Genomic DNA, 115,343 nt, shown 5'->3' with positions numbered 1-115,343 from the left:
AAATACGCCAAGAGCTCAGCTGCTGTTGGGTTCTATTATCACTATGACCCCTCAAGATATCATTAAAGTTTTACAGGTATCTCCCTCGTCTAAAATTGTAGCCGTGCATATGGATGCAATTCGTCACTGCACGTTAACAAGAAAAGATCTTTTTTCGTATTTAGAGAAACATCGTGCATTGGATTCGGTGTTTATCCCCCAAGATGGTGAGTTCATTTATTTTTGAATGTCTTAAAAGAAGAGCAGGTGCACATTTCAAGTAAATAGACTCCTATTTGAAACAGTTGGACCAGGAACTTTCTCTTTCCAGAGTTTTTCTGGGTTCTGGATTCAAAACAATATTGTGCGAAATAATTCTTATGGCATATATGTAAACTCTAATGGCCTGACAACTACCCAAGTTAAACAAAATTATTTATTCAATAATAATATATTCGGAAATGCTGTCTATTCGGATCTAGGGGGATCTAACATTTTTATTGAAAACAATTATTTTGCTGGACAGCACAATTTGGCATCGATTAATTTTACTGGTCCCTTAGGAACACAAGAAAACATTATCAATTGAGGGATCTACTACTGAAACTATGCAAGTAACCATGCTAAATAATGATCCAACTAACATCGCTTTAATGGAAATTTTGGGGGGTTATCTGATCACAGGTATTCCTAAAACGGCTAATATTCATGAAGTGTTTACACTTAATCCGAATGAAACTACTTACTACACGCACTTATCAAGCGAACTTTCCATTTGCTCCAAGTATAGAATTACAGTTCGGTATTACGAAACATGAATATTACATCTTCCAACCATCTGATTCACATGTTGGATTCCAATAAAGTTGATTTCTTGATTCTTTCTGATCGTGTACGGATTGATGAAACTCGTTATCAACGGACAACATTCTATCAGGATGAGCTAGTTCTTATCGTTAATCCATCACACAAACTGGCACAGAAGCAGGATTGTTCGCTAGAGGATCTGGTTAACGAAACATTAATTTTAAAACCAGATAAATCTGCTACACGAATTTACTTAGAAGATCAATTTAAAGAGCACGGGTTCACCCCTCCTAAATATATGGAAATTAGTAATTTGGAAGGCATCAAACAAGGCGTCATCCATAACCTCGGAGTCTCTATTGTTTCTAACTTTGCTATTCAACAGGAAATTAATCATGGTTTGCTAGTTAAGGTCCCTATCCAAGGAATCAAATTTCTTAGAGGAATCAGTTATGTTTATCATCGCAATAAACATTTCTCACCTGCAGCCAAACATTTCATACCTTTATTGGATCAAACTGTTTTATAGCCAAGGGCAGCTCCCTAAGTCGGCATTCGACTTGAGAAGCTGCCCTTTTTTACACGATTTGTAAGCCCCATTCTCACGCATTCGTCCGCAAACTTCAGTTATCCAGACCATTATTTCATCAAAGCTCTGACGATGCCCTTGATATGATAGATTGCTTGTTGTGTATATTGATCATTAAGTGCGCTGGATTCGCTTTGTTGAGCCGTCATATACGGATTAGATACCGGCGGCATAAATTCCATTGTAATGCATCCCTGGTATCCGAGCTCCTGCAAAGTTCTAAATACATCTTCAAAGTTGGTTTGGCCTAAACCGGCCGCTTCTCTCGTGTTGTCAGCGATATGGACATGAGCTAAATAGGGAGCTATGTTCTGAAGCGCGAATCTATGGTTTCTTTCCTCGATATTCATATGAAACAAATCAGCCATGATTCGTACGCTGCTTTGATCCACCTCTTGGGCTAGCTGTTTAGCTGCGCTTAACGTATTGACCAAATAGGTTTCAAATCGATTTAACGCCTCGATCACCAGAACAATGTTCTTCGATTCTGCATAGGCTCCTGCATCTTGAAGGCTGGAGACTGCCAGCTTCCATTCTTCCTGATAGGTCGAATCCGGGCCACTTTTCCCGACTGGCGACGGAACGACGATGACGATAGAAGCCCCCAATTGCGCAGCCATGTCGACGCATGCCTTCACATATTGAACGGCATGACTCCGTATTTCCGCATTAGGACTAGAGAGATCGCGATCCAATGTATAGATTCCGCATATGGAGGTGCATGTCAGACCGTACTTGCTTAACAGCGATTGAACGGCACCCAGGTCCATCTTATCCGGTTCCCCGGCAAGCTCCACACCGTCATAACCGTACTTTTTCAGTCGAACTAGACTTGTTTCCAATTCTTCATTTCCGTAGATCCATTGCGTTACGCTATATGAGTACATTTACGCTTCCTCCTGCTTCTATGGGTAGGCATTAATAAATTTTTTTAAATAATTTGAAGCATCAAACAATCCTTCTCGTTCATGCACTTTCCCCTCGTTATGGCAATGACTTATCTAGGTCAACCTTTCCCCTTATGAACATTCAAGCATCTTCCCCTTGCGGCGTTCTAATTTCGTTAAGTCTGATTTTATAAATCTCCCCCCACTCTTTCATAGATACTATGATCGGTACCAACGTCTTTCCAAAATCAGTTAATGAGTATTCCACTCTTGGCGGTACTTCTTTATAAACTTCTCTATGAATAATCCCATCCCGTTCAAGCTCCCGTAACTGCAGTGTAAGCATAAACTGCGTAATACCCGGATTGAGACGTCGAAATTCATTAAATCTTTTCGTTCCGTCAATGAGATGATAGAGTATGATCCCTTTCCATTTCCCCCCGATGACATCCAGAGTTGTCTCCACAGGACATCCTGCCATGTTTGGACTCGCACCGTATTTGTTTCTTCGATCTCCCATTACGCCATCTCCCTCCAATGGTATGATTTTTAGTACTATATAATAAAATTATGCCTACTTCCTAAAAGTAAGTATACACCATATAATTCAAACGTACGATATACCAACTTGAAAGGAAGAAGAAAAATATGACTAATCACCAAAAAATGAAAGCAGTCGGCGCTTACCGATATCTCCCTATATCCGATCCGGAGAGCCTTGTTGATCTGTCTATTGAAAAACCGGTTCCTACAGGACGCAATCTACTGGTTGAAGTAAAAGCCATCTCTGTCAACCCTGCCGACTTGGGTGTGCGAGAGAAAAACAACTATGAAGAAGAATCACCCAAAATTCTAGGTTGGGATGTAGCTGGTATCGTGGAACAGGTTGGACCTGAATGTCAGTTGTTTAAACCTGGAGATGAGATCTATTATGCGGGGAGTGTGGCTCGCCCAGGGGGTAATAGTGAATTTCACTTGGTAGATGAACAAATTGTGGGAAACAAACCGAAGAGTTTGGATTTTGCACAAGCAGCCGCTTTACCGCTTACCTCAATTACTGCTTGGGAGGGGTTATTTGACCGCTTAGGAATCCAACATAGCGATGAAGAAAACAAAAATAAAAGCATACTCATTATCGGTGCAGCAGGAGGTGTAGGGTCAATAGCTACTCAACTTGCCAAATTAGCAGGTCTAACTGTAATAGGTACTGCTTCACGCCCAGAGTCAATCCAGTGGACCATAAATCAAGGGGCAGATTTTACAATCAACCACAATAGCCATTTTGCATCACAACTCAAGAATATTGGATTTGAGACTGTCGATTATATATTTTGCTTAAATGACACGGTGCAACATTTTGCGAATATGGCAGAGGTCATAGCACCCCAAGGTAAGATTTGTTCAATCGTTCCTGCAGATAAAGCTTCTTGGACGGGAAGCTTAGATATGGATCTGCTTTTTTCTAAAAGTGTCACGTTTGTATGGGAGCTCATGTTTACCCGATCCATGTTCCATACCAAAGATATCATCAAACAACACGAGCTGCTGAATGAACTGGCTGACTTAATCGATAAGGGTAAGTTAACAACCACTTTAACTGAACGCCTAGAACCAATTAATGCAAAAAACCTACGTGCTGTACATGAAAAAATGGAAGCAGGTAGATCGATAGGAAAGATTGTGTTGGAAAACTTCTAACAACAATAATAAGCGTTCACTCAATAGAGTGAACGCCTATTTACTAAGTCCCAAACGACCGCAAAACGTAGATACACCCCTCTTGTGTAAAGAATTCAATCCGATCAGCATCAATCCTACGACAATCGATGATAACCCCCTCCGACACAACGGTATCAACGGGCTGCTTGCTTCTTACTCTGCATAAACCTCCGTGTAGGGACCGCACGCTCACTTCTATCCATCCCCCCTGCTCCCACCGGATCTCAACCTCGAATCCACCTCTGGCCAGCAAGCCTTTCACGAACCCGTCAGCCCACGGTGTGGGTAATGCAGGAAGTAGGCTAAGTTCATCGGCATGACTTTGAAGCAGCATCTCGGCGATTCCTGCTGTGCCGCCAAAGTTGCCGTCAATTTGAAAAGGAGGATGTGCGTCGAATAGATTCGGGTAAACGGATGTCTCCAGCAGCTGTCGTACATAGCGATAAGATGATTCGCCATCTTCCAACCTTGCGAACAAATTAATGATCCAGGCACAGCTCCAGCCCGTGTGCCCCCCACCCTGCTCCAGTCTTCTCCGAAGTGAAGTCCGCACAGCTTCCGCCAACTGAGGATGCTCATGAAGCAATATTTGATTCCCCGGGTAAAATCCGTACAAATGGGACATATGCCGATGCCCTGGTTCCTTTTCCATGAAATCTTCTATCCACTCTTGGAGTTGTCCGTAACGCCCAATCTGTAGCGGATAAAGTCGTTCCCTTGCCTGGCTCAGCGCAGATTGGAAGTCCTGATCAACCTCCAAAACTTCGCAGGCCTGCATACAATTACTGAATAAATCCCAGATGAGCATGAGATCCATCGTTGCCGCTTTGCTGACAGCCGAGATATAACCATTGGACGAAATCAATTGATTTTCGGGCGAGGTGGACGGATTCGTAACCAGAAATCCTGAAGCGTCCTCCACTAGCCAGTCAAGCGCAAACATAGCGGCTCCCTTCATCAGCGGATAGGCCTCATGGCGCAAATAGGAGGTATCCTTACTAAATACATAATGCTCCCATAGATGCCTGCAAAGCCAAGCTCCCGACATCGGCCAAAAAGCCCAATGGAGGCCTCCGTCCTTCTCGCCAACCGGATTAGACAGCTTCCAAATATCCGTATTATGATTAGCAGCCCAACCGCGGCAGCCAAATGTTTCCGATGCAGTAGCCGCTCCTGTAAGGGCCAATTCTCCGATCATCTTCAGCAGAGGTTCATGGCACTCGCTCAAATTACAAATTTCAGCAAGCCAGTAATTCATTTGAACGTTAATATTGGTCGTAAAATTAGAGGACCATGGCGGTCGGAGCTCCCGATTCCAGATGCCTTGCAGATTGGCCGGCTGGGAGCCCGGTCTTGAGGAAGAGATCAATAAATATCTGCCGAATTGAAAGAACAACTCCACCAAACCACGATCTTCCGCGCCTGTGCGAAATCTCTCCAATCGCTTGTCTGTCGGGAATTCAGACTGCTTTGGGTCGTCTCCAAGCTTTAATTCCACTCTATGAAATAAGCGTTGGTAATCTTCTATATGCCGCTCAAGCAGCTGGGCATATCCTCTGGAGCTTGCCGCTTCTATTCTGCTGAGGCAGGTATCTCTTAGCTTCTGCTGCCGGTTCGGGTCCTCAACTGACGGATACGTCGTCGCAGCAGTGATCAGCAGAACTGCGTTCTGCGCCCCCTGCACCGTAAGCTCCCCTTGATTGGTAACCGAAACCTCACCTTCATCGGCAAGCACTGCCAGATGCAGCTCGAACTCAATGCTTGGCCGTTCGTCGTAAAGAATAGGAGGCTCCACTCCCATACTCCTGTAGTTCGGCTCCACGTGACTGGGGCATCGTCCCTTGTACACCAGATGTTTATCCGTCAGCCTGATCACTTCTCCCTGCAGCATGCCCTGCAGCGAAGCTGTAAAGATCAGCTCATGCTGCTCCGCTTTGAGCCGTACAACCATCACCTGATCTGGGCTACTGCAAAATGCCGTCTGCAACAAGCTCCGCTCACCGCTGGACATGTGCATTTGCGTAACGGCGTTGTCCAGCAACAACTCACGCTTATACGCCGAAATCTCTCCCGGGTTTTTGCGATTAATGATCAGGTTTCCCAGAGGCAAGTACGACTGCGCATAGGAGCTCAACGCTTCTTGGTGGATCAACTGCTCTGCTTCTTCATAACTGCCTAGATCAATGAGACTTCTGACTTTGGACAGGCTCGGAAATGGCCGCGGCCGCTGAGCGTCATGCGGAGTCCCTGACCACAGCGTATCTTCGTTTAATTCAATCCGCTCCTCAACCTGTCCACCGAACACCATGCCGCCCAATCGCCCGTTACCGATCGGAAGCGCCTCTTCCCACTGTACCGCCGGTTGCTCGTACCAGAGCTTCAATTCTTTTTCACTCACACGCTTGCCCTCCTCCTGATATCCCACTATCAGACATGAATCGTTTGCTATAAAAGTCCATCCAACGATTTTTTAATAAGGCATGGCCAGCCGGTGTCGGGTGAATCCCGTCCCAAAGCCAATAAGCCGCGGGCGCCAGCTCGCAGGCATCAGTAAAGTTTTGCTGCAAATCGATATAGTCTAGGCCGTATTCATCCGTAATTTTACGAATCTGTTCCTGTTTCCGGCTCATTTCGGAATGCCATGCTTGCCAATCTTGCCCCACATGACCTGCTGGAAGCAGAAACGGCTCGCAGATCACAATCGCTGTTGAGGGCAGAAGTTCCTGCGTATCCTCAATCAATCTACGATATGTTCGCACAAACCTGTCCTGAACCAAATCCTGCTTCCCGTTCACGCATGCGTAAACATCGTTGACCCCGATTAAAAGACTGATGAGATCAGGATGCAGCGAAAGCGCATCCTCCTCCCAGCGTCCATACAAATCGGCGACGCGGTTCCCGCTGCAGCCGCGATTAACAATATGCGGCGCTTGTCCGGCTGCCTGCAAGCCTAGCTCCGCGGCAAGCAGAAACACATACCCGTGACCCAAGATATGATTCAAGTCATCGTTTCTTCCGCGATTTCCGTCGGTAATCGAGTCACCTTGAAACAATATGGATGAAACCCCAAATTTATTCATTTCAATACTCCTTTAGATCAGCAATTGTTCCCATACCATGACAGGAATGCATCCGCTATAGCTAAGCCCGCCTCCCCATTAGGATGCGGGTCCGAACCTGAGGCCATGTAGGCAGGCTTAAGTAGATTGTCGTTTGATACTGATTGAGAAAGCACCTCTGCCATATCAAACACGCGATCGATGCCAAGGATGGCATGTTGACGTATTGAATCATTGACCTGTCTCCAGGCCAATTCCTGTGAATCCGTGAAATTAAATGTAGGAACTGTACACAGGATAATCGTCATTGCAGCATTATCCTGTTTAAGTTTGGCGACGATGGTCTGCAGGTCATCCAGCACTTGAACCGCACTTCGGCCCGCAGTACCGATATCGTTAACCCCCAATGCAATGACGACTTCATCGCTTTGCTTGGCCTTGTACAGCCAGGCTCCATCGCTTGCTGCATCATAGGCTCTCGCCCATCCTGAACCGATATTCCAGACACTGCACGAATGCGCGAGTCCCTCCGCAATGCGTGCAGCCCAGTATTCATAAGCATCTAAACGGGTCCGCACGCCTTGGGTAATTGAATCCCCCAGAAAAGCAATGCGTTTCGCACATGCACGCTCGTAGCCTATGAAATCCGGCAGCACCAAGCAGTTGACAGATTTGTGGTATAAATCGGATGACGCTTGAACAGCAGCATGTCCCGGCGCATCATAGGCAGATACCAGCAAGCCTTCCGTATTGAAGGGAAAACTGTGGCCCGCAGCCATAGACGTAATCGTCCATGTAAACGCCAAATAATTTCCTTCCGGGACTGTAAAAGTTAAGGCATCACTCCAGAACATTTCGCCTGGTATGACAAGTTTGGAGAACGAGGAATCGTAAGTTAACGGAACTTGAGTGCCCGAAACGACACTTCCGTCAGGATGCTTTCCGCCGTCAGCAATGTAAGCCGCCTCAATTCTCCATGAACCCCCTTGCAGATTTGCTCTGGAAACTGACCCGTCCGCCCATGTGGAGTCTACGTTATTGCTGCACCAGAATTTCATCTTCAGCTTCCCGTATTCCCTCGGCTTGATGTAAGTTCTGTAAGAATGCGTAAAGGTTGAATCGCTTGTCATAATAAAATTTTTAGCCGTTGAAAGAACGGTGGCTGACATATAGGAAGCCCTCATCTCTGAAATGACATCCTTTCCTTAACCTTTGACGGCTCCGGCTGTTAAGCCGCTGACGATATATTTCTGAGCCATCAGATACAAGATAAGTACTGGCAATGAGGTCAAAGTCAGGTCGGCGAATACGAGATTCCAATCCCTGCTGAATTTACCGTAAAAGTTATATACAGATAAAGGCATCGTCCAATTGGAGCTATCCGTCAAGAAATAAATCGGAATCGTAATGTCGTTCCAGACGGACATAAACACCATAATCGCCACGGTTGCATTTACCGGAATAATTAACGGGAAAATAACTTTTAAAAATACGTCGAACATATTGGCGCCTTCCAGAAAAGCTACTTCATCCAGCGCTCTCGGTATCGACTTCATGAAACCTACGTACAGAAATACGCTAAACGCACTGTTCATGGCCGCATAGATAAAAATAGCGCTCGTGATCGTACCATAAAGGCCCAACCATTGGACAACACGGATCGTCGTAATAATTGAAACAGGAGCTATCAACCCCATAAAGAAAAACAGGTAGATTAAATTAGAAAGTCGCGTATCCCGGCGCACAATAATGAACGCAGCCGCAGAAGTTGTAATAATGTTCAGCAGCGACGAAACTCCGGCAATGAGAATTCCGTTCCAGAAAGCACGAAGCAGCCCTCCCTGTTCGATCACTTCCTTGTAATTGGAAAACATCCATTTGCGGGGAAGTTTTAACGAGAAATCTAGAACCTCTGAGCTTGTTTTAAAGGAACCTAACAGCATAATGAGCAATGGAGCTATAATGGCGAGCGCAAGTATCAGCATGAGGACTTCTACAACGAGCGCCTTCCAGTCGGTTTTACGCAATGAAATCATTATTCCTGTACCTCCTTGCGGCGCATATACATGAGCAGCGGAATGGAAATGAGCGTTACGGCTATAAACAGTACGGTATTCACGGCCGTTCCAAGCCCCCAGTTCCCTTCGCCGAATGCTTTTAAAATCATGGTCCCAATGACCTGAGAAGAATTCCCGGGACCTCCGCCTGTAAGAACGAACACCTCTGAGAACACCTTCAAGCCACCGATCAAGGTCAGCATGACATTGATATTAATAGCAGGCCATAGCAACGGAAGCGTAATATGAAGGAAGCTCTTCCAGTCTCCTGCTCCATCAATTCTGGCCGCTTCGTAATAATCTTTCGAGATGGATTGCAGCCCTGCCAAATAAATAGCCATTTGAAATCCCGTAAATTGCCAGATCGCAAGTCCGCTAATCGTCAGCATAATAACGGAGGGATCCGTCAGCCAAGCTTGCTTCAGAACACCCAAGCCTACGTCATCAAGAATTTGATTAATTAAGCCTTCCGAACGAAGCATGGGGATGAACAAGAGACTAATGACCAGTACGCTTATAATGGAAGGTGTGTAAAATATAGCTCTTAGCCAATTCTTCGTTTTCAAATTCATATTCAGCGCAACTGCAAGAAGGATTGCCAGCACATTTTTGCCAATGACGGTTACAATAGCGAAAATAATCGTATTCTTGATGGCCAGAAGCAGCGTCTCGTCCGTGAAAATACGTTCAAAGTTATACAGCCCGTTGAAATGGATCTCTTCCGTGTCCAACCGCCAATCCGTAAAGGAATAAAACAAACCTATAACCGTTGGCAGCACATAAAAAACCAAATAGAGAAGAAGAGCCGGTAAAATTAAATAATAAGAATACAGACGTTTGGTAATTCCCATGTTATCACGCTCCATAAAAAACTTTGGCAGAATAAAGCCTTTAAGCTTCATTCTGCCTTTGGCGAAACCTTATACTTAGAAGCCCGGCATTTTCTTGTCTTTCATCAGCTGAGCGAATTTTTTATCCCAGGAAACATAAACGTCTTTCGGAGTCTTACCACCCGCATACATGTCTTGGTAGCCTTTCCATAGCTCTGAGATGTCGACAGATAGGTACGCGTCCATCGTCATTGTCGTTTTATTCGTTTTCATATAGGTATCGACGATCGCCTGCTTATATGGAGGCAGTTCCGGCGTTTGGATATCTTTGAAATTGGAAATATATTTGTTCGCTGTTACAATTTTTTGCCCTACGCTTTGGGAGGCAAGGTAATCAAGGAATTTTTTGGTTTCCGCCAGATGCTTGGCTTTTTTAGGTACGAACAATTGGCCGCCTAGCGGGCTTATTCCCAAATCCGCTCCGTCTGCATACGGGATAGCAAAGAGTCCAAGATGAATGTTTGGATCTTTTTGATAGGCGTCATTAATGAGCCAATCCCCCATAGCCATCATTGCGACTTCCTTCTTCAGGAATTTATTGACCGCCATGTCATAGCTATCGCTTAATACGTCCTTGTTCGTATATCCTTTCTTAAACAGGTCCAGCTGCTGCTGCGTAACGGTTTCAAAAGCGGGAACTTCGGTCCACTTACGCTTATTCGCGTTCAAATCTTCCCACAATTTAGGATCGTTTTTCTTCGCATAATCGGCCAATGCGGCTGCGGTCCAAATATTAGTAGCCCAGGAATCTTTAAAAGGCATGAAGATCGGAGTGATACCGCTTGCTTTAATTTTTTCACTAACCGCCAGCAGTTCTGTATAATTCTTTGGAACAGACAGTCCCAATTCCTTGAATATATCCTGGTTGTAAACCATTCCCTGCTGGCCTGCGTCCTGATTCAGGTGAAACGCGTAAATATGCCCGTTAGAAGAAAGTACATCCTTGTTAAGCAATCTGGAAGCCCACGGCTCATTATCTAGCTGTTCAAAATTTTTATCCAAATTTAGTTCTCTTTCCGCACTGACGAGGTTATAAAGAATCAGGTCAGGCACTTCTCCCACAGCCAGCTTCGTCTGCATAATCGTGGAGATTTGCTCGGAAGGAAGCATCTGGATGTTGACGTGAATATTCGTCTGCTTTTCAAACTCCGCCAGCATTTCTTTATTCGCATAAGCTGCGTTCTCAGAGCTTTTCCCCAATGCAAATTCAATCGTTACTTTTGCCGACTGCGAGGGAGCCGCTTTATCCGTGCTGCTTGGCGTGCTGCTTCCGCCCGAATCTGGATTGCTTTTGGATCCACAGCCTGTCAGGGAGAGCGCTATCATAAGCGCAAGAGAACTAAATAATATTCTTTTATTTATTTGTTTCAAACTGAACCCCTCCATCATGTTTGTTTGATGAAACCCGTTGCAACTGGTTACAAATACGATTATAGGTCGCTAATCCTGCAAAGTACATGTTCGTGGTTGACTCTTCCTGTGTAATATTATGAACCAATTTGGGGGGTATTAACGATTTCATTCCGGTGTTATAGTAGGGATATTCATGACACTACAGGAAGGAAGGTGCGCAGAGGTGAATAACTTGACCGGCAAAAAGCCGCTGCAGATCAACCTCCAGACCAAGCTGTTTGCAACCTTTTTCATTCTGCTTATCTTCATTCTCGGCTGCTTTCTGATTTATGTGAATGTGCTGGTCGTCAAGCCGCTCAAAGAAAGGACCATCCAGGACACCCTCTTGACGGCCACCAAAGTTGCGAGTCAACTGGACAGCTACATTGCTATGCAAAACCAGCTTTCGCAGCGCGTATTATCTAATCGAGATATTTTCTCTTTTTTATATGAGTCCTTGAGCAAAAAGTCAACTTACACGATTGATGATTTGAATCAAAAACGTGTGCTAAGCGATATTATGTTTCGGGCTGTGGGTCCAAGCCTAAATATCCATGATATGATCATTTACAGTCTTCAAGGCGATGAGTTGGCTTCCTATATCGGATATACGGACCTGCCTTCGCTTGAGCCCGTATTAAGCGACGAGACGGTAAGAAGGAAATTGGAAAGCAGCAGCTACATTCTCTACGCGCCCAAAGATCAGCCTATCGCTTTTATTCGATCCATCGTGGATGTGAACGGCACCGTCTTCGGTTATCTGTCCATTCAGATGGATAATCGTGATTTACAATCCTTGGCTGACGCCGGCAACATCGGAAACGTATTTGTAACAGACGGCAACGGTGAAGCGGTTATTAAGTCCTCAGATACGGAATACAAGACACCTGACGGGAGCAATGACAACCTTTCAAACACGAAAGGCATTTATAAAGATACGTCTGAGAATTATGTCGCCTTCCAGAAATCTTCGTTTACAGGATGGACGGTATATGTGATCACACCGAGCAAATCCGTTCTTGGTTCTGTCAATTCTGTTAAAAATATTGCGATAATCATCATTGTCTCCCTAACATTATTCTCGTTTTTGTACATCTATTTCACGTCCAAAAGTCTAGTGCTGCCGATCAGGAAGCTTCGCAGTCAAATTCTTCGCATCAACTATAGCAACTTGAGCCTGAACATGGACAGCCGACTGTACAACAATGAACTGCTGCTGCTGAACGAAGCGTTTCGCGAGCTTTTTGACCGGCTGCAAGAATCGATCGAAAGAGAGAAGATGGCGGTGCACAAAGAGGCAATGGCTCGGAATTCGGCGCTGCAAGCGCAGATCGCTCCGCATTTTATTCACAATGTGCTTTATTTGATCAGCATTGCTGCTCAAGAGAACAAGAAACAAGTCGTTAGTGAAATGTGCAAGCATTTATCCGAAAATTTGAGATATGTCGTTTCTTCGCCGTATGAGCATGTCACTTTATTGGATGAAATTGAGCATACCAAGCATTACTTATCGTTGATTGGGCAGCAATATGAGGATGATCTCATGTGGGAAATAGACATCGATCACTCTTCTGAATCTATACTGCTGCCACGCCTGGTCATTCAACCATTTGTGGAGAACTGCATTGAACACGCCTTCGATCGATCCGATCCTCCTTGGAAAATCCAGATTAAAGCCAAGCTGTACAACGGGCTGTGGGCTATTGAAATCACGGATAACGGCGGGGGGTTTGAGGAATCCAAGATCAAAGAAATTCTAAGCCATATCGACGACATGAACCCCGACTCCCAGGAGCAGGAGAGTCTTGCAGCGGGAATTGGCAATATGGGGATTGTGAACACCGTAAACCGCCTCAAGCTTATGTACAGGAACCGGTTATTTTTTAATTTGTACAACAATTCCGGCAGCCAGGGCGCTACCATCCAAATTATTGCTTCGTTAACCAGAGACTTTTACTAGATTCATGTAGGAGGGACAACGATGTTTCAAGCTCTCATTGCAGAGGACAGCAAACCGATTCTGCGGAACCTTAAAGCGCTCATTCACACTTCCGGTCTTCCTATTCAAGTCGCAGCCGTCGCAACGAACGGCGAGGAAGCGCTGGAGATTTGTCAGCATAACACAATCGACATTCTCATTACGGACATCAGAATGCCCAAGATGGACGGTCTTACGCTGATTGATCAAGCCAAAAGAATAAACGCCAAACTGAAGGTCGTTCTCATCAGCGGTTATAACGATTTCGAATACACGCGAAAAGCCATTAATTTGCAGGTATGCGACTACTTGTTAAAGCCTGTAGAACGCAGTCAGATGATGGAGGTTATGGAACGGGTCGTCGCCCAACTCAAAGAGGAACACCATACAGAAAGCTCAGTATTCGATGGAATCCTGGATCCGTCTTCCAGCCGTCTTATGAAACTGGAACCGGTTTTCTTTGAGCAATCCAAGCTGTTATGGGTGGTTCGCAAGCACATCTTTACGCCCCTTTCGGATCACTGGAATTCGGAGATTATTAAGATGAGACTGACGGAGGCTTTTGAGGGGCATCCCTTTTGGCTTTTTCCAACCCAAGATCCCCTGCAGCTTCTTATTCTGACGAATGCTTCTTTCATTGAGGGCCACAATTACAATTTGAATATAATGGAAAAAATACACAATTTCTTTGTTACACTGGGCCTCGATGTCTCTATAGCTTGCAGTTCCAGATCGGTAGTGCCCCAGAAAATCCCCGAGTCTTACAGGGAAATTTCACAGACACTCAAGGAGCAATTAAACGTGTCCAAGCCGGTCCTGCTGGATGTCAGCCTTTCTCTGCACATACAGCAAGCTTCCCAAGAGGAAATAAACCGATTAGGCGACAACTATACAGGCATGATACAGAGACTTCAGAAGGACCGCTTTCTCCTGCAGCTCTCCGAGCAGTTGAGTAAATGGCAGCAGGCTGACCTCCCCGTCGCCCAGTTGGAACGCTTTGTATCCAGGCTTGTAGGAGCATTCGAATCCTCCGCAAACCAGCATACCGAATGGAAAAACTGGGTGGTGCATGAACAAGCCAGGAAACTATTTGAACAATCAAGCTATGCCGATTTTTGCTCTGAACTTCTTACATTTTCGGGCGAATGCTTCGATTTTTTGCTGACCTATAACAAAAAAAGCGGCAATGAGTTGTTTATGAAAATCGATGAGCATCTCAGAACGAACCTGTATGCACAGGTGTCCATGAGCGATCTTTCTACGAAATTCCATGTAAGTTCTTCCTATATAAGCCGGATTGTAAAAAAATATTCTCAAAACACGTTCGTACATCACTATCTGGATTTGAAAATTCGTGAAGCAAGAAGACTTATGGAAACAAATCCCGAAATGAAAATCAAAGAATTATCGGATGCGCTCTGCTTTCACGACCAGCATTACTTTTCGAAAGTATTCAAGGAATATGTCGGATGCAGTCCATCAGAATACAAAGCAGCGATTCCCTTCAAGCCTCAAGATGTATAAAGAAGCTGGGGCAAGAATTGGACAATTGACACGAAAAAAATCCGACTTGCCTTTTGAAAGGAAAAGTCGGATTTCTCAGTCTCAATCTATCTTTGCACCGTATGAACGCAAAAAATAACAGCTTGCTCTCTGTCCATCCGCGCGCCTTTGACAACAAGCGTTTTAAAATCGCGATTCCATCCATATTGGCGCCACGCAAGTCCGCACCCTGCAAATTTGCTTTTCCAAAAATCGCACTTGTCAGGTCGCAATCTCTTAGATCAGCCTTCTCCAGATTAGCATTAGAAAGATCTGCTCCAAAAAAACGAACTCCTCGCATAACCTGTTTTGCTAATCTGGCTTGTCTCAAATTTGTATAGGACCAATCCCCTTGAACCAATGTAACACCATCCATTTGTACGCCTGCAAAGTCTGAGCCTGTCATTTTACAATAGTTAAATTCTGAAACGAAGAGATTAGCTACAGTAAAATTGCAGTTTTCAAAAGCTGATTCTGTGTGAATCGAACCATTCAACAAAGCTCCCCGAAAATTGCATTCTATGAATCGGCATTGGTTTATCGTGATTTCCTCCATTGAGCTGCTAGTAAATGTACAACGTTTAAAGGTGCAGCGAATGAGTTCGCCGTATCTTAAATCCCGCCCGCTAAAATTTATACCTTTTGGCTATTCTATAATTAGATAGGAATGAAAAATGGGTTGAGAGGGATATTAGTCCCCACTCAACCCATTTTCTTTGTTTGCACCGATCAAAGTACGTCGTATGGAGCCATCATAGCCGGTGAATATTGAATTCAAACGCTAGGTCTTGATCGGCTTTGATCAGATACTCATCATGTACTGGCGCACCCCAGCTATCGTCACCACCAACGCCCATTTGTCTGCCCGCTACCGTGACGACCGTGTAATGAACGTTCGGCAGTTCGTAATGATGGTAGGCATTTTCCAACTCGAATGCCGTAAACGGTGAAATGTTACATTCCACCGGCTGAGCAGCTGGTGCGGTTATCCGAATACCGTGGCCATCGTCGTTCGTAATGTTCACACGGCGGACGCCTGTGCGGTTCCCCGACTCTTGCGGCACGACATATCCAGACACATTATCAGCAGCGTCATTCTTGAACACCCCGAGCCTAGCTCCGAAGGCGCGATCGATATAGTTCTCCTCAGGTCCCATCGCGTACCAATCCAAATGGAAATAATCAGCTGGAACCTTGAACGACAACGCAAAGATCGGCAGTTTCGGAAGGCCTGATGTCCCCTCATAGCTTGACTTGACATTCACGCTACCGTCAACATAAACGGTATATACAACAGTTACCCGAACATCCTCGCTGATATTAAGCTTGTATTGAATAGTTACTGTTACGCTTCCCGCTTGCTGTGTCAGATTGACACCGATACATTTGCGCGTTAAGCTGGCCGCGTACCAAGCACCTGAGTCAAAGCCAAGCGAAAATCCTTTATCGTTATCCGTAGTCGCACGCCAGAATAACGGTGCAGGCGGAATGGCAATCATCTCTCGGCCGGCATAGTTCAGTGAAATCAGGCTTCCTGCCTGTTTCGAGAACATGATACTAAAATCTCGTCCATGAACCCCTATGTTTACATCACCATCCACGACTCTGAATGATCCTTCAGGTTGTGCAGACGAAGCCAGATCATCAACCAGAAATACGTACTGTCCGAACGAAACCTCATAACCGGCTTCTGCCCACAGTGTGCTTTCCTTCAAATAAAGGGAAGCATGTACCACGTACTCGCCCGGTTTATCAACATTTGGCAGTTCAAACGGCACATAAGCTTCACTTTGCGCAGGAACGTCGATATCCCTCCTGCCTCGGAATATCTCCTTGCCTTCAAGATGAAGGACAACGACTAGATCATAGGCATCCGTACCTTCGAACAGGTTTTCGTTCGTCACCTTTACACCTTTACGATCCGGTACGAGTTTGATGTTTTGGTAGAGGAATTTCACTTCCTGCATCTTTGGCGACACCTTGCGGTCCGCGTAAACGATACCGTTCGTACAGAAATTATAGTCAGTGGCGCGGTCGCCAAAATCGCCGCCGAATGCGAGAAACTCTTTGCCGTAACGATCTTTCTTGACGATCACTTGATCGATATAATCCCAGATAAAGCCACCTTGATACATGGCATATTTCTGTTCAAGCGCTGTATATTTATGCATGCCGCCTACCGAATTGCCCATCGCGTGCATATACTCGCAGCTTATATAAGGCTTCTGCGGGTTATCGTTTAAATAGGCCTCAATGTCTGCCGGCTTCGCATACATGCGGCTCTCCATATCGCTCGTATCGTTATACTTGCGGTTATGAAAAACCCCTTCATAGTGAACAAGTCGACTAGGATCCTTCTCCCGGAAATAGTTCGACACGTTTAGCAGGACTTCGCCCGCATAAGCTTCATTACCAACTGACCAGATAAGAATTGAAGGATGGTTCTTGTCGCGCTCGACCATCGAAATTGCGCGGTCCATCACGATATCCTGCCATTCCGGCTTATTCGCCGGAATGTTCCAAGACGGTTCAACTGCGCCCATCTTCTGCCATGAACCATGTGTTTCTAAATTCATCTCATCAATGACGTAGACTCCGTAAATGTCACACAATTCGTACCATAGCGACTGATTCGGATAATGTGAGGTCCGGACGGCATTTAAGTTGTTGCGTTTTAGCGTAGCGATATCCCACAGCATATCTTCCTTCGTAATGGCTCGTCCCCTACGACTGTTGAATTCATGACGGTTGACACCCTTGAAGACGATTCGTTTGCCGTTAAGGTGCATAATTTTATTTATCATTTCAAACTTACGGAAGCCGATCCTCTGCGGAATAACTTCAACGAGCTTGCCTTCTTGATCATATATGCTGACGTACAGAACGTACAAATACGGCTTCTCTGCACTCCAAGTAGTAACTTGTCCCGCATCAATAGACAACGATATAGTATCGATGGTTGACACTTCTGAGCGAGCTGTCGCCACTATATGCCCCGCTGCATCCTTCAATTCGAGCAAGAAGCTTGCTGACTGCACGCTTGTCAGCTTCAAATCCGCACGTAGGCTGCCATTCGCATAAGCGGCATCAAGATCGGTATGGACAAAAAGATCGCGAACGTGAATGCTTGGTATGGTATATAAATAAACATCGCGGAAAATGCCTGAGAAACGCCAGAAATCTTGATCTTCCAGCCAGCTGCCTGTGCTTCTTTGATACACCTCTACAGCAAGCTTATTCTCACCTTCATGCAGGAACGGCGTCAGGTCGAATTCCGCCGGAGTGAAGCTGTCTTCGCTATAGCCGACAAATTCACCGTTTAACCACAAGTAAAAGGCCGACTCCACACCTTGAAACGATATGTAGACGGGCCTGCCCTTCATATGATCAGGCAGTGTGAAGTACTTCACATAACTACCGACCGGATTATCATTTTCCGGAATAGCTGGCGGACGAATATCGTGATGTCCATCCCATGGATACATCGTATTTACATACTGCGGCTTTCCGTAACCCTGCAATTGAATGTGTCCAGGCACTTGAATTTGACTCCAACTGTCGCACTCATAATCGAGCTGGTGGAACAACTCGGGACGGTCAGCAGGCTTCACGAAATAGTTGAATTTCCAACTACCATTCAGGTCGTGCCGCAGCTCCATTGGCGCTGTCGCTTCTGCTTCTTCAAATGTTTCGTAATAACGGTGATCTGAGTGCGCCGGCAACCGGTTCACAGCAAATACGCTTACATCGGTGAGCCAGCTTAGGTTTGGATTCGTCAATTTCATAACATTTTCCCCCGTAAAGTTATTTAAAAGCCAGGTGATGTGCGCTGTGTGCGTAATCACCTGACTTTCTTTTTTCTATTTCACTGAGCCTGTCATACCTGCGACAAAATGCTTCTGCATGAGGAAGAAGACGAGCGCAGTCGGAATCGTCGAAATCACGATAGCCATCATAATAATACCATAATCAGGTGAATAGCTTGATCCCAAATTCGATATCAGCATGGGTATTGTTTTTTTCTCCGGTGATTGCAGAACGATGAGCGGCCATAAATAGCTGTTCCAGCTTGACATGAACGTAATGATGCCCGCTGCGGCGTATGTCGTCTTCATCGTTGGCATGAAAACACGGAAGAATAGATTTAATTCGTTCAGCCCGTCAATTCGACCAGCCTCCAAGAGTTCCCTCGGAAACATCTTCGTATTTTGACGGAAGAAGAAAATCAGGAATGCCGTAGTGAATGTCGGCAGCACAACGCCGGACACCGTATCCAGCCCGATAAATGGAATAACGCGTGAGATACCGCCGAACATTTGAAACAACGGTACCATGATAGCCGCGAACGGAATCATCATCGACAGTAATAGAATGTTAAATACGACGTCCTTCGCCTTACTTCTATAAATTTCAAAGCCGTACCCGGCTAAGGAGCCGATTAACATGGCTAATACGGTCGTTGTAATCGAAATTTTTGCGGAGCTCAGCAAGGCTGGTACAAAATCTACGGAACTAAACAAGTTTGTTATATTTTCCACAAGGTAGCTTCCCGGCAGCAATCTTCCTTTGGTCACATCGGCCGACTTATTCGTGGCACTGATAATCATCCATAGAAACGGAAATATGGAAATAAACGCAGCGACACTCAGAAATATATAAATAAAGATACGTTTCCATTTATCCATTTTTATCACCTGCTGCTTTAAACTGAACAAACGCCAATATAATGATCATAATCACGATGGAATACGATACCGTTGCCGCATATCCGAAATCCGCTGAATATTTAAAAGATAAATTGTAAATATACTGGGAAATGGACATCGACGCGTTCCCTGGTCCGCCCTTCGTAATGTTAACAACTTCATCAAACAACTGCAGCGTACCAATTGTCGATGTAATGGAAGTAAATAAAATAATGGGCTTGAGCAGTGGCATCGTTATTCCGAAAAACTGTCTCGTTGATGAAGCTCCATCAATTTTTGCAGCCTCGTAAATCGATTGATCGATATTTTGAAGCGCGGACAAGTAGAAGATCATATTATAGCCTGTCCACCGCCATGTGATTGCAAGAATAACCGTCACTTTCGCCCAGAACGGATCCGTGATCCATTGAATCGGACCTGCAATAAGATGAATCTTGATCAGAAGTTGATTAACCAAGCCATCCGTAGCAAACAAATATTTAAAAATAACGGAATACGCTACAAGTGAGGTAACAGCCGGCAAGAAAATCGCCGTACGGAAAAAGCCTTTAAATTTTAACTTACTATCGTTCAGTAACACAGAGATAAACATAGCTAGAACAATCATCACTGGAACTTGGATAATCAAATAAATAAACGTGTTCTTAACCGCGGTTATAAACGTTTTATCGCTAAACAGACGAGCGTAGTTATCGAAGCCGACGAAGGATAAATTCATTCCCTTACCCGATTTAAATGATAAAATAAGCGCTTGAATCATGGGATAGAAATAGAACACTGCAATCATGATTACCGCCAGGATAATAAACATCCAACCAGTCAAGTTAGCTCTTGTGCGAATATTTACGCCAGGCCTCGCTGCTTTCACGTTAGCCTAACCCCTTTCTTTACGGAAATAAAACCTTGGAACTTCCTCCAACTCCTGCAGCCGAAACGTTAACTTAGGAATCAGGAGAAGGCGAAGCCCCAGGTTTTATTAATTGCCGTATGATCTAATTATTTAACTTGTGTTTCTGCTTGAGCTTGAGCGTCGCTTAATACTTTGTCGATATCCGTACCCTTTAAATAATTTTGCATTTGGACGACAAGGATATCTTCAATCGCATACGTATGCATACCATAGTTCACCTTTGGAATTTGCTCTGTCCATTTGGCGAAATCGGCAATTACTTTTTGACCACCGAAGAATTCGTCAGCTTGCGTGTACGCCGGTCCGGATGCCGCGGCTTTTAACGTACCGATTGCACCAATCTCCGTAACAAGCTTTTGATACAATTCAACGTCAGATCCAAATGTCTGTTTCAGGAATTCAGCCGCAGCTTCTTTTCCATCGACGTTCATGACGTACCACGAGCTGCCGCCAAGGTTCGATGCATGAACAGATTTTGGGTCGTTTGTCAGTTTAGGAAACGGTACGACAGCCCATTTGCCGGACTGCGATGCTTCTTTTTTAACCGAAGCCGTAATCCAGTTACCGGTTGGAATCGTAGCTACTTCGCCACTGTTGAATGCGCCAACGAATTGGCTCCAATCCGATGTGGCCTTCACAATGTCCGCTTTCATTATTTCTTTATAGGTTTCAGCCGCTTCCTTCAAGGTCGCGTTGCCTGCCAAGTTAGGCGTCGTTCCATCTTCTTTTAAATACCACGAGCCCGCGGACTGAATCATCATGCGAATAAGCCCAAGATCGTTCGGATCTTGCGTCAGCAGTTGCTTGCCTGTTTTGGCTTTCACTGCTTTACCGATCTCAATCAGCTTCTTCCAGTCGATATCCTGCAGATCCTCAACCTTGTAACCCGCTTGCTCTAAGTAATCTTTTCTTACATACAATCCAGCAACGCCGGAATCGAATGGAACCCCATATTGTTTGCCATTTACACTTGTAGGTCCGATTTTGTAATCGGCGAAATCAGTCGGTTTAATCACATTTGTTAATTCAAAGAACGAATCAGGATAAGCTTGCAAGAAGCTTTGTGCCCGATAATCTTCGATCAATACGATTGTCGGCAAGCTTTTTGTCGTGCCTGCATTCAATCCTGCGTTCAATTTCTGAATGATATCGGCTTGCGCGTTTTCCACAATGTTGATCTTCAAACCGGAATCGGGATTTTTCGCCGCGTAAGCTGCTTTTGCACGTTCCATAGCACCAATATTAAATACTTTATCCCACGCCCATACTGTAATTTCCTTCGCAGCCGCAGGCGTAGCTTCAGCGGTGTTTCCTCCCGTATTCGGCACGTTATTCCCTTTGCTCGCGCATGCCGTCAATAGTACTAAGCTGGCCAATAGGATGGCGAGTACCTTTTTCACAAAAATTCAGCCCCTTTTAAATTACTGTAAATTAGTTTTGAAAGCGTTTGCCCCGCTAACAATAGTCATTATAACAATTCGTTAAAATGACCCGTTAGTAATATATTTGTGTGGATTTGTCATTCTATTGTTAGCTTTCTATTGGCTTTTTATGTAAATAGTAATTAATTTGTTTATTGGTATTTTTTTTAGGTATGAAGGAGTGGAAGCTTTATTTTCACTCTCGTTCCCTCATCGATGTTACTCACAATGGTAACGCCGTAGTCCTCTCCGTAAAGCAGTGCTACACGGTCATGTACATTTCGAATTCCAATACCGGAGAAAAAGCGACTGCTGCTAACGGAGCTCTGCGAATTATTCCCATTATCAAAGCCTTTCATTCCAATACCGTTGTCGATGACCTCGCAGACCAGCGCATTTGCCTCGCGCGACACCAGTACATAAATGTACCCTTCGTTCCTTTCATGAAAGGCATGAAAAAATGCATTTTCGATAAAAGGCTGGATGATGAGCTTGGGAACATGATAGGACAAGCAATCTTCGGTTGCAAAATAATCGACTTTGATCTGCTCACCGTACCGCACGTGATTAATAAATACATAATTTTTCAAATTAACTAGTTCTTGCTCCACGGATATCGTTTCACTAATGTTGCTGACGGTATTCTGGAGAAGGGAAATAAGGGAGTTGATGGTAGCGGCGGCTTTCTCCTTATTCCCCTGCTGGACCAAAATTTTCACGGATGCCAGCGTATTATATAGAAAATGCGGGTTAATCTGCATTTGCAGAGCGTATAGCTCTGCGTTGCGCTGGTCCTTCTGTGTCTGAATTAGCTTCTTAATATAATCGTTAAGCTCATCCAGCATGTAATTGTAGGCATGTCCGAGCTCCTTGATTTCGTAGCTGCCAGTAACCGTTATATAATTATCGAAATTATTTGCCGTAATGCCCGACATTTGTCTGGCTAGCAGGGTCAATGACTTTGTCAAATTTCTTGAAATAAGAAATACAATAAGCAGAGCTGCGAACACGATAGCCATACAGATAAGCGCAACCCTTTTGACATCGACCATCTGACTAAGCACCATTTGTTTATCAATGAGATTGACTAGATAAAAATCGTACGTAGGAAGGTACTCCGAAAGCACTAGACTGTTTTTCCCCATTACACTTATATCTTTGACATTTATTTTTTTTTGTTCAATTTCTTTTGCATAGCCAAGTAAATCATGCGCCACTTCGCCAATTAACTCATGGCGGTTACTTGATACGACGCTGCCCGAACGATCCAATATGATAACGTCGTTGCCATCGCTTGTGAAGTTCGTGAAGAATCGCTTAAAGTCACTTTCTCGTATGGCAAAATAAAGAACACCATATGGATTGCCGCTCGTTCTCTCCATAAGTGCCCTAGAAGCGACAATCACCGGGTCAGCTTCAGACAAATTGGTCATGCTTTCTTTATCCAATTGATAGATAAGCCGTTTTGGCGCGACAAGGGTATTGGCGGTTAACCTGCTGTTTCTCAGCTTTTCCAATGAGCTCGGCCAATAATAGCTATCCGTCGAGTGGCTTTTCCTATTCATTCCACTGATCGTAATTGTAACTGGGTAAGCTGCTACATTAGACTGAATCCGTTTCATCTGTTGGCTAGCCTCATAATGACTTCGCACCGTTGAAAGTGTGTCCATATCAGCATTCGTCAGAAACTCTTTAATCGTGCCGTTCTGCAGTACATTATTCGATGCCGTAACGATAGAATAATTGAACGATTCGAAATTCGCTTGAATCTGGCTAATGATTTTTGAATTCGTAATACTGAACGTATTCATGAAGAGTCGCTCCGACATTTGAATCGTGACAAGCGAAGTGAAGAACGACACGGAAATAATACTAACCACCGTGACGATAAACATTTTAATAAAAAGACCGTGATATTTAAATTTGTCCAGGAGTCTCCTCATAACCTAGTTCCTTTTCTTGTTGAGATGAATTTTTTTGTATTGGCTCGGTGATATGCCCGTTAATTTCTTGAATACTTTTGTAAAATAACTATGGTCCGAATAACCTACTTTTCCGCTAATTTCGGATATGGATGCGAAATCCTGCTTCAGAAGATCCGCTGCCTTCTCGACTCTGATCTTGTTCAAATATTCGCTGAAGCCTTCTTTATTATGCGATGTGAAATAACTCGACAAATAAGAAGGATTAAAATGAAAATGCTTAGCTATTTCTGTTAGGCTTAGTGGCTCAGCGTAATGCTGGTGGATATAATCAAGAAGCATTGTCATATTTGGATTTCCGCCCATAGACCGTTTCGTTTTTATAACATCATTTGTTTCCTGTATAAATGTCTCAAGAAGCTTGATCGCTTCGCTGACATGCGACGCTTCGCCTATCGATTTGAAATAAGCATATTTCGCTTCTTCCAAATTCTTCATATCCAATTCCAAACGGCCAAGCATAATTGTTATATTAAAAATGATGTTTCCCAAGAAGGACTTGAACTCAAACACATCCGTTTGATAATGGTTTGACGCGGCCTGCACGTACCTGAGCAACTCTTGGAAGGCCTCTTCGAACTGTTGTCGATTCATTTGTTCGGTAAAGCGAGTCATATTAAATTTCGCAACCTCTTCCGAATGTTTCGGCAGTTCCCCATATACAATTAAATTGTTGGAGGTAGGTAAAAAAAAGCGATAAGCATTTATTTTCAGGAACCCATCCCTAAAGTTCATGCCGAGCTGTCTCCAATCGCTAAATGCGTCACCGACCGTCCAGCCAATCTCCGGCTGCTGATTCCTTGTCCAAGCGGCAAGCTTCCGAACGATAAATGTGAAACGATCCCACTCGCTCTTGTCCATGTTTACCAGCACAACAACCATGTTAGGATCAGTGGGAACGGGATAATAAACCGCATGATCGAAGCCACTATCAAACTCAGCAGCAATTTTCGCCATCCATTGTGAAGCGGTATGTTGATTCTTGCTCTTGCTCGGCAATTGCTTGAGATCAGCCCCCAGCAGGATGTAACTAGGATATGGAAAAGCAGTGGTGATATCTTTAAAATCGTCATCGACCTCATAACCGGAAATAAGCTTATCGATGACAAGCTTAATGGACAAGCTGCCATCGTCATTTGACTCTTCCAGCTTTAAAGAGGGAATCTTACGCGCGGTGCGCTTCAATATGTCGAGCAGCTGCTCAGCTTCTAGCTTTGGCTTTAATATATAATCAGCAACCCCGCTTTGAAAGGTGGACCTCACATATTCAAACTCACCAAAACTGCTTAAAATGATCACTTCAATTTCCGGGAATTTCGACTTTATCACACGAGTAAGCTCCGCTCCTCCCATAACAGGCATCACGATATCTGTAATAACGATATGCGGCTGCAAACGCTCTATTTGTTCAAGAGCATCTTTTCCGTTGGAAGCCTCTCCTACGATCTGAAACCCCTCTTGTTCCCAGTGCAACAAGTGCTTGATACCCTGTCTGACTAAAATTTCATCATCTACAATAAGTACACGACAAGAACGAGCCATCCCTTTACCTCCGCAATGAATTTCTATTTACCTTCAACAAAATCATTCGTAATAACTTCGTATCACGATGTCTTGATCGTAGTTGCCGAATCCCCTGCCGAATAAGGTTAAGCCACCTCGACCTCGAGCGCTATCTTCAGCACTTATTCGCAATGTCCATTGCGTGCTATCCCATTGTACATCCTTGATCGTGACATCAGAAATTTGCTGACCATCTATGAATGTACCGTTTGCATTTATTCGAAGTACTTTCATTAATCCGTATTGATTGACGTCAGAATGCCACCAATCTGGTGAGAATCTACCTCTCATTCGACCGAAATCTCCGGGACTCGTCCACATACCCAGTAATTTATCATTGATTGTAAATCGGATGTCAGAAGGCCAGTTTTCATTAATGTTGGGAGCTTCCGAACCGATTTCCATTGAGATTTCAATTTCTTGTACAATTTGATCTTTGAAGAGATAGTTGGGTAATTTATATTCAACAAACCCTCTAGCAAACCACAAAATGCCTGCATGAACGCGTTCAGGATCCAAAAAATAGGTCGGATTATCGTAATAACCGATCATCTTTTCTGTTGTTGCAATTCCACACGTAGGGGAAGCCGCGAAATCCGTATATTGGCCGACAGGCATAGCAACCTCAACGAATTTTCTTTTCAACATAGAAGAACGGGATAATTTTATTTGCAGGTACTCCGTTGACAACGAGCAATACTTATAGGTCCCGCCATTAACCCTTTTCATTTTATAGCTTACAAGCCCTGCTCTCTGCAGTTTGGTAACGTGCGTACTGACAATTGCACTGCTTAGGTAAAGCACAGAAGCCAATTCTTTAATATGCATCTCTTTTGTATATAATAAATCAATAATCTGCAGCCGCACCTCGCTCGCCAATGCTTCGTAGACCCGAAGTGATTCAGAATCCGTCGATAAATACATGACTACACATCCATTCTTGAAATAGTAATTTAGTTAATCCTACACATTTTCACATCCAACGTATTGAAAGTATTTATCTATTATGATAAATATTATATAGAATATCAACAATTATGATTTAACCTTTTCATTAATTCAACTAGGAGGAATATCTATTATGTCCATGAAATCAACTATGCTTATTGATAAGAATTTCACCATTTCAGAAGTAGATCCAAGGCTCTATGGGTCATTTATCGAACACCTAGGACGTGCCGTATATGGCGGAATTTATGAGCCAAACCATCCAACCGCAGATGAGAACGGCTTCCGACGCGATGCTCTGGATGCTATTCGTTCACTAAATGTTCCTATCATTCGCTATCCTGGGGGAAATTTTGTATCCGGCTATAACTGGGAGGACGGTGTTGGTCCAAAGGCCGAGCGGAAGCGTCTATTGGATCTAGCGTGGTGGACAACAGAAACAAATGAGATGGGAACAAATGAATTCGCGGATTGGGCGAAATTAGTCGGTTCAGAAGTCATGATGGCCGTTAATCTGGGTACCCGCGGCGTTGACGCGGCTAGAAATCTCGTCGAATATTGTAACCATCCTTCTGGTTCTTACTGGAGCGATCTGCGAATATCACATGGTTATAAAGATCCGCATAATTTCAAAACGTGGTGCCTTGGGAATGAAATGGATGGCCCTTGGCAAATCGGAGCAAAAACGGCAGTCGAATATGGCAGATTAGCGAATGAAACGGCCAAAGTTATGCGCTGGGTTGACCCATCCATAGAGCTTGTGGCGTGCGGCAGCTCAACAAGTGGAATGAGTACGTTCGCTGATTGGGAGGCTACCGTGCTCGATCTTACCTACGATCAAGTGGATTATTTATCCTTGCACTCCTATTACAATAATAATGCGAACGATTCCTCAAATTTCTTGGCGAAATCGCTGGATATGGATCAATTCATTTACAGTGTAACAGCGATTTGCGATTACATGAAAGCGAAGAAACGGAGCAAGAAAAAGCTCATGCTTTCAATGGATGAATGGAACGTTTGGAATACCATCGGATCAAGCCGTGCTGCTGAACGCTGGCAGGTGGCACCGCCGGAATTCGAAGATGTTTATACGATGGAAGACGCTCTTGCAGTAGGCTGCTTCCTGATTACACTGCTTAAACATGCGGATCGTGTTAAAATGGCGTGCATAGCCCAATTGATTAATGTGATTGCACCGATTATGACTGAAAATGGAGGCCCTCTTTGGCTGCAAACCACTTATTATCCGTACCTTCATGCTTCTTTGTACGGTAGAGGAACGGTGCTTCACCCCATTATTTCTTCACCTAAATATGATTCAAAGGATTTCACCGATGTTCCGTATCTAGAGGCCATCAGTGTTTTCAATGAAGAGCAAGGTGAAGTTACGATCTTCGCTGTAAATCGTCATTTATCAGAGAGACTTGAGCTTAACGTTGACGTCCGCAGCTTCGGTGAAGTTAGCATTCTCGAGCACTTAGTGTTGGAGAATGAAGATTTAAAAGCCACCAATACAAAAACGAAGCCCGACCATGTCGTCCCTCACAAAGGCGGTAACGCCAAAACTGACGACGGATATGTTAAGGCTGATCTCAGCAAAGCTTCATGGAACGTTCTTCGACTGCAAATAAAAAACACCTAGCTAGATTTATAATGTATTCGCCACTATTTCTTATTTTAAACCTAAAAACCGAAGGATAAAAAGAAACCAGCTAATGGATGTTACTTGATAATAAAGTCGTTTAATAATACAGTCACAAAAGCAGAGAAACCCGTCCTTGGTTAGGGCGGGTTTAATAATTTTAACCAACATTATCGTCATGCTGTCTATGTAATTAAAGGCTGAACATTGGTCATTAAGGTATTCGGCTCCCTTGCAATGCATGGTCATTGAACTATTGTTCTTCGTAACCAACACCGATGGCCACACCTGCCTCGACTACTCCATCAATGTATATAAATGTTTTAAACAATTTAACTAAGGATAAAATAGGAAAATATCAACTACGCATAAAGGTTGTGAAAAAAGAGTGCAATCCAGCGGAAAAATATCCGGAAATCAGTTAAGCTTACTTTTTTTCACCTTTATTGTTTCTACGCTCATTTTATCCGTACCCGGAATTATGGTATCTTTCGCCAAGCAGAATGCCTGGTTGTCTGTTTTTCCAGCTTCGCTTACGGGAGTCGTGAACATCTGGGTACTGACCGCTCTGTCCAAACGTTATCCCGGTCAATCGATCATGCAGTACACTGTCAAGATTTGTGGGAACTGGGCGGGCAAAATTGTAGGATTTTATTTGACTTATTATTTGTTTTTCTTTATTTCCAGCACTGTAAACGAACATGTCGGGTTTATTAACACCAACCTCCTGATGAATACTCCCTCTCTGGCCCTGATGGTCTCCATGTTGTTTTTGTGCTGCCTGGCCGTACTGGCAGGAGTCGAAGCTATCGCCAGGTGCAATGAAGTGATTGTTCTCATTATCATCGTCCTGCTGATCACTATCTTCATTTTTTCTATCCGGGATATTGAACTGACTCGCTTGACCCCGTTTTTAGCGGAGGGACTATTTCCGGTACTTAAGGGTGCAGTGGTTCCGTCCGCCTGGATGAGCCAGTTCTTTTTTCTGGGATGGTTCCTCCCGTACTTAAACGAAAAGCCGCAAAATGTCCGAATGAATTTGTTATCGGCAATGGGAGGAGTTGTTCTGTTGATCATGGCAATCGACTTAGTTACCATTATGATGTTCGGTCCGATAACGCCCCGTTTGAAGTTCGCTTTTTTGAAAGTCATCCAATATATCGGTATCCTCGGACCCTTGGAAAGGCTGGAGGCCATTGCTGTTGCCATATGGATTTTTGGGATTTTCACCAAGATTTCGATGCTGCTCTATATGTTTTCTTTAAGTGCAAGCCAGTTGTTCGGAACGTCAAATTATCGAAAATCCGTTGTTCCGGTAACTCTGTTATCCGCTGTCGGCTCCGTCTGGATTTTCAAAAATGACGCTGAATTTCAAGCCTGGATTACTTTCACCTATCCGATATTGGCACTCTTTACGCAAAGCCTGCTCCCATTGATACTGCTTACCATTGATACTCTCAAAATAAAAACCGCAAAGTTATGGGGATAAAATCATTTTTCCGAGGGGTTCGAATAGGAATTTGTAAGGAACGACAAGGCTAGGTACTTCCACTCCCGCTATCAGAAGAGCGCCAATGACAGCGGTTACGGTCATAAATAGTGCATAAATCCAAGCCTCCCGCTTCTCATTACTCCCCCATAAACGACGAATTTGTAATAAGGTGTACATGCAAAGACACAATACATATCCTGCAGACATGACAAGTTTCACTTCATAATCTCCTTTTCTTTCAAATGCAATGAAGGGCCGATAGCTCCCGTATTGTTGATGGTGAGGTTCACGGATACGGAAATTTCAGCCGCTGCAAAATGCCGATCCCATTGTTCCTCTACGATACGCCACTTTTGGGGATCTTTTCTTTGAAATTGCTGGCCGAAGCCTACGATATCCGTTTTGTATTGGGTTTGTATTTTACGCAAGAACACCTTCATATCATGTTCAACCCGATTTTCCAACGCCTTTTTGATAAGCTTTTGATTGTTCGGTTGGCCTACGTCGAGCCGAGAATTGTTTTCAAACAGATTTCCCTTTCCTTTTATATCGACATGAAATTTAAGATGATTTCCTAACATATCCGGTTCGATTATGACTTCGCTGCTCGTTAAAAAATAACCCACATTTCCATTTCCTTCAGGCAGATCGGCAACGATTTTATCCGTCTTCTTGTTTTTCTTGAACCAGAGAAAAGCGTGGGTTTCCGCATTATCCAAAAAGCCGACCAATGCAGACGATTTGAAAATTGCCGTACCTTTCATACGAAATAGTTCGTCCTTGACTTTTTGCGACGAACTAAAAAAATGAGTCGGCTCCAAAACCCCGACCGCCGGATTTATTCCCTCGCTCGCCGATGCTATCAAAAAATCCCGCAACGTGGTGGATATTCCTTCTCCCCGCATGATTTGCATTTCTTTCAAGGCTTCGGCGGGAACCAGTTCATAGGGGTAATGAACTTGCAGCAGATCCCCAGCTTTCATTCCTTTGACGACAAATACATACGTTTTTAACCGGTTCCGCGGATGGCGGCTGAAAGAGTCCAGAATATCGTTAATTCCATGCCTGGCCAAAGATTCCCCGATTAGTATAACGCTGCGATGCGAAAAAAAAAGCGTTCTGGACATTTTTTGCTGAAGCTTTTGGTCAAGATCAAACGCATTTTTTCCAACCTCCGAAATCAGAAAGAACCTGTCCCCTTCTTTAACCCCCGTAGTTTGAGAGGATGGGGAAGGCACGGAAATCTGAAGTGTCGCCCGTATGTTTCCGTCTTCCATCAAGTCCAGTCCTGTTCCCATAACCAAACCGATATCATTGATTTCCATGCGATCCCAACAGCCCGTAATGACCAGTGGAATCAACAAAATCCCGATTCGTAACCATCGTTTCAACTATTCTCTTCCTTCCCGCTGCGGCGCTTTAGTAGCCCTATCGTAAGAGGGAATGGATATGCCGACGCCATTTTTCCGGGGAACCCGGAACCACACATCTTTAATTGCCCTTAGAGAAAAGGGAGCCACAGGTGTAAAATAGGGAACGCCGAAAGATTTCAAATGCACGACGTGGAGCAAAATTCCCAAAAAACTGAGCGCTATACCGTATAATCCCAGAGATCCCGCCAAGAAGATGATCGGAAACCGAAGCAAACGGATCCCATTGGCAAAATTAAATCGCGGTATGACAAAGGCGGCTATACCTGTCATAGATACGACGATAACTGTGGGAGCCGAAATAATGCCCGCCTGTACGGCCGCCTGCCCGATGACAAGCGCGCCGACGATGCTTAACCGTCTGTCCTATCGTTCTTGGTAAGCGAAGCCCAGCTTCGCGTAAAGCTTCAAACATGATTTCCATCAGCAAGGTTTCTATCATGACCGGCAATGGCACCAGCTCCCGAGCGGAGGCGATGCTCAGCAATAAACTGGTAGGTATCATTTCCTGATGGCATGTGGTCACCGCTACAAATAAAGAAGGGGCAAAAATAGCGATAAATAAAAAAATAAATCGGATCCACCGTACGAAAGTAGCTACAGGGTAACTTAGATAGTAATCTTCGCTTGCCTGCATACCGTTCCAAAAAGTAACTGGAACAACGAGAACGAAAGGGGTATTATCGACCAGAATGGCAACCCTTCCTTCCAATAGTCCCCCTGCTACGACATCGGGCCGTTCCGTGACTTGAACGGTTGGAAAAAGGGGAATTGGATTGTCCTGAATCAGTTCCTCGATGTAACCACTCTCCAATACACCGTCAACCCGGATAGAAGCGATTTTATCTCGTACCTGGTCAACGACCGATTCATCGGCAAGTCCTTCGATATAAGTCACTAATACATTCGTTTCCGTAATCTCGCCTAAGGTAAAGGCCTCCATTTTTAGACGAGGGGTACGAATATAGTTGCGCAACAGCCCTACATTCACTGACTGCCTTTCGATGAATCCCTCTTTTGGCCCCCGGATAACCGGTTCCGAAGAAGGCTCTTCGATGCTCCGATGAACCAAGCTATTTACTGTAAGACAAACGGCACTCGTTTCACCGGCAGTAAAAACGATGGCATACCCACGCAGCAAAAGTTTGACGATTTCCGCCCAATTCGACGATGTTACCGATTTGCCGACCGGTATTGATTCGCTATCCAATGTTTCCGTTTCTTCAGCAATCCGTTCATATGGTTTTAAGACTAGATCGCTCACTTTTTTTTCGTCAGTTATAGTTTCAAGATAGACAATTAATCGCTTGGCTTTCCCGTCAACCGCATGAATTTTGTGGCAAACCAAATCCGAGCATTTTTGAAACATTTGTTTCACAAAGGCTTCGTTTTGTTCGATAATAGACGTTACATCTTCCTTATCCAGAATAGTATCATCTCTTTCATCTATAATGGGTGGACTGCCGACTAACCATTTTCGTAACCATATCGTCACTGTAAAAATCCTTCCATTGACATTTATGCTATTTATAGAATGTCTTGGAAAACAGAAATTATCCGTATTTAATCATAAATAAAGGGTAACCTTTAGGTTACCCCCCAAAAAAAACATATAAATACTGTTAAAAAAGAGCTGCAGTTGTTATCAAGACCTAAATCCCAAAAAGCCATAAGAAACAACAGGAATGGAATAAAGTGCTCCAGTTTTCTACTTAAACACTCACAAATAAAATAAGCATTCACCCAATAGAGTGAACGCCTACTTATAAAACCCAAACCCACACTCTCTAGTTCATACTTTGCCTGAACTAAGCCTCTATGCTAGTCGGAATGATTTCTAACCATTCAAGCCGAACGAGAGCACCTTTAGCTTGAACTACAATACGATGTGCCCCTGGTTCAAGCGTGAACGGTTCTCTGATATTTGTGTTCTCGCCATCTACCGAGATTGCCAGACTTCCGTTTTCATCAAGCTCATTAAGGTGAATGTTGATCTCATAAACCGTGAAATCCGTAAACTTAGGAACATAAATTTCGTAGGCCAGCCAATCGCCTTCAGCTAAGTGTACTTCTAGGCGCTCATCCTCCTGCCATGCCTCTCCTTTACCATGCTCGAAGTTTGCTGTCTCCCTTGCACTTGCGACAAACCGAATGTCCGTGCAGTCATGGATGCGAAAGCCAACATTCTGATTCGATGGCTGCTGGATGCCATAACTGACACCTTCTCCCCGATACCCGTAGAAAATAGCAGGTATACGAACGGGAGGTCTGCTTAACAAGGCGTCAACAACATCGCGGTAATACACACATTGGTCGAAAGCTAAATTAGTTAGATATTCCCATAAGATTTGTTGTGCTGTTATCTCATCCGGCTTCGAACCACCCTCTAAGTAATCAACCAGCATCTGCCAATCACGGGGAACCTTAACGCTGCAAGGTGAATTATCTTTGCCCATCTTCTTCCAAGTCCAGAAATTCCAAGAGATATTGTTATCTTCAAAAAGGCGGAAAGCACCCGCGTACCATGCTTTGTTATTCTCGCCACCTTCACCCATATAAATGGGCACGTTCCACTCTTCACGCTTATCTAAGTAGACTCTAATGCTCTCCGTATCTGGATTATTCCAATATTTATGGAACTGCAGCATCAGATTATGATCGATTTTCTCCGTAAAAATCGACCAATCCGTTGCCCAATGGGCACCTTCTAGAATAATCAGGTGGCGATCGTCTACTTCTCTGATTGCCTTGACGATATCCCGGTAAAGAGGCATGACCTCACCGTTATACGTAGAGAACCAGTTGGGCAGCGGCTCATTGAGCAGATCATAGCCCGCAACAATCCACTCATTCTTGTAGTGCTCTGCGAGAAAACGCCATAGCTGAACAGTAAGACGCCTATTCTGTTCTTCTGTAAATAGCTCCGGCAAGTCCCGTTCAGAGTCGTCTATATTCGTACCCGTCTGGCCCCCAGGTGCCCCGTGTAGATCTAAAATCACATAAAGGCTGTGCTTACGACACCATCCGATAAGACGATCAATGAGTTTCATTCGATGCTCTTTCACCCGAAGAGGCTCACCGTCTTCAATTAAAAATCTTGCGTTTATTGGCACCCTAACCGAATTGAATCCTTCAGCGGCAATCTGTTGAATATCTGCTTCCGATGTGTGAACATCATAGTAAATGTCCCAAAATCTTTCGGCCTCCCGTTCCCCGATCAGCTCATGAATCATCTTTTCAATACGCCGCGGACGATCTCCTTTCTCCGGAAACATCCACATATAGCCCTCAGGGAGCAGCCAACTCCCGAAGCCGACGCCTCTTAGCAGCACCTCGCGACCTTCTCCGTTGACTAGTCTCTTCCCGTCAGCTCTAAGAAAGCCAACAACTTCGTTCTCACGAATTGAGCTCATTAGTTTTCACTCCTATCCCTTTATTGCACCGTCTGCAATACCCTTCATAATGTATTTTTGCAGTAATAAATAGAAGAGAACGACCGGCAGCATGGCCAGAATCAATGCAGACAAAATGGCAGACCAGTCATTATTCCCGTATTGACCGAACAGCATGTTGGTGGATAATAGCAAGGTATACGTCTTATAGTTTGTCAACATTAGTAACGGTAGAAGAAAGTCGTTCCATATCCATAACAGGTTTAAAATCGCTATCGTAGCCGTAATAGGCAGTAATAACGGAAATATGATGACAACATATAATCGGAACTCACCGCAGCCATCAATGACAGCTGCTTCATCCAGATCGCGGGGGATAGACTTCACAAAACCATGGTACAAAAAGATCGCAAAGGCGACACCCGTGCCTATATATATCAATCCTAGACCTGTCGTTGAGCCTTGCACGGATAGCGCTTTGGAAATTTTAGTCAGCGTTATCATAATAGAATGAAATGGTATCAACGTGGACATGACAAACAGCAGAAATATAAATGCACTTAACTTCCCAGGTGTCCTAGATAGTTTATAGCCAGCCATCGACGCGCATATAATAATGCCTAACAAGCCAACCGATGCGATATATACCGTATTTCCTAAGCTTCTAACAAAATTAGTCTTATGGAATGCGCCAATATAATTTCCTACTTCCAAATGGGTAGGCAGCGACAAAATATTATTCATCATGGCGCCTTCCGTCTTAAAAGAGTTCAGCAGTCCCATGTAGATCGGAAACAACGTAAATATGGCAGCCGCAATAAGGATCATCAGAATCATAAAGGAACCGATTCGCTTCATGATTCCACCTCTCTTCTCTTCATCAGCCACAGCTGAATCAAGGTGATCAAGAACACGACTAGAAATAATATCATCGCCTTAGCATTTGCGTACCCATATCGATTACTTGATTTAAATGCTTCTTCGAAAATGTTCAGTGCGATGACCTGCGTCGATCTGCCTGGACCACCGCCGGTTAACGAGTAGACAGCATCGAATGCTTTAAACGAGCCGTTAAGAGTAAGAAAGATACCGATCGTCAGGGCCGGATAAATCATCGGAAGCGTCACATAACGAAACGTTTTAAAAGCATTCGCTCCATCCATCGCAGCCGCTTCTTTCAGATGCTGGGGCACACCCTGCAAGGAGGCGATATAGATCACCATCAGGTAACCGACACCTCCCCACAGGGACACGATGACGATGGCGAAGAACGAATAAGCCGGATCACCGATCCAGGATTTATCCAAAAAGGAGAATACCGTATGTTCGGCTATATACGGAAGTACTTTAGTGAAAATAAATAACCACATAAAGCCGCCTATGATCAAGCTGATCATATTGGGCATGAAAAAAATCGTACGGAACCATACCTTGCTGCGGCGTCTGGATTCCACGAGAACCGCCAGAAGCAGAGCGATCGCATTCTGAAGCACAACCATGAACACGACATATTTAAGGGTGAAGCCTACCGACTTTAGGAAGAACGGGTCCGCAGTCAATGCCTCGATGTAATTAGCCAATCCCACCATCCGATACGTGCGATTCAGTCCGTTCCAATTCGTAAGGCTGTACCATGCGCCCCCGAATGCGGGGGCGAGTACGAATACAGCGTAGAATAATAGAGCGGGAAACACGAAGGCTAATAGGATGACCGTCTTTTTTCGTTTCGTTGTCATTAGCCTATTCTCACTCCCGGTCACCATATATAGCCATGCTATTGCTGACCCTTAATCGCGTCTGCCCATTTTTTATCCAGCGCTTTGATAATCTCGTCTTTCGTTACTTGCTTCGCGTAGTAGCTTTGCAGCAGCTTCGCTTGTTCATCCGTGATGCCATTAGGGAGAGACAAGTCCTGATAAGCCTTCCCTTGAGAAACGTAGGTCATCGCTTCATCGATCCAAGGGAATGATTTATACGTGTGAACCTTAGATACGGGATTGAACTTCAATTCTTGGAACAAGGCTGACGAATCCTTCGCATCAAGGATGTAATTTAGAAGATCCATGGCAACCTCTTTATTCTTGCTTGTTGGAGATACCGCTAGAGACGTGGACGTTGATAGGTTAATCATCGTACCTTTCGGGTTATTGCTCACTGGAAGCGGTGCTACACCGAATTCGATTTTCGGGTTAACCTTCTGAATCGCTTCTGCTTGCCACGGACCTTGAACCCACATTGCCGCTTTTCCGTTAGCGAAATCGGTTGAGCCCTGGGCGCTGCCTACTTCAAATGGCTTATCTGTCCCATTTTGCATAACAATATCAATAATATTGAATACGTCCTGGACGTCTTTGTAGGAGGCTTCACCCTTATTCATCTTTTGAATCCAATCCGGATGCTCCGAATTCACAATCCCACCGAGCGACAGCGCCATGATCAGCTGCGGAATCCATGCCTCTTGAAAAGACAACTCGAATGGTGTCACTTTATTCGCCTTCAGCTTCTCAATAACCGCTTTCATTTCATCTAATGTTTGAGGAGCTTTCAAGCTTAAATCATTGAACACTTTTTTGTTGTACAAGTATCCCCATTCCAAGCTTTCAAGCGGTAATGCTACTATTTTTCCGTCAAAGGTTACCGTCTTTTTAACGTTATCGAACAGGCCTGCCGCAAACGGCTGATTGGATAAATCACTCAAGTAACCGGCTTTGTAATAACTAGGTACGTCTGCTACAGCGTGTAGGGTGAACAAATCCGGCGCATCATTGGAAGAAAGGCGAGTCTGCAAGATTTGCTTGGCTTGGTCAGGATTCGGCATTTCAAGATTGATGGTGACATCAATATTTTTTTCAGCTTTTTCCTTTGCCTTAAATTGTTCAAAATACTTGTCAAATTGATCCTTAAACCGTGGAAAGCCCATAAATACTTTCAATTCAACTTTCTTCGCTGGTGTAGATGCTGCCGGTTTCGAGTCTGCCGGAGCCGGCGTAGCCTCTACCGCACCGTTACTTGAGTTGGAATTTGTGCCGCAACCGACCATCGCTCCCAATAAGGTAACACTTAGCATTAAGTGAAGCGCTTTCTTCATTCTTCATTTCCCCCTAAAGAAGATTAGTAACTACAATTTCAGTATAGAGGAGAAGGGTTTTATGAATCATTTGATGTTATTAGCATTCGTTATTGCACTTTATTGATTCCGAGCTACTCCTTACGCATTTCCCCTGGTGTGAGTCCGAAATGTTTCTTAAACACGCGATAAAAGTAAGCAATATCCATATAGCCAGTTAGCTCTGCTACTCGTTTGATGGCAAGTCGTTGATCCATGATTAATTCCTTAGCTTTCTCCATCCTCTTACGAACGATATAATCGGATAAATTTTCCCCGATGGAAGCCTTAAATGTTCGACTTAGATGCTCCTTGCTCACAAAAAAATGATGAGCGACCGTCTCAAGAGAAATAGTTTCTTGGTAGTGGCGGTCAATGTAAGCCTGTACGTCCTCGGGGGCTAATCGATTTTTATTTTTGCGGTACGCCTCTATGGCATCTATTGCATCAATTAACCAATCACGCAGGATGGTATGAATCTCTCCTAAAGAGTACCCACTTAACAACGCAGCACGTTTACGTCGCTCTTCGATCCAAGCTGCATCCAAACCATAATCCGTACCAGCTGTAAACTCTTCCAGCAAGTGCAGAAAATCATGCGCAATTCTAGCCGGTAATCTCCCATCTTGCGTCACTGTATAACCTTCGGATAAGAGGTCCTCTATCTTTTCCATTGTATGGAGCACAGCGGGGCGATTAAGTTCCAAGAGATACTCATAAACCTGCTGCCGGTAATTCAAATAGGTGTCCAGCATCTTTTTATCCGTAAAGACGTGCGTATCCCATGAAGTTGGTATTTGTAGTGAAGCCTGCAGCTCTTCCACGCACCGAGAAAGGGCATCGTTCAATTCGACTGGATTAATCGGCTTCAAAAGGTATTCGATGGCACGGGAACGTATCGCCTGCTTCAAATAAACGAAATCGTCAAAGCCACTCATCACGATTATTTTAACTTCGGGGTATCGCTCGTTTAATACCTTCAGGAGCTCCACACCGTCCAGTCCCGGCATTCGCATATCGGTGATCACGATGCTCGGATGCAGCGTCTCAATCAGAACGATTCCTTCCCGCCCACCATCTGCTTCCCCAATGATATTCAGTCCAAGTTTGTTCCAAGCTCCCAATGATCTAACGACTTGTCTGGCCCAAAGCTCGTCATCGATGATCAATACGTTCAGCATCCGTTTCTCCCCCTTCCTCCTGCGTCACAGCAGCCATTACTAATACAACCAAGGTCCCTACCCCTGTCTTGCTAAATATTCGAACACCGCAGCCCTTGCCGAATTGCAGCTTGAGTCGTGCATGCACATTCCTTATTCCGATTCCCCTTTTCTTTCTTACATCGTTGTTCCTTGCTCGAGGCGCCAGTCGTCCATCTCTCAAATCCGATCGCAAATCGCTTAGACGCTGCTCGTCAACGCCTACCCCGTCATCCTTAATGAAGATAAAGACTCGTTTATCTATCAGCCTTATCCGAATCTCGATATTCCACTTGCCTTCCTTACGCTGCAGTCCGTGTTCAAACGCATTCTCGAGAATCGGTTGGAGTGTGAATTTAGGAAGCCTTGCGGTAAGTGCCCTCTCATCTGTAGATACATGCATACAGCAACGATCTGCGAAGCGTTGTTCCTGAATATAGAGGTAATTCCGCATATGCTTGATTTCGTCTTCGAGAGGTACCAAATCACCATCTGCGCTAATGGAATAACGTAATAGCTCCCCCATTACCCGGGTAATTTCATAAATTTCAGGCGCACCCTTCACCAATGCCATTCCCCCCATCAAATTCAGGGTATTATTGAGAAAATGCGGGTTGATTTGCGCCTGCAGAGCCATTAATTGCGCATTCTTCAAATCGATTTCCTGTTGATATTCAACCTCGATCAATTCCTTAATACGCTTCATCATGGAATTATAGCCGTTTTCCAGCAATCCGATTTCGTCCCTGCTTTGGACCGGAGACATTTTAAAATTATGAATATGTGTCATCTTCATTGTTTTGGCAAGCTTGACAATCGGCCTGCTAATTCGAAGCGATACGAAAATGGAAAGCAAAATAGAGGCTATAGCAAATAGGGTTCCTGTTAAAATCCCTGCTTGGATCGTCGGTTGTGCGCTTTGGTTGACTGTACGAAGTGGAATGACTTTCACCACCGTCAGTTGACCGTCTCCGACTCGTTTTAAGAAATAGAAATCCGTCTTGGTTCTACGAAATGCCAATTCAAAATCATTCTGGTTGAGGCTTTGAAGTTGGGACTGAAGCTCTGCGGCATCCATTGTCTCCGTTGAACCCGACAAAAGCTCCCCTTGATCGTTAATCAAGTAAACCGAGCTTTCTGATTCTGATTTTAAAATATCACTGACTTCCCTCCACACTTGCTTGTTTATACGGACGGAAATACCGCCTAACAGCATACGATCCTCAAATCGGTTCATACTGTGATAAGCATAGATGGCACTGCCGGATTGTTTAAAATACATATTGATTGGTGTTTGAAGCATACGTCCCCAGTTGCCTTCCCGAATGTTTAAGGAATAAATGGTTCCGCTGTTTGCATAACTGACTGAAAATGCCTTTTGGATTGGATGAATATATAAATTCAACTCGTCTACCTTTCTGGAATTTGCATAGAAGGCAGACGTTAGTGTGTTTTTGATATAATTTTGTGTGTTAAATTGTACCCCGATATCAGGGTTGTTCATATCATTAAGACCAGCCATAAGCGTTTGGTTAATTTGTAAGGAATAAAACAAAATATCGATTTGCTGATGGAGCTCCTCCAAATATTGATCGGCCCATAACATCCTCGAATTGTTCGCATTAATGATTTCCTTCTCTACGGAACTCCGTGTATTATTCGTGGCAATCCATGTGACGGTTACAACCGGCAGCGTGGTTAAGCAAATCATTAGTACCATCAATCGAAGACGTAGGCTTGTTCGCATCGTAGTAGAATTCCTTTCTGAACGAAAATAGCGCTATCTTCATGTTACTTTATCTTTTAAGGAATAGCATTCCTATTTTTGGCGGCTTAAAAGTCAATTCCATTGGATTATTCCAATAGAAGCACGAACTTCGAAGCCTGAGAGCAGATTCCATTGGAAAAATCCAATGGAAGAGTGAATTTCAGCTCGTTTTGAATACGGATCGAAAGTCCATATTTAAAGCGCTTTCAACAATTAATTTTAGAGCTGCTGAATGCAGATGTCATTCTAATTTATTGATTACACGATTAGAAAATATTGATTTCGTAAAAATAATAGGCGACCACCCTAAAGAGTGATCGCCGATAAAAAATTTCAAACACGAATCCAGACCGTCATTTCGCCCGGCTGTCTGTTGCCCCACAAGTAATACGGTACAGCTTTAAGCTTTACCGGCTCAGACACTTGCTGCTGCGCAAGCGGACGGTACGCCGTATTCTCTTGCCAGGAAGCTCGTTCATCGACGCGACCTTTCGCTTCAATGACGACCGCTCCACCGAGCAGCTCGGCGTCGTAATACGATTGCAGCTCCGCTTCACGATCGATAGACAAATTCGAAAGCAAGCTGCCGTTGTCCGTTTCCTCCAGACAATAAACTAGCGGACCGCGTTCAAAAGCAGCTTTGCCTGCATTGGCCCTGATCTCCGGATGCGAGGTAATCAACTGCGCCTCAAGCACTGGCTCCCACTCCACGATGTCTCCCTGAGCCCATTGCCTATTTACGGTCGCATATCCATTCTCAACATCGTATTCCGAAATCATGCCGTTAATTTTCATCACAGCTTGCCCATAGCACCAAGACGGAATGCGCAGTGCAAGCGTGAATCCTGCATCCGGAACAGCAGTTAATTCAAATCGTACATAACCTTCCCAAGGAAGACGCGATTGCTGCTTCAGCGCCACTTGACCGACAGCTAGCTCGAACCGTGCTTCGCTGCCGATGAACAGATGCGTATAAATTTTGTTTTCCTCTGCGGAAGTTGTATAAATATAATCGTTCAAGGAAGTGAGAAGCCGCGCCACGTTAGGTGGGCAGCAGGAGCAGCCGAACCACTTCTGCCGTACCGACTTCACGTGCTTGCGGTCCGGGTTATTTAAGGAAGCCTTCGGCCATACTTCCAGTGGATTGACGTAAAAATAATGCTTACCATCCTGCGACATACTGCCTAAAACATTGTTGTACAGCGCCCGCTCTAGGACGTCAGCGTACTCGCTCTTCACCTCCAGAAGCAGCATGCGGCGGGCGAAGAAGATTAGACCGATCGAAGCGCACGTCTCAGCATATACGGTATCGTTCGGCAAGTCGTGGTCGAACGTAAACGCCTCACCTTGATGCGTCGAGCCTATGCCGCCTGTAATGTACATCTGCCGCTTCGTCGTGTTATCCCACAATCGATGGCATGCTTCGATCAGCTCCCGGTCATTTGTCAGGCTTGCGAGGTCGGCCATCGCCGTATACATATAGACGGCCCGTACGGAATGGCCTACAGCAACGTCCTGTTCACGAACTGGCAAATGCGCCTGATTATAAGCAATCTGCCCGCTGGTCGGAATCGGCATCTCCTTTTTCATCCAATGACTGTACCCATCTCTTTGCTTGCATTCCTCAATCAGAAAGTTCGGCGACTGCCCGCGCTCATCGATGAAAAATTGCGCCAACTTCAAATAACGCTCCTCATCCGTCGCTTGATACAGCTTCACTAGCGCCAGCTCTATCTCCTGGTGGCCGTCATAGCCTCTCAATTTGCCTGGCTCGCGACCAAATACGGTGTCGATATAGTCGGCAAATTTGCACACGACATCAAGCAGCCTCCGTTTTCCCGTGGCATCGTAATACGCAACCGCAGCCTCCATCATATGGCCTGCGCAGTAGAGCTCGTGTGCTTCATGAAGATTCGTCCACTCATTGCCCGGTTCTTTGATCGAGTAATACGTGTTCAGATAACCATTGCTGTGTTGGGCCTTGGCAATTAGCTCGATCAACTCGTCCACAGTTTGCTCCAGCTCGGGGTCCGGTTGGCTTGCAAGCGAGTATCCGACCGCTTCAATCCACTTCGCCACATCGCTGTCCTGAAAAACCATCCCTCCGAATTCGCCTTCTTCGATCCCGGCCGCAATCCGGAAATTACGAATCGCATAGCTAGGCTCAGCATCTGGAATCCGGTCGTTAAGTGCCTCCCATTGATAGGGAATGACCGTCCCCCGCACCAGCTCTGTAAACTGATTCCAAAATCCGTCCTGTATGCTTACACGCCTACTACTCTGCCGCTCGCTCATTGATATCCCCATATGCATATCCTCCTAGAACTGTACATGATTTATATGACATTTGATTATTGCTCTCATCCAGTTTATCCTTGAATTTATAGATGAACTACGAATAAAACAAACCTATTTTTTATAAAATTTCACACTACACTCGGAGGGGATCGGGAATGAACGAATCGGGAATCATTTGGATGGAGCTGCCGCCGGTACCCTATTACATTACGACCGGGTTATCGACCTTGAGTCCAGGAGAGCAACATCCGAGCCGGCGGAATATCGGCATCTTCGATCTGCTTTGGGTTGTCAAAGGGACGTTATACATCGGAGAAGAGGATAGGCAGTGGGAGGTAACGGAAGGACAGACACTACTGCTATTGCCCGACCGTTATCACTATGCGGTGAAGCCCTGCGAGACGGAGACTGTTTTCTATTGGAATCACTTCGATTTTAAAGGGAATTGGCTCCAGGCGGCGGACAATGCCGCAAACCCAGCCTACCCGGTCCAGCATATATGGGCAAACCCCTATACCATTCGGATTCGGCAATACGCCTCACCGCCGGAGTTTACCCTTGCCGAGTGCCACCTTCGCAAAATGCTCGCATCGTCAGACCAACATCGCTCGGCGACCTTTTGGAACGAGCAGCAGCTGTTCATGGAGCTGCTTCGTTTATTAGAGGAAGGGTACAATGGAAGCGACTCTTCCCCTGCCTTAAAGCTCGCGGAGAAAGCAGAAGCTTACCTTCGGCAGCACTATCAGGCTGACGTGACGAATGAATCACTTGCGGAGGCTCTTCATTATCACCCGAACTATGTTGTTAGGTGCATGAAAGAGATCTACCACTGTACTCCGATGGAATATCTGCACGAGTATCGATTGGAACAAGCAAAGCTGCTGCTGATCAAAACAGATTGGCCGGTCGGGCAAATCGCTGAACGTGTCGGTTTTCAATACGCCCCATACTTCTCCAACTGCTTTAAACAGTATGCCGGCATCTCACCTCTGCGTTTTCGCAAGCAGTATTCACATTAGTCGTTCTGCTAATGACGTAGTACTTACAACGCACAATCGATGACCTACTTAGCTTTCCTTTGTTAACTTCTATGCGTTCAATCTTTCCAGAGAAGTGAAGCCAGATCCATCTCACTCACACCTGCTTCGCCTGTACCGGAGTGATTACGATCCATTCTAAGCTTACCGTCAGCAGCCGAATAGCTCACTTCCGTGTACTCGGGACATTAAGTGTCTCATTTCATAACTTAGGAATAAAACGAACTATATATTTTCCAGTCGGGGATTTCATTCTACGGTATTTAAAGGTGGCACCTAAATATTCAAAAAAGACATTCGAATAGTTTCCTTTGCGTTTAGCATCCTTGCAAGGCTTTAACATTGAGCGTATCCTGTGAAGTCTCGATTAAAAGCGCATCAACGCCGCACTCGATCAAGGCTGCCGCCTGATCATAATAGCTTTCTTCCAACTGTTCGAAGGTCACGCCTCCTGTGACAGAGAGCGTTTTGGTCGTAGGCCCCAGAGCCCCTGCCACGTAACGCGGCCATTCCGGTGTCGAATATTTCTCTGCCGCTTGAATGGCCAGTTTCGCAGCTGCGACATTCATTTCTCTCGATTTATGTTTCCGGACGCGTTAGGACGAGCACTTCATTACAGCCATCCAGTTCTTCTCCGCCAAAATCATCGGCTGTTAGATTCGCCTGCTGAATCATTGTCCCCATGGCGCCATCCAGGATCAGAATCTTCTTTCGCATTTGTTCTTGAATCGATGGTTTTTGCATCGTTAATCTTCCTTTCACTTGATATGTAAAGCACATCCCCGCTTTAATTTGCAAAAAGATTAGCAAATTACAACGGGGACTCGATTTTCCAGCGATGGAATAGCTATCAGTGTCGTTCATGGATGTCAGCTAAAGCTCTGTTACTATCTGTCTGGATCTTTCTCAGCCGCCATTTTCGCAAATACTTGCGAGGGATATGGAGCATATCCTTCAGTCTTGCTGAGGTTAGATAGCTGGTTGGGAGCAAAATCTTTACGTTTGAAGGCGATATAGGTCTAGTTGCCGCTAAACAGAAACACCAATCCTCCCCATATCTCTTCATGACATCAAAATGATAGGGCACTACATAAAAACCGGATGCCTTAAGCGTTGCCATTACACTGAAGCCGTATTCTGGCATGTCTGAAAGTACGGAGCATGCTATGGAAATGACTCCTCCTGGTGCCAATCGCTTTTTCAAGAGACTAAAAAACTCTCGGCTGAAGAGACGGCCAAGTGCGGGTGCCGTATAGCTTGGTTCTGGGAGGTCGATGATGATGACATCCCACTTCCTCTGGTTCTTCTCCACGAACGACCTGCCGTCCTGAATGACTGTTCGCACCTTAGGATTTCTCAAAGACCCTTTATTGAACTTCACCAACGGCTTCAAATTCCTGCCTAATTTCATCATGACGGAGTCGATGTCAACAACGGTGATCGCCTTTACATCTCGATATCGGAGTACTTCTCGCGTTGTAATTCCGCCGCCGCCGCCGACCATCAGGATGTTCTGCTTTTGCTTGGCAACGGCCATGGGTATATGGACCAATGATTCGGCCCACATGTTGTCATCCTCAGTGGTGCCGAACATCACATAGCCGTCTCCATAGATCAGCACTTTGCCATTGGCTAGCTTGACCACCGCGATTCGCTGATAGCGCGTCTTAATTCGGCGCAAAATACGATACTTCCCATCTGGCTCATCATCCTCTGATACATAATCCCGAAGAGACGCAACTCTTGCTTTGATAAGTGACATATTGATTTTACTATTCGATCTTATCTGCGCTTTTTTATAAATCACGAATATCCTCCCCTTATGGTTGAAATACTTTATTCACTACAATCGTTTGATCACGCTCTGGTCCAACGGAAAAAATAGAAACTGGAATACCTGTTAATAAAATGATTCTTTCAATGATTTGACGCGCATTTTCAGGCAGTTCCTCCAATGACTTGACTTTAGTAATGTCCTCCGACCAGCCAGGGAGTTCCTCATAGATTGGCTCACACTTTGCTAAGATGTTAAGACTAGCTGGGAAAGATTCCATGACTTCGTCATTATATTTATAGGCCGTACAAATCTTTAAGCTATTAATTCCGCTCAAAACATCGATCGAATGAAGAGAAAGTCCTGTTACTCCACTCACTCGGCGAGCATGGTTCCATTTCCAATTACGCAAATTTTATCCTTATAAAAAATTCCGGAAGGAATCAAATGCAGTTTATATTTGTTTCCGGCAAACACGATGGTATGACCCGCATTATTGCCGCCTTGATAGCGGGCTACAACGTCCGCTTTTTCCGCTAAATAATCGGTAATCTTCCCTTTACCTTCATCCCCCCACTGCGTACCTACAACTACGACGGTTGACATCCAGCAATCCCTCCTTCTTGGTCCTTACTCTTCACATACCTCGTCAATTCCGCCGTCATTTCATACCGCATAAACGGAGTAATTAAATAAATGCCTTTAAAATATTGGTGAACGGTATCCACGAGCTCCATCGCAATTTCCAGTCCTTGTTTTCTTGCATTCTTCGCCCTGGTAGCGAGCCATCTTAGCAAGTACGTCATCTGAGAGCCGTATGCCCGGGACTTGATGATGAAGAAATTCAGCATTCCGATAGCTGGTTAATGGCATGATCCCAATAAAAATAGGAATAGATAACTGTTGAGTAGCTTGCGCGACCTGTTTGTTCTTGAACCATCTCCAGTAATGTCCTTTGCTTAGGAGGATCTGAACCTTTCTTCATTCTCTCACCCCTATTCTATTAAAAATTACTATATTCTATGTGATAGAAACGAAATGGTATGGATGAGTAGCTATAATCATGTCTATATATAGAATGTTGGTAGAATGCACATTACGTATTTAGAAGATTGCGAATATACATATGCAGGAGTCAGATTTGATGGAGGATCATTTGTGGCTGCGAGCGATGGGGTTGGTGTGGTTGGGGACTTGAGACCAGTTGAAGCTGGATCAACCCTAAACCGTATGACTCGATAGAGGATATCAGGAATGGAGTAAGAAATTAGGAAGAAAAAACGACTACCGTTAACGCAATAGGGTTGCCAACATCTCAGCGGCAACCTCGTGATTTATTCTTTTGAAGTATTATTCTTCGTTATGATTTGAAACCGTAAAGCATTCGAGCACGGTCACAGTCTATTGGTTCATTTATAGGTATATCTAGGAAATAGTCCAACTGCCATTTCTGAGTTTTTTGAGCCTGACGGCTTGTAGTCTTGTCCCACGGTGGGTAAACTCGTATAGCCCGTTTACCGCCTTCACCTTGATTTGATACTATATCTTGATTGAATAGAACATGCTTTGGAAATACGAATTGGCCAAAGTTATTCCCATTGTGGGTACTAATTACGAAAATATCGACTGGATCTGATACGTCATAAGATTGGATCGACCCATCCCCAATTCTATGCCATAGAGTTACAAACTGCCCTACCTTTGTAGGAGTGATTTTAGCGACACGAAATCTAATGAAGAGAGAATTTAAATGAAATAAATAGGCCCCATATTCAGCATTTTGAGCTTCTACAAGTGGTTGAGAGCAATCAAACCCGCACACGTTATAGACGATATTTTTGGTGGCAAGTAGGTCACTATGAATGATGTCTGAGGAAACCCAGGAGTTTTGATCATTAGGGCATGCTTCTGATAAATTGCTGCTTTTCTTATCCATCAATTCTAATCTCCTATGCACAACCTTATTTTATATAAAAGTCCTTCAGCGTAAACATACTCCTTTTAAATAAGAAGAGAAGCTCTCGATATTCATCCGAATATGCCGATTGTCACCTTCCAGCTTGCTCATCATAACTCCGCCTTCCATAACGGAAAGAGCGAAGGTAGCTAAAGCATCGATATCGAGGTTAGCTTTGAATTCACCGCTTTCAACACCTTGGGAAATAATCGCTTTCATGTTATGCAGCGTGCCCTCCAGTCCCTGCTGGGCTTTTTGGCGTAAGATTGGATGACCATCGTCACTTTCGGTAGCTATGTTAAGGAGGGGGCATCCTCCGATAAAAGGCGGTGCTTCAACCACGTTTTCGTATACATGTAAATAGGCTAGCAGCTTGCCAAAAGCTGTTTCTTGCTGATTGACGGCATCTTTAATTTTCCCTCCAACTACGCTGCCTGCATAGCTATAAGCTTCAAGAGCAATTTCATCCTTACTGGCAAAATGACGGTAGATGCCGCCTTTCTTAATGCCGGTTAGCTCTGTAATATCCGACATGGATGAACTTGCATACCCTTTCTGGTTAAAAAGCTCAGCGGACTTAGCGATAATATGCTTACGGGTGTTTTCTCCTTTTTTCATGTTAATTCCCCCCTATGCGCGTGAAATAATAATTTCATTATACCAAATGGCATTGATCTATTGAAAAGGAAAGCCCTTATGTTATAATAAAGATACCGATCGGTATCTTTATTGTGTAGGGGAGGAGTATTCAGTGGGTACGACATGGTTCAAGGAATCCAAGTATGCGTGGATAGGATTGGGCTCGCTTTGGATAATCGGTTTTATTGGCGCATTGACGCGGTTCATCATGGCTTATTTTCAAGTTCAAATATCGGAAGATTTAGGGATCAGCCGGGGATTCATTTCTATGGCATGGTCTACGAACTTATTGATTGCAGCCTTATGTGCCCCCCTGGGAGGATGGCTTGTGGATCGTTATGGCCCGAGGAAGATTATGCTGGTCAGCGCAGTCATAGGTATTTTAGGAACTGGCACCGTTGTACTAGGTCATCACGCCATCGTCTTCTTTATCGGATACGGGGTTATCTCTGGCTTCGTCGGTCTTGGAACGAGCACAACCTATATGTTGGTGTTTGAATGGTTTCAGCATCATCGGGCCAAAGCTACAGCGCTGTTAGCCAGTGCTTCCTCTGTAGGGTTAGCGGTTAGTACGCCGATTTTCGTTTCATCGAGCTGGTTGACATGGAAGGACGCCTTCCTAGCCTCATTTGTCCTAGGTATTATCGTGACTTTGCCAGTCATTTGGTTTGGTATTAAAGGGACTGGCCCGAAGGGTAACAAAGCAAAGAAAGTGGAAGATCAGGAAAGTACGAAAGCTATCAGCAAAGGAATATCCGCACATCTGCCTATCTTCATTGTGGTCGCCTGCGCATTGTTCACCTGCGGCTTCAATATGGGGACTGTGGAAATGAATTTGGTCGCCATCCATCAGCTGGCTAGTGTGTCGCCGAGCATGATCGCATTATCCATGAGTGTACTTGGCATTCTGGAAATTACAGGGTCACTTATGTTCGGCTATTTTTTGGACCGGGTCAATAAGTTGGTTATGATGACCATCTTGTATGGCATACGCATTATGGGGTTTGCTTTCCTCTTTATGCATGTGGGATGGTCGCCTGTCCTTTTTGCCATAGCCTTCGGTATTACATATCTGAGCGCGATTCCTGGGGGATTGCTCATCGTCAATGAATTTGCAAATGGAAAAGGCAAACAAACTGGCTTCCTACTTCTTTTTCATCAAGGGGGAGGCATTCTTGGTGCATTGATCGGAGGAGTTTCTTTCGATTACTTTAGCAATTATCAGGTACTCATCGGTGTTGATGTCTTCATCTGCATGCTCGTGACACTCGGTTATTTCTTCCTATATACAACTCGGAAACGAAGCTTTCGACTTCAAAATATGAAAGCCTCTGCCTAAAGTAATACGGCGGAGGCTTTTGCCTTGAATAACTAAAATAAAACAAAGGAACAGGAACTATTGTCAATTTCGTCGAACCCCTAATAGAGAATATCCTCTATAGGGAGCAAATGAGATGAATGATGAGAAGCACCTGATCATACTAAAAAAATACAAAAATCAGATTATTGCAAAGTGGATTCGCGAGTTCATTCATATTTATCCTGAATATGACAAAAATGTTCTGAAGAAAGACGCGGATGTCTTCTATAAATTCATGTCAGACCTTCATATTCCCGCGGCAGAGCATTCTCTCTTCCAAGCGATCCCTGAGTCCCAAAAAGTGTTTTTGATGAGAAATGTTTCTATTAGTCATGTTGTGCATAGCAGTCAAATTTGGATTGACGCTATTTTATGGTTTATTCAAGAAAACCCTAGAGGAATAACGATTCCCATGAGTCTGACTAGGAAAATCATTGCTCGGGTCAGCTTATATGAAAGACATTTTCTCCATCAATACAGTACCATTACGAAAGAGCTACTGTCGGGTCAAGCACAGACGATCACCGAGCTGCATGAAGCCCGCCTGACGATTATCGGAAAGATGGCGGCAAGCATGGCGCATGAAATCAGAAATCCACTGACAGCCATACTTGGTTTTTTAAAAATCTTGCGCAACCAAATATCGAATCAAAATTACCAAAGAATCAACTCCTATCTGGATACGATTGAAAGTGAACTTCTAAGCATTCAAATGCAGATCTCAGGATTCCTCAGTTTTTCAAAAAAGGATACCATCGAGGAAGGTTTTGATGAGGTATCTTCTAGATCTATCATCGACAACGTCCTGGCATTGATTTCTCCTAGATTGGTGAACGATAATATTGAATTAATTTTCCAGGAATCAGAAGACATAAAGCTCAAGGTTCAAAAAATAGCCATTCAACAGGTTCTTTCAAATATTCTAAACAATAGCTTGGACGCTTTGTCAGAAAAGGAAGGCGAGAAAGGTTTAATGATCGCATCCAGGCTGGAGGAAGATGAATTTGTAATTATCATTTCCAACAACGGACCTGAAATCCCCCCTGAGATAAAAGACTCACTATTCATTCCTTTTGTGACCAACAAAAAAGAGGGTACCGGTCTTGGACTAGCCATATGCAAGCAAATTATGACCAAAAATAATGGAGACGTCACGTTTGATTCCAGTCCGAATGAAACGTCATTTCGATTAAGTTTCAAACAAAGCGTGAATAAGCTCCATCTGCAAAATGCCATTAATTGACCATTCGTCAAAAAAAGAACGGAATCGACATTACAATTGGTTCGACCAACCCATGTCATTTATGTATTCTGTCACTTACAATTTATTAGAACTGCAATTTTTCTTAAATTGAAGGAGGGCAATTATGAAGCGTAAGTGGACAACCCTGGTGGTAACTAGTATTTTGGCTGTCTCTACAGTAATGGGTGGCGGCATATCTGCAATGGCAGCATCGAAGAACAGCACAGGTGGAACAACATCCAAAACATATGTAATTGCATTCTCGAACCAGCTTCCGACTGGTTATGCAGCAATGATTCAAGCGGCAGGCGGGCAAGTTGTTCGGGCCATTCCTGAGATTGGAGGATTGGAGGTGCGTTCGTCCAGCACCGAATTTATGACAAAGCTGCAATCATTCAAGGATATTGCTGCTGCCAACGTTCAGATGGTACATAAGCTAAGCGATGGTACAGTAGATCCCTCTGCAGCTGACGGTCAGCCAGTGACAGATATTCCCCAGCCGGAAGAAACGAGCAGCTACTGGGATTATCAGTGGGACATTAAGAAAGTGACGAATAACGGAGCTTCGTTTGCGATTGAAACCGGCGGCACAGGCGGCACGCATAAGGCCGTTGTAGGCGTTATTGACAGCGGTATTGATGCTAATCATCCCGACTTAAAAGCTAACTTCCTCGGTGGCATGAACTTTGTACCCGCAGGAACAGATACCAGTGAAACCGGTGATCCTAACGATCTACTGGACCGCGATGGACATGGAACGCATGTGGCAGGATCAATTGCCGGGAACGGCAAAGTCAAAGGGGTCGGCCCGAATCTTGGCATCCGCTCCTACCGCGTATTTCCTGGCGGACAAGGTGCGCCTACGGCCTGGATTGTAGCTGCTATCATTCAAGCGGCTAACGATAAGGTTGACGTCATTAACATGTCGATCGGCGGATTTGACTCCCAAAAGTATTATGTAGATGGAACCAAATATTCGGATGTTGCTGACATCCTGCTTTGGAAACGTGCCATTCAATATGCTGTCAACCATAACGTAACGGTGGTAACGGCAGCTGGTAATGAAGGTCTTAACCTACGCGATAACAAAGCGATGATCGACTATCTAAACGCTACTTACGGTTCCCCTGACGTTGTATTTAAAGGGAAAACAACAGAAATACCTGGTCAAATTAATGGTGTCATCAATGTTTCATCCTCGAACAAGTGGTCGACGAACAATGTCGCATTTTATTCTAATTATGGGTTAAATCAAATCGATGTAGCTGCACCAGGCGGCGATAATGGGCCCGTATATGCTGAAACTCTGGATTTGAACCAACGGGATTTCCACTATCGCGCACTAAGCACATGGCCGACCTATTTGCCTTCGTACTTCACTTCTAACCTCCATAGCTACGCGCTGCTCCACGGTACATCCATGGCAGCTCCGAAAGTGGCTGGTATTGCAGGCGTAATTAAAGCGGCTCATCCGGAGTTGAACCCTGCCCAAGTAGCAGCATTAATTGAAAAAACAGCAAACGATTACGGCCCAACCGGCAATGATGCTTTTTACGGCGCAGGTGAAGCGAATGTATACAATGCTCTAGTCAGATAAGTTCATGATCAAGAGCCCAGTGCCGTTTTTGGCACTGGGCTTTTTGATCTCATACCTACCTTAAAGTAAAGTAATTCCCCTACTCAATACCAACTTGTAAATACAGAAGAGGTCCCATAAGCTAACGGAATTGCGGCTCCGATCATCAGTACTGGTCCCCACCAGGTGAAGAAAGAGATCCCCATACATAGGCTGATTAAGATCAGCGCCGGCAGTACAAGAATTGGAATTGCAGATTGGAGAGCTTGATGTTTCGTTGTATCCTGAATAGGAAAAAGAGTCAGGAACGGATCTTTCAATTCATCTTTACAGAATGATTTTCTCCAAAATACCAGTAGGCATGCAGCAAGGACCCAGATCGTAATTTTAAGGACTCCCGGCAAAATAAACATAGCTCCACTGATCACAACGACGAACTGTATCGTTTGCTTCCACTGTGTACCATTTCTAAAAAAGGATTTCGTTAATAAATCAGCGATTCCGTTGTTAGCACCTTTCCCCTTGAACAAGCGCTGCGATTTCCCGAATAAAAGGGGGTACTTCCGTGTCGGTTTTCTTTTCCGCTCGAGAACACGAATTAACATCAGAGAGACAATTCGCATCCGTGCATCTCTTTCTCTGGCGATATCAGCGAAGAAGGCCCCTTTTTCTTGCAGCCGTATTCTGCTTAAGAAAACAACCAGCACTAGTAAAAGAAGAATAGCCGCCCAACTATAGTAAGTGTTATGACTGACTCCCTTAACTAACACTTGATACAAGAAGAATAGACCTACAAAAACCACAATCCGCAGCAACCAAAGCACAAATCCATTTAAACGAAGTGTAAGCAATTGGCGAAGCAAGCCTAAGTTAATTTTCAGCAAATAGGTAAGCAGCCATAAGCAAATAACTTGTAACATGCTAAAGGAATACGTTTGAACTAATAGAGGAAGAAATACGAACATCAATATTAACGTAGTGATTCCCTGCAGTACAAGAGAGTATCTATAGCCGAGTAACATGAGATGCCGAAACCAATTTTGGTTCTGTCGGAGGAAAAGCTGGTCCCCCTCCTCAACAAAGTATCGAATGGTTCCGAGCCAAGAGAATACATAGAAGGCCGTGGCAATTATAGACATCGATATCCAACTAAACCAAGAAGGCTGAGTCGCCCACCATGAGTAATAATGGTAACCAGCCACAATCATCAGCGGAATGACAAAATAAATCGCAATGATCCAATCCACAGCCATTCGCAAAGCCCGATACTGGAAATGCCAATCCGAAAGCACTCTTCGTGTGAAAACCTGAAAGCTGCTCTTCAACCCATTAGCCCCCTTCATAATAAGGAATGGAAGCAGTCGAACAATGGCGCATCAGGCATGCCGCATTGCTTTTGAATATCCTGCAATGTTCCATTTGCTACCAATCTGCCACCTGAAAGAAGCACAAACGAACTGCAAATCCGTTCTGCTGTATCTAACACATGGGTACTCATCAGAATGCCTGCACCGCGCTTGCGTTCCTCATCCAACATCCCTAAGAAATCTTTAATCGCTTTCGGATCCAATCCAATGAAAGGCTCGTCTACAATATACACATCTGGTTTATTCAAAAAGCCGAGGATTAGCATAATTTTCTGCTGCATCCCTTTGGAAAATTTCCCGGGCAGTTGATGCTTTTCATCCAAAAGTCGGAACCGATGTAAGAGATCATCGGCACGCTCTAGGAAAACCGTTCGATCCAGATCGTAGACGGATGCAGCAAATTCCAAATGCTCCCACAAGGTCAACTCATCATACAGAATCGGATGTTCCGGAATGTAAGCGTAGCTTTTTCGTTCACCTTTAAAAGAGATTTCACCCTTGAAATCCTTCAATAAACCAAGGATACTCTTAATCGTCGTGCTCTTGCCAGCTCCATTTGGACCTAGCAGACCCACCAGTGCACCTTGCCCTACATCAAAATGAATCTGTTTTATTATATCTGGAACCTCATCATAACCAGCCTGATCGATATGTACTTCTAGTACAGCTAATCGTTCTTCTGACATTCTCGGTCACGATCCCTTCTACCCCCATCATATATCACGCATCTGCACATTTCCAATATCGTATCATGAAGTGGATGACGGAAAATGAATGACCAATATCTGCCAATGAATGGCTAATGATTGAACCCCGCAATGTACGATACTTGATGACCATACTCCCCCATAACATTCCTGCGAGAAAAACCAGTAAAAAGAAGATTAGAGGGTTCCTCCAAACAGGATTCACCAAAGTAAGTACCAAAACAAGAAGTACCGTGTATTCCCCAGTAAATTTCCAATCCTTTAACAATAACCCCAGTTGTGAAGATTCAATAGCTCATTATGAAGCAAAACTCCTCCGGTAATAATAGCGACTAAACAAACAACCCCAAGGCCGATCCCTGACAAAAAAGAAAGGCCCCTCACGGAGCCTCTCTGTTATAGATGATAGCAAGATAATAGGATAGATCGGTTTATACCGGTTGCGTCTTTTCAAATATGCCCGCCAAGTAATGCACCACTGTTTCGGATCATCTAGGGACGATTCATCGTTCCGGTGAACGGTACTGTTATGCGGGGCCGAACGCACAATTTCCGGCTGTGTGTACGCTTCTTTCGAGATATGCTCCAGCGCACATCATCCAGGAAAGTGTCCAACCGTGTATCGGCGGCTTGTTGCAGTTCCAGAGTTCATACTTATTATTGATGAAATCCGGAATCAAGCCGCTCTCATCCTGGCGGTCAAAGAATATCATGAATTGATCCCACGCCAGCTTCGGATCGAAGCGAACGAGCGCCATCGCATTGAAACAGTGATCCCAACTCCAAATATTCGTCATCCAGTTCTTCGACATATACATCGCCGGTCGAGTTAGGCACCCCTCTGCCGGAACGAGGCAGGACCATGTGATATAAGCCGCAAGTTCCCGACTTTCATGCCAGCGTTCTGGCAGATATAGGGTGCGATTCAGCCACTGGTTAAACTCTTCCTTCACTTGCTTCACAGCGTCATCGAAGGATTCCCAAGCAGCGCGCGGCTCCCATACGGTATGGAATTCCTCTACAGCAAACTCGGATATACCTGATTTGCGGTCAAGCAAGAAGTCTGCGATTACGTAGGAGCTTTTAATTTTGTCCCATGGCACTTCCATCCTCAAGTCGCCACCTAGCGCTGTCAGCATGAACCTGCATTCATGGGTGAAGCTATTCACTTCCCTGCTGCTGGAGGCTGCTTGATACGTGTAATCGTAAGCCGCCGTGCGGAAGGTTAAGCGAATGCCACAGCCTTTCGTGCGAATCCGAAATGTTCGGTGATCGGAAATACAAATCTCAGCCTTTAAGCCTCCTGTCGATTCAAGCCTAATCAACTCCGGACAAGCTATTGCCTGGAATGACACGGATTGACCGCTTTCATCCAGCATATCCATATGGAACGCCTCGCCAAATTTATCGTCGCCGCCACGAACGGTGCGCAGATACAGGCCTTGTTGTCTATCTTGGGCTTCAGGCAGAATCGAAATCGCTAGGAAGGATACTCTCCGGCTGAAAGGTACAACGTTTAGGTCAAAGTTCATGATTCATTCTCCTTTACGAAAGCAGTATGCGCTTTCATTGTACCGAATGGAGATCTGGGTAAGAACCGACAGTTGTTTGTGATGGGTAGGCAATTTGTTGCGTGTTTTGGGTTGCGAGGGGGTAAGGGAGAATTTTGTTCGGCGTGAATAGTCATATTGTTCGAAAATAAAAAACCTCCCATCGTGGGAGGTTGATTTTGTGAGTATCGCTTTAAGAAATATGACCATAATCTAATCGGTATCCCTCTTATTTTGGATAACTATTACCTCTGTTGAACCTTTATACCCTTAATCAGAAGCCAGAAAGCTAATGATAACTCTCCAATCACACCAGGTACGGCTACAATCAATAGGAATATTGTTTTATAGTCGGTGTAGTTAGGTAGAAGAAAATGTGCAGTACTATCTATTACATATCCAACAGATGCAATGATCAAGAAGATCCCAATTATTCTTGGTAGGTAGCCTCCTGATTTGACTATTAAATAACCAACCACCAACAAATGAAATCCGAAAAATACCAATCCAATAAGCCATCCATTGTTAAAGGCATCAATCAGTAACAACACCTGAGCGTGTAACTGTTCTTTTGTGAATACCGTTAAGTATTCAGCACCATTTAGAAGTGGTAGAACATTCAAAAAATTAGACAAGGCGATTCCAAAAATAGCGGTGTATACCAATCTAAAACACGCCGCGAGCATGGCAAGATTCTTATTAACGGGTTTGAGCAGAACATACAGTGCCCAAGCAACCAGCACATCAAGTATAAGCACGATGACAAAGCTGATAAATCCACTCCGAAATAACATTTCATTGGCTATGATGTTACTAGCGGTTGCTGCTGCATCACCCGGTACAATAAGACCCTCAAGAACAGAAAAATTAGAAAACATAGCAAGTACGGCCATAAGTAGAAGCCCTAACCCTGCGACTCTAGCATAATAAAGCGGTGAAGCTTCTGTATTACGGTTTATCATTGCTAACCCCTCCTAATTTTCCACAAAAGAGAACACTTCTTCCAACGTTAAGCCGAACACGCGAGCAATACGAAAAGCCAATTCCAGAGAAGGGGAGTAATTTCCTTTCTCGATGGCAACGATGGTCTGTCGTGTCACCCCCGCTTTATCTGCTAACTGTTGTTGGGTCATTTCATCATGGTTAAAGCGTAAGATCCGAATATTGTTGCTAATATGACCTTTGCCCATCTTAGACTCCTCTCCGATAAAGATACAGCTGTGTGATGACTCCAATCACCTCTGATAATAACCCTGAACTAATAAGTATGATGAACATAACATAGGGTGGTTGATCCATAACCAACGGTATCATCGCTAGAAGAAAACCAATGATAAAGACATAATGAGAATTTCTTGTGGATTTCAATTCAATTAATTGGTCCAGCTCATCCGTAATTCGAGGTTCTTTCTCATTCGTTGCTATGGTATTGACAATACTGAATACGATATGAATGATGATTTTTGCTAAAATCGACACTGGGATTAGGATTAAGATGAAGGCTCCCCAGAAGCTGAATGCATTTGATGTATGAAAGCTCCCTTCTTGGTACTTTTGAAACACATACATACTATAGATAGAAAAAATTAGTAAGGTAGAAATTAAAGATACGACGTTTCTCTTTTCTTGAAAGGACATATTCACCACTCCTTTTCTGTTAATATTTATAGAAAAAGTAAAGTATTATATACACAGTATATTATTCATTATACATTATGTCAAGTATTCTTTACATCAATGAGAGAGAGCTGTCCAAAAAGTAGTCGAAGATGTCCGAGAGATATACTGTGCGACAATTTGGGACAGTCCCTATGCAAAAAGAGCAAAGGCGCTTAAGCCTTTGCTCTTTTGTTCAATTAATCTTCTGTTGAATCCAAATTGCATTCTTCCAGTTTTAACACTTTTGTTTTGTATTTCCACTTGTAGCCCAGCCACAACACCAAGAAAAATGGAATTCCAACATAGGAAGCGAATAAGAATTTCCAGTCCACCTGACCTTCCGAAAATGCGCTAATGCTTTGGCCAATGATGACAATCATACACATTACCCCTGCCAAGATCGGCCCAAACGGGAACCACATGGAGCGGTATGGAAGATCAGCTACTTTGTGCCCTTGTGCAACGTAAGCTTTACGGAAACGGTAATGGCTAATTGCAATACCAAGCCATGCAATGAATCCAGACATACCTGATGCGTTCAATAGCCAAATGTACACTTGACCATCACCAAAGAAGGAGGCAAGGAAAGCAAGCATTCCGATTGCAGCTGTCGCGAGCAGGGCGTAAACTGGAATCCCGCTTTTATTTAATTTAGTGAATAATTTAGGTGCTTTACCTTCTTTCGCCAATACCCACAGCATGCGTGTAGAAGCGTACATCCCTGAGTTCCCTGCGGATAAAATCGAGCTAAGGATTACGGCATTCATTACAGAAGCTGCTATGCTTAAGCCTGCTTTTTCGAAAATAATCGTAAACGGACTCGCCGCTACGCTGTCGCTAGCCAATGTATCTGTGGAATACGGAATCAGCATGCCAACAACGAAAATAGCTAAGATATAAAACAATAGAATTCTCCAGAACACGCTGCGGATCGCGCGAGGAACGCTCTTCCGAGGATTCTCAGACTCCCCTGCTGCAATACCGACGAGTTCTGTTCCTTGGAAGGAGAAACCAGCAGCCATACAAACACCAAGAACTGCAAGCAAACCGCCCGAAATCGGCGCGTCACCTGCTGTAAAATTACTGAATCCAATCGCTTCTCCGCCCCAGATGCCGACGATCATTAGCAATCCGATACCGATAAACACAACAATTGTTACAATCTTTATCATAGCGAACCAATATTCCGACTCACCAAAGCTTTTAACAGACAATAAATTAAGACCAACCATCAATGCAAGAAATAATGCACTCCATAGGAACGAGGGGCTGTCAGGCAGCCAGAACTTAATAATTAACGTCGCCGCGGACAACTCTGCCGCGATTGTAATTGCCCAGTTATACCAATAATTCCACCCTAGTGCGAAGCCAAAGGATGGATCTACGAATTTCGTTGCATAGGTACTGAATGTTCCAGATACCGGCATAAATGTCGCCATTTCTCCTAAGCTTGTAACCAAAAAGTAAACCATAATTCCAATGATGAAGTATGCTAACAGCGCGCCGCCTGGTCCAGCCGTATGAATCGCCCCGCCGCTAGCTAGGAACAACCCTGTTCCAATCGATCCGCCGAGTGAAATCATCGTCATGTGGCGCGACTTCAAGCCTCTACGTAACTTGTTCTCTTTCAATTTCTATACGCTCCCTTTATCTTGTTTTCCGTTAGCTTTCTTTAAATAGAAGGCTACAAACGCAAAAAAGCCGCCTCTCTTCTTAAATAAGTTAGGCAGCTTCTACTCCCTCATTTATCCTGTTTCAAGATAGCACAACACACTGTTTTGGATTCAACAGTATGACAGTTCCGTTCCTTTCGGAAACGGCCCCAGCCGAGCGCGGTCAGTATACCGTGCGGCTTCGGCAATGTTGCCTTTTCATCGGAATTAACAGTCTTTACTGGACTTCCTCCGATGTACTCTTCAACATCGCGACCTCTACCTCATCTAGGTTGATGAGGGTTCATATTTAGTTTTAATAACTTTTACTATTTTAATTAGCTTCAGGTTATTAATCAATGGATATTTATTCTAATCGGAATGGTTCTATCTGCTTTCTTGCTTAATATGTGAACCACAAAACAGCTGTCATTCATAATTCGACTGTCCTCTACACCCTCATTCGTGAACAACATAACGAAACTTATACTAATGAAACAATTAACATGATTAAAGGAGCTTCGAATGCTAACCAATATGGAGGAAAGAAAGATCACTAATGGAGATATTGACCTGATGATTGCTGAAATAGAGGAAGGCTGGAGAGAGTTGAGTATGATCAGTAGGTCTTGCCGGGATATTAGGGAGGATCTGGTTAGGCTAACGCAAGTTTTGGATGAAATCATTTATTAAGATACTGGTGTCACTCGCTTAAATGGAAACATTTTCCAATGCCTTTGTAAGACATTTATGTTTTAATGAACATATAATTGATTGAAATTTCTGAGAAAAGGAGTTAATCACTATGACAATAGCCTCTTTTCTATTACCCAAAGACAAGGTTGCCTTTATTACATCGTCGGCTTCCATGCGGGAAGCGCTAGAACAATTAGAAAATCATTATTACACAGCACTTCCCATTGTTGCTAGTGACGGGAAATATGTAGGTACACTGTCGGAAGGTGACCTGTTATGGACCTTAAAGAATACACCTGGGCTTCATTTTGATAATTTGGATCAAGTGCCCGTGAGCGAAATTGAGAAGCATATTCATAATGAGTCCGTTTCAATTAATGCCTACATGGAAGATATGCTGGCGCTAGCAGCTGATCAAAATTTTGTTCCGGTTGTAGATGACGAAAATATTTTCATAGGAATTATTCGCCGGAAAGATATAATTGAATATTATATGAGAAACATAACCGATTGATGAACCTAATGCCAATGCTTCAAGTTCTATCAGTATTGATTTGGCAATATCTTTCCCCTTTTTCTACTACATCGACAAAATTCAAGACACTCTGCCTCCTTTAATTCTCGAATTAACAATAATCCCAAATAAATGTTTATTGTGCTTAATTTGTCCGTTAACATAAACAAGCTGCCCAATTAAATTGCGGCAGCTTACATGTGTTCGTTTGCATCATGTTTTCGTTAGTTGTTTTCTATCTTCAACTTGTGGTGGTTCCTCCATCCAACCGTTTTTGATCATTAATTCTCCACCGTCTTTGACAAAGGGTATAATTTTCTGAGTAAGTCGAGCCATCGTCACCAGCAAATCACTTCGCAAACTAAAAGCTCCACCCAGTGCATTGCTACCAATACCAAATGATCCTAATAAGTTAGTGATATACATCATTAACTTATCCGAAAAAGGAGCAACCGTAGAATTCGTCGCTTTCCCTGCATGAGTGGCAGGCGGCTCTATGTAATCTTGACGTAAATATTCACCTAGTGTTGTTTCAACTTCTTTGGACAATTTCATTCCTTCAACAAAATATTCTTTAACTTTCTTATCATTAGCTACTTGGGCGAACCCAATCATTAGTTGCATGCCGGTAAGGTTAGTCTCAATGGCATGATGTAAAAGGGAAATTTCAATGGCATTTAATGATCTTGTTTCCCTTAGCAAATTAAATCCTGATAAATAATTTTCATCCTTAATAAAGGCAATTTCTTTGGGCATTGTCATAAAAGGAGGGCGGACAAGAACCCCTTTATCTAAAAGAAACTGTGTACATTGGTCAAACATCTCTTGTGCGTTTGCTGTTAATTGCTTAAATAGTTGTCTTATATCTTTACGATAGGACATCGTTGAGTACAATGCAAAAAGACTAGCCTCAATCTTGCTTATCATATGTAAAAACATGGGCTCATACAGAAAATCAAATAACTTAGGAACTCCTTTATTAACGTCGTTTGCCGTAAAGCCAAGTGGAATAACTGCTCCTTCTTGTTGGAAAATATGTTTAATGGATTCTACAATTTGTTCCGATGAATCGTAAGTCGACTTTAAGATTTGTTGAATGTCATCATTTTCTACATGCTCAAGGAAATACTCTAAAAACTGCAATAACATTGTTTTTTCTTGATAAGTCATCCACAAGTTTCCTATTTCTGATGACGTCAATGGTACATGGTTTGAATTCATTGGTTATACTCCCTTGTTTTAATGATTAATGATTATTTTTATCCATTAACTCCATTTAAATTCCCTAATGAAATAAAAAAAAGAAGCCGCTTCATAGCAGCTCCTGTTAAACTAAAGTTTTTCGCTAATTTTCATCATCGGAATCGGAAAATAGCTCCTGCAGGACCGTCTTTCTGTTTTCAAGAAACCGTCTTGTGATGATGTAATGGAGCGTGTCCTCATATCTAATTTCCTCTACGGGATGAACATCAAAGTTAATAATCTGTGCATCTGGAAATCCGAGAAGTATCGGAGAATGCGTTGCAATGATAAACTGAGCTTCTTTCTCTAAATCCTTGATAACCCGCATTAATGCCAATTGCCTTGCAGGGGATAGAGCCGCCTCAGGTTCGTCAAGAAGGTAAATCGCCTTTTTCCCAAAACGATGTTTAAAAAGAGAAAGAAACGCTTCCCCATGCGATTGCTCATGTAAAGAACGACCACCGTAATATTGCAGACTTTCGGGCAAAGTATCCAAATGGGATGCAAAGTGATAAAAAGTCTCTGCTCTTAGGAAAAAGCCATTCGTGATTTTAGGCATCCATGAAAGACGAATATGATCCCCAAGAATGGAATGCGAAGCATCCACATCATAATAGTTGTTCTTCCCTCCGCCAGCCGTATTAAACCCACTTTGATAAGCAATTGCTTCAAGGAGAGTTGATTTACCCGAACCATTCTCCCCAACAAGAAAGGTGACATTCGTTCGAAATGAAAGTGAATTTAAAGACTTCACAGCAGGTATGGAAAAAGGATAGGTTTTCGGATCCGTACGATCATTCCTCAGAATCTCAAGACTTCGCAAGTACATTAATTTCAACTCCAAACAAAACTTTCATGAACCTAGTGCATGTTGTTATTTTAACATAACTACGTTATTACATGATAAGCTATTACATATACTCAAGTAATATTTTGTATAAGCTGGTCGCAATTGACCTATCCGAAGGTGAGGTCGACGCTAATGCCTAAGATGCTGGAATCTGATGCGGATCTATTTGCTGCAGCATTATCACAAACTTCGGTTTCCGTGTGGCAGACGGACGCTGACGGTGTGTACTGCGAAGTAGATCGCGGAATCATCGAAAAGTTTACTAATAAATCCGTAAGACTGAGCACGAGAACGGATGAAATCGCATATTACTTCCGTGATGATGGGACCATTTTTCGTGCTGAAACGTAAAAAAGACGAGATCCGGATAAACCAGCTCCCGCCATAGTTATTTGGTGCCACCAATATAGTGATACAACTATCCGTGATGATTACAAAAAAATTTCAGTTCCATCCTTTAGCGATAACCGGTTTCTTTCTGTTATTAAAAAACCTGCCGAATAAACTCAATTTCTTTTTTCGTTTGAGAGTGAGTTTAACACCTTCAATAAGTAGTCTTGATCTCAATTCGTCGCGACGATTGAGCGTGTGTAACCTTTTTATGAACTGCATGTCCATGTTGACCATCCCTCCCAAGTATCTGTAAATGAGAAGCAGGACTTCTGATTCTGTGATATATACATTATAAGTTTACATTGGATAAATGTTTGTCACATTATAGATAAGTTCAGCACTTATTTTGTCGAACTATAGTCACATTCTATTGGTAGACAGAGATTTCATTGTAATTAATCATTCAATAACTATCACGCAATAGTTGATTTCCCCTGCTGCAATGCCATAATAGTTGCGGTAATACCCTCCTGGAACGGCGTCGCGGCGATTGGTCCGATTAACCGATTGTATTTGTCACCGCTTAGTGTCAAAGGCTCTTCGGTTAAGTAAAGCATCTCGATGACTTCTTTCATGACAGGCACGAACATACCTAGTATTGATAAACCTAATTTTTTCATTGGAATGACCGGTTTAACATGGCCACTTGCCGCTTGTGCAATCTGTACGATCTCTCGTCCTGATATGAGCCCAACCCCGGGTATATGCCAGTTCTGTCCGTAACTGAAGTCTTTGCTTGCCAGCTCGGTAATCATGGCAGCCGCATCCGGCAAGTAAACGAATTCGCGAGGAACATGCATGTTGCCAACGAAAAAAGCCATTTTCCCAGCAGCGATCGCTTCTAAGGTTGAACCTAAATACGAGGCTTCATTAGCCGTTGGTCCATAATAGTCGGGCAAGCGTACAATCATGACTTTGGCCTTGCTCCACCGCTTGCTAAACAACATCCGCTCATAGTCCAGGCGGACTTTTCCTTTTTTCGTATGAGGCTGTTTGGGATGCTCTTCTGTCACAAGAGCTGTTTGTCTTCTCCCATAAGGATAGATCCCGTCAATCGCTACAACTCTAATCGCTAGCCGTTCTGCCGCCTCCATGACCGATTGGCCTAGAGGTATCAGCTTCTTCTCCATCTCGTGATAGGGTACGTTCGCGCAATGGAACAAAACGTCAGCACCGCCTGCTTGAGCTACAATATCATCAGGGCGCATTGCGTCTCCAACGGCCAGTGTCAAGTGCGCGGGATTTCCAAGCTTTCCAGCAAACTGCTCCAATTTCTGACGCGAACGCCCAAATGCAATAGTACGTATCCCCCGTTTGACCAGTTCTTCCGTGATGGCTGCTCCCGTCCCGCCCGTTGCTCCAATTACAATTGCTTTTTCCATTTTCATCGGCCTCATTTCGTTATTTGTTATTGATCAATCACTAACTTGAAATCATCATATCATCTTGTTATTGATTGGTCAATCACTAAATGTTTGTTTTTGTACAAGGAAGACCTTTTTTTCTCCCTCACGTTTCAGTATACCTTTTACGAAATTCACTTTTGCTTTCAATTTTAGGGGATGAATACGCTGGTTTTTATGAAGCTACTGACTTTATTTTCACCGAAGAAAATAAAAAGAAGCTGGATCATTGATCTCAGCTTCTTCATTCTTGCGTCTTACCTGAAAAGAGAAATTAACCATATTGCAGGCAATACTTTATTCAATTTTCAATTCCAATATGGATACATTTTTAATTCGAACATTATCCGGTAAACAGGTTTTCTTTCTTTTCCGTTTTTAACGCAATAACCACTAGTATTGCCAAATAAAAAGCAAAGTATAACTTAAGTATTATTCCACCAATTCTACATTCAAGATATCGTCAAATGCTACCCAATCCGTACCATTTTCGTGGGATAACTTTACTCTTCTTATCTCTTGATCAATTTTGGTTATTAGACCTGTAATTTGCCCATCCCCAGCCTCATTATAAATCTTTACAATAATAAATTGCTGGCTAAGTAAGGCATTAGCCATTACGTTGGCTATCTTTTTATTCTCACGATTACTAATACTCATTATGACTCAACTCCAATCCCAGAACATTCGTTCTAATCTTATTATACTTTTAGTAGGATGAGTGGTAAAGAGTCTTTGGGATATACTTCATTCGTTCGATTCGACAAATCGTATCAAATTCCACCCGTTTACAACGAAACGAGGTTTATTCATAATTATAGGTGGTTACCATCTATTTCCAAGGAGTGATTCCATGTCAAAGAGAATCTTAATTCTAACTGGTGATGCTGCAGAAGTTCTAGAAGTTTATTACCCCTATTTTCGTGTATTAGAGGAAGGGTACGAGGCCATAATTGCTTCACCGACGAAGAAAGTACTTCGTACAGTCGTTCACGATTTTATCGACGATTGGGAGACCTATACAGAGAAACCGGGGCATCTGCTGCCGTCACACATCGCTTTCGTTGATGTAGATCCTAGTCAATATGATGGTTTAATCATTCCTGGAGGCAGAGCCCCAGAGTACATCCGTTCGAACGAACATGTTCCACGTATTATTCGTCACTTCCTTGAAGCTGATAAACCAATCGGCGCTATTTGCCATGCTGCACAGGTATTCTCCGCTTTAAAAGACAATCGCTTTTTTGAAGGCCGCACCATGACTGCCTATAACGCTTGTCGTTTAGATGTCGAGCAGCTCGGAGCTTTGTATACAACAGATTTACTTCATGTGGATGGTAAATTAGTCACTGGTCACGCTTGGCCGGATTTACCAGGCTTCATGCGTGAGTTTTTGAAGCTACTCTCCAAATAACTTAGGTTGATCCTATACCTCCGATTTTTTGGGGCTGCCCCTGCAGCCCTTTTAATGTTGAACTATTATTTTCCGTCATGTTACAAAAATTTGTCCTCATCTAATCTAGTGCGACAATAAGGCCAAACTGACAGAAAGCGCCCTGTTACCCACCTCAATCACATCAACTTCACCCCCTAGTAGTGCAGCATGTATGTCATGTTATTTTATACCAAATGAGCACTTAATTAACACAAAAAAGTAAGCTTACATGACATGTAAATTTTAATTGCCCAATTGCCAAGGATAAGGTAAAACTATACTATTAGACATTTTACTATAACTGATTATGAAGGTGGATGAGGTTGTGATTGTTCAAGTGGATAATGAGGCAGTTGCAAGGGAATATGTACACGTCGTATACGAAACCGTAGTCAAACGTAATCCTTATGAATATGAGTTCCATCAAGCTGTGAAGGAGATTTTAGAGTCGCTGATCCCGGTTCTCTCTAAGCATCCGAAGTATATGAAATACGGTATTCTTGAGCGGATCGTGGAACCAGAGCGCTTAATCACTTTCCGCGTGCCCTGGGTAGATGACCAAGGGATAACGCAAGTTAATCGTGGTTTTCGTGTTCAATTTAACAGTGCGATTGGGCCGTACAAGGGTGGGTTGCGTTTTCATCCCTCCGTTAATGCGAGCATTATTAAATTTCTTGGATTTGAACAAACTTTCAAAAACTCCCTTACAGGCCAGCCGATCGGCGGCGGAAAAGGCGGCTCCGATTTCGATCCTAAAGGAAAGTCCGATAATGAAATCATGCGCTTTACTCAAAGTTTCATGACAGAGCTCTATAAATATATGGGTCAGGACACCGACGTTCCGGCAGGAGACATTGGCGTAGGCGCACGCGAAATTGGTTACATGTTCGGTCAATACAAGAGAATTCGCGGTGCTCACGAGGCTGGTGTACTGACAGGTAAAGGTATCATCTATGGCGGCAGCTTAGGACGCACTGAAGCAACTGGGTATGGATGTGTTTACTTTGTGAATGAAATGCTGCAATCCAAGGGCCTTAGCTTCGAGGGCAGCACCGTAGTAGTTTCCGGTTCCGGCAACGTGGCCATCTATGCCATGCAAAAGGCGATACAACTAGGCGCCAAGGTCGTTGCTTGCAGCGACTCCAATGGCTATATCTATGATAAAAAAGGGATCTGCTTAGACACGATTCGACGGTTGAAGGAAGTGGATAGAAAGAGAATCAGCGAGTATGTAAAGGATCATCCGACCTCAACCTATCATGAGGGTTGTCACGGCATATGGTCCGTTCCATGTGACATTGCGCTTCCTAGCGCAACACAGAACGAGATTAATGAGGATGCTGCGAGGATCCTTGTAAGCAACGGAGTAATTGCGGTGGGGGAAGGCGCGAATATGCCATCTACCTTGGAAGCGATTGATGTATTCCTACAGGCAGGTGTGCTTTTTGGACCGGCCAAGGCAGCGAATGCAGGCGGTGTTGCCGTATCAGCGCTAGAAATGTCTCAAAACAGTATGAGATACTCATGGCAATTCCATGAGGTGGACGATAAGCTCCATGCGATTATGAAAAATATTTACAAAAGTGCCGTCCAAGCGGCAGAGGAATACGGGCATCCGGGCAATCTTGTAGTAGGCGCCAATATTGCAGGCTTTACAAAAGTGGCCGACGCCATGATTGCTCAAGGTGTTGTTTAGGGAAAACAGCAATTATCAAAAAATTCATTTAAAACAAGCCTCTCTGCTCCGGTTCATTTCATCGGAATAAAGACGTTTGTTTTTTTTCATTACGATAAGACTTTCCAATAGTCCCATGCTTTTAAGTAATCCGATAAATCATGTGGATGATGTTTTAAGCAAATCCCGATGCGACAATAAAGTTGAATGATCACTTCTTCAATAAGCCTTGATCTTTCTATTGGTTCATGAGTTAGTAAAGTGAATGCTTGAAATAAAATTTCCAAGTTCAAATCGTCAGGTGAGGAGCAAAAAGCATAAATAAAATCATATAGCAAAGGCCCGACAATCGGTGAGGGATCAATTACTCCTATTAATGCATTTTTATCAAACACGAAATTATGGACACCACAATCGCCGTGAAGCAAAAACCGTTCTTGTCTCTCTCCCTTCGATATGTTTTCAACAAATGATTTCACTTTATAATAATCCTCAGTGGGTAAAAGACTTCCAATATTAATTCGAGCATATTCCACACCCTGATCAATATATTCATGCCAAGTTTGACAAGGATCTTCCAACCAGAAGCCCCACTTGTCTGTTTTTTGATAAATTGCATAATGATTCAAGAGTTCTTTGATTAGAGTTGTTAGCCAGTCTATTTTTGAACCACGATTATAATGGGTTGTACCAGTAATATATGAATATACAATGAATGCTTTATTAGGTTCAGTATAAAGAAGTTTCGGCAACAAAGTGCTTTCTATATAAGTCAGATGTAATTGTTCCACTAAGAAAATATTTTGAGGGCTATCCATCTTCAGCACGTATTTGGGTTCATCGTTTACTGTAAGAGTATACACAAGTCCTTCCGTGGTCCCGTTCATCTTATTAGCAGCTATCGCGGTTGTTTCTATTACACCTGTTTTACTAAGGTCTTTAATGATTTGGTTAACATCTAGTTTTGGTGTCATTTTTACTTCCCCCTTAGTGAATACAGTCTTTTTATATGTCTTTATCATACAAAAATGACACTCTAATTGATTAGAGTGTCATTTAAGATGCAATTCATATTATTATTGAGCTTTTACGATCTCTCTACCTTTATATGAACCGCAGTTTTTGCAAACATGATGTGCCATTTTTAATTCTGCACATTGTTCACACTTCACCATTCCTGGCACAGCCAGTTTAAAGTGAGTACGGCGCTTATCGCGACGTGTTTTGGACGTTCTTCTTTGAGGAACAGCCATATTCAAAACACCTCCTGTTACTTTCAAATCAACAAGAGATATCATAGCTTTTCTCAGTATGATTTGTCAATGTTATAGCATTCAATGTAAACGAATTTTTTATAATTAAAACTCATCGTAATAATAAAATACATTGGAATACAGCCCGGGAAGCATCGCCATATAAGGACCATTGAAGAACGGGGCCGCCATTCCCATGATGGATGAAAGGATGACGAACAGGATGAACGACTCTTGGCTAATGACCCCGATAACTACGCAGGTGAGGCCGATTCCAACCAAACTTAAGCAAATATACGAAATGTCTTTCAAGCGGGAACCGAGCGTAGACAACAGGATCGCGCCTTGATACCGAATATGGATTCGACCACGCTCGCGCTGTAGCCGCCGCGGCCGAAATGCGACAGGTCATAAAGGGAAACAAGGTCGGAAGCGGCATGAACGCAATATCGAAAATCGCGGTGCCGACAGTAAGTAGTACAATCGGTTTTTCCTGAATAAAGGCTTTCCAGCCAAGCTTAAACTCGCTAAAGAAGGAAGGAGCGGATGGAGTCGAATCCGCCTTTGGCTGATGGGTTTTCGTGAGCAAAAGCATCAGATTGGCGATCAAAGCGTCAAGTACATCCAGAAACAGCACAATGCCAAGAGAAGTGGCCTAGTATACCGCAATTATATCAATGGCATATAAACATTAACAACATTTATAATGTTTGTTCAAATAACACTCTACTTTTCGTTGTTTTTTTCCCTTAACCTTCCAATTTGCTTCAATGTTATACAATGAAAGGGCAAGTAAAAAAAGGAGGCGTATTTTGTGGAAAAAAAATTCCCAACCTTCCATCATGACATGACTATCGAACAAATTGGCGAAGTAGGCAACCGTTATATCGATTCTGAATGGGGGTCCTTGTACGAGTCTATGCATGAGCAATTATCGGCTGCTTTTCTTGAAATCGAAGATGCAGCCTACGGGCTTTACTTGGATCAGCTTATGCCTACGATATTTGATCGGCTGGAAGACGCTGGATTCACAGCTAAGGAGACCCTTGAGGAGAACGACTTTGTCATCGGAAAATGTTTGATTTTTCGAAACTCCCTTGAAAAATGGGGATCAGAAGAGAATAGGTCGAGAATATTCTGGAACGTTATCCGAAATAAGCAAGATCAACCTATTGGAACGTTACTAACAGAAATCCCCCATTCTCATATGAAGTTTGACATACCTTCTGCACCGCTATTATATTCGTTGCAAGAGAGCGTCAAGGTCGATATTGTAAAAGGAATTCGGCAAATCAAGGAGATTAATAGGTAAGACTAATAAGACCTCTTTCACATTAAAATAGACCTCCGAACCAACATGAAAGTGGAGTCGGAGGTCTATTTTCTAAAGCACGTTGTTGCCAAATGGGCTTTCAAAACAAGGCCGACGGGTTGACAGACAAGCTGACAAAATCAATCTCCGACAAATCCTCTGTCCGATCGAGCAGCTCCCGCACAAGCTCATGATAAGCTCTGGCATCCGCATCCCTGTTCATTAGCAGCAGAAGCGCGATCATCTTGGCATGAAGCCTTCCGCTTAAGGGAAACAGTTCAGCCCATTTCCGCATCGGGTTCAACGCAATATCGTAGCGCTGCTGCCGTACATACGTATCCACAATAGCTTCCAATAGTTCCGCATAGCTTAGCTCCAGCTCTGCCTGCCGTGGTGCAGCCCAACCATATCCACCTCCACTCAAATAGCCACCCCCATAGTGTTGCACAGCTCGAAGCGCATGTGTCAATGATAAGGTACGCTTAAACAGGTTAACCTCGTTTTCGTAAGCAACGACATCATCATATATGAATGTAGACCAATTCAGACTGTAGCTGCCCCCTGCTATCTTCGTCTGCACGATGAGACCAGATAGACCACAGGTTTCCAAATCTTTGCGCAACTGGTAGATCGTGGAATGCAGATTGACTTGAGTCCGTTCCACATCACGGCCATACCAGATTTCCTCCATGATTTGCGCCTTGCTGACCGGTTTGCCGCGATGGTGGTGCAGATACGCCAGAAGCTCCTTCCCTTTCGAGTTGCGGAATTTGATCTGAACGCCATTATCCATCGTAATGGTGAATGGACCGAAGCTATTCACCACTATTCCCGTTTCAGGTCGATTTTCCCCTTCCGCGTCGCGCCTGCTCCGTTTCAAAAACCGACTGATCATGCGGGACAAATCTTCCTTCAACACCGGCTTCAATAGATAATCAAGCGCCTCCACATCAAAAGCTTCCCTGGCAAACTCCTCATAAGCCGTTAGGAACGCGATATGGATCTCCGGCCGGCACTCACGAAGCCGACGCGCCAGTTCCAGGCCGTGCAGCGTAGGCATGTCCATATCGAGCAGGACCAGATCAATCGGCTCTGGCTCAGTTAATATATACTCTAGGAAAACAGTGGATTTATCGAACAAACCGCATACCTGGACTTCTTCGAACGATTCCAACAGCTTCCCTACCCTTCGAAGTGCGGGCAGCTCGTCGTCTACCGCAACGATTCGAATCATGTTTACTCCTCCTTGCTGTTCCGTGCAGCTTCGGGCAGGCGAATGGTCACTTTAGTGCCGCCGGCGACTCCTGCCTGGATCTCAAGACCCGTACCAAAAATCCTCAGCATTCGCTGATGAATGTTGCGAAGTCCTACGCCGCCTTTACCTTCATAATTCTTCAAGAGTATCGATTGCGCCCACTCAGGCATACCTGCGCCATCGTCTTCAACAGAGAGAATGATATAGCCAGGTGCCGAGTGTACGGATATCGTCACGGTGCCGCCTTCTTCTTGTTTGGTTATTCCGTGCCGCACGGCATTCTCGACGAGCGGCTGCAGCGTCAGAGGCGGCAGCAAACAAGAAGCGAATTCATCCACCTCGTAACGGATACGGAGCCGTTCACCGAAACGGGCTTGTTCAATTTGGAGGTAGGACTCGACTAATTCCAGCTCTTTGCGCAGAGGAACAAGCCTTTCTTTGTTCTTGAAGTCGAAGCTGCCGCGCAAATAACGGCTGAGGTTCAAGAGCAGATCATGCGCAGTCTGAGGTTCCTCCAGTGAAAGGCTTATAATTGTATTCAGAGCATTATATAGAAAATGGGGCTTAATTTGCGCCTGCAGAAACGCCAGCTCCGAGCGGACTGCATCCTCTGCGGAACGCCTCATCTCCAGCAGTGTACGCGTCCTTGCCCGCAGTTCATAGGCTTGGAACGGCTTGCTTAAATAATCGTTCGCACCTACCTCGAAGCCGTACACCACATCCGACTGCTCGTTGCGTACCGTCGTAAGCAGAACGGGTAACTCGAAGAGCGCATACGTCTGTCGAATTTGAAGACAAGTTTCATACCCCGTCTGTCCCGGCATCATCACGTCCAGAATGACTAGCCCGATCCTGCTGCCTAAACGGTTTAGTATCTCCATGGCCTCCTTCCCGTTCGCAGCCGTAATAATTTCATAGGGCTCGTCTGCCAGCACCGCCTGAAGCACCCGAAGATTAATCGGGTCGTCATCGACCGCCAGAATCATGTGATCCCGTTTTGAACCACTACCCGGGATAAAGGCCGCGGTAGCCCCAGTCTCCAGCCAGGCGGCCGTCATGTCTGCAGCCTCAAGGTTTAAAGAGCTTGGTAGCCGAACTTCTTCCATGAGACTACCATCACTGACGGGAAGCGTGAAGGTAAAGACGGAGCCCTTCCCCACCTCCGATTTCACAGAAATCTGTCCCCCATGGAGCTCAACCAGCCTCCTTGCGATACCAAGCCCAAGTCCGGTACCACCGAATTCTCTGGCAACGGACGTCCCTACTTTTTCAAACGATAAGAAGATCGTTTCTAACATATCCGCTTCGATACCCATACCGGTATCGGCGACCGCCAGATGCAGATTACCTCCTTCCGCCCACGCCGATACAGTAACCTCGCCTTCCGGCGTAAATTTAATCGCATTTCCAATGAGGTTATAGACAATCTGCAATAGACGGCTCTCGTCCGCATGCGCATAAGGCAGCGTCTCCGGCCAATTGAGGTTAAGCGTTACCGGCTTGTCCCCGATATAATGGCGAAACACCTCTTGCTGTGCCGATACAACTGTGCGAACGTCGACGGCTCTGCACTGCAGTTGAATACCGCTGTTCTTCAGAAGGGACAGATCAAGAATGTCGTTAATGAGATTCGACATGCGGCGAGCTACGGAGACCACAACCTCCAGCTGCTCCTGCTGGTGCCTGTTCAACGAACCCGCCTTCTCTTCCATCAGTGCCAGAGAAAGGTTCATAATACCGTGCAGTGGCGTTTTCAGCTCATGCGAAGTGTTGGCTAGAAATTCGTCCTTCATCCGGTTGGTAGCTATCAATTGTTCCGACATTCGGCTGATAATGCGATATGCGTTCGTAAATCTGCGGGCAAGCTCCATCGCTTGAATAAACACGAGCAGGATAAAGCCGTACGGCACGAGCTGAAGATCGTCCCAGATGATCCAGCCGTTGCTGTACAAAATATCATGGAGAGCCGCAACACCAAAGAGGAGCCATCCCAAAAGTTGGAGCCATGCACCTTCCCGTTTCCGCCAGGCTGCCCATGCAAATCCAAATAAAATATATGCCAGACTCACGAGGGAGACGTATTTGTACAAATCATTAAATCGTGTATACCATTCGGCAGGGAGCAGAATAACAGTTCCAATGAATGCACAGCCAACACCAGCCAGCAATTTAATGACGACCGGGTGAAACTCCTTGGGATACAACTCTCTCACAAACAGAAGTGCAAAGGTTACACCTCCATAGTAAGTTACATATTCTAGCAAAATTAGCAGCCGAATATCGGTATTTGGATAGAGTTGGACGATATACATCCCGCCTACCGCTCCTATTCGGATGGCGCCTAAGAGACAGCAAATGCCGAAATATAAGGCTGAACGCTCCGACCGTCGATTCGCGAACAGCGCGAGTTGATATAAGCCCAATAACGCACAGCCACCGAATACCGCCATATCCACGATACCTGTACGTTCCTTCAAGGCAAGCATCGTTTGCTCAGTGCCAAGCGACAAGCTGTACCAGATTCCGCCATGCGGATAAATCTCATTGGCCACTTGGAGGATAAGATCAAACGCCTTTCCAGGAGGATCGAATGAAACGGTTTGGGGCAAATAGGCGGCTTGCACGGCTGTCCGTTCAGATGAGACGACGCCTGTCTCAGCAATAACTCGACCATCAACCAGTATGCGATAGGCTGGAGCTATTGCAGGAATTTGCAGCGCTAATGTGCCGGAGTCCCCTTGCGTGAGTATGGTTAGCCGATACGTGGCGTAGCCTCGCCCCGACAGACCATAGCTCTTCCATTCGCCGGGAACCTGTGCGAAAATCGGCTTCACGCCCTTCTCTGAAGTGACTTTGGTTTCTGTCAGCAGCTGATTCCAATACATGGACCAGCGACCGTTAAGTCGGACAGGTCCGTCTTCATACAAACTCCATTGTCGCAGATCAAGGATACCTTCTACTGCCTGAGGACCGCTCTTAGCAGAAATAGTCTCTGAAATCGGCACATACAATGCTGCTGCAGCAATCATCAAGCCGACCAATATAACGAGTCTCTTGCGCCAACTATGTGACTTCATTCAATAATCACCTCTTTCGGCGAGCACATTTCGACTCTTACCCTCCAAAAAACTCAACGAACGTGAATATGCCGATCAAGCTCAAGATCCACAGCAACGGGTATACATTCCATAGGAGCGCAGCTCCGTATTTCTTGCGTTTGTAGAGTACCCAACCTGCTATCAAAGCTGCCAGCACGCTGCTCGGATAAGAGAGCAAGTAGGCAAGAAAAAGCCAGGTTTTCAACTCTTCGAACATATTTTCATAAACACCCATCATTGCAATGGCAGAAACAAACAACCACACAACGATAAATAAAACGTATACGACTTGCATGCTAATCAATAACCTCAGTGTTTTTCTCTGACTCATCCAACTTCCTCTTTTCAATCATGTTTCTTGCTTTGTCGTCTGTGATTCTATCATATCGAATCGAAAATTTCTCTCATAAAATTAACTGCGTGAACTTTATCGTTCACGCAGTTGGGGTATCGGATCTTAGGCAGGTTACTCGTTATTTTTATTTTGTGCCAACATGTTTAAAGGATTGAATTCATTTGAACCTTTGCCTTCCACTAGGCCAAGTTTCTGAATGCACCTTCTGCCCAATGTCTGCAAATTGGGTTGAGGCATTCGAATCGATAGACAAACCTAAAGCGTTTGCGATCATTGCCGCCATTTCAAAGCGGGTTATTTCTGCGCTCGCACGGAAACTGCCCTCCTCAAAACCCTTGATAATTCCGGCTTGTACAGCTTGCGCAACCTCTTTCCGTGCCCACGCGACCTGTTCCTCCCGATTTCACCCGTGTCGAATCTTTCCCTAGCATAGCGGTTTCATCTCTGCATTTGACTGAAAAGAAAGCGCTTCATGTCAGGTTTCGGTGAAAAAAGTCGTCAAAACTTGAAAAAAACAATTCGAAAAAGGGCTCAAAACCAAAACCAGTAATTGACGAATTGATCTGAGGTTGAAAATGGAAAAACATCTGCTAATCCTATATTGTTGAAAGTCCTACCCAACAACAAAAAGGAAGAAACAGATGCAGAATCAGTGTATCAAGGAAATGCTCGACATACCAGAGCTACAGATCCACCATATTTTGCCGATGAATGCAGATGAAATTCATATAGAGGTAACACCAGTAGCCCACAAGCAAGGCTGTCCGCTTTGTCAATCCGATGAATTTGTCATACGAAAGGAACCAATGATTCGCGTACGGTTAGACATCTTCCGGCGTTCAGAAAAAAGGTGTATCTCGTGTTACCTATTATTCGGTTGTATTGTTTCGTTATGTGATGTCGGTTTTGTCTGGATGTATGCGTTTGTCGGGTCTAAACAACGGTACATCCAACTACTTCGACAACGGGCGGCTGAGCAAGCTTTTGGTTCCACCGCTGCGCATAGCCCTTATGCAGCAAGCACCGGCCTGCACCGTGCAACGGATGCACAACGAAGCGGTCCCTGTGGAGAACGAGCGACTTTCCAAGCAAGCGTGGACACAAGCGAAGGAAAGCAGCGGCCTGGTCTTGGGGGTCGATGACTTTGCTATCAAGAAAGGGCATACCTACAATACAGGCATTCATGACCTCAAAAGGGGAGACGATGCTGGATCTTTTGTGCTGAAGGAAGTTGGAGGATTTTCGGACCTTATCATTGAAGCCTTGCAGGAGGTTCGTAAATCTGTACAAAGCACGCTTTCTCCACGAGCAAGAGCATTACTCAAAGCGAATCACCGATTGCTGAACCCTCAAACGGAATCTCTATCAGCAGAAAGCAAGAAAAAGCTGAATGAACTGCTGGGCTACTCTTCGCTCCTGCGCCTTTCGACTTATGAGCTGATTACGCAAGCACTGATTATGAGGTTGAGCTAAAATAGGTTTTTTTCCGATTCGTAAATATATATGGACACCAACTTATCATTTAGTTCAAAAATATGAGGTTTAACTCCATTTAATTCCATGATAAATACATTATTAGGATGAATATCCTCTGTATTTTTCTCTAGCATAAGTCCCTGATTTTCAAACGAAGTCATGATATCTTTTATCGTCAATAAGTTCTTTGAGCATGCTATGTTCCAAAAATTTCTTTCAGTTGTTCATCTAACCTAGCATCCTCCTCCACCACTCCCACAAAAATAATAAACGTTCACCCAATAGAGTGAACGCCTACTAATTACTTCAAATCTTAATTTCACTAAAAGTCTCTTATCTATTTTTGCAAAGAAAAGAATTTGCGGACTTGCTCATCCCTCAACCAAAGACCTCCCCAAACCAACACTGCAAGATAAACGGGAAACAGGATCGTAGAAAAAAGTGGGGCATCTAGACGAACCTGTGTCGCAATCACGCCGCCAAAATAACCGGTTAACACCACTGCACCTAAGATCGTTGTACGAGGTAAGGCATAAAGAATAGTAGAAAGAAGTCCAAGTATGCCCATCAAAAAAATATGATGTTCCTGGTAACCAAGTGATACGGTAGCATCAACAACAAACGCAGGTTTAAATAATTTCATGATACTGTCAAGCAGCATAAACAAAATGGCTATTCCGCTCATCACTCTTGCCGTCCATAGTCGGCCTTTAGAAATTGTTCTTGTCATCGTCCATCTCTCCTTTTAACTGACTCCAAATTGATTACAAAAACTATAGAAACACAAATGATGCTTACTTATTTCTTTTATCACACCTGTTGAATAAAGTTCAACAACCTTGCTAATTGAATTTGTCCTTCATGAATACGACGAGTGAATAATGCTGAAATCGACAAAGGAAGTAAATATTTATTATTTTTTTAATCTCATACGAAAATGTACCTTCTTTGTGATGCCAAACCACGCATAACTGCCCTTAGTTGAATGAATAAAAAGAGGAGCTACCGCGATGCAAGCTCCTCCATTATAGAAACCAATCGATTAAACTATATGCTTACATGAACTTACCGCCGATAGATGGCAATGACGTTTTACGCAGCACTTGCACCCCTGTCGCTAATGAGATCAGGAAACAGCTGCAGATGAGAAGCGAGAGTACAGACCATTCGAAGATGCTGCGGCCAAGATATGTCTGCCAACCAATTGCGATTAAACCGAGTAAATAGGTGATACCTGTTAAATGAGTCCATTTGCTGCGAGCATTTGCCGTAAATGAAGTGCGGTCAGACAGCCAAGCGACAACCGGTAAAGCTTGCAGCGCGTGGAAGCCAAGGCCATGTAGAACAATAATATTCCCGTGAACGCCTACGATTCGGCCGTTGTTGACTGAAATCCAAATACCAGCCATAAACGAGAGCATGACTGCGATCATTGCATATCGGATACCTACAACCAACGCTGGGTGGCGCATGTACGCTTTTTTGCGGAAATATTGAATGGCTAAGAACAGGTAGCACAGAATCAAAAACAAAGCTACGAAAGCGAAAATATCACCGACCATCTCGTCAAAGGGCATACCACTCTTCACAAACCTTGGGTTGACGCCGCGAAAATTTTGCACGGTTTCCGCAAAGTAGGAATAAAGAGCCAGTAGGATATAAGACCATCGGAAGAAGGCTCTGCCTTTCACACCCATTGCAGAAAATGGAGCGAGCGCCGCCGTTGACAGCAGAAATATTCCCAGTGCCGCATTAAAAGAGACTGCGTTGGAGATATTCCCATCAGGCGATACAGGTCCCCCATACAACAATACCCACACTGCACATATCCCAGCAAGTAGAAAGCCGAGTAACCCGGTCAGTACTAACCATTTCTCTCCCTCAAAAAACTTTACGGACGACTTGTTTGTTTCACCCGTGCGCTTCATTCCTTCAATAACCATCATGTCTCCTCCTTTTGGTATCGTTCGACTTTGATGTATTTATTGTACAACTAAGGAGATGGAGCGAGATCTTGCTCAAGTCCAGAATTTGCCTAGACTTTAGTCGTAATTATTGCAATGCAGTAATGTATTAACTTCTCCGTTCCCAGTTACGTCCGCTCACCCGCTGTTCAACTGCTGCCATTACACAACCGTCAGTATTATTCGGAAACTGCTAAAGTCCCAACTTTTGGTGCCTTGACGTCAGCAGCTGTAGCTCAGCTTCAACGTTCCATCGAAAATCGTGCTGTAGCAAAGCTTATTACCGGAACTTCTTCCAATGTTATTCAACGGATGAAGAAAGAAAACTTGACGTTGACGGATAAAAATACGTTCGCGGGCATGGTTGAATGGGTGAATGCGAGGCCTAAACTTACGAAAGTGTTGGACATGGATTGAAGTATTTAAATCATTCATGGAAAAAATCAGACCGAGACTAACAACCCTCCTCTCGGTTTTAATGACGTCACTTTTTATGCAAAGTCGGTATCCGATTACTTCATACAAAATCCTGAAATACAAAGGGTTCGGCAAATGCCGAACCCTTTATGGTCGAAATAGGGAGACATCGCAGTCTTTCGACGATCCATACACGGAATAACCATATTTTATGACCTTCTTTGCCTCTCCTATCCAAAATAAAAGATGCTATTATTTCGCATCGTGAAATATAATACCCAAACTGTATCTTGTGCCTGCTGTAACTGTGTTTACACCGTGTCGAAGAGTCGTTTTATAATAGCCTCGCGTTCCCAAAACCGGGCGATGATTGGCTGGAAAAATCAGACCTTCTCCTTGTTTCAATGTGATGACATGGCCTCTACTTTGCGCCCTCGGACGTTGCTCCACCAATAGTAACTCCCCGCCTGTGAAATCTTCTTCTCTTTGATTAAGAGCGAATACGACCTGAAAGGGAAAGAATACTTTCCCATACAAATCCTGATGCAGACAATTGTATCCCCCCGCTTCATATTTCAGGATCAATGGGGTTGGCCGGTTCTGCCCCTCTTGATGGCATTGATCGAGGAACTCCGCTAATGTTACCGGATAAGAAGCATTGCGGCCCAATTGTTCTAGCCAGCGATTTGCTGTTATGGCAAGTTCCGGATACAATTCTTCGCGCAGCTGTTGAAGCAAAAATGGAAGGGGATTGTTGTAATATTTGTACTCCCCGATTCCAAAGCGGTACCGAGCCATGTCAATGGTCGTTCGAAAGTGTCCTTCTTCCTCGTAAGTGCTTATGATTTCCTTACATTCCGTATTGCATAACAAATCAGGTAGTTTGGCATAACCGTGCTCGTCCAGCGATTGCTGGATGAAATTCCAATCTAGATCAGCTAATCTTTGCGACAGATTCTCAAGCATGCTGTAAGCCTCCCTCTTTGCGCGCATCGTCACCTTCAAGTTCCAATAGCTTCTTTTTCATTTCCATGCTTCCGCGATAGCCGGTTAATGCCCCGAATGGTAATTTGTCGATGTTTATCCCTCTGCGAACAGTATAACCCCGAAAATAAGCTTTTGTACGCATTCTCGAATGTAACAGCAAGATAACGAAAATAATTTATAAGTATTCCTTTACAGGAATATTCCTGTTGTGGTATATTCAAAACAAGAAAACAAGAACAATACAATTTGGAGGATGATAATATGAATAACGCTCAGGAAACGAACAACACGCTCACGTCCATTGCAGGTCAAGAGCTCCGTATCACCCGTATCTTTCATGCGCCGCGGGAACTGGTTTTCAAGGCTTGGACAGATCCGGAGCATTTGCCGAAATGGTGGGGACCCAAGGGCTTTACGAATACCGTTCAAGAAATCGATATTAGACCAGGCGGTGTATGGCGTTACGTTATGCACGGTCCGGATGGCGTCGATTATGATAATAAAATCACCTACCACAAGATAGTAAGCCCAGAGCAGCTTGTATACTCCCATGGCGACGGTGATGAGGACGATCAATTTCAAGTGACGGTCACGTTTGCCGAGCAAGCTAATACGACGACAGAGCTCACCATGACGATGCGATTCAAATCAGCCGCTGAGCTTGAAAAAGTGGTCAAGGAATACGGGGCTATCGAAGGCGCTAAATCGACACTTAATCGTCTCGAGGAACAACTGGCCACTATGTAAAGACTAAAATCAACTTATAAATTGAAGGGAGTAATAAATTTATGAAAAAAACGAAAGTTATGTATTGGATTTTCACAGCTTTGTTGGTAGTCTTGATGGGCGTTGGTGCTATCCCGGATATCCTCTATGCACCGGAAGCGGTTGCCTTATTTGCTCATTTAGGCTATCCCTCTTACCTCCTGCCCTTTCTGGGTGTGGCCAAATTACTAGGTATTCTAGCGATACTGATTCCTGGCTTTCCGAGAATTAAGGAATGGGCTTACGCCGGGTTTACATTTGACCTTGTGGGTGCGATGTATTCAGGTATCGCGGTGGGCGATCCTGTCGGCGGATTGGCGGTTTTCATCATCGGATTTATTGTCATCGGCGGGTCTTATGTGTGTTATCATAGGAAACAAAGAGCTGCATCATTAAGTCAGCCACCCGGCTTAGCGGCATAAAAGAACTCCACTCCCTTGCCCGGTATATGTTGAAGGAAGGAGCGCATGAACATGGGCTTGATCACAACAACCTGGAGCGCACTAGCAGAGCCCAACCGATTGCACATCGTCGAACTCCTGCGGGGCGGTCCCCTCACCGTAGGGGAAATCGCCGAACGCCTCAGCCTCCAGCAGCCACAAGTTTCCAAACATCTCCGCGTCCTAAGCGACGCGGGGTTTGTTGAAGTACAGCCTAGCGCCAATCGGCGTATCTATAAGCTTCGAGCCCAGCCCTTCATTGAAATGAACACCTGGTTGGAATCTTACCGCCGCATGTGGGAGGAACGCTTCGATCGATTGGACGAATATTTAAACGAATTGCAGGGAAAGGGGAAGCAGTAGGGGTTCACCCCGTTCCCGCATAAAAAAAGACACCTTCTCAGGTGTCTTTTTTGCCTATTGAGGTTTCTTACTGGTTATACAGGAAACATGACTTTCCCTTACTTTACTTGCTCTTTTGTGCCCCAACTTTCAGCAAAACCGTTACTGCCTCTGGGTCATATTGCGTACTGAAGTCTACTCCCTCAAAACGAAAAATTTTTCATCAATGGCATGATAAAAGAGATTACTCCCATCCCTAGCTTAAAAGAGCTGCCCATGTTGCCCAAGAAACCTCCAGCTCCAGCAGTACCTGTTGCAGCACCACCTTTACCAAGGCCACCCAGTAATCCGCCAGAGCCTCCTCCAAAAAATCCCCCAGAACCCCCACCGCCAAGAAGGCCAAGCATGCTTGCTAATCCGCCTCCGCCAAGCAAGCCTCCTAAACCTCCTAAATTGGATATTTGTGCTTTGGCTTTGGCTTTACTTCGGGGGAGCTTCCGATTTCCTTTGAAGCCTTGAAGAATGACTTGGTCGCCTTGTATTTCGTTTAGAACTCCGTAATATAGAGAACCATTCTTGAGCACTACACCTACCGGTGTTCCTAAGATGTCTTTTACTTGCGAAGAGATAGAGGTTGATGATGCAGGAATGGCCTTTTGTCCTACTTTCACGCGTCCGTGTTTTTTTTTACGCTGCTGTAAAATTTTCATTCCCTGCTCACTCATCCTTTTAAATGAAATGTATATTTATACGTTCGGTACATAGTGCTTGCTTGGACGTATGCCTCTGGGAGTCAACCGCCGAGCCAAAGCGCAAACTTATTGTAAGATGAATCACATGATTCTTAAAACATAACAAAACCTGTTCTGTACGGAATTATGGGATATCCAAAGACATAACTGTACGGAAAGCCAAGATACATTGGTGTAACCATAGGGTAGGGTGCATAAGAAAATCCGAGAATAGGGCCAAATAATTGCATTCCTGGATGTGGACTTTGATTGTTTATTTTGAGACCAGTTATTCCAGGTGGCCATACCGTTCCAATATTCCCAATTGCCTCAGGTCGCCCAAAATTCATTTCATTTTCAATGTTTACCATTAGCATTCACCCAACTTATATTACAGTCTGATGCTAGGGTATGCATTGTGGGGTCATTCAGTTCCGGTATAACTTGAAGTTGAAATGAGTATGAAATTGGGCTGTATTGAAAAGGTCATATATCCAATCACCTAATAACCACTGACATATGATAAAACTAGATTTTATCTTGAAGGAGGTAAAAGAGCAGGTGGAGAGAATATATCCGATTTGCGAGGCAACTGTAATGCCTTTCGTAGGAAGACCAATTTGCGCAGTCTTACATGATGGAACGCATTATTATGGGACTATTGAGGGAATTGATGGCGATCGATTGATTATTAACGGCTATCTTGGACAACGGGGTGAAGTTGGGACATACGCTTTGAATAATAATAAGTCCGTCAAAAAACAGTCCACCAAAAAAGCCAAGCAAGTAAAAACTTCAGCTTTTTTACCTGGTTACGGTTTTGAAAGATTCTTCTTTCCATTCGCAGCACTTGCGTTTTTGTTTGCCTTACCGTTTTTCGGGTTCCCGTTTTTCTATTAATTAAGTAAGTAAATTCTAAGCAAACAATAAAGACGGCGGCCATTATTGGCTCCCGTCTTTTATCGTTGGATTAAGAAGTATTAAATTGCAAAAGCTGATGTGATGATTACTAAAAGAATAAAAAGAACCAGGACAAATGCGCTTGAACGTCCATAACCTACTTCGCTCATGTTGACTCATTCCCTTCAGTCATTTTTCCCTACGGTATATTTATACGTTCAGTACATATCGCTTGCTTGTATATATGACACGGAGCAACCGCTGATTGTTTTGTTTCGGTACGGGGAAAAGACTTCGCAGCAGATCTCAGACCGACGAAAAAAAACGAACCATCCACTTTCCAATGTATTTATAGGTCTCATTCAACTATCGTTCCTCGTTAGTGCAATGAATCAGGGTTAACTCACCGATTGTTATCTGCGATAAATCATTCCGCATGGCAAATCCATCCCGCAAAAAGTCCAGTAGAATAAAACCGGGTTATATTCGTAAATCCGGATTCTGCCAATAGCCGCTCGATTTGATTTTCAGGAATGAAAGAAATTTTCATAATGCCTCTGTTTACCAACTCGTCCACTTTGGATAATTCGCGGCCGGCATCCAACCAAAAACTTTTCCATACGTTTAATCTGGCTTGAAGCTCGGCATCATCGGGGTCTCCGTACGCGCTAACGAGTACGAATGGAGCTCCCGGTTTCATATTATCCTTGATGGTTCCGAGCAGCTTCAACTTCTCTTGGTCATCGTCAATGAAGTGAAGAACCAAGATACAACTTGCAGCATCGAACCTCGAGTCTGGAAACGGCAGGTCGTCAATCGTTCCCTGGATGAGTTTGACGCGGCTTTCCAAGCCTAGTTGAACTGTTTTATTTTTAGCAATCTTAAGCATCTCTTCAGAAGTGTCGACTCCCGTGAACGTCCATTTCGGGTTAGACGGTCCCCATGCGGAAAGTTCATTTCCGCCTAATTGTGCTCGATAGTAAGATTGAACCATCGCGAATAACGTATCATATGTGGGAATCGAGATTCGAGTATTTTTCTCGTATGCAAGAGCCATTTCGGAATTGAATGTAAATAAAGTCACCCTGATTTCCCCTTACGCTTTTCAATATTATATTAGAGATATAATAGATTTATTATATCGTTAATGACTTCGAAAAAAGAACGGATCATCACTCCGTCTTAATTAATTTCGCCAAATCCGCTATTTTCTTGTTCTCCAGATACTGCTCCATCTGTCGCTCGGCGTCGATCACAACCTGCTGGATCAGACATTCGTTTCCGTGATCCAGGCTGCATTCGAACAAGGATGCGGTCCCTTCGATCGCATGGATGATATCCAGAAAGGAGATATCTTCCTGCTTCCGTCTGAGGCGGTACCCACCGTTTGCGCCGGGTGCGGACTGAATCAAACCGGCCTTAACAAGCTTGGTCATCATCTTGGACAGATAGGTCTGCGAAACGCCCAGCTTCTCAGCAAGTAATTGAATGCCAACAGGCTTATCGGGCGCCGCTGTTACCAGATAGAGCATCACATGAAGCGCATAGTCGGTCGCCTGAGAATATTTCATTTCATTCAGCACCTCCATTAACGACTTTACGAATCCATATTAACTCCAATGTATCTAAAAGGCAAGCATTTAATCCGAGTCAGTACCGCAAGCGTACAGTCTATTCCCGGTCGATGTATCGATTGCGCTAATCGAGCAGTTGAACCGCCGTTTAGTGTACCTGCTTCGCTCTACCCCCTGAGGCCGATTTCTCCCGCACCTACCGGCACCCAGAAAACGGCATTTAGACGCTGGACGCGCCCTTTCGTTTTTTTCGTGGCACAATCTTCACCATATCGCGCAAATCACGAAACTTCGTGAGCGGCAGAACTGGTAGTAGGATATCAGAAACGGACGAGGTGACTCGGTTGGTTCCCTCCAGTTTTTCGAGAAATCTTTCGTTAATTCACCAGAAATGGAGAAACATTCTCCATTTCTGGTGATGATAAAAAAAGTATTTGACCCCCAAGAGATCAAATACTTTAATAGTTGTAAAAATGGTTAGTTTCCTATAGGCTTACCGTCTTTAAATTGCCCTTCAAACGTAATCTTCCCATAGTAATCCATCAGCTTGCCGGTTCCTTCCGGCACACCGTTTATCATCATTCCTTCATAGATTTGTCTATCCGAGTGGGGCTAAAGGTGCCAATGATTTATCCAATTCTGGGAATTCAGGTCTATTTATAGCAACTGGCACAGGTGAAGGAGGGGGATCTGGTTTGAAGTTCGTTGGTCCGTCCACAGATTTTTTAATCTGTAGCGGCATCGCCTTCATGGTTACCCCATCAAGCCAAATGAGCGTGTCGCCAATAAATGCAATTGGCAACGCGGGTATCAATTGCTCCCCGGACTGTGTCAATTGCATGGTCGTACCGTCGTCTATTCGAGCTCCCATAAGTTGATGAATGCCATTCTTGTCTTCATTCACCCACGCAACATAATTATCGCCTACCGCTGATTGGGCATAAACGCACGTACTGTTGTTAAACGGTGTTAAGTACTGAATTTTGGGCGAAGTCCCACCTAGCTGCAATAACGCTAATTGTCTTCCTTTATCCGTTTTTGATACATAATATAGAGCTGTATTCCCTTTAAACTCAACAAAACTATTGAAAGTATAGCCCCCTGGAGGAGCGGTCTCTAGCTTTATAACGCCCGACTTAAGATCATACAGATTTAATTTTCCTCCAGATTTAAAAAGCACATTGCCGTTGTCAACAATTGGTTCTTTACCTGACCCAATAGTCGATATGGTACCCGTAGCCCATTCATAGGCGAATAGGCTGCCTCCCGTTTCCCAAACGATAAACTCGCCAACAGTGCTTGGAGCTGAGAGTGGTCCAGGTGTGTCTGTAAGCTTTTTCTCGTCTCCTGTACTCAGATCATAGGCATAAACATTGAAATCGAATTGGGAATCGGCTTTTTCCAGCCACACTACAAGTGTACCGCCGATGGAAGCACTTCTCTTATGCTCTGGTATGGTTGTGATTTGCTGCTTTTCACCAGTAACAATGTGCTGTACTGTGATTTGGTTATTGTCCAGCCAAACCATATTTTGTCCTGAGATTGTGGTTTCCCCTGAGTATCTTGTTGGGAAAATCGTTTCCTCTGCGAATGCTCTAGGAATGTAGGAATTCCCGAACAGACACCCTGTAGCAATAGCTAGAGACATGATTAAGTAAAGATGTTTTCTAAACGTTGTTTTAACCATAGGTATGTTCAGTCCTCCGTAATGAAATAAATACAACAAGTTCCCCTAGATAATCCAATAGTTCTTCTGATATCGACATAGGACTTTTGTTATATTTATGCAAAGGAAAAGAACGCGCCAAAACCTAACATCTAAATCTTAATACCATCTCAAGGCGACAGGCAGACATTGGATAAACAAAACAATGCTCTTCAAGCGTTTCATCATCGTATTCACCCTTCCAAAAAGACAGAAAACGCCTATCCGTGTAGGATAGGCGCCATTGCCTTAAGTATTAGCTGCACATTGTTGTGCGGTTAATTGAATTATACGTCCAGTCAGTTCTTATGTCAACTATAGTGACATGAAATAATACTGCCACGTACTTAACGCGTGTTGAGTGTTCAGTTCAATAAAAGCAGCGGCAGTCTAGGATAGCCTAATACGAATAGCCCTTTCTTGAACGCGGTCAAGCATAAAATCCCAGCGCCATTTTTTTTCATCCACAGCAGCACTAACATTATCCAATACTTCTCTAATGGTCCGCATATCACATATGGCAACGGAACGTCGGGATTAGAGAGAACAAAATCCAAGGCTATCTGATGGGGATTGCTCGTCTCAAGTGACTCCGGCTCTACGCGCTTCATAAAACGATAAAGGTATTGGTTCGTCAGTGCCGTATCGATGCAATTAATTCCCCTGTCCAAAGCTGTATGGAATGAATCGATAACCACGTCACGACTTTTCTTTGCTTCATAAGGTTGCCCGACGAACACTGAAAAAGAAAAAGGAATCAAGCCAAGAACAAACAATAGAATACTATCGCCGAGATTAAATAAATAGCCACCAAGCCGCTATGCGCCATCACATGTCTAAAAATGACATCAACACCAGCTTGTTCGCATGCTTTTCCAATTTTTGAATACATTTAAGTATTCGATAAACAGGAGGACACTAGTCATGTCACAACACGGGCAATCGTTCATGAGAGGTACGCTGGTCTTGTCTGTCGCTGCTTTCATCAACCGTATTCTCGGTTTTATCAGCGGCATGTATATCGCTCGCGTACTGGGCGCAGAGGGGATCGGCATCTTGATGATGGCGCATCCGCTCGTCCCGCTCGTCATTACGATTACGGAGCTTGGATTGCCGGTGGCAATTTCAAAGTTGGTCGCAGAGGCCCACGCTCGCGGCGAACGGATGAAAGTGAGGCGCATCCTGCATGTCTCGCTCGCTGTCACGGGCGTCTTGAGCGTAGCTCTTACGACCATATCGTTACTTGGATCTGAGTGGATTGCATCCATTCTGCTAAGCGACCAACGCGCTTATTACGCGATGCTGGCGATTACGCCGATCGCGCCGATCGTTGCTGTCTCCGCTGTATTAAAGGGATATTTCCGCGGCATGCAGCAGATGAAGACCATTGCCGCTTCCGATGTGCTGGAGCATACGGTGCAAATCGCCTGTGTACTTGCGCTGGTCCACCTATTGCTGCCTTACGGCGTCGCTTATGCGGCTGCCGGAGCAATGGCCGCCTCTGTTGTCAGCGAAGTGATCAGCCTCCTATTCCTGGTGACATGCTACAAGCTATACGGTGAATCGAGGATGCCGGGCGAGACTTGGGCAAGTCACCTGAAACAAGGAAGAAGCACACTCGGCGAGCTGCTGCAGATCGGACTGCCGACGACCGGGCACGGTGTCATTCATTCGTTATACAGCACCTTCCAACCGCTTCTTATTACAACCAGCCTGGCGCTGGCCGGCATCGGCCCGGCGTTAGCCACGAAGCAATTCGGCCTGCTGGCCGGCTATGCGTTTCCGATGCTGTTCATGCCAAGTTTTATCACGCAGTCCTTGTCCACCGCTCTCATTCCTGCGATTGGCGAAGCAGCAGCGAACAAGAACAGTCTGCTCATACATGAGCGGATGAATCAGGCTATGAACTTGGGACTCCTAATCGGCGCGCCGGCGACCGTTATCCTGTACGAGTGGGCAACTCCATTAACGACACTTGTCTATAATGCCCCGGAAGCAGGATTGCTTTTGAAAATATTGGCGCCGATGTTTTTCCTACATTATTTCGACGCTCCGCTTCATGCGATTCTACTCGGGCTCGGTCGCGCTAAAGCTACGCTGTGGAATTACGTAATAGCCACCGTATTCAAGGTTATCTCGATCTTCGTGTTCGGCAGTCAATTTGGTATTATTGGCGTTGCGTACGGCATCGGTATCGGCATTGTGATACAAACACTGCTGAACTTCTTTTCCATCTCAAGCTCGATCGGATTTTATTGGAGTATTCGTCCTTATGTCAAGGTTGGAATCTGCATGATGCTGATGGCGATATGCGGACACTGGACCTATAACTATGTTGCCAGCCATGGTATGCCGCAGTTATGGTGCGTAATCACTTCAATCGTCTGTTCCTTGTTACTCTATTTCGCCGCACTCGTATTGACGGGTACGTTGAATTGGAAAAGTACGCGCCACCGATTTTCGATTCCATGGTAAATTTACTTGAAAAAGAAAAAGCAGCCACGATCGGCTGCTTTTTCGCTGCTGGCTTATAGCGTAATGTTCTTTTTCCATGTTAATTCATTGCCTTGCTCATTACCACTGAATAATTATCCCTTCTGAATTGAACCTAATGGTTAGACTGCCAAGTGAATCGCCGGCAGATGGGTTCATGAGTTAGGGCCGGAATTAGACAAGCGAATTCGTCCCTATTTAAAGCAGACAAACGATTTCTTCCGGACTGATGAAACCTATATTAAAGTCATAGGACAGTCAACGAAGGGCTACCACGTGGTTACCACGTGGTAGCCCTTCGGTTTCACTCAGTTCATACGAACTCCTCTTCCATAATAGTAACAATCTATATTTAATATAATAGTTACAAATCACACTTTATCATGAACCGCTATGGCCGTCAAGTCACTAGCTAAGTAATAATTTGGGTGTTACAATAGAGACATTCCACATTAAAACAAGGGAGTTGAGGAGCGATGTTATGGGACGATTTTCTGAAAAGCGACTATCACGACTGGAGAGGCAGCGGTCATTCCGAAGACCGACTGGACAAGCCAGGATGGTTGGAACAATTGCTGGCTATCCACAACCTTCCCTATTCGGGCGCTCCGTCCGCGGAAGAATTGGATGATCTGAAACGGTTGAGGGGGCACATGCTTCGTATCGTTCAAAAGTTGACGGCGAGCGAGTCCGCGGACCCCGCCGATCTCGAGGGGCTGAACCGGGCGCTGTCGGGCGGACCGATAATTCTGCGAATCGCGGAATCGGATTCGGGTTATCGCATGGAATCCACCCCTTTACGAGCAGGCTGGTTCCGCATCGGAGCGGAGGTGGCCGCTTCCTTCGGCCGCATACTCGCGGAGGGCGAGCCCTCCCGCTTGCGCATTTGCGGAAATCCGGATTGCCTGGTGGTTTACTACGACGAAACCCGGAACCGTTCCAAACGGTTCTGCGACGATAAAGTTTGCGGCAACCTAATGAAGGTCCGGCGGTTCCGTGCACGCCAAAAAGCCGCCAAAACCGGCGGCTCCTCAATACACGGCGTATCCGAAACCTGATTCCCCAAGACAACCGTTTCGGCTTTGTTCGAAATGGTACAAAGAAGATAACACTCATTTCGGAGAATCAGATTATTAGATGTAAAGAAAAAATAACTGCTGATAGCGGCAGCACCAAGTTGAGCCTGCCAAATGTCACCTGTTTCTTTTGCATGAAGAGATGATCGCTAACCCGTCCCTCAAAATGGATTGATTCAACATAATATCCATCCCCACTATTTTACAAATTCTACTTTGTTTATTTACACAAATATTTCGCGAGATCATTTCAACTATCTACCAGTTAGCGTAAGGAAGGACTGCCAATCGGCAGCCCCTTCGTAAATATATCGTGATAAATTTTTGGTTTTATATCCATGTCCTGATTACAAATTGCCTTTATTAAATTAATATATTTGACGTCAGAACTTTACATCGAAGTGTATCTATGCCGAATACACCAAATATGAAGAACATTACTGATGAGACGAACCGTTGCGTTCTCCTGCCCGTCCCTCAATGAGGCCGCCGCTCCACATACAAGGTAATCTTTAGCAGCGCTACTCATCTATTAATTAATATCTAGTACATTTATCTTAATTGCGTTACAATTTGTAAAAAGAACACGGAGGTTTTTTCATTGCGCAGATATAATTTTATTCGACCCTTATTGATTATTGCTGTTGCCTATTTAGTTAACAACATCGTAGCTAATGTATGCCTAATGTTGGGGGCAACTAAAGAAGCTGCAAGTAATATCGGCTTTGCAGTAATGTTGATTGCAGTCATTATAACCTTTATAAGGCTTAACAAAAACAAGCGCAAATCTTAACCGAGCACAAAGATAAATAACTAAAAACTGCCCAAAGTCGAATAGACTAGGGACAGTTTATCATATCCTAATATTTACTTACCGGCTGGGACTCTACTATCGGTTACGACTTCAAGATTTCTCTTGCATTTTGATGTTTTTACGACTTAAGTGTACGGTGTTTTGTAAAACATTGTATTTATATGCCCAAAGTAAACCCAATTTTTCCCTCAATTTTTTCCTCATGGTTTTCCCTCGTTTCATTAGCTGTGAATCTTGTTAAGAATATACCATTTTATTGCGCTAACCTCCTTTAGGCAGAATAGCCAAGAAAAAATGCTGACTGTTCACTCAGTCAGCATTTTGCAATATTCATCCCGTACCACTGCTCTTGTTTCTCGATAGCACCAATTTTGCTTCATTCCTTTATGTTATATGTTCATGTCCTCTTACAGATGATGATGAGGCTGCTATTGAGCTATTGTTTTTCGTTGGTTCAATTAGTAATAGAAGGACATCCATCTAACGTATGAACTGATTTTATTTACGCTTCTATCCCTGATTGCCCTCGACGGCAATCAGTAGCACCGCGGCGGCAAGGCCCAAGCGGCGATCAAGCTTGTCGTTGTGGTCCGCGGAGAAATCGAGGTTTAATTTTTGGACGAACGGGTTGAAATTTTGTTTGAACTCTGCGACCTTGGTCCCGTTCATCTCTACAATGTAATGCTGAGGAATCAAATTCGTCAGGAATCTTCGCAAAAGAGCAAGCAGCGCGTTATCTTCCTTAATCAATCCGATCTCCGAATCACTTGGGCTCAAAAGCGCCCATTCATCCTTGAAGATCGACTTCATCCCTTTGCGTCGCAAAGAGCCTATCTTGTGCCCGGTTTCGACATCAACTACATCGAAGATTGCGGAAAAATCAATGATGTTTCGCGCTTGAATGCTTATTAACTCATCTTGCATTGTTTCATCCCCGTATAGTCGGATGTCTTCCTTCAGCTTGAAGGCTTTCATCTTTGAGAACAGAATTGCCTTTTCATCAATGTCGAAAATATCGATTTTAGCGCCAACTAGAGAAAGGATCTGTTTTCTAACCACGAATTTTTGATGATTAAATTTCGGATTCAAGTCTTCGCCCCCTGCATTCTAGACTCAACTGAGTCTTGATTCAATGAATTCGACAGAACAGGGAAGATTCCCTTTTGTATCCTTTACATCGAATTTCATTTCATTCACCTATTCTTTTAGATATAACATTAGTTTCCAGATCACATTGTTGTATTCGCGAAATAAGTGAACTTTCCTGTCCGCTAGCGTTTTACTATCGTTCTGCGTTAGCGTAATGACGTAGTTTCCTCAGTGCTACGGTTCTTCGTGCTGTCTGTAACGGCAAGTTTTACGAGATAAGCCCCAATCCCTCATCAAGTCCCAACATTATGTTCATACATTGAATTGCTGCTCCCGATGAACCCTTCCCGAGGTTGTCCAGTCTGCATGCGACAAGAACTTGATCGTCATTCCTAGGACAAAAATCTCAGAATAATTGGTTCCGTTGCATAGTGTAGGATCAAGAGCATATTGGGAAATTCCCTTAGTACCATCAAGCGGGATGACTCTTACGTACGTTTCTCCTTGATAATAATTTGTGAGGGCAGCATGAATTTCCTGAAGGCTAGGTTGATTTTTAAGCAGACGAGTAACCAAAGGAACCGTCACAATCATACCATTGTAAAAATTCAACTGCTGTGGCGGCAATCTGCTTCTTGGATCCCTGAACTAACGTTCGCCGTTATCTGAATATCATTTTAGAGAAAATGTTATATGAGCGTTTTGGTCATTATAAAATCTATTTGTTCTTCATCACCCATATAGAAAGAGTGGGCTCCTGTTTGAACAAAGTCCAATTTTTTATAAAAGGTGATTGCGCTCTCATTTTTTTCCCAAACCCCTAGCCAGATCTTCTCTTTATTCCGTTCTATCGCTATTTCTATAGCTTTATTTATTAGATATTTACCAAGCCCCTGTTTATGAAGTTTTTTCCTTATATAAATCCTCTCGACTTCAAGCGAATCTTTGCCCATTATTTCAGTTTGACCATCAGTGGTGTTTAGCTTTAAATACCCGGCAATTTCCTCATTAGAATAAATAAAATAGAATTCCGAAGAGATATTTGATAATTCTTTTTCTAATTGTTTTAAGTTAAATGCTTTTTCCAAGTAGGCTTTCATATTTTCAGCTGAATTTTGATTCTTAAATGTCTCATTAAATGTCTCAACACTAATTTCTTGAAGTAATTCTAGATCTTCAAATGTGCACTTTTTTATATTTATAGTCATTTTATTTGTCCTCCTTTTACTAAATCAATAATTTCTCTTGTTTCCCTTTTTTACAAACTCCCAGTCTTTTTCTACATTTTTTCTGACTCTTTGCAGCAGGTTAAAAATCGTTTCTACTTCACTTTCGGAGAATCCAGATAGTGCGACCATATTGGAATAATCGTTTTCCCTTTTTATAAAAGGGTAAACAATCTTCCCTTTCTCTGTAGGAAATAGTTTTTTAATTTTTTGGTTATATGGATCTTCATTCTTTTCAATAAATCCATTAATCTCCAGTTTCTTTATAGCACGAGCTGCTGTTGTTCGGTCTATCTTTATCATTTCAGCTAACTTTTCTTGAATAATTCCTGGATTTTCACATATTCGCACGAGGTACAAGTACTGTCCTTTTGTAAGGTCATATTTTTTAAATTCTATATTACTTATAGAATCCAATGCCCTAGCAATCATTCCAACCTCACGTAGAATTTCCTTCATAATTGCAACTCCACTACTATTGTATTTTTCAAATGTCGTAAAAAAATAGTACATCATTTTTGTTGTATTTACAACAAAAATTCCTGCGCCCTTTTCCATACTAAGCTGCCCGTTAGCTCAATCAGCAGGCCGCGGCGCCGATTACGTTTATCCTCCACATCCACTCGCAGCGATCCGTCGGGAAAGTGATAAAGTTCTTGTCAATTGTCCATGACAAGAACTTTATCCCATAAAACAAGAAAGCCGCGATTTACGCGGCACTTAATGAGATAATGTTCTTGCCACCCATAGTTCTTCTTGTCGGAGGACAAGAACATATATCCTCAAAAGACAAGAACTCACTTATATCCTTTGCCTTGGGTGGCGATATGATCTGCCGTTCGAATGGCCAGCGCAACTGTGGTCAACGTTGGATTTCCAGACCCGATGAATGGTAAAACACTGTTGTCGGCCACATAGAGTCCTGAAATACCGTGAACTTGACCGTACAGATCCGTGACTGAGGTCGAAGGATCCTCTCCCATACGGCATGTACCCGAAGTGTGATGCAAATCTCCGGTAGGTACAAGGCAGATTTCACCCAAGGTGATCTCGGCAACGGAAGAAATCCGCTTTACAGATGCTACCATCTTTTGAATTTCGGCTAGTTCTGCTTCATTAAAAGAAAAGTGTACTTCTATTTCCGGTACTCCGTATTCATCTTTTCTGTCAGGGTTTAGTACGACCCTGTTTTCATACCGAGGATAAATCCTACCAAAACATTGGAGAAGAATGTCTAGCTCCTCCAAGAACGGTTTTTCTTGAGATGATGGATACCAATCATAACCGTTAGGTCCCGTCAAACGGATTTGATAGGGCCTATCCGGTGTTCCAAAAATTAAAATTCCGAGAGTTCCCGGAATATCTGTGAAATCACTACGACTCACTTTTCCTGGTGCCAGCATAAAAACTTGATTTGTCAAATAATGGCCGACCGCTCCTCCCTGGATGCCCGAATGAAGCAGCAAACGCGGAGTTTCATACGTACTCGCCGACAATACGATCGTTTTTGCTTTAAGAATATAAGAACTCATATCCGGAGACATGACCTTAACGCCGGCTGCTTTCCCCTGATCGACCAGCACTTGAACGGCACGGGCGTTTATAGCTAAATCGAAAGGTCTAAGAAATAAAGCTTTAGCAAGAAGAGAAAAAGAACTGAAAAAAACATCCGCATGAACTTCCCCGAACTTGGTTGGATGAATATCGGCGGCTATCGGCAGATATTTCGATTCTGGAAAACCGCCTTGCTGCAGACGATTCAGTAATATCTCCGTTAACGTAGACCCTCTGGCATATTCGTCGGTGACATTCATGACCCGCTCGGCAATGTTATAATAGGTATCCATTTCATGGATCGGGATCGGCCAATCCGGAAGCAGAGGCAAATTCAAACGAGAAGCAACTACATCCCAGAATACCGTCCTTCCCCCAAGGCAAATAACCTCTCTTGCCCCTATAAACTCCGGATAGGAGCCCTGCAATGGTTTTGAGATGTATCGGTAATATTGTTCAAGACGTTTCCGATTCATCATCGGAATGTTGCGGCCATGCGTTGGCATGACAATATTTCCTCTTTCAATAATGCCAATCCGCTTACCATTATTCCGCCATTGTTCGCACAATCTCCAGAGCATGGTTCCTCCTCCGGCACCTGTACCTACAATCAGAACATCATATTCGTTATCCGCCATGGTTTCCAATGAAGTCAAAGGAATCCAATTTTCGATATATTCCGGTGGTATGTGACAAGTCGGAGGAATCGTGACCGGACTTATGTCCGATTCGGAGAAGACAGGAAGATTTACCAATTTACCTGCGATGTTCTGATCAGGGTTTTCGATGGATGGATTAAGTGATAGGAGTTCATCAATCGATACACGCTTTTGATCTGCGATGATTCGAAGCGTATCGTTGTTACGAGCAACCCATATTTTCAATACCATGACTCCTTATTCACTCCTTTACATCTGAAGCCTACGCCTAATTTAGTTTATGTAAGGGATACTGGGAATAAGTCCGAGATAGGTCTCAAATAAAGCTGCTCGCAGGAATTGTAGCTGTTTTTACAAATATCAGATCGTTAGGGTGTTTAATTGTTAGCGAAAACCCCCATTAGCGTAATCATCTGATGGTGCAGCGAATGAAGCATTGGCGTCTAATGCGAAGAGCAAGATGTTGATTGATTGTAGCCGGCTCGGCCGTCTGAGCGAACGCTTAGTCAAGCACCTTCTCGCGCCCATTCCCTTCTGTAGAGTAATTCGGTCAAAATACTTCCCAACTACGGAAAACAATACATGTTCTTGTCCTGATTCGGCAAACGATAAATCTTCTTGTCATTCGACACGACGAGAACATACTAAGTCGAACAGCTGCTGGTGCGAGCCAGCAGCTGTTTCATCATTTATTCAGCTAACGTTCTGCGTTAGTTTAATCAATTTAAGCGCTTTAGACGCTCTTGGAAATAAGGATTTGTAAGCCAGTTGATCTTCTATTAACGCCTCGGTGCAATTTATGTTTATAAGGATTGTTTAAAAGGATCGGTTAATACATCCCCTTTAAGATCCATATACATAGTCCCTTTTCCATCGGTAAACGACCAAACTAACTGATTATTTATTTCGAATAAATGTAAATTTTCTTTCATTATATCCCCGTGTCTTTCCTCTTTCACTCGGGTAAGAATACTTTCGTAGGAAACTGGCAACTTCGTGGTATCCACTTTTTCAGCAGAACGAAATACAACAGCATATTGCGCCCCTTTCTCATCTTTAGCCAAACAAATAAACGGTTTTGTGAAATAAGGAAGCGCAGCAACCTCTGTCAGGTTCAATCTTACAAGTTGCTGTTGATAACCTTCTTCAATATAGATTTTGTCTCCAGTTACAGCGCCTATATCCTTACATGCAGTAGCAAAGAGGAGTAAAGTAAGAATGAATTCGTTGGTCAACTTAATCACTTTTCTAATCCGCATTATTTCGAATATCTCAATGATACAAGGTAATTGATCCCGATTTTCTTTGCCCGATTAACTGGTATTTGCCTGCGTTTGTATTCTTCAAAACCTAATTTATAATAGAGTTTCATGGCTGGAATATTGGTATCGGCGACTTCCTCAATCAAATGAACCTCATATGGTGTATGCTCAAGGATATGACGAATCATTTGCGAAGCAACGCCTTGCCCCCTGAATTCGGCGGCCGTCCCTACAAATTCAATGGAGCCTACACTAGATGAAGGATGAACGGTGGTAGTTTCAAATTCTTTTTTCAAGAAAATACCGGCCATTGTGCCTCTATAAAAGCCTAAATGTTTGCGAAGTTCCTTTTTATCCAGTTTAACCGAAAGTGAAGTTCCATCTGTACAAGCAGCCATTCCGACCACTTGCCCCTTGTATAAAGCCACATAAAATTGGTCCAAAACGAATATATGGGCGAACGCTGCAGCAATCCTTTTCGGATCCTTAGAGAAAAACCCAAGCCACTGTGTGAATCCCTCTGCGAATATTTCAGATATTCCTCGCCTTACATCAAATTCAACTTGATCGGCTCTAACCACGTTAATCAAGACATGGTCACTTCCTTTCCTTCAATAGAAATGCGGTGAGGATAGATGGTGAGGGCATGGTAAAGTTGCTCTTTAGTAATACTTTCATCTGAGCCAAACCCTGAATCGATGCATAGAAAAGGGCAGTCATTTCCTGCGCATCACCCGAGTAAAATTCCCCAAGCTGCTGACCCTTGCGAATGAGCTGTGCGGTAGAATCAAGCAGCCTGGCATTTACCTGGAGGATCTCTTCATAATGTTTTGAGGCTGTTGCAGCTCCAGCTAATAGCGATTGATTAATTAGGATCAGTAGATGGGCTAGTTCCTCCCCATTGATCATGTCAATGTAGACTTCATCGACAAACTGTGCCATTAACTCTTTAGGGGATTGATCGGATTCAAAGAAAGTAATATTACGTTTCAACCCTTCAACCGCGTAGGAAACCAATTCGTTAAATAACTGATCCTTCGTTTTGTAATGACGATACAGCAGCCCAATACTGATGCCAGCTGTATCTGCGATATCTTGAACATTCGTCGAGCCGAAACCTTGATGAACAAATAACTGCATCGCAGTTGAATGGATTTTTTCCCTAGTGGCATTCCGCATTTCTTCATACTGTTCCTTGCTACGCGGCAAACAATTCGCTCCTTTTAATGAATGAATTTTTACTCATTATATAATATTGAGAGTGGAATTAGAACATTCAACTCCAGTTAGCGAAATCTGCCCGTTAGCAGAGTGAAGGGCTACCACGCGGTACCACGCGGTAGCCCTTCACAGTTTAACTAATGTTCTCCGAGGGAGCTCAATGGGTGAACCTGTTTCCATCCGTGTTTCTTTCCAATGTACATCAGATGTTCAGCTAAACTCAGCAAGTTCTCTCGCTCACATACTTGCTCTGCTAAGTCCAGCCAGGCTTCTACCACTTCAGGTGATTGACTAAGCAGTTCTGGCTCACGCAAATATAAAAAGCTTTCACAATTAAGTAAATGGAGTTTATCCAATTCAAACTGTTGGAAAAAGGGAAGCACATCGCTAGGACGTATAAAGAAATTATCTGAGAACCCGTGACCTGAAAAATTCTCATCGTTTACTATGGTATTTAGCTGTAATCTCCTCTCTTCATTTAAGATCATACCTGGATTACCGATCAGATAATCCCACACGAAAGAATAAGAAGAAACAAAGGCTACGAAAATCATTCCGTTAGGTTTTAATTTTTTTAAGCATTCATTAATCGTAATGACCCTGTCGTGTTCTTCTTTCAGATGATACATCGGTCCCATGCAAAGGACATGATCAAACTGTCCATCTTGGATCTCCGATAAATCACGACAATCAACGCGCAGACCGCTCAGCGGAAGGTTAAGCTCATTTGCCTTTTTCAGTGCAAAATCTACGTTATTCTGGGAAAGATCCGCTAATGTAACATGACAGCCGCGCTGCGATAGGTATAATGAATACTTTCCAGGTCCACCACCAATGTCTAATACACGGTCATACGGCTTAATGTAACGGTTTATGTAGCGTTTGGTAAGCTCAAATTCCACTTTATGCCGATCAAGTCTCCGCCACTCATAGTTTACGGTTTCATCATAAAATTTTCTTACATTCTCCAAAGTGTCCATATACACCCTCCTAAAAAAAAAAGCAATTATTTGATCGTTGACTTTCTTAATACAATAAAAAAATCCCACCCCCAAGACATTTGTCTCAGGGACGAGATTGTGTATTCCTCGTGGTACCACCCAGGTTCGCAAATAGATTACCCTATAAGCCTCTTCAAGTACGGCAATACATAAGAATGCTTATACTCTAGCTCTGTAACAGGAGCTCCTGTCACACCATCCCCTAAGTTTGGTTCCGATGTGCTGCTCAGAGGCTTTCTTCGATAAAGAACTCTTGCTCCATTTCAGCTATCGGAGCTCTCTGTGAAAGAATTCAATTATTTACTTCCCTCTTCATCGCTTTTCAAATATTGGAATTATGTTAACAAGTATTCACACTTCTGTAAACATGTTTTCTGAAAAATCAAAAAACATCTAATACTACTGACCGTTACTTGAATGAACAAAGAAGAGTTACCACGAGGCAAGCTCCTGTACTATCGTTACATTTTCTGTAATTCTTGCTCCGACAAATCTTTTCTAAATGTGCCAGAATAATCGTCAGACCAAACTCTTACCGAATCATTTACGTATTCCAAAGTAGGGAATGGATCATGACCAAGCCATACATCCTTTTTGCTTAGGACCGCTTCAAGCACGTCTCTCCAAAACTCAACCCACAACAACAACTCGGAAGTATTACTTTATTTTTATCCTCAAAGGCTATGCCACCACTTATTGCAATTTCATCGATGGTTATGAGTTCATTTAATACCTCAGCAGGCTCTCTATCCACATCTATGTTGTTATACCCGCAAGCCAACGTCAAAAACAGGGCGGCATCTTCCGACGTAGAAAATCTGGAAAGAGAAGTGGTTTCCCTGTATTCAACTTTTGATAACCAAGAGGGCTGCTCAAAATATGGATCTTGTATTACAGCACTAACTTTTCCCATGATTTTAACTCCTCATGATTGAATGTCTAAATACAGATTACCGTATTTTTGCTTTAACCCATTACACTAATCTGCCCAGTTAGCTGAGAAGGCTACCGTTCCATTGCTGTCTGCAACCTTCTCGTGAGTTTTATTGAGCTATCGTTCCTCGCTTAATCATATTGTCATATGCCATCTTAAAATGAGCCGCTCCCACAGGCAATCAAATTCCATTCTGATAAAACAGGAACGGAGCCCCGCTCAGTGCCTGAAGGTGTAATAGCGCAAATTTGACCCGGCTTATTCCCCGTACTAACGGAAACAACTGCCGATACATTCAAGCGCTCACCGTTGACTTTAAAAGTTAGGTCTGCGTGTACGGAACAGACGCATCCATCATCATAATCAGCCTAATGTTGTCGTAATTCAGCAACCGGAAACCTTCTTCCTCATGGAGTTTTCGCATTTTTTCGAGATCGATAGGGCTTCCATACAACTCTGCAGCCTTACCAAAATCTTTCGACTGTACGGCCTTCAAAAACGCGGCGGTATTCTTTTCTACTTTTATTTTTTGTAGTAAGACGATCCCTTGGTGTACTAACAAAAAAACAATCCATCTATGTGAAATCAAATTCCTACTTTAAATTGCTCTTTATGATAGTAACGTTTGAAGTAATCTGCTCGTTAGCGGAATAGGCCACCGAATTTATCACCGGCAGCCTGCCAGATCTTGTTTGAAGCTATCGTTCTGTGTTAGTTTAGTTGAAAAATAGGATAAATGTACATTGCACAAAGAGTAATAATTTCATCCAATAAAGAATGAACTACTTACTATTTAAGGTGGTGCAATGTATGGCTCGTATAGTTTATTCATCTTGTGTAATTGAAAATGATAAGGGCTTCGACCCGTTCCAAGTAAGACCCACCAAGACTTCAACCCATTGCTAGAACTGTATTTCTAAATGTGTTTAATAATAATCGTGAACCAGTGACAGTGAGAGTCAGTATATTCTCGCTTAATAATTTCAAGCGAAAACGCGGTGCTTTTGGGGCTGGAATACTGGATGGAAAACAGCTGAGTGTAGACACACTTCCATGTGCAAATTTTTTCCGTTATGAAGTACATGTAATAGTTGAAGCTACAAATCTAGCAAAAGCAAAAAATGTTATAATTTCTATGTTCCCTAAAAACTTTAAAGGCAATATATTAGCATCCCAACGCTTAATTCACAATGAGTTTAAAGTTATTTCAATACAAAAATAACTATTTTTTAATAGACAATTGAAAAAGGCAAATTCACTTTTTTGCGTAATTAACCCTAGTTAATATTTTTTACACTTGTTCCGCTAATCTGCCAGTTACTTCAATAGAAAAGAGGAGCTGCCACATAGCAAACTCCTCCACTTTCGTTCTGCGTTAGTTCAACTCAACTGAAGGAACATATTATTTCTAGATTTTACGTTTTTTCAAGGCAATGACTGTAATAACGTTTATTAATAATATAACGACAAAACATAAAGCATAAATACCCATTTGTCCAACCACGGCTAAACCATCTTGCGAAGTTAGCACAAAATAAACAATACCCAATAGCAGGCAAACCATATTAATAACTGCTCCGACTGAAATTATAGTGACACTTTTATGATTTTTATTAAACTTGATAATATAAATCAGTGACAATACTAAAGAAATCACAACAGGCAAGATAAGCTTAAGCAATCGTAATTACTCCTTCCTAAGGAAACTATAATCAAACTATATTACGACTTAGTCTGCTTAAATAGTTCTATCTTTCTCTAGTACCTAATTTAATAGCATACTAAACTGCCTGTTAGATCAACGAGGCTACCGTTTAAAACCTCGTTCTGATGTTTTATTATGCTAAAGTACCCGATAGTGAAGTATAATCCCTGAAAATATGCTGATGCAGCTAATACTCAGCACTCCCTAGAAGAATTAAAAATTAATAACTTTCCCTAATCCTTTTAATGCCTCAAATATTTTAGTATCGTCTCTAGGATCCTGATTTTTTCCATATTGTATTTTGTACATATCGTTATCGCTTCCTTTATTCCACCCAGAAGAGATCTTTGGAATATTAGGACTAAATTGAGAAGATAAATAGGACCAAAAACTCCCTAGATATATTCTTTCATTACCAACAACTACAACAAAAGGTTTGCCACTTAAAGATACTTTCCCATCTAACCTTTCCTCTAAACTAATACCTTCCTTCATTGTGAATTCATGTTCTGTCAAATCATATGTTCTAATTTCCTTGTCGGTAAGCACAGGTATAGTTTCTAAAGGAAGATCATCAAGCTTTTTACTCATAGCTTCAGTTGTAGAAAATTCTTTAACTAAATAGATTGACAATTCATTAACAGCACTCTAATCCCCTCCATACAAAACCCGTTTTTTTCATGTTAAATCAGGTGCTCTTTTTTAGTTTAATATTCTCCTTTAATTACAAAAAACGAGCCCCGAATTGTTCCAGCTAGTTTAGACTTCTGCCTAGCAAACTTAAACTTCCCTTCTAACTCCTTTGGTACCTCCATCCCCTCAGAAAGCTTAAAACCAACGGCCCGCTTCTTAGGGTCATCAACCGTATACATGACATTGATCCCAAGACCATCCTCATAAAAGACGTAGGTAAATTGGATATTTTCCACTTGAAAACGCGACGTTTCTAAAGGTTTGGCCGCAAACGCAATATCACGTTCTTTCAAAATGCGGTTCACATAATCAAGGTTCTCCTGACTTTCGCTAGCTGGTACAACCGTAAATTCATGTTTGTATTTGTTCATAAAGTACCGGGCTTCATTAGCACGTAAACCAGCAAGCGCTTCTGCTACAGGTGAAGACTCTAAACCAACCGTAGACACATTCTTGAAATCGACGATATAGGACATTCCATCTCTCCTCTTATCTCTTGTTTTTGTACCGAATGCGGTTACTGTTCCAACACCTTCTCAAGACCGCCACACCATTTACTCCAGCCATACTTCGCTCCACCTAGTGCTGGTTCATTTGAGATTCCAGTTTGTTCGAGATGAAGGTTAACCTTTTCATCCCCTAAATCCTGCAGCGTCCAGGTGACCGTGTGCTTCTCTCCGCTGGCCCAAGTATAGGACAACCGATTTGGTTCCTCCACGATAAGCACTTCGCCTTCAATAATCCCATTCCAATATTCGGTCGGCTGAGTTCGAAACTGAAAACGGTGTCCTACGACGGGCTTAAAATCATTCTCCATCGCTTGACCGGTGTGGATGTTGGCCACCCACTTGGCAAGCTTGCTTGAATCGGTTAAGGCCGACCAAAGCTTCTCGATCGAAGTCGTAAACTGAAAATCCATATTTAATGTTAAACTCATTCTTCTTCCTCCTCTAATAGTTGTTTTAAGCGCAACATATTCGCACTCCAGAACTTGCTGTAGAAAGCCACCCAATCTTGAATTTCTTTGAGTGGGGAGGCGTTTAGCCTAAATCGCGTTTCTCTGCCAACTTTTCGGTCAAGTACCAGTCCGGCCTCTTTAAGGATTGTCAGATGCTTGGATACCGCTGTGCGGCCCATTTGAAACTGTGCCGTTAATTCATGAAGCGGTAACTCCTCTGCCTCTGCTAACAGACGAATCAGTCGGCGCCTAGTTGGATCTGCAATCGCGTCAAACACATCCCGCAACCGGTTGTTCTCACTCACAGCACCCTCTCCCAAATATTATTTTCGGTAGTAGAAATCTATTGCGGTACGAATGGACGGCCGTTAATTTTACCACCTCCTTAAAGCATGCGGCTCTTCGGGCGCAGCGCCCACGAGGCGAAATTTAGTGCAGCGTATGAAAGCGGGAGGATAATATAAAACCCGTAATCGCCATAATCGTTAGCAAACACATGTGATAAAGCTGCACCCGTCATTAAAAAGAAGATACCAGAGTGAACCCATTCTTTAAGCCGAGGAAAACCCGGCACGACGACAGCGATGGCTCCAAGCACTTTCCAAATCCCAAGAATAGCCAATACGTATAATGGGTAACCAAGATTCGTCACTAACTCGGTGTTTCCCCCAATTTGCATCAGTTGCCCGATACCACTTAACATAACAGCTGCAGCGAGCAGCAATGTGACTGTCCAATAAGCAATCATTTTCCCCCGTGACTGGGCTTCTACTTTCGTGGTTGTTTCCGCACCGATAATCTTACTCATTTGTTTCCTCCTCATAATTGTTTCAAGTGAAACTTATTCAGGTTTCAAACTTTCCAAATGACTAATTATTAATTGGACACCATTTGGTGACACTTTGATTATATGTCACCATTTGGTGTCGTGTCAACAACATTTTTATACTCCTCATGAAAACTGTCTATCAGCTATGTGTGTCAACATTTTGTGCCACTTGGCTCTTTGACTGCATGTTAAAAAGCCTCGGCGCGATAATGCCGAAGTTTCTTGATCATGACTCAGTTTTGGAGGGCGTCAGGACTGCTTGATTAATCTCATTCGGTTCTAGATAACTGCCCGTCCCTCGGTTTTAAGGGTTTATCTCTCATTTACTCGCTCATTCGCAGGATTTCATCGCCATGTATAACAGCTGTCGTCCAGAAAGTAAGCTTATTAAACTGCTATCTCAGGAGAAAAAGTTTCTCCTTTGTGACAATCCAGGAAAACACACTGGTACATTGGGGGTCGAAGTCCTCGAAAAAAATACAACTAATACGATTTGGTGGGGACTTTGGTATTTCAATTTGGGCTTTAAGGACCACCGCGACTGGGGTGATCAGTGGCTCCGATGTGGTCATAATTATGGCTTTTGGCTTCAAGACACTTAATTTATCAAGGTAGGAGTACGACAACGAAGCCAACAAAAGCCACTCTCCTATTCAGCGTGTTTTTTACTCTTTAATCTACAAAAACTAAAAGGCAGCTAACAGTCCGGGAACCATTCAATCCCCTGGCTGAAGCTGCCTTTTTCAGTATACTACCTGATCTTTGTCCTTAGTCTTGATATAATCAATAACACCTTGATTATAATTCGGAATCCTTCATTTGTCATCTTGCTATGGCGACCATCATACGTCCCGGATATTCTACATACAGGATTTTCAGTTACTAAAATTAACAATCATGTGGATATGGTTACGTTTTTCAGGAGCTTTGATCGTAATGGTGAATGCTTGGGAGAGTTTGATAGTTTGCTTTCTGCAATGTCGCAAGGTAAGCCGCGCATAGTTAGGCTGCATGAAACATATGTACAGCAATAAAACTAAAATCCAAAGTGACAGGAAGAATTGAGCATATTTAATCAACATCACTGGATTATGGCCATTAATATCAAGAGAATGCTGCCGACAGGAATGGATCGGCAGCATTCTGCGCTAAATATCTACAAGCTCGATAAAATAATAGAATTTATTCGGGAATTACGTATTCCTGAACGCCGTTTGTTGTACTTCCATTTTGGGCTGCTGTATCCAAATAACCACGGATAAAAATGTCTTGATATCCTTCTAAACCCCAAACTGAAGGGTTTACAAATGCACCTTGCATCACATCTTTCCCTCCCTTGTTAACCCACATTTGTTCCTCACTTGTGATAGCACCTGCCCCATCAGGCTTGTTAGCAATATAACATTGATGGGCAAACGCTGATGAAGAGAAAGCCACAAATAACATAACAGATGCAAAGATGACACGAGTACTAATGGGTAATTTCTTAAACATTTAATTCCACCTCATTCTCAATTTATAACAACATGATTAGTGTAATAAAACTATATTAAAAATGGTGTAATATCTTGATGTCGAACTAAAAAGTCATTATCCATTTTCATCATCTGTGGTTCAGATCTTGCGACCTATACTCCTTTGGAGGTGTTGTTACTGATTGAAAAATATCCATTACTCAAAGAACCAGATAAGACAATGTTCATTTTCGAGAAGAATGGAAAATTTTATGGGCACATAGTTAAGAACAAGACGGACAAATCTGTAGCTAAATTACTTTTTGAAACTGCTAAATATGCTTCAATTGAACTAATCAAAAGTGAATACCCAGCTCAAGAATAAAGATTTAGATTTCAATAAACAAAAAAAGACTACATTCACCTTACGAAGGAAAAGGTGTTTGTAGTCTTTTTTTATGCTTGCTTCTACATCAAAGGATTAGCGATTGAAGCCTTGCAATTGCTGTTCAGCTATTTGTACTAATCTCTTTGTGATGTTGCCACCAATGGCACCTGCATCGCGTGTAGTGAGGTTTCCGTTATATGCATTTGGTTGAAATGGAATTGAAAGTTCTTGAGCAATTTCAACCTTCAACTGATTTAAAGCAGCTCTTGCTTGTGGAACTACTAATGTGTTGTTTCTAGCCATTTATGCCAACTCCTTCTCTAGGTGTTATATTATAATGTGGAGTGTAAGGAATTCTTATACATATTAATTTACATACGTCAAGGCATATAGTAAAAGAAACAGCGGCGGACTAGGACTTGGAAAAATAAAGTCTGCTGCCTCCACTGCTATTTATTGATCTGTTCTGCGTTAGCTTAATCTTCTAGGTTGAATTTTTAACAATTTTTCGGACCTGGTCATTGATTATCGGGGGAAGAGAATTTATTTCGAGTAGTAAATAACCAGTGAGTAATTAAATAAATCATGAATTGAATTGGTATCGAGTAGATGTACTTCCAATTATCTAAGGAGTAAACATCAAGCCAACGAAAGATTGGTTCTCCAACTAATGAAGTTAGCAATGCAAAAATGATTGCTTTTACCCAGGGTCTCGCTTTTGGCTTAATTCTTAAGAGCATTACTACAAGAGAGGCATTAGTGTGAAATCCCATGGGAAATAAGTGGGCACAGCAGCGACTACATTGTAACGATAATGCCATAGCCCATATTGATCCCCCAACATATCGAGCACTACTGAAATAATAGTTACGAAAAAGCAAACATAAAGCAATCGGTCGAGGTACGGTTTATTTCTAAAGACATACCAGAAGAAAATCCAAGGTACAATTGTCAATCCAAATTCAAGCCACCATCGCCAGGTCAATACTTCGTACTCTAACCAAACATCGAACTTGTCGAAGAGGCTGGATTGAAATTATCACCCCATTATACCATATGTTGGAATTTACATGTTGTCGTATCGCTTAAGGGACTTGAAAAAGTAGCCAGTTGTCACCACGCTGCCCATTATCACAATGAAGTACCACATCCCTACATCTTAAACGATCAAAATTATGCGCCAATGTTTGTGTCGTGGTGCTGCGACACAAACATTGGCGATTTAAACTAAAAAATCCCCATTTTAAGGGGATCTTAAGACACTCCTCTGGTACACCCTTACCTCGCCTATCTTCAAGAAGTCCTTCTGCGCCTTGAGTCATAAAGATTTGTTTCCACTCTTTATTTCATCGAAATATTCAAACCATCCTGCAGGAATGCACTATGTTTCGCTAAATAAAATACGAGTTATTATATTATTCACGGGTAAGGAATACTCTGAAAAGGGGTGAGTTAGTTTATTTTTCGAAAATGAAAGGCGGCGATTCTCATGAAGAAATATTTATCGATGCTGGGAAATTACTTACTCTATTTGACGGTCATCATTTTAGTGATCTTCCTCTATAATATCGTCATTGATCCTGTATTAGGATGGGGGCAGTTCGGAAAAGGAAAGAACATCCCAATTCAGGTATTCATGGTACTTGTAATTACAATCGCTCTTTCCGCAATAGTTTATGCCATTAAATATCGGCTTTTGAAACAGACACCGGTAAGCTTCTGGAGACTTAGTAGCTTCTCGCCGATCAGTCCGAGCTTTTCGGTTCACATGATAACAATCGGGCTGGCGTTCACTTTATTAAACGCTGCCTCCATGAAACTACTCTTTTACTACAACATAACAACGTTCAATGATTTTACAGAAGAATATTTCGCCTCTGTTCCTTTCGTTTACATTATACTTTCCTCCGTGCTCACCACTGCACTTGAGCTGATCCTGTTCTTTGGTATCATGTTTAACGAAGCACGGAAACATGTTCCCGTATTCTGGCCAATTCTAGTCATCGCTTTGATTATTGCAGCGTTGCAACCGGGAGGAATTGCGATGCAGCTTCTGGGTGTAGCGTTAGGATTCATTTATGGATCCATCTATGTACGCCTTTCATCCATATGGTCCATTATGCTGATTGGGATCGTGTTTAACATCAGTCTGTTCGGCATGAAAAGAATCGGTTGGCTTGATTCCATGGAGAACATGTCGGACTTCACCCTTATACTGCTTGCGGCAGTCATGGGACTCTATCTCATCTTTAGCACCCTTTGGTACTGGAGAAAACCAAAAGCGGCTACTAACGGCCGCAGCCGACGTAGTGCACGTTAAGGTGCCTTCCCACATGATGCCCACTCAGCCACCGCATTGTGAAGAGGAATGGCTGCTGCTTGATCGCACAGCTGCTTCTGATCATGCCGGCAGCCTCAATTAGGTTGTGTATGTAACTAACGTTCTGCGTTAGCGAAATGACCTGAACTTTTGTGGTACAGTCAGTTAAATCTACATTGTAGATTTGTTAATATTCTTCACCTTCATCGCCAATTACTTTAGCATTTAATTTACTTGCTATTTCTTTCATTTTAGGTATTTGAAAGTCATCTACATATTTCGCCGTTATTTCACTTCCCCATTTACCATCTCGAAAAGAAAAAGTAATTTTGAACTATTCATTATTAAATTTTGTACTCCATATTCCCATACCCGCCGAATCAATTCTTATTGTATTATTTGTCATCGGATTTATAGCTTCAATAAAATCGGCATATTCAAGTTCTAAGTCTGTACTAATACAATGTTTCCATTCATCTAGTGTTATAGGGGTTGCGGGCTCTGTTCTTTTAATATTCAAGTTATATCCATCGTCTACCATCCTTTAATTTTTTATAAGAGTCCTAAAAACCGAAGCAAATGGAATCTTTGCTTTATGAATTAATTTCCAAATTACCATTAGTTGGAATGCCTATCTATATCGTTATCCAGATTGCCACCACGCTCTACTGCCCGTTAGCGGAGCAATAAGATATGTCGCCGGACATCGTCGTGTCCATAAATTGTCGGATGACAAGATTTTGATCCGATTCCCCCGGTTTGCGCAAATAAAAAAGATGACTCCTTTCCTACAAGGAATCATCCATCATCATCTCATCCTCCTTCGGTTGGACTTTCACCAACTGGAATGCTTGTTGAAGATCAACCGTAATTCAGATATCGTTCTCCGTTTAGCTGAGTTCTTCGTTATTGTTTTTAATGTGAAAGTGCTCATTCATGATAGATATTATCCATACCTACCAATTCCTTATACCCCTCCACATATTCTATTTCGGTCGATAGAATTGCCTACGGCATACTGATAACGATAAACACAAATGAAGTCAGTCAACAAAACTGATTTAGGCATTACTATATTATTTAGTTCTTTTCGTTTCGTTATTACCACTCTATCAACCTGATCGCTGAACACCAATTTTTAAAAGAACCGTTACAGTCTCTGCTCTAGTTGTGTTCGCATTAGGATCGAAGGTGTTTGTCCCTTTGCCCTCTACTATGCCGAGCTTCTTAATCGCTGCTACCGCGTTTTTCGCCCACTCTGGAATACCTTGGTCATCGGCGAAGCCGGTCGAGATACTTCCTTCATTAGACTGATTCAACGCATTTGCCATCATCACTGCCATCTCTGCACGTGTCATTTGTGCGTCCGGACGGAAACTACCGTCCTCATAGCCGTTAATGATTCCTGCTTGCTTAGCTTGCGCGACCGCTTTCCGTGCCCAAGACCCGATCGCCGCTGTATCCGTGAAAGCAAGTGCCGCTCCTTCCCCCTGCGGCTTCAGCGTATTCATCAGCATTACGGCAAATTCCGCACGCGTTACCGTTGCATCCGGCTTAAATGTGCCCTCCGGATATCCGGTGACGATTCCTCCGTTTACAGCTTGCTTGATGTTTGCCCCTGCCCAATGTCCGGAGATATCGCTAAATTGTATATCTCCCGGTTGCCCCTTCGCGGACTCATCAGAAGCTTGCTCCACAGCGAATACCGCAAATTTCGTAAAGTGATCCACCTTTACAGTGATGTATGCGCCGTTTATCTTGCCACCGGCAACTTCTACCCATTCCTTATTCATTTCGTCAAAATAAAATATGGCGGGCGTTTGATTGCTCTTTAAACTTGCCGGATCAAAAGCGATAGTCAGCGTAACCGGTTTAAGGAAGTTCTCCGTGAAGCTTTTCAGAATCTCATAAATCGGGCTGACCGGAACGTCTTTTTCCGTTAGCAGATTTTGTATTACGAGTACCTGTTCTAGGGTCAATATCAGTTCTTGGTCCGTGGCACCTGCCGGAATGGAGACCATGACGATATCCTTCAAATTAACGTTGCCCGGTTTACCTGCGGGAAGCGTTAATTTACCTTCTTTTAAGTTCACTATGCCGCCACTCGTGGATGTTGGTGGTGTTGAACTGCTCTCTCCGCTATTATTACTGGAAGTGCGGTTCACGGCAATGGTATAGGTTTTGGTCGTACCGTTTTCTGCTGTCACGACGACAGTGACCGGATTATTGCCTACATTCAGGTTGATGGCGTCACTTGCCTTGCCACTTGCAACCGTATTTCCGTTTACAGTTATTTTAGCTTTACTATTCTGTGTGCTTGCTGTCACGTTAATGCTGGATACACCGTTCGCCACGCTGGACGTGTAGGCCGTTGTCCCTGGTGCAAAATTCGGACTTAACGCGCCGTTCGATAGCGCCAAGTTGCTCAAATCCGCATTGCCACTTAGTTCTGCGGCACGGTTCACGGTTACCGTATACATATTCGTCGTGCCGTCCTGGGCATTTACCCTAATCTGAATCAGGTTCGAACCCACAATAAGGTTAGACACCTGATAGGAATACACCGCATTAGTTACCGACTGGTATACGGCTCCTGTTACCGATACGGTTTGAGTCGGGTTTTCCTTTAATAAAGATAGATTTAGATTGGATACCGCATTATCCATATCCACGATGTAATACAAATTCGATAATGAAAACGAAGGCGATAATATACCTTGGTCTACAAATAAACCGGCTAACAGCGCATTGCTGTTAAGCCATTGGGCATATAATGCGATATTGGACGTTCCCATAACGAACATAGCTCCAGCGCCGTAACCCGTTCCGCTTCCGTCTGCCTCCGTATTCCAACCCGCAAACGTGTAACCCGACTTTACCAGACTTCCGGTGTTGCCAGGTACAGCAACACTTGTGTTGTAGTCGTAACTGCCGTCGGTTGGTACGTTGCCGGACATAGCACCGTTGCCATTATAGGTAACCGTATAGCGGTTGACGACCCACTTCGCGTACAGCGTCACATTTGCTGCATCGATCGTAAACGTATCTAATGCGGTGTAATTCGTTCCACTTCCGTCCGCCGTTGCATTCCACCCCTCGAACGTGTGACCCGTTTTGACCAAGCTTCCTGTGTTACCTAATACGGTGACACTTGTGTTATAGTCGTGACTTCCGCCAGTCGGAGTGCCGCCGCCTGTGCTGCCGTTGCTGTCATAGCTTACGGTGTAGCTGTTAATCGTCCACTTCGCGTACAGCGTTGTATCGCCTGTGATCGCCGTTGTGAACGAAAATTCCACTGATAAATCGATGTCTGTGAACCATCCGGCAAACGTATACCCTGTCTTGGTCGAATCGCTGGGCTTAGTTGTCGTGCTTCCGTAAGTTGCCGTTTGAACGCTCACCGGCGAACCGCCGTTGCTTACGAAGCTCACCGTGCAGCTGTTGACTATCCACTTTGCGTATAACGTCACGTCTGCTGCGCCGATCGAAAACGTGTCGGCCGCAGTGTAATTCGTTCCGCTTCCGTCCGCCTCCGTATTCCATCCTGCGAACGTATGGCCCGTCTTCTCCAAACTCCCGATATTTCCCGGCACCGTGATACCGGTGTTGTAGTCATGGCTGTTATCGGCAGGTGTGATGCCAGACGTAGAGCCGTTGCCGTTATAGCTTACCGTGTAGCTGTTGGCTGTCCACTTCGCGTAAAGCGTCACATTAGCCGCACCGATTGTAAACGTGTCGGATTCAACGTAGGTCGTTCCGCTACCATCTGCAGTCGTAGTCCACCCCGCGAACGTATGACCTGTTTTCTCGAGACTTCCCGTATTTCCAAGCACCGCGACACCCGTGTTGAAGTCGTGGCTGCTGATGGCGGGCACGTTGCCGGACGTAGCACCATTCCCGTCGTAAGCGACTGTGTAGCTGTTAACCGTCCACTTTGCGTATAACGTCATATGATCCGCACCGATCGTAAATGTGTCGGAAGCAACGTAATCAGTTCCGCTTCCGTCTAACGCCGTCGTCCACCCGGCAAACGTATGGCCCGTCTTCACCAGACCTCCGGTGTTGCCTTGTACGGCAACGCTGGTGTTATAGTTATGACTGCCGGAGGCGGGCACGCTGCCGGACGTAGCGCCATTGCTGTCATAGGCGACCGTATAGCTGTTGACCGTCCACCTCGCGTACAGCGTCACGCCCGCCGCCCCCATCGTAAATGAGCCTCCTGCCCCATAGTTCGTTCCGCTTCCGTTCGCCGCCGTATTCCAGCCTGCAAATGTATATCCCGTCCTAGCCAGATTTCCCGTGTTGCCCGGCACCGTAACGTCGGTGTTGTAGTTATGACTGCTGGAAGCGGGTGCGGTGCCGGACGCAGCGCCGTTGCCGTCGTATGCGACCGTGTAGCTGTTGACCGTCCACCTCGCATACAGCGTCACGCCGGTCGTACCGACGTTTAACGTGTCTCCCGCGGCATAAGGCGTCCCGCTTCCGTCCGGCGCCGTATCCCATCCCGCGAACGTTTGGCCCGTCTTTACCAGATTTCCGGTATTCCCCAGCATCGTGGCATTGGCGTTTTTGTCATAGCTGCTGCCGTCTGTCGGTACAGCCCCCCCCGTACTGCCGTTGCCGTCGTAAACAACGTTGAATTTCAGTTTCATCAGAGTAGCTTTAGAGGAATTTTCATAATCGGAATAAAGCACATAAGGGATGCTATCGTGAATATCCATCGATAAGTCTACCGCCGAACCTGTCGAAAATCCGGGGTTAAGAACCGTCTCCCAACTGCTCCCGTTGTACTTCTTTACCGTGGCTTTATCAGAATATTGAGCATCCATAAATGCGACATAAGGGGTGCCGTTATCGATTTTTAGCGTTACATACCCGGCTAAGTATCCTGAAAAACCGGCGCTACCCACATATTCCCAGTTACTTCCATTATACTTTTGTGCTGAAAGCTTCCTGCCATTCGAATAATCCGTATAAGCGACGTATGGGATGCCCTCATGGATATCCAGCGATACATATTCGGCCCCGCCCGGCGAAAATCCCGCATTTCCTACCGGTTCCCAACCGCTTCCATTATATGTCATCACCGTGGCCTTCGATGAGTTTGCGGCATCCGTAAAAGCGACATAAGGGGTGCCGTTATCCACCTTTAACGATGTGCTAAAGATTTCGCCTGCCGAAAATCCGGCAATGCCAACAGGTTCCCAGCTACTTCCATTATATGTAATCACTGTGGCCTTTCTTGCATTTCCATAATCCTTAAACGCGACATAAGGGGTGCCGTTATCCACATATAGCGATGTGAAATCAGCAACGTTTGCCGAAATTCCGGCGCTTCCTACCGGTGCCCAATTGCTTCCATTGTATGTTTGCACCGTAATCTTATCGGAATTTAATCCATCTCTATAAGCAACATAAGGGATTCCGTTATCTACATACAGTGAAGTGGATCCGGCGGTAGCCCATGACGTACTTATGGGACTCCCTATCGGCTCCCAACTGCTCCCACTATACTTTTTCACTGTCACCGTGTTATTATTTCCCTCAATATAAGCAACATAGGGAGTGCCGTTATACACAAATAACGAAGGATCCCAGGTTTCACCTGTTGAAAATCCGGCGCCGCCTACTGGTTCCCACTTGCTTGTAGCAGCTGCGTAGGCTTGGCTTCCTCCAAAAACAAACAATCCCGTAATACCGCCCATCACGAAAACGGCAATGAACGCCAACATCATTATCCTTGCTTTTTTCCAATACAAGTTCATTATTGTCCCCCCCTGATTGTACCTCTCCTTAACAAGAGAAATATTCCTGCAGCTCTTTTGGAGTCCGATACGAATTACATGCCATAAAGCTCATGCTCCTACTATCTAACGATGTGCCTTATATTCGATTCGTCCAAGTTCTTCTTCGCTTGTCTTTCACATGTGTATGACTACTCTTCATTTTACCTATATCACCTGCAGCCAAACTGAAATGAAAGCGCTTCATGTGAGGTATTATTAAAAATTTTGACAAAAAACGACTTCTGTAAAAGTGGAAAAGTCGGTTTTTGGTCCAAACTTGATACATGGAGACAATGGCCCGAGTACAAGATACGCAAAAACGGCCTCCCCATGATCGGAAAGCCGTTAATCTTAATGATATGAATGAAGTAAAACAAAGAATAGGGGTCAGCGCACAGGAGAGAGAAATCCAAATCGAACGATACGTCCGCATGATCAAGCAGTAACTTCTTCTGTTGGGTGACAAATAAGTTTTGAAGTGCAAGAAACCAGCAAAATCAAGGGTTTGCTGGTTTTTCTTATAAAAGTGATTTACAAATTAAGTTTTGACTCGTATCGGTCAACATCTACGTTGAAAATTTTTCCTCCCCTCGGGGAGAAGTCTTTTAAAAGAGTTTACACAAAAGATTTGACAGATCCCCTTAAAATAATAAAACCGCGCTGAGCGCGGGTATTAGTTGGACAACTTAATTAACTCCTATTCTAGGGTTTGAAGGAGTCTTACTTGAATTCATTTATATCCATCCCTCACAAACATCGGCATACTTATACTTTGCCCGTCACTGTGATATTGAAATTAGCATCCGCGAATTCCATGCAAACTCCCCCATACGCACAATGGTAAAGCTGATTTCCCGCATCCGCTTGTAATCATCGGCCCACATCTGCTCCGGCCAATGCTTGGGGTAGTAGCACACACCCAGATCAAATTTCTCTCCCGGAATGGTTTTGTCCACGGTTCACTTCGTCACCTTATCGTTTGGTATGATATTTGAATTATTCAAAACGGATGTTGCCAGCAAACGGAAGCACCCGGATGTTGCCCGATTCGGCGTCCGTCACCGGCTTCCCGTTGATTGTGACATTCTTGAATACGATATGCTCGACTGTCCTGTCCGCATCGTATCCGCCGATCCGCGACGGATTGGAGCAGTCCCCGGAGCAGGAAATATTCTCGTAGTGGATATGTTCGATCCGTTTGCCCGGCACTGGATTGTACTTCGGGTTGAAGAGCACGCGGATATCGAACAGCTGTCCGAGCTCGAACGGTTCAACCCGGATGTTCCGGTAGGTCACATTTCTAACCGTATTGTTATCGCCGGCATTAATCGACATACAGCCCCGATAGTCGGGCTGCGGCTCATGATGCTCGAGCACATCGATATTTTCGAACATGATGTTCTCAATGACGTCCCCCTTATGGTGATTGCCGTGCCCGCCGATATTCATCGGATGAGCCACGTCAGCCCATAAGACGGAATTGCGGACGACAACATTCCGCGTGTCTCCCTGATAATCCCAACGGCTGGCGTAAACCGCGATGCAATCGTCGGAATTGCGCATAAATACGTCCTCGATCTCGATATCCGAGCTGGCCATCATATCGATCCCGTCCGACCACCCTTTCGTACTGAACGCTTTAAAGTTCGCAATCCGGATCTGCTCGGACTTGCCGATATAGATGCTGTAATGCGGAGGATCGATAAGTGCAATTCCCTCGACGCGAATCCGCTTGGAGAAGATGATACGCACCCCGCGGAAAGCGGAAAAACGCCCGAATTCAGTCAAGTAAAGAACGCCTCTACCGCGGACAGTGACA

The 115,343-nt window shown here is 43.8% G+C and carries 106 protein-coding genes, 5 pseudogenes, 1 riboswitch and 1 other annotated feature (2 of these 113 only partly in view); of the genes and pseudogenes, 27 read left to right on the top strand and 84 right to left on the bottom strand.

Features of this window, described 5'->3' with window-relative positions:
* Both QFZ78_RS28715 and QFZ78_RS28710 read left to right on the top strand, forming a co-directional pair.
* Positions 1-226: the final stretch of an MBL fold metallo-hydrolase gene (locus QFZ78_RS28715; protein ID WP_307552617.1), read on the top strand. Its footprint begins 533 nt before the window's first position; only the last 226 of its 759 coding nucleotides appear in the window; its start codon lies beyond the left edge, outside the window; it ends in the stop codon at positions 224-226.
* A gap of 567 nt (positions 227-793) precedes the next feature.
* Positions 794-1,315 (top strand): LysR substrate-binding domain-containing protein, encoded by a 522-nt coding sequence (locus tag QFZ78_RS28710; RefSeq protein WP_307552615.1) that lies wholly within the window; start codon positions 794-796, stop codon positions 1,313-1,315.
* Positions 1,316-1,425: 110 nt separating this feature from the next.
* On the opposite strand, the gene QFZ78_RS28705 is transcribed toward QFZ78_RS28710, so the two are convergent.
* Both QFZ78_RS28705 and QFZ78_RS28700 read right to left on the bottom strand, forming a co-directional pair.
* On the bottom strand, positions 1,426-2,262 hold the full coding sequence (locus tag QFZ78_RS28705; protein ID WP_307552614.1) for a sugar phosphate isomerase/epimerase family protein: 837 nt from the start codon (positions 2,260-2,262) through the stop codon (positions 1,426-1,428).
* Positions 2,263-2,404: 142 nt separating this feature from the next.
* A complete protein-coding gene (locus QFZ78_RS28700; RefSeq protein WP_047680336.1) occupies positions 2,405-2,782 on the bottom strand; it encodes a winged helix-turn-helix transcriptional regulator in 378 nt (125 codons plus the stop codon).
* A gap of 128 nt (positions 2,783-2,910) precedes the next feature.
* On the opposite strand from QFZ78_RS28700, the gene QFZ78_RS28695 reads away from it, so the two are divergent.
* On the top strand, positions 2,911-3,960 hold the full coding sequence (locus QFZ78_RS28695) for a zinc-binding alcohol dehydrogenase family protein (RefSeq protein ID WP_307552612.1): 1,050 nt from the start codon (positions 2,911-2,913) through the stop codon (positions 3,958-3,960).
* A gap of 43 nt (positions 3,961-4,003) precedes the next feature.
* Here QFZ78_RS28695 and QFZ78_RS28690 read toward each other — a convergent pair whose 3' ends face one another.
* The 6 genes from QFZ78_RS28690 to QFZ78_RS28665 form a co-directional block, all read right to left on the bottom strand.
* Positions 4,004-6,379 (bottom strand): glycoside hydrolase family 95 protein, encoded by a 2,376-nt coding sequence (locus QFZ78_RS28690; RefSeq protein ID WP_307552610.1) that lies wholly within the window; start codon positions 6,377-6,379, stop codon positions 4,004-4,006.
* A complete protein-coding gene (locus QFZ78_RS28685; protein WP_307552608.1) occupies positions 6,372-7,061 on the bottom strand; it encodes an SGNH/GDSL hydrolase family protein in 690 nt (229 codons plus the stop codon). The genes QFZ78_RS28690 and QFZ78_RS28685 overlap by 8 nt, the downstream gene beginning before the upstream one ends.
* A 17-nt stretch (positions 7,062-7,078) precedes the next feature.
* A complete protein-coding gene (locus QFZ78_RS28680; RefSeq protein WP_307552606.1) occupies positions 7,079-8,209 on the bottom strand; it encodes an SGNH/GDSL hydrolase family protein in 1,131 nt (376 codons plus the stop codon).
* A 36-nt stretch (positions 8,210-8,245) separates the two neighbouring features.
* Positions 8,246-9,076 (bottom strand): carbohydrate ABC transporter permease, encoded by an 831-nt coding sequence (locus QFZ78_RS28675; protein WP_307552604.1) that lies wholly within the window; start codon positions 9,074-9,076, stop codon positions 8,246-8,248.
* A complete protein-coding gene (locus QFZ78_RS28670; RefSeq protein ID WP_307552602.1) occupies positions 9,076-9,948 on the bottom strand; it encodes a carbohydrate ABC transporter permease in 873 nt (290 codons plus the stop codon). The genes QFZ78_RS28675 and QFZ78_RS28670 overlap by 1 nt, the downstream gene beginning before the upstream one ends.
* Before the next feature lie 75 nt (positions 9,949-10,023).
* Positions 10,024-11,313, bottom strand: coding sequence for an ABC transporter substrate-binding protein (locus QFZ78_RS28665; protein WP_373460439.1), 1,290 nt, complete (start codon positions 11,311-11,313; stop codon positions 10,024-10,026).
* 220 nt (positions 11,314-11,533) lie between these two features.
* Between QFZ78_RS28665 and QFZ78_RS28660 the strand changes: the two genes are divergently transcribed.
* Complete coding sequence (locus tag QFZ78_RS28660) at positions 11,534-13,339, top strand: sensor histidine kinase (protein WP_307552598.1); 1,806 nt, start codon at positions 11,534-11,536, stop codon at positions 13,337-13,339.
* A gap of 21 nt (positions 13,340-13,360) precedes the next feature.
* Positions 13,361-14,881, top strand: coding sequence for a response regulator (locus QFZ78_RS28655; protein ID WP_307552597.1), 1,521 nt, complete (start codon positions 13,361-13,363; stop codon positions 14,879-14,881).
* Here QFZ78_RS28655 and QFZ78_RS28650 read toward each other — a convergent pair.
* The 8 genes from QFZ78_RS28650 to QFZ78_RS28615 all read right to left on the bottom strand — a co-directional run bounded on the left by QFZ78_RS28650 (position 14,862) and on the right by QFZ78_RS28615 (position 26,405).
* Entirely contained in the window at positions 14,862-15,395 is a 534-nt protein-coding gene (locus QFZ78_RS28650) for a pentapeptide repeat-containing protein (protein ID WP_307552596.1), read from the bottom strand. The genes QFZ78_RS28655 and QFZ78_RS28650 overlap by 20 nt on opposite strands.
* Positions 15,396-15,651: 256 nt before the next feature.
* Positions 15,652-18,684 (bottom strand): beta-galactosidase, LacZ type, encoded by a 3,033-nt coding sequence (gene lacZ, locus QFZ78_RS28645; protein WP_307552595.1) that lies wholly within the window; start codon positions 18,682-18,684, stop codon positions 15,652-15,654.
* 75 nt (positions 18,685-18,759) lie between these two features.
* A complete protein-coding gene (locus QFZ78_RS28640) occupies positions 18,760-19,584 on the bottom strand; it encodes a carbohydrate ABC transporter permease (RefSeq protein WP_307552594.1) in 825 nt (274 codons plus the stop codon).
* A complete protein-coding gene (locus QFZ78_RS28635; RefSeq protein WP_307555940.1) occupies positions 19,577-20,416 on the bottom strand; it encodes a carbohydrate ABC transporter permease in 840 nt (279 codons plus the stop codon). The genes QFZ78_RS28640 and QFZ78_RS28635 overlap by 8 nt, the downstream gene beginning before the upstream one ends.
* Before the next feature lie 185 nt (positions 20,417-20,601).
* Positions 20,602-21,915, bottom strand: coding sequence for an ABC transporter substrate-binding protein (locus tag QFZ78_RS28630; protein WP_307552593.1), 1,314 nt, complete (start codon positions 21,913-21,915; stop codon positions 20,602-20,604).
* A 188-nt stretch (positions 21,916-22,103) separates the two neighbouring features.
* The gene (locus tag QFZ78_RS28625) at positions 22,104-23,879 is read right to left on the bottom strand and encodes a cache domain-containing sensor histidine kinase (RefSeq protein WP_307552591.1); all 1,776 of its coding nucleotides are present in this window, start codon (positions 23,877-23,879) and stop codon (positions 22,104-22,106) included.
* Between the two features lie 3 nt (positions 23,880-23,882).
* Positions 23,883-25,460, bottom strand: coding sequence for a response regulator transcription factor (locus tag QFZ78_RS28620; protein ID WP_307552590.1), 1,578 nt, complete (start codon positions 25,458-25,460; stop codon positions 23,883-23,885).
* Positions 25,461-25,502: 42 nt separating this feature from the next.
* Positions 25,503-26,405, bottom strand: coding sequence for an ArsR/SmtB family transcription factor (locus QFZ78_RS28615; RefSeq protein ID WP_307552589.1), 903 nt, complete (start codon positions 26,403-26,405; stop codon positions 25,503-25,505).
* Between the two features lie 157 nt (positions 26,406-26,562).
* Between QFZ78_RS28615 and arfA the strand changes: the two genes are divergently transcribed.
* Together arfA and QFZ78_RS28605 are read left to right on the top strand one after the other, a co-directional pair.
* Positions 26,563-28,074 carry an arabinosylfuranosidase ArfA gene (gene arfA / locus QFZ78_RS28610; protein ID WP_307552587.1) on the top strand — a complete coding sequence of 504 codons (1,512 nt, stop codon included), beginning with the start codon at positions 26,563-26,565 and terminating at the stop codon, positions 28,072-28,074.
* A gap of 388 nt (positions 28,075-28,462) precedes the next feature.
* Entirely contained in the window at positions 28,463-29,563 is a 1,101-nt protein-coding gene (locus QFZ78_RS28605) for a GerAB/ArcD/ProY family transporter (protein WP_307552585.1), read from the top strand.
* Here the strand turns inward: QFZ78_RS28605 and QFZ78_RS28600 are convergent.
* From QFZ78_RS28600 to QFZ78_RS28555, 11 genes are all read right to left on the bottom strand, one after another.
* A complete protein-coding gene (locus tag QFZ78_RS28600) occupies positions 29,552-29,785 on the bottom strand; it encodes a hypothetical protein (protein WP_307552583.1) in 234 nt (77 codons plus the stop codon). The genes QFZ78_RS28605 and QFZ78_RS28600 overlap by 12 nt on opposite strands.
* On the bottom strand, positions 29,782-30,957 hold the full coding sequence (locus tag QFZ78_RS28595; RefSeq protein ID WP_307552581.1) for a Ger(x)C family spore germination protein: 1,176 nt from the start codon (positions 30,955-30,957) through the stop codon (positions 29,782-29,784). The genes QFZ78_RS28600 and QFZ78_RS28595 overlap by 4 nt, the downstream gene beginning before the upstream one ends.
* A complete protein-coding gene (locus QFZ78_RS38655) occupies positions 30,958-31,299 on the bottom strand; it encodes a spore germination protein (RefSeq protein WP_373461146.1) in 342 nt (113 codons plus the stop codon).
* Positions 31,232-32,491, bottom strand: a complete 1,260-nt coding sequence (locus tag QFZ78_RS28590) for a spore germination protein (RefSeq protein WP_307552580.1) — start codon at positions 32,489-32,491, stop codon at positions 31,232-31,234. Before QFZ78_RS28590 ends, QFZ78_RS38655 begins: the two co-directional genes overlap by 68 nt.
* A gap of 313 nt (positions 32,492-32,804) precedes the next feature.
* Positions 32,805-34,409 carry a cellulase family glycosylhydrolase gene (locus QFZ78_RS28585; RefSeq protein ID WP_307552578.1) on the bottom strand — a complete coding sequence of 535 codons (1,605 nt, stop codon included), beginning with the start codon at positions 34,407-34,409 and terminating at the stop codon, positions 32,805-32,807.
* Positions 34,410-34,421: 12 nt separating this feature from the next.
* Entirely contained in the window at positions 34,422-35,246 is an 825-nt protein-coding gene (locus QFZ78_RS28580; RefSeq protein ID WP_307552576.1) for a carbohydrate ABC transporter permease, read from the bottom strand.
* Complete coding sequence (locus QFZ78_RS28575) at positions 35,243-36,124, bottom strand: carbohydrate ABC transporter permease (protein WP_307552574.1); 882 nt, start codon at positions 36,122-36,124, stop codon at positions 35,243-35,245. Before QFZ78_RS28575 ends, QFZ78_RS28580 begins: the two co-directional genes overlap by 4 nt.
* Positions 36,125-36,162: 38 nt before the next feature.
* Positions 36,163-37,476: an ABC transporter substrate-binding protein gene (locus QFZ78_RS28570; RefSeq protein ID WP_307552572.1), complete on the bottom strand. Its 1,314-nt coding sequence runs from the start codon at positions 37,474-37,476 to the stop codon at positions 36,163-36,165.
* A 113-nt stretch (positions 37,477-37,589) separates the two neighbouring features.
* A complete protein-coding gene (locus QFZ78_RS28565) occupies positions 37,590-38,675 on the bottom strand; it encodes a response regulator (RefSeq protein WP_307552570.1) in 1,086 nt (361 codons plus the stop codon).
* Positions 38,650-40,440, bottom strand: coding sequence for a sensor histidine kinase (locus tag QFZ78_RS28560; protein WP_307552568.1), 1,791 nt, complete (start codon positions 40,438-40,440; stop codon positions 38,650-38,652). Before QFZ78_RS28560 ends, QFZ78_RS28565 begins: the two co-directional genes overlap by 26 nt.
* A gap of 354 nt (positions 40,441-40,794) precedes the next feature.
* Positions 40,795-42,768: a glycoside hydrolase family 127 protein gene (locus QFZ78_RS28555; protein WP_307552566.1), complete on the bottom strand. Its 1,974-nt coding sequence runs from the start codon at positions 42,766-42,768 to the stop codon at positions 40,795-40,797.
* A gap of 146 nt (positions 42,769-42,914) precedes the next feature.
* Between QFZ78_RS28555 and QFZ78_RS28550 the strand changes: the two genes are divergently transcribed.
* Positions 42,915-43,778, top strand: coding sequence for a helix-turn-helix transcriptional regulator (locus QFZ78_RS28550; RefSeq protein ID WP_307552564.1), 864 nt, complete (start codon positions 42,915-42,917; stop codon positions 43,776-43,778).
* A gap of 350 nt (positions 43,779-44,128) precedes the next feature.
* Here QFZ78_RS28550 and QFZ78_RS28545 read toward each other — a convergent pair.
* The 7 genes and pseudogenes from QFZ78_RS28545 to QFZ78_RS28515 form a co-directional block, all read right to left on the bottom strand.
* Positions 44,129-44,540, bottom strand: a pseudogene (locus QFZ78_RS28545) (homocysteine S-methyltransferase family protein); the annotation flags it as partial.
* A 106-nt stretch (positions 44,541-44,646) separates the two neighbouring features.
* Positions 44,647-45,603, bottom strand: a complete 957-nt coding sequence (locus QFZ78_RS28540) for a spermidine synthase (RefSeq protein ID WP_307552561.1) — start codon at positions 45,601-45,603, stop codon at positions 44,647-44,649.
* 13 nt (positions 45,604-45,616) lie between these two features.
* Positions 45,617-46,176, bottom strand: a pseudogene (locus tag QFZ78_RS28535) (adenylosuccinate synthetase).
* On the bottom strand, positions 46,161-46,376 hold the full coding sequence (locus tag QFZ78_RS28530) for a hypothetical protein (RefSeq protein ID WP_307552559.1): 216 nt from the start codon (positions 46,374-46,376) through the stop codon (positions 46,161-46,163). Before QFZ78_RS28530 ends, QFZ78_RS28535 begins: the two are co-directional and overlap by 16 nt.
* A 38-nt stretch (positions 46,377-46,414) precedes the next feature.
* The gene (locus QFZ78_RS28525) at positions 46,415-46,555 is read right to left on the bottom strand and encodes a hypothetical protein (protein WP_307552558.1); all 141 of its coding nucleotides are present in this window, start codon (positions 46,553-46,555) and stop codon (positions 46,415-46,417) included.
* A gap of 375 nt (positions 46,556-46,930) precedes the next feature.
* Positions 46,931-47,506, bottom strand: a complete 576-nt coding sequence (locus QFZ78_RS28520; RefSeq protein WP_307552556.1) for a MepB family protein — start codon at positions 47,504-47,506, stop codon at positions 46,931-46,933.
* 45 nt (positions 47,507-47,551) lie between these two features.
* On the bottom strand, positions 47,552-48,145 hold the full coding sequence (locus QFZ78_RS28515) for a TetR/AcrR family transcriptional regulator (protein ID WP_307552555.1): 594 nt from the start codon (positions 48,143-48,145) through the stop codon (positions 47,552-47,554).
* A gap of 133 nt (positions 48,146-48,278) precedes the next feature.
* On the opposite strand from QFZ78_RS28515, the gene QFZ78_RS28510 reads away from it, so the two are divergent.
* From QFZ78_RS28510 to QFZ78_RS28500, 3 genes are all read left to right on the top strand, one after another.
* Positions 48,279-49,505 carry an MFS transporter gene (locus QFZ78_RS28510; RefSeq protein WP_307552553.1) on the top strand — a complete coding sequence of 409 codons (1,227 nt, stop codon included), beginning with the start codon at positions 48,279-48,281 and terminating at the stop codon, positions 49,503-49,505.
* A 115-nt stretch (positions 49,506-49,620) separates the two neighbouring features.
* Positions 49,621-50,769, top strand: coding sequence for a sensor histidine kinase (locus tag QFZ78_RS28505; RefSeq protein ID WP_307552551.1), 1,149 nt, complete (start codon positions 49,621-49,623; stop codon positions 50,767-50,769).
* A 124-nt stretch (positions 50,770-50,893) separates the two neighbouring features.
* Positions 50,894-52,366: a S8 family serine peptidase gene (locus QFZ78_RS28500; protein WP_307552549.1), complete on the top strand. Its 1,473-nt coding sequence runs from the start codon at positions 50,894-50,896 to the stop codon at positions 52,364-52,366.
* Positions 52,367-52,449: 83 nt separating this feature from the next.
* Here QFZ78_RS28500 and QFZ78_RS28495 read toward each other — a convergent pair whose 3' ends face one another.
* From QFZ78_RS28495 to QFZ78_RS28465, 7 genes are all read right to left on the bottom strand, one after another.
* The gene (locus QFZ78_RS28495) at positions 52,450-53,670 is read right to left on the bottom strand and encodes an ABC transporter permease (RefSeq protein WP_307552546.1); all 1,221 of its coding nucleotides are present in this window, start codon (positions 53,668-53,670) and stop codon (positions 52,450-52,452) included.
* A 14-nt stretch (positions 53,671-53,684) separates the two neighbouring features.
* Positions 53,685-54,398, bottom strand: a complete 714-nt coding sequence (locus QFZ78_RS28490; protein WP_307552545.1) for an ABC transporter ATP-binding protein — start codon at positions 54,396-54,398, stop codon at positions 53,685-53,687.
* A gap of 548 nt (positions 54,399-54,946) precedes the next feature.
* A complete protein-coding gene (locus tag QFZ78_RS38650; protein WP_373461145.1) occupies positions 54,947-55,216 on the bottom strand; it encodes an MGH1-like glycoside hydrolase domain-containing protein in 270 nt (89 codons plus the stop codon).
* A gap of 998 nt (positions 55,217-56,214) precedes the next feature.
* Entirely contained in the window at positions 56,215-56,931 is a 717-nt protein-coding gene (locus tag QFZ78_RS28480; RefSeq protein WP_307552541.1) for a DUF4386 domain-containing protein, read from the bottom strand.
* Positions 56,932-56,943: 12 nt separating this feature from the next.
* A complete protein-coding gene (locus tag QFZ78_RS28475; RefSeq protein WP_307552539.1) occupies positions 56,944-57,159 on the bottom strand; it encodes a helix-turn-helix transcriptional regulator in 216 nt (71 codons plus the stop codon).
* 1 nt (position 57,160) lies between these two features.
* Positions 57,161-57,607, bottom strand: a complete 447-nt coding sequence (locus tag QFZ78_RS28470) for a hypothetical protein (RefSeq protein WP_307552536.1) — start codon at positions 57,605-57,607, stop codon at positions 57,161-57,163.
* 218 nt (positions 57,608-57,825) lie between these two features.
* Positions 57,826-59,217: an amino acid permease gene (locus QFZ78_RS28465; RefSeq protein ID WP_307555938.1), complete on the bottom strand. Its 1,392-nt coding sequence runs from the start codon at positions 59,215-59,217 to the stop codon at positions 57,826-57,828.
* Positions 59,218-59,381: 164 nt separating this feature from the next.
* Positions 59,382-59,570, bottom strand: a riboswitch (Lysine riboswitch).
* A 235-nt stretch (positions 59,571-59,805) separates the two neighbouring features.
* Between QFZ78_RS28465 and QFZ78_RS28460 the strand changes: the two genes are divergently transcribed.
* Together QFZ78_RS28460 and QFZ78_RS28455 are read left to right on the top strand one after the other, a co-directional pair.
* The gene (locus tag QFZ78_RS28460; protein ID WP_307552534.1) at positions 59,806-59,973 is read left to right on the top strand and encodes a hypothetical protein; all 168 of its coding nucleotides are present in this window, start codon (positions 59,806-59,808) and stop codon (positions 59,971-59,973) included.
* Between the two features lie 112 nt (positions 59,974-60,085).
* Positions 60,086-60,490, top strand: coding sequence for a CBS domain-containing protein (locus QFZ78_RS28455; RefSeq protein WP_307552532.1), 405 nt, complete (start codon positions 60,086-60,088; stop codon positions 60,488-60,490).
* 213 nt (positions 60,491-60,703) lie between these two features.
* On the opposite strand, the gene QFZ78_RS28450 is transcribed toward QFZ78_RS28455, so the two are convergent.
* Complete coding sequence (locus QFZ78_RS28450) at positions 60,704-61,711, bottom strand: DUF3231 family protein (RefSeq protein ID WP_307552530.1); 1,008 nt, start codon at positions 61,709-61,711, stop codon at positions 60,704-60,706.
* A 124-nt stretch (positions 61,712-61,835) separates the two neighbouring features.
* A complete protein-coding gene (locus QFZ78_RS28445) occupies positions 61,836-62,561 on the bottom strand; it encodes an AAA family ATPase (protein ID WP_307552528.1) in 726 nt (241 codons plus the stop codon).
* A gap of 153 nt (positions 62,562-62,714) precedes the next feature.
* On the opposite strand from QFZ78_RS28445, the gene QFZ78_RS28440 reads away from it, so the two are divergent.
* Positions 62,715-62,933, top strand: a complete 219-nt coding sequence (locus tag QFZ78_RS28440) for a hypothetical protein (RefSeq protein WP_307552526.1) — start codon at positions 62,715-62,717, stop codon at positions 62,931-62,933.
* Between the two features lie 455 nt (positions 62,934-63,388).
* Here the strand turns inward: QFZ78_RS28440 and QFZ78_RS28435 are convergent, their stop codons facing one another.
* Both QFZ78_RS28435 and QFZ78_RS28430 read right to left on the bottom strand, forming a co-directional pair.
* Positions 63,389-64,357: an SDR family NAD(P)-dependent oxidoreductase gene (locus QFZ78_RS28435; protein ID WP_307552524.1), complete on the bottom strand. Its 969-nt coding sequence runs from the start codon at positions 64,355-64,357 to the stop codon at positions 63,389-63,391.
* 453 nt (positions 64,358-64,810) lie between these two features.
* Positions 64,811-65,038, bottom strand: coding sequence for a YolD-like family protein (locus QFZ78_RS28430; protein ID WP_307552523.1), 228 nt, complete (start codon positions 65,036-65,038; stop codon positions 64,811-64,813).
* Between the two features lie 193 nt (positions 65,039-65,231).
* Here QFZ78_RS28430 and QFZ78_RS28425 point away from each other — a divergent pair, with 193 nt between their 5' ends.
* Both QFZ78_RS28425 and gdhA read left to right on the top strand, forming a co-directional pair.
* Positions 65,232-65,792, top strand: coding sequence for a DJ-1/PfpI family protein (locus QFZ78_RS28425; RefSeq protein ID WP_307552521.1), 561 nt, complete (start codon positions 65,232-65,234; stop codon positions 65,790-65,792).
* Positions 65,793-66,138: 346 nt separating this feature from the next.
* Positions 66,139-67,509 (top strand): NADP-specific glutamate dehydrogenase, encoded by a 1,371-nt coding sequence (gene gdhA / locus QFZ78_RS28420; protein ID WP_373460185.1) that lies wholly within the window; start codon positions 66,139-66,141, stop codon positions 67,507-67,509.
* Positions 67,510-67,598: 89 nt separating this feature from the next.
* On the opposite strand, the gene QFZ78_RS28415 is transcribed toward gdhA, so the two are convergent.
* The 3 genes from QFZ78_RS28415 to QFZ78_RS28405 form a co-directional block, all read right to left on the bottom strand.
* Positions 67,599-68,462, bottom strand: a complete 864-nt coding sequence (locus QFZ78_RS28415) for an aminoglycoside phosphotransferase family protein (protein WP_307552517.1) — start codon at positions 68,460-68,462, stop codon at positions 67,599-67,601.
* A gap of 102 nt (positions 68,463-68,564) precedes the next feature.
* A complete protein-coding gene (gene rpmF, locus QFZ78_RS28410) occupies positions 68,565-68,741 on the bottom strand; it encodes a 50S ribosomal protein L32 (RefSeq protein ID WP_029193705.1) in 177 nt (58 codons plus the stop codon).
* Between the two features lie 238 nt (positions 68,742-68,979).
* On the bottom strand, positions 68,980-69,351 hold the full coding sequence (locus tag QFZ78_RS28405; RefSeq protein WP_307552515.1) for a hypothetical protein: 372 nt from the start codon (positions 69,349-69,351) through the stop codon (positions 68,980-68,982).
* Positions 69,352-69,555: 204 nt separating this feature from the next.
* Here QFZ78_RS28405 and QFZ78_RS28400 point away from each other — a divergent pair, with 204 nt between their 5' ends.
* The gene (locus tag QFZ78_RS28400; RefSeq protein WP_307552514.1) at positions 69,556-70,053 is read left to right on the top strand and encodes a DUF6022 family protein; all 498 of its coding nucleotides are present in this window, start codon (positions 69,556-69,558) and stop codon (positions 70,051-70,053) included.
* Between the two features lie 100 nt (positions 70,054-70,153).
* On the opposite strand, the gene QFZ78_RS28395 is transcribed toward QFZ78_RS28400, so the two are convergent.
* The 4 genes and pseudogenes from QFZ78_RS28395 to QFZ78_RS38645 all read right to left on the bottom strand — a co-directional run.
* Positions 70,154-71,287 (bottom strand): response regulator, encoded by a 1,134-nt coding sequence (locus tag QFZ78_RS28395; RefSeq protein ID WP_307552512.1) that lies wholly within the window; start codon positions 71,285-71,287, stop codon positions 70,154-70,156.
* A 2-nt stretch (positions 71,288-71,289) separates the two neighbouring features.
* The gene (locus tag QFZ78_RS28390) at positions 71,290-74,385 is read right to left on the bottom strand and encodes a hybrid sensor histidine kinase/response regulator (RefSeq protein WP_307552510.1); all 3,096 of its coding nucleotides are present in this window, start codon (positions 74,383-74,385) and stop codon (positions 71,290-71,292) included.
* A gap of 37 nt (positions 74,386-74,422) precedes the next feature.
* Entirely contained in the window at positions 74,423-74,737 is a 315-nt protein-coding gene (locus QFZ78_RS28385) for a hypothetical protein (protein WP_307552509.1), read from the bottom strand.
* A 181-nt stretch (positions 74,738-74,918) separates the two neighbouring features.
* Positions 74,919-75,137: pseudogene (locus QFZ78_RS38645) on the bottom strand (S-layer homology domain-containing protein); the annotation flags it as partial.
* Positions 75,138-75,402: 265 nt separating this feature from the next.
* Here QFZ78_RS38645 and QFZ78_RS38785 point away from each other — a divergent pair.
* A pseudogene (locus QFZ78_RS38785) lies at positions 75,403-76,183 on the top strand (transposase family protein); the annotation flags it as partial.
* Between the two features lie 391 nt (positions 76,184-76,574).
* Here the strand turns inward: QFZ78_RS38785 and QFZ78_RS28375 are convergent.
* On the bottom strand, positions 76,575-76,967 hold the full coding sequence (locus QFZ78_RS28375) for a DoxX family protein (protein WP_307552506.1): 393 nt from the start codon (positions 76,965-76,967) through the stop codon (positions 76,575-76,577).
* 325 nt (positions 76,968-77,292) lie between these two features.
* Positions 77,293-78,180, bottom strand: a complete 888-nt coding sequence (locus tag QFZ78_RS28370) for a hypothetical protein (protein ID WP_307555936.1) — start codon at positions 78,178-78,180, stop codon at positions 77,293-77,295.
* 237 nt (positions 78,181-78,417) lie between these two features.
* Between QFZ78_RS28370 and QFZ78_RS28365 the strand changes: the two genes are divergently transcribed.
* The gene (locus QFZ78_RS28365) at positions 78,418-78,618 is read left to right on the top strand and encodes a hypothetical protein (RefSeq protein ID WP_307552505.1); all 201 of its coding nucleotides are present in this window, start codon (positions 78,418-78,420) and stop codon (positions 78,616-78,618) included.
* A 252-nt stretch (positions 78,619-78,870) separates the two neighbouring features.
* On the opposite strand, the gene QFZ78_RS28360 is transcribed toward QFZ78_RS28365, so the two are convergent.
* Positions 78,871-79,584, bottom strand: a complete 714-nt coding sequence (locus QFZ78_RS28360) for a 2OG-Fe(II) oxygenase (protein WP_307552503.1) — start codon at positions 79,582-79,584, stop codon at positions 78,871-78,873.
* A gap of 282 nt (positions 79,585-79,866) precedes the next feature.
* Between QFZ78_RS28360 and QFZ78_RS28355 the strand changes: the two genes are divergently transcribed.
* The 3 genes from QFZ78_RS28355 to QFZ78_RS28345 are packed head-to-tail and all read left to right on the top strand — an operon-like array spanning position 79,867 to position 81,173.
* Entirely contained in the window at positions 79,867-80,352 is a 486-nt protein-coding gene (locus QFZ78_RS28355; protein WP_307552501.1) for an SRPBCC family protein, read from the top strand.
* Positions 80,353-80,393: 41 nt separating this feature from the next.
* A complete protein-coding gene (locus QFZ78_RS28350; protein ID WP_307552499.1) occupies positions 80,394-80,792 on the top strand; it encodes a DoxX family protein in 399 nt (132 codons plus the stop codon).
* Between the two features lie 51 nt (positions 80,793-80,843).
* The gene (locus QFZ78_RS28345; RefSeq protein WP_307552497.1) at positions 80,844-81,173 is read left to right on the top strand and encodes an ArsR/SmtB family transcription factor; all 330 of its coding nucleotides are present in this window, start codon (positions 80,844-80,846) and stop codon (positions 81,171-81,173) included.
* A 182-nt stretch (positions 81,174-81,355) separates the two neighbouring features.
* Here the strand turns inward: QFZ78_RS28345 and QFZ78_RS28340 are convergent, their stop codons facing one another.
* Together QFZ78_RS28340 and QFZ78_RS28335 are read right to left on the bottom strand one after the other, a co-directional pair.
* Positions 81,356-81,862, bottom strand: a complete 507-nt coding sequence (locus tag QFZ78_RS28340) for a hypothetical protein (protein WP_307552494.1) — start codon at positions 81,860-81,862, stop codon at positions 81,356-81,358.
* 134 nt (positions 81,863-81,996) lie between these two features.
* Complete coding sequence (locus QFZ78_RS28335; RefSeq protein WP_307552492.1) at positions 81,997-82,254, bottom strand: hypothetical protein; 258 nt, start codon at positions 82,252-82,254, stop codon at positions 81,997-81,999.
* Positions 82,255-82,444: 190 nt separating this feature from the next.
* On the opposite strand from QFZ78_RS28335, the gene QFZ78_RS28330 reads away from it, so the two are divergent.
* Positions 82,445-82,783, top strand: coding sequence for a hypothetical protein (locus QFZ78_RS28330; protein ID WP_307552490.1), 339 nt, complete (start codon positions 82,445-82,447; stop codon positions 82,781-82,783).
* Positions 82,784-82,863: 80 nt separating this feature from the next.
* On the opposite strand, the gene QFZ78_RS28325 is transcribed toward QFZ78_RS28330, so the two are convergent.
* The 5 genes from QFZ78_RS28325 to QFZ78_RS28305 all read right to left on the bottom strand — a co-directional run bounded on the left by QFZ78_RS28325 (position 82,864) and on the right by QFZ78_RS28305 (position 86,838).
* A complete protein-coding gene (locus QFZ78_RS28325) occupies positions 82,864-82,953 on the bottom strand; it encodes a YjcZ family sporulation protein (protein ID WP_307552488.1) in 90 nt (29 codons plus the stop codon).
* Between the two features lie 257 nt (positions 82,954-83,210).
* Positions 83,211-83,867 carry a class I SAM-dependent methyltransferase gene (locus tag QFZ78_RS28320; RefSeq protein ID WP_307552487.1) on the bottom strand — a complete coding sequence of 219 codons (657 nt, stop codon included), beginning with the start codon at positions 83,865-83,867 and terminating at the stop codon, positions 83,211-83,213.
* Between the two features lie 88 nt (positions 83,868-83,955).
* Positions 83,956-84,354: an RrF2 family transcriptional regulator gene (locus QFZ78_RS28315; RefSeq protein ID WP_307552484.1), complete on the bottom strand. Its 399-nt coding sequence runs from the start codon at positions 84,352-84,354 to the stop codon at positions 83,956-83,958.
* A gap of 601 nt (positions 84,355-84,955) precedes the next feature.
* Positions 84,956-86,044, bottom strand: a complete 1,089-nt coding sequence (locus QFZ78_RS28310) for a TolB-like translocation protein (protein ID WP_307552482.1) — start codon at positions 86,042-86,044, stop codon at positions 84,956-84,958.
* Between the two features lie 383 nt (positions 86,045-86,427).
* Entirely contained in the window at positions 86,428-86,838 is a 411-nt protein-coding gene (locus QFZ78_RS28305; protein ID WP_307552480.1) for a hypothetical protein, read from the bottom strand.
* Positions 86,839-86,986: 148 nt separating this feature from the next.
* On the opposite strand from QFZ78_RS28305, the gene spoVB reads away from it, so the two are divergent.
* The 3 genes and pseudogenes from spoVB to QFZ78_RS28290 all read left to right on the top strand — a co-directional run bounded on the left by spoVB (position 86,987) and on the right by QFZ78_RS28290 (position 89,613).
* Positions 86,987-88,537 (top strand): stage V sporulation protein B, encoded by a 1,551-nt coding sequence (gene spoVB / locus QFZ78_RS28300; protein WP_307552478.1) that lies wholly within the window; start codon positions 86,987-86,989, stop codon positions 88,535-88,537.
* A 165-nt stretch (positions 88,538-88,702) separates the two neighbouring features.
* Positions 88,703-88,837 (top strand): annotated as a pseudogene (locus QFZ78_RS28295) (IS6 family transposase); the annotation flags it as partial.
* Between the two features lie 194 nt (positions 88,838-89,031).
* Positions 89,032-89,613, top strand: a complete 582-nt coding sequence (locus QFZ78_RS28290; RefSeq protein WP_307552477.1) for a CGNR zinc finger domain-containing protein — start codon at positions 89,032-89,034, stop codon at positions 89,611-89,613.
* A gap of 1,342 nt (positions 89,614-90,955) precedes the next feature.
* On the opposite strand, the gene QFZ78_RS28285 is transcribed toward QFZ78_RS28290, so the two are convergent.
* From QFZ78_RS28285 to QFZ78_RS38640, 19 genes are all read right to left on the bottom strand, one after another.
* Positions 90,956-91,534 (bottom strand): LURP-one-related family protein, encoded by a 579-nt coding sequence (locus QFZ78_RS28285; RefSeq protein ID WP_307552476.1) that lies wholly within the window; start codon positions 91,532-91,534, stop codon positions 90,956-90,958.
* A 689-nt stretch (positions 91,535-92,223) separates the two neighbouring features.
* Complete coding sequence (gene paiA / locus QFZ78_RS28280; RefSeq protein ID WP_307552475.1) at positions 92,224-92,742, bottom strand: spermidine/spermine N(1)-acetyltransferase; 519 nt, start codon at positions 92,740-92,742, stop codon at positions 92,224-92,226.
* A gap of 24 nt (positions 92,743-92,766) precedes the next feature.
* On the bottom strand, positions 92,767-93,219 hold the full coding sequence (locus QFZ78_RS28275) for a MarR family winged helix-turn-helix transcriptional regulator (protein WP_307555935.1): 453 nt from the start codon (positions 93,217-93,219) through the stop codon (positions 92,767-92,769).
* Positions 93,220-93,557: 338 nt separating this feature from the next.
* Positions 93,558-95,204, bottom strand: coding sequence for a GMC oxidoreductase (locus QFZ78_RS28270; protein WP_373461075.1), 1,647 nt, complete (start codon positions 95,202-95,204; stop codon positions 93,558-93,560).
* Between the two features lie 572 nt (positions 95,205-95,776).
* Positions 95,777-96,217: a hypothetical protein gene (locus QFZ78_RS28265; RefSeq protein ID WP_307552472.1), complete on the bottom strand. Its 441-nt coding sequence runs from the start codon at positions 96,215-96,217 to the stop codon at positions 95,777-95,779.
* Between the two features lie 14 nt (positions 96,218-96,231).
* Positions 96,232-96,825, bottom strand: a complete 594-nt coding sequence (locus tag QFZ78_RS28260; protein WP_307552471.1) for a GNAT family N-acetyltransferase — start codon at positions 96,823-96,825, stop codon at positions 96,232-96,234.
* 7 nt (positions 96,826-96,832) lie between these two features.
* Positions 96,833-97,444: a TetR/AcrR family transcriptional regulator gene (locus QFZ78_RS28255; protein ID WP_307552469.1), complete on the bottom strand. Its 612-nt coding sequence runs from the start codon at positions 97,442-97,444 to the stop codon at positions 96,833-96,835.
* Positions 97,445-97,593: 149 nt separating this feature from the next.
* Positions 97,594-98,436: a class I SAM-dependent methyltransferase gene (locus QFZ78_RS28250; protein ID WP_307552466.1), complete on the bottom strand. Its 843-nt coding sequence runs from the start codon at positions 98,434-98,436 to the stop codon at positions 97,594-97,596.
* 84 nt (positions 98,437-98,520) lie between these two features.
* Positions 98,521-98,782 (bottom strand) — a binding site (T-box leader).
* Between the two features lie 273 nt (positions 98,783-99,055).
* On the bottom strand, positions 99,056-99,370 hold the full coding sequence (locus tag QFZ78_RS28245) for a hypothetical protein (RefSeq protein WP_307552465.1): 315 nt from the start codon (positions 99,368-99,370) through the stop codon (positions 99,056-99,058).
* Positions 99,371-99,713: 343 nt separating this feature from the next.
* Positions 99,714-99,953 carry a hypothetical protein gene (locus QFZ78_RS28240; RefSeq protein WP_307552463.1) on the bottom strand — a complete coding sequence of 80 codons (240 nt, stop codon included), beginning with the start codon at positions 99,951-99,953 and terminating at the stop codon, positions 99,714-99,716.
* Positions 99,954-100,799: 846 nt separating this feature from the next.
* Positions 100,800-101,072 (bottom strand): hypothetical protein, encoded by a 273-nt coding sequence (locus tag QFZ78_RS28235; RefSeq protein WP_307552460.1) that lies wholly within the window; start codon positions 101,070-101,072, stop codon positions 100,800-100,802.
* A 237-nt stretch (positions 101,073-101,309) separates the two neighbouring features.
* The gene (locus QFZ78_RS28230; RefSeq protein ID WP_307552458.1) at positions 101,310-101,729 is read right to left on the bottom strand and encodes a hypothetical protein; all 420 of its coding nucleotides are present in this window, start codon (positions 101,727-101,729) and stop codon (positions 101,310-101,312) included.
* A gap of 74 nt (positions 101,730-101,803) precedes the next feature.
* The gene (locus tag QFZ78_RS28225) at positions 101,804-102,265 is read right to left on the bottom strand and encodes a phage tail protein (protein WP_307552456.1); all 462 of its coding nucleotides are present in this window, start codon (positions 102,263-102,265) and stop codon (positions 101,804-101,806) included.
* Between the two features lie 41 nt (positions 102,266-102,306).
* On the bottom strand, positions 102,307-102,726 hold the full coding sequence (locus tag QFZ78_RS28220) for an SRPBCC family protein (protein ID WP_307552454.1): 420 nt from the start codon (positions 102,724-102,726) through the stop codon (positions 102,307-102,309).
* Entirely contained in the window at positions 102,723-103,052 is a 330-nt protein-coding gene (locus QFZ78_RS28215) for an ArsR/SmtB family transcription factor (protein WP_090824541.1), read from the bottom strand. Before QFZ78_RS28215 ends, QFZ78_RS28220 begins: the two co-directional genes overlap by 4 nt.
* A gap of 80 nt (positions 103,053-103,132) precedes the next feature.
* A complete protein-coding gene (locus tag QFZ78_RS28210) occupies positions 103,133-103,555 on the bottom strand; it encodes a DoxX family protein (RefSeq protein WP_307552452.1) in 423 nt (140 codons plus the stop codon).
* Positions 103,556-104,758: 1,203 nt separating this feature from the next.
* Entirely contained in the window at positions 104,759-105,070 is a 312-nt protein-coding gene (locus QFZ78_RS28205) for a hypothetical protein (protein ID WP_307552450.1), read from the bottom strand.
* A gap of 441 nt (positions 105,071-105,511) precedes the next feature.
* Positions 105,512-105,721 carry an alpha/beta-type small acid-soluble spore protein gene (locus tag QFZ78_RS28200; RefSeq protein ID WP_307552448.1) on the bottom strand — a complete coding sequence of 70 codons (210 nt, stop codon included), beginning with the start codon at positions 105,719-105,721 and terminating at the stop codon, positions 105,512-105,514.
* 439 nt (positions 105,722-106,160) lie between these two features.
* Positions 106,161-106,271 carry a hypothetical protein gene (locus tag QFZ78_RS38640; RefSeq protein ID WP_373460440.1) on the bottom strand — a complete coding sequence of 37 codons (111 nt, stop codon included), beginning with the start codon at positions 106,269-106,271 and terminating at the stop codon, positions 106,161-106,163.
* A gap of 636 nt (positions 106,272-106,907) precedes the next feature.
* On the opposite strand from QFZ78_RS38640, the gene QFZ78_RS28195 reads away from it, so the two are divergent.
* Complete coding sequence (locus QFZ78_RS28195) at positions 106,908-107,738, top strand: hypothetical protein (protein ID WP_307552447.1); 831 nt, start codon at positions 106,908-106,910, stop codon at positions 107,736-107,738.
* A gap of 1,112 nt (positions 107,739-108,850) precedes the next feature.
* Here the strand turns inward: QFZ78_RS28195 and QFZ78_RS28190 are convergent.
* From QFZ78_RS28190 to QFZ78_RS28180, 3 genes are all read right to left on the bottom strand, one after another.
* Positions 108,851-113,503: an InlB B-repeat-containing protein gene (locus QFZ78_RS28190; RefSeq protein ID WP_307552444.1), complete on the bottom strand. Its 4,653-nt coding sequence runs from the start codon at positions 113,501-113,503 to the stop codon at positions 108,851-108,853.
* Positions 113,504-114,303: 800 nt separating this feature from the next.
* Positions 114,304-114,480 carry a beta-galactosidase gene (locus QFZ78_RS28185; protein WP_307552443.1) on the bottom strand — a complete coding sequence of 59 codons (177 nt, stop codon included), beginning with the start codon at positions 114,478-114,480 and terminating at the stop codon, positions 114,304-114,306.
* A 40-nt stretch (positions 114,481-114,520) separates the two neighbouring features.
* Positions 114,521-115,343, bottom strand: the 3' portion of a protein-coding gene (locus QFZ78_RS28180) for a glycosyl hydrolase family 28 protein (protein ID WP_307552441.1). 617 nt of this gene lie beyond the right edge of the window; 823 of the gene's 1,440 nt are visible here — the last part of the coding sequence; its start codon lies beyond the right edge, outside the window; its stop codon occupies positions 114,521-114,523.

It is taken from the genome of Paenibacillus sp. V4I5, from assembly GCF_030817255.1.
In the GTDB taxonomy this organism is placed as follows: Bacteria; Bacillota; Bacilli; order Paenibacillales; family NBRC-103111; genus Paenibacillus_E.
The sequence above is the reverse complement of the archived record's forward strand: the minus strand, read 5'-3'. Positions and strand labels throughout refer to the sequence as shown.

Bases quoted from the DNA above. Each gene is read 5' to 3' on its own strand.
- QFZ78_RS28555 (WP_307552566.1), bottom strand. From the start codon at position 42,768: ATGGGGATATCAATGAGCGAGCGGCAGAGTAGTAGGCGTGTAAGCATA.
- QFZ78_RS28250 (WP_307552466.1), bottom strand. From the start codon at position 98,436: ATGGACACTTTGGAGAATGTAAGAAAATTTTATGATGAAACCGTAAAC.
- QFZ78_RS28370 (WP_307555936.1), bottom strand. From the start codon at position 78,180: ATGGTTATTGAAGGAATGAAGCGCACGGGTGAAACAAACAAGTCGTCC.
- QFZ78_RS28700 (WP_047680336.1), bottom strand. From the start codon at position 2,782: ATGGGAGATCGAAGAAACAAATACGGTGCGAGTCCAAACATGGCAGGA.
- rpmF (WP_029193705.1), bottom strand. From the start codon at position 68,741: ATGGCTGTTCCTCAAAGAAGAACGTCCAAAACACGTCGCGATAAGCGC.
- QFZ78_RS28350 (WP_307552499.1), top strand. From the start codon at position 80,394: ATGAAAAAAACGAAAGTTATGTATTGGATTTTCACAGCTTTGTTGGTA.
- QFZ78_RS28245 (WP_307552465.1), bottom strand. From the start codon at position 99,370: ATGGGAAAAGTTAGTGCTGTAATACAAGATCCATATTTTGAGCAGCCC.
- QFZ78_RS28505 (WP_307552551.1), top strand. From the start codon at position 49,621: ATGAATGATGAGAAGCACCTGATCATACTAAAAAAATACAAAAATCAG.
- QFZ78_RS28575 (WP_307552574.1), bottom strand. From the start codon at position 36,124: ATGACAACGAAACGAAAAAAGACGGTCATCCTATTAGCCTTCGTGTTT.
- QFZ78_RS28580 (WP_307552576.1), bottom strand. From the start codon at position 35,246: ATGAAGCGAATCGGTTCCTTTATGATTCTGATGATCCTTATTGCGGCT.
- QFZ78_RS28385 (WP_307552509.1), bottom strand. From the start codon at position 74,737: ATGAGTCAGAGAAAAACACTGAGGTTATTGATTAGCATGCAAGTCGTA.
- QFZ78_RS38650 (WP_373461145.1), bottom strand. From the start codon at position 55,216: ATGACGAATATTTGGAGTTGGGATCACTGTTTCAATGCGATGGCGCTC.
- QFZ78_RS28585 (WP_307552578.1), bottom strand. From the start codon at position 34,409: ATGAGCTCAATTCGTGAGAACGAAGTTGTTGGCTTTCTTAGAGCTGAC.
- QFZ78_RS28465 (WP_307555938.1), bottom strand. From the start codon at position 59,217: ATGACGATGATTTCACTCGGCGGATCGATTGGAACAGGGTTGTTCCTA.
- QFZ78_RS28340 (WP_307552494.1), bottom strand. From the start codon at position 81,862: ATGAAAATTTTACAGCAGCGTAAAAAAAAACACGGACGCGTGAAAGTA.
- QFZ78_RS28325 (WP_307552488.1), bottom strand. From the start codon at position 82,953: ATGAGCGAAGTAGGTTATGGACGTTCAAGCGCATTTGTCCTGGTTCTT.
- QFZ78_RS28670 (WP_307552602.1), bottom strand. From the start codon at position 9,948: ATGGGAATTACCAAACGTCTGTATTCTTATTATTTAATTTTACCGGCT.
- QFZ78_RS28685 (WP_307552608.1), bottom strand. From the start codon at position 7,061: ATGAATAAATTTGGGGTTTCATCCATATTGTTTCAAGGTGACTCGATT.
- QFZ78_RS28695 (WP_307552612.1), top strand. From the start codon at position 2,911: ATGACTAATCACCAAAAAATGAAAGCAGTCGGCGCTTACCGATATCTC.
- QFZ78_RS28565 (WP_307552570.1), bottom strand. From the start codon at position 38,675: ATGCTGAACGTATTGATCATCGATGACGAGCTTTGGGCCAGACAAGTC.
- lacZ (WP_307552595.1), bottom strand. From the start codon at position 18,684: ATGAAATTGACGAATCCAAACCTAAGCTGGCTCACCGATGTAAGCGTA.
- QFZ78_RS28470 (WP_307552536.1), bottom strand. From the start codon at position 57,607: ATGTCCTTTCAAGAAAAGAGAAACGTCGTATCTTTAATTTCTACCTTA.
- arfA (WP_307552587.1), top strand. From the start codon at position 26,563: ATGTCCATGAAATCAACTATGCTTATTGATAAGAATTTCACCATTTCA.
- QFZ78_RS28680 (WP_307552606.1), bottom strand. From the start codon at position 8,209: ATGTCAGCCACCGTTCTTTCAACGGCTAAAAATTTTATTATGACAAGC.
- QFZ78_RS28430 (WP_307552523.1), bottom strand. From the start codon at position 65,038: ATGAGTATTAGTAATCGTGAGAATAAAAAGATAGCCAACGTAATGGCT.
- QFZ78_RS28225 (WP_307552456.1), bottom strand. From the start codon at position 102,265: ATGTCCTATATCGTCGATTTCAAGAATGTGTCTACGGTTGGTTTAGAG.
- QFZ78_RS28475 (WP_307552539.1), bottom strand. From the start codon at position 57,159: ATGGGCAAAGGTCATATTAGCAACAATATTCGGATCTTACGCTTTAAC.
- QFZ78_RS28425 (WP_307552521.1), top strand. From the start codon at position 65,232: ATGTCAAAGAGAATCTTAATTCTAACTGGTGATGCTGCAGAAGTTCTA.
- QFZ78_RS28440 (WP_307552526.1), top strand. From the start codon at position 62,715: ATGCCTAAGATGCTGGAATCTGATGCGGATCTATTTGCTGCAGCATTA.
- QFZ78_RS28460 (WP_307552534.1), top strand. From the start codon at position 59,806: ATGCTAACCAATATGGAGGAAAGAAAGATCACTAATGGAGATATTGAC.
- QFZ78_RS28450 (WP_307552530.1), bottom strand. From the start codon at position 61,711: ATGAATTCAAACCATGTACCATTGACGTCATCAGAAATAGGAAACTTG.
- QFZ78_RS28375 (WP_307552506.1), bottom strand. From the start codon at position 76,967: ATGACAAGAACAATTTCTAAAGGCCGACTATGGACGGCAAGAGTGATG.
- QFZ78_RS28415 (WP_307552517.1), bottom strand. From the start codon at position 68,462: ATGACACCAAAACTAGATGTTAACCAAATCATTAAAGACCTTAGTAAA.
- QFZ78_RS28210 (WP_307552452.1), bottom strand. From the start codon at position 103,555: ATGAGTAAGATTATCGGTGCGGAAACAACCACGAAAGTAGAAGCCCAG.
- QFZ78_RS28315 (WP_307552484.1), bottom strand. From the start codon at position 84,354: ATGAAATATTCTCAGGCGACCGACTATGCGCTTCATGTGATGCTCTAT.
- QFZ78_RS28360 (WP_307552503.1), bottom strand. From the start codon at position 79,584: ATGCTTGAGAATCTGTCGCAAAGATTAGCTGATCTAGATTGGAATTTC.
- QFZ78_RS28640 (WP_307552594.1), bottom strand. From the start codon at position 19,584: ATGGATAAATGGAAACGTATCTTTATTTATATATTTCTGAGTGTCGCT.
- QFZ78_RS28705 (WP_307552614.1), bottom strand. From the start codon at position 2,262: ATGTACTCATATAGCGTAACGCAATGGATCTACGGAAATGAAGAATTG.
- QFZ78_RS28445 (WP_307552528.1), bottom strand. From the start codon at position 62,561: ATGTACTTGCGAAGTCTTGAGATTCTGAGGAATGATCGTACGGATCCG.
- QFZ78_RS28355 (WP_307552501.1), top strand. From the start codon at position 79,867: ATGAATAACGCTCAGGAAACGAACAACACGCTCACGTCCATTGCAGGT.
- QFZ78_RS28435 (WP_307552524.1), bottom strand. From the start codon at position 64,357: ATGGAAAAAGCAATTGTAATTGGAGCAACGGGCGGGACGGGAGCAGCC.
- QFZ78_RS28550 (WP_307552564.1), top strand. From the start codon at position 42,915: ATGAACGAATCGGGAATCATTTGGATGGAGCTGCCGCCGGTACCCTAT.
- QFZ78_RS28290 (WP_307552477.1), top strand. From the start codon at position 89,032: ATGTTATGGGACGATTTTCTGAAAAGCGACTATCACGACTGGAGAGGC.
- QFZ78_RS28480 (WP_307552541.1), bottom strand. From the start codon at position 56,931: ATGATAAACCGTAATACAGAAGCTTCACCGCTTTATTATGCTAGAGTC.
- QFZ78_RS28500 (WP_307552549.1), top strand. From the start codon at position 50,894: ATGAAGCGTAAGTGGACAACCCTGGTGGTAACTAGTATTTTGGCTGTC.
- QFZ78_RS28345 (WP_307552497.1), top strand. From the start codon at position 80,844: ATGGGCTTGATCACAACAACCTGGAGCGCACTAGCAGAGCCCAACCGA.
- QFZ78_RS28530 (WP_307552559.1), bottom strand. From the start codon at position 46,376: ATGACGTACTTGCTAAGATGGCTCGCTACCAGGGCGAAGAATGCAAGA.
- QFZ78_RS28635 (WP_307555940.1), bottom strand. From the start codon at position 20,416: ATGTTTATTATCCTGGCGGTAATCATGATTGCAGTGTTCTATTTCTAT.
- QFZ78_RS28455 (WP_307552532.1), top strand. From the start codon at position 60,086: ATGACAATAGCCTCTTTTCTATTACCCAAAGACAAGGTTGCCTTTATT.
- QFZ78_RS28660 (WP_307552598.1), top strand. From the start codon at position 11,534: ATGACACTACAGGAAGGAAGGTGCGCAGAGGTGAATAACTTGACCGGC.
- QFZ78_RS28655 (WP_307552597.1), top strand. From the start codon at position 13,361: ATGTTTCAAGCTCTCATTGCAGAGGACAGCAAACCGATTCTGCGGAAC.
- QFZ78_RS28275 (WP_307555935.1), bottom strand. From the start codon at position 93,219: ATGAAGGAAATTCTACGTGAGGTTGGAATGATTGCTAGGGCATTGGAT.
- spoVB (WP_307552478.1), top strand. From the start codon at position 86,987: ATGTCACAACACGGGCAATCGTTCATGAGAGGTACGCTGGTCTTGTCT.
- QFZ78_RS28560 (WP_307552568.1), bottom strand. From the start codon at position 40,440: ATGCGAACAAGCCTACGTCTTCGATTGATGGTACTAATGATTTGCTTA.
- QFZ78_RS28675 (WP_307552604.1), bottom strand. From the start codon at position 9,076: ATGATTTCATTGCGTAAAACCGACTGGAAGGCGCTCGTTGTAGAAGTC.
- QFZ78_RS28710 (WP_307552615.1), top strand. From the start codon at position 794: ATGAATATTACATCTTCCAACCATCTGATTCACATGTTGGATTCCAAT.
- QFZ78_RS28220 (WP_307552454.1), bottom strand. From the start codon at position 102,726: ATGAGTTTAACATTAAATATGGATTTTCAGTTTACGACTTCGATCGAG.
- QFZ78_RS28525 (WP_307552558.1), bottom strand. From the start codon at position 46,555: ATGAAGAAAGGTTCAGATCCTCCTAAGCAAAGGACATTACTGGAGATG.
- QFZ78_RS28625 (WP_307552591.1), bottom strand. From the start codon at position 23,879: ATGAGGAGACTCCTGGACAAATTTAAATATCACGGTCTTTTTATTAAA.
- QFZ78_RS28520 (WP_307552556.1), bottom strand. From the start codon at position 47,506: ATGGATAAGAAAAGCAGCAATTTATCAGAAGCATGCCCTAATGATCAA.
- QFZ78_RS28270 (WP_373461075.1), bottom strand. From the start codon at position 95,204: ATGGTATTGAAAATATGGGTTGCTCGTAACAACGATACGCTTCGAATC.
- QFZ78_RS28620 (WP_307552590.1), bottom strand. From the start codon at position 25,460: ATGGCTCGTTCTTGTCGTGTACTTATTGTAGATGATGAAATTTTAGTC.
- QFZ78_RS28490 (WP_307552545.1), bottom strand. From the start codon at position 54,398: ATGTCAGAAGAACGATTAGCTGTACTAGAAGTACATATCGATCAGGCT.
- QFZ78_RS28310 (WP_307552482.1), bottom strand. From the start codon at position 86,044: ATGGTTAAAACAACGTTTAGAAAACATCTTTACTTAATCATGTCTCTA.
- QFZ78_RS28515 (WP_307552555.1), bottom strand. From the start codon at position 48,145: ATGAAAAAAGGAGAAAACACCCGTAAGCATATTATCGCTAAGTCCGCT.
- paiA (WP_307552475.1), bottom strand. From the start codon at position 92,742: ATGACTATAAATATAAAAAAGTGCACATTTGAAGATCTAGAATTACTT.
- QFZ78_RS28200 (WP_307552448.1), bottom strand. From the start codon at position 105,721: ATGGCTAGAAACAACACATTAGTAGTTCCACAAGCAAGAGCTGCTTTA.
- QFZ78_RS28395 (WP_307552512.1), bottom strand. From the start codon at position 71,287: ATGATTCGAATCGTTGCGGTAGACGACGAGCTGCCCGCACTTCGAAGG.
- QFZ78_RS28195 (WP_307552447.1), top strand. From the start codon at position 106,908: ATGAAGAAATATTTATCGATGCTGGGAAATTACTTACTCTATTTGACG.
- QFZ78_RS28205 (WP_307552450.1), bottom strand. From the start codon at position 105,070: ATGTTTAAGAAATTACCCATTAGTACTCGTGTCATCTTTGCATCTGTT.
- QFZ78_RS28665 (WP_373460439.1), bottom strand. From the start codon at position 11,313: ATGATAGCGCTCTCCCTGACAGGCTGTGGATCCAAAAGCAATCCAGAT.
- QFZ78_RS28335 (WP_307552492.1), bottom strand. From the start codon at position 82,254: ATGGTAAACATTGAAAATGAAATGAATTTTGGGCGACCTGAGGCAATT.
- QFZ78_RS28570 (WP_307552572.1), bottom strand. From the start codon at position 37,476: ATGAAGAAAGCGCTTCACTTAATGCTAAGTGTTACCTTATTGGGAGCG.
- QFZ78_RS28615 (WP_307552589.1), bottom strand. From the start codon at position 26,405: ATGTATTTATCGACGGATTCTGAATCACTTCGGGTCTACGAAGCATTG.
- QFZ78_RS28190 (WP_307552444.1), bottom strand. From the start codon at position 113,503: ATGAACTTGTATTGGAAAAAAGCAAGGATAATGATGTTGGCGTTCATT.
- QFZ78_RS28390 (WP_307552510.1), bottom strand. From the start codon at position 74,385: ATGAAGTCACATAGTTGGCGCAAGAGACTCGTTATATTGGTCGGCTTG.